This is a genomic window from Nibrella viscosa (assembly GCF_039541875.1).
Lineage (GTDB): Bacteria > Bacteroidota > Bacteroidia > Cytophagales > Spirosomataceae > Nibrella > Nibrella viscosa.
In genome coordinates this window covers 202,260-317,602 of record NZ_BAABHB010000002.1, presented here as the reverse complement: position 1 = coordinate 317,602, position 115,343 = coordinate 202,260, and the positions used below count along the sequence as shown (strand labels likewise).

The following is a 115,343-nucleotide window of genomic DNA, read 5'->3' as shown; positions in this document are numbered from 1 at the left end:
CCGGCAACCGGCTTCGGCCACCGAGCCCGGCACCTACCTGCTGACCGCCCGCTACACCGACAAAGGAGCCAACGGCATGGCTCCCCTGACATCACGGGCAACGGTTGTGCTGCGCCACCCACGCTTACTGGCGGCCTCCGCCGATCACTTCAAGGCCGTAGCCAAGCAGAATCCCGGCTGGCCGGGTCAGCCGGTAGTAATGGCCTACAACGAAAGCGGGGCGTATATTCAGTTCAACAACCTCGACCTCAACGGCATCCGTAAACTCGATCTGGAAACGTACACCGATAAGCTGACCGGTCAGATTGAGCTCCGCCTGGACGCGCCCGATGGGCCGGTCATCGGTACCGCCGGCGTTACGCCCCAGAAAGAGTATGTGACCTACACCGCCGACCTGAAGCCGACCACGGGCGAGCATACGCTATTCATTGTGTACCGGGAAACCAAAGGCGGCATTAACATCTGGAACCGGCTGAACCTGCGGTGGGTGGAGTTTAAACAATAGGCAGTTGGCATAGGGCTGGGGGCGTGGGGTGTTGGGATTATCGGCGGATTGCGCTATTTTGGGGCAAAGATCAGGCTATGGCTTACCAGCATACCATCCGGCAGACAACTTACCGCTTCGATGACCTGAAGACGTTACTGGCCAAAGCTACACCCTTCCGTTCGGGCGATGCCCTGGCCGGCGTGGCGGCCGAAACGGCGGAAGAGCGCGTGGCGGCCCAAATGGCGCTGGCCAACCTGCCCCTGCGTACGTTCCTGAACGAAACCGTGGTTCCGTACGAAACCGACGAAGTAACCCGGCTTATTCTGGACACTCACGACCCGGCGGCTTTCGCCCCTATCAGCCACCTCACTGTCGGGGATTTCCGGAACTTCCTGCTCAGCGGGCATACGACAACGCAAACGCTGCAACACCTGCAGGCGGGTCTGACGCCCGAGATGGTAGCCGCCGTAACCAAACTGATGCGCGTGCAGGACCTGATTACCGTTGCCGCCAAATGCGAGGTGGTTACCCGCTTCCGCAACACCATCGGCCTGCGGGGACGGCTCTCCACCCGCCTGCAACCCAACCACCCCACCGACGATTACAAAGGCATTGCCGCCGGCATGATCGACGGACTGCTTTACGGCAACGGCGATGCAGTAATCGGTATCAACCCGGCCACCGACCATGTGCAAACGGTGGTGCGACTGCTCGATATGATCGATCAGGTCCGGGAGCGGTTCGCTATTCCCACGCAATCCTGCGTGTTGAGCCATATCACCACTACCATCCAGGCCATTGAACAGGGCGCTCCGGTCGATCTGGTATTCCAGTCCATCGGCGGCACCGAAGCGGTAAATCAGTCCTTCGGCGTCAATCTGGCAATTCTCCGCGAAGGGTTCGATGCGGCACGGTCGCTACAGCGGGGCACGGTTGGGCAGCATGCGATGTATTTTGAGACGGGGCAGGGCAGTGCCTTATCCGCCAACGCGCATCATGGCGTCGACCAGCAGACCTGCGAGGCACGGGCCTATGCCGTGGCGCGGGCGTTTGAACCGCTACTGGTTAATTCAGTGGTGGGTTTTATCGGCCCCGAATACCTCTACGACGGCAAGCAGATCATCCGGGCGGGGCTGGAAGACCACTGCTGCGGTAAACTGCTGGGCCTGCCGATGGGCGTCGACATTTGCTACACCAACCATGCCGAAGCCGACCAGGACGATATGGATACGCTGCTGACACTGCTCGGTACAGCGGGCGTTACCTACATCATGGGGGTACCCGGTGCCGACGACATCATGCTGCACTACCAAAGCACCTCGTTTCACGATGCCCTGTACCTGCGCCGGCAGTTGGGTTTACGGCCCGCTCCGGAGTTTGAACAGTGGTTGCTGCAAATGGAGCTAATGGATGAGCACCTGCAATTGAAACCCGTGAAAGCAGGGCACCGCCTGCTGGAATCAGCGTTTAGTTTATGAGTAGCTCCAGAACCATTATCATTGATCCTGAAAAAATTACCAAATACCTATTAATCTGGAAGGCTGAAAACGATAAATCAGTGTTTCTAAAGAAATTAGGCTACACACTGGAGAACTGGCAGGAGTTGGAGCAGGACATACGAAAGATAGCAGAAAATGATGAGCCAATTTCCTCACGATCAACTCCATTTGGTGGATCGTTATACAAAGTAGTAGGCAAATTGCGTAACTTCGGTACAGTTACCATCTGGATGGTGACCGACGAGAATGCCAATTGGCGTTTTGTTACTTTTCTATACCCTGAAAAGTCATGAAATTTGAGCTGTATACAAGAGTTGTCTTAGCGAGAGACTTTCCTGAATATCATTTGAAAAAAGGGGATTCAGGCATTGTTGTTGAGCGGGTGGAGATAACCGGGCAAGAAGTCGGATACATTCTGGAAATCTTTGATGCTCAGGGAAATACCGTTGAAGTAATTCCCGTTGTGGAATCTGATCTGGAAGCCCCGCGCAAAAACACAGTGCTTACGTTCCGGGAATTAAACGAGGTAGCGTAACCCTTGCATGAACGACGTATCTGTCTCCTCCGATACCTGGTCATTTCTCCGATCATTCACCCCCGCCCGTATCGCGCAGGGGCGAACAGGCCATAGTTTGCCAACAAACGTATTACTGGATTTTCAATTAGATCATGCCCGCGCCCGGGATGCAGTCTACTCTGAATTAGACACGCTCGCGTTAGTTGAACAAGTAAGGCAAGTTTACCCGCAGGTGCTTTCGCTGCACAGCCAGGCGGCTGACCGGCGTCAGTACCTGCAACGCCCCGACTTCGGCCGGCGGCTCGACAGCCGGAGCCGGGAGACCCTGGTAACCCTATCCCCCACCCCATCCGACTTGTGCATCGTCATTGCCGATGGTTTATCGGCCACCGCCATCAACCGCCATGCGGTGCCGGTGGTATCGAAACTGCTGGAGGCATGTAAGCAGTTGCACTGGATGGTAGCTCCGCTTTGCGTAGTTGAACAGGGGCGGGTAGCTATTGCCGATGAGATCGGACATGCACTAAACGCCGAAATGGTGGTGGTGCTGATCGGCGAACGGCCCGGCCTGACCTCCCCCGACAGTATGGGAGCCTACCTGACCTACCAGCCAAAGCCCGGCCTCACCGACGAATCACGCAACTGCATTTCCAATATCCGGCCCGAGGGACTGCCCTACGACGCTACCGTTCAGAAGTTGCTTTATTTGTTGAAAAAAATGAAAACCCGACGGCTGTCGGGCGTTCATTTAAAAGATGAAATGTCAGGCCTGCTACCTTAGAGCGGCTCCCACGACAGCCGCCAGCCCGACGCCAGCGTCTCCCGCGAGGGTATCCGAACGCCCGGCTGCTGCACCAGCTCCACCGCCGACAGTTTCAGATTGATGGTCTCCTGCGTCTGCGCTTTCACCAGCTTTTGGGTGCGGAGAAACGCCCGGCCCGATGCCGCATCCAGATACTGCACCTGGGCGTACAGCAGATCGCCGACTCCCACCTGTACACCATTGATGGCTTCCGGACGCACAACCTCGAAGATAAATAGCTGACCTTCTGCCAGTGTATTATTACTCAGGCTGCGTGTTTCCAGACGCGGCACGGCGGAGATGCTCCCGGCAGCCGGTGCCCGCTCAACCGGTACATCAACTATTGGTACTGGCGCGGGAGTGGCCTTTTTCTCATCCAGCAGAAAGAAGGGTTCGTCTTTCATTGAAGCCAGCAGCGTAACCGCGTCGGCGTCAACTTCCGACAATGTACTGGTATCTAACCCCTGCTCGTCGTCGGTATCAGCCCCCAAAGCAACTGTTTCGAAGGTAGCCAGAATAGCCAGCCGCTCACTCTCGGTAATGGGTCCGGTATCTTTGCTTAAGGCAGCCAAAGCGTGGGGTTTCAGGTATTTTTTGTAGACCTGAGGCCGGGAGAACAACTCTTTAACAGCAACAGCCTGGTACAGATACGCCTGCGTCTGTACTTTATACGGCAGCGTAATGGGATGTTGATTGGGGTGTTCGCGACGCAGTTGCTGCACAAAATTGGGACCGCTGTTGTAGGCGGCCGCCACCAGTGTCCAGTTGCCTAAGATCCGATACAAGGACCGGATATACCGGCAGGCCGCTTCAGTTGCCTTCTTCAGATTCATCCGGTCGTCGTGCTTACGGGAAACCCGCAGTCCCAGCAAACGAGCCGTTTGGGGCATCAGCTGCCAGAAACCGGCCGCGCCCTGCGACGACACCGCATTACCGATCAACTCACTTTCAATGAGCGGAATATACTTGAAATCAGCGGGGATGTTATACTTCTCAATAATCGGCTCGATGATGGGGAACACCACGGCCGCCCGGCGTTTCATGGCGCGAAGGTCGTCGGAATAAGACGCCTGCCGGGTTAAACTTTTGATCCAGCGCTGTGCAATGGCCGGCTGATGGGCGGGTAATACCTCCCCGCAGAAATGAATACTCGACGCAGCGACATTCAGGGTTTGGGCATGCCCAATGGATGTGGCTACGCCGGCCCCCCACAGAGTTACTGTGGTGGCCGCTATCGCTAGCAGCTTCCTCATAAGTTACAAGCTACGGATGGTTACGCATTCAGGAACCCGCTCCAACGAGGGATTCGGCAAGCTTCGGCTGCTTTTGCCGGGGCAACGGATCATAGTCACGTAATCGCTACGTCAGCCTTAATCCAGCAACCGTATTACAAAATTTTTCACCGCGTTTTTCTTAATGATTCGGGTAAGGACTCCCTGCTGATAGATATACTCATCTTCCCGGTCGTCAAAGACGGTCCGGTATCTCCCCTGCGAAGTTTTTGTAACGTTGAAGTAGTCCCCGAAATACTCGGCAAATACTTTGTTGCGGTGAACAGGTTCGCTAAAGTACAAGGTCGTAACGGAAAAGTCAATCTTTTCTTTTTGGGTCGTCTGCCGCTTGTACTTGTACTGGTCGGCGACAATGTCATAATGATCGCCCTTCCACTCGGTTTTGGAGAAGAAGTTCCCCCGGTTGGTCCGGGCCTCAACGGTCGATACCATCAACTGCCCGTCCTGAAACCGGCAATCGGTCTTATAATAGATTTTTACATTGTAAACCAGCAAGTTAACCTTCACATCACTGACGGTTGAGTACAAAACCTGCTCGCCCTGCTGCTGCCGGGTGGCGGTCATAGTGCCTACCTTCACACCGGCTATTTCGATGGCGTAATGATGGGTCTGTGTCTGGGCGAAAAGCCCACTGGAAAAAAAGATAAAAAAAAGGAGAAACGGGGTGCGTATCATGTACGTTCTCTAATAGTCTACAAAAATCCTGTACTTTTGGCAAAACAACTTAACCGGCCTTATCCCCTATGAAGCGAATCATTTGTTGTCTTTTACTCTGCGTTAGTTTACTGAATTGCGGGTACAGCCAACCGGAAAATCAGGCATCTGATACCCGTTCGGAAGACCGCTACCCGATTATTCCCCGACCGGCCAAACTGGAACCCCGCCAGGGTAACTTTGTGGTCAGCCGCACCACCACGGTGATGGTACCATTTGCCAATGCTGAACTGAAAACCATTGCCGAGACCTTTGTCAGCCGGCTCAACACCGCCGGCGGTTTGGGCGTGACCCTGCGCAATACCAACAAAATGGCTTTGCCCGGCAACCTGATTTCATTTATACCCTCTACTAATACTCAATTGGGCGACGAAGGTTATCGTCTGGATATTCAGCCGAATCTGGTGCAGGTCGAAGCTTACAAACCAAAAGGTTTCTTCTACGCCGTCCAATCCCTGTACCAACTGCTGCCGCCGGAAGTGTTCAGCCCCCAGCGGGTGAGCCAGACCGTCAACTGGTCGATGCCGGCCTGCCGGATCGAAGACCAGCCCCGCTACGTGTACCGCGGTCTGCACCTGGATGTGGGCCGACATATGTTTCCGGTGGCGTTCATCAAAAAGTACATCGACCTGATTGCCATGCACAAGATGAACCAGTTTCACTGGCACCTGACCGAAGACCAGGGCTGGCGCATCGAGATCAAAAAATACCCGAAGCTGACCCAGGTAGGCTCCATGCGCAACGAAACCCTGATCGGGCAGTATTATGACTATGACCCGCAGGTGTACGATAAAAAGCCTTACGGCGGATTTTATACCCAGGACGAAATACGCGAAGTAGTCCGGTATGCGCAGTCGAAATATGTTAACGTGATTCCGGAGATTGAATTGCCCGGCCACTCACTGGCTGCCCTGAAGGCCTATCCGGAATACGGCTGCTCCGGTGGCCCGTATGAGACTGCTACCAAATGGGGGATATTTGAGGACATTTACTGCCCGTATGAGAAAACCTTCACCTTCCTGGAAGACATTCTGACGGAGGTAATGGCCTTATTCCCCAGCCAGTACATTCACATCGGGGGCGACGAAGCCCCTAAGGCGTCCTGGCGGAAAAGCCCGTTTGCCCAGAACCTCATTAAGCAACTAAAGCTGAAGAACGAGCACGAACTACAAAGCTATTTCATCACCCGGGTCGATAAATTCATCACGTCGAAGGGCCGGAAAATGATTGGCTGGGACGAAATTCTGGAAGGCGGGCTGTCGCCTAATGCCACTGTAATGTCCTGGCGGGGGATCAAAGGCGGTATTGAAGCGGCTAAACAGAATCATGATGTGGTGATGACACCCGGCAACTTCGTATACCTCGACCATTACCAGGCCGACCCGGCGCAGGAACCCATCGCCATCGGCGGCTACACGCCCCTGGACGAAACCTATTCCTACGAGCCAACACCGGCCGAACTTAACGCGCAGCAGGCCAAATACATCCTGGGAGCGCAGGCCAATGTCTGGACCGAATACATGCGCACGCCGGAGTATGTCGAGTATATGGTCTGGCCCCGTGCAGCCGCCCTGGCGGAGGTGGTCTGGACGCCCAAGGAGCAGAAGAACTGGACCGATTTCAGCCGCCGGATTCAGACCCATTTTGCCCGGCTGAAATACCTGGGCGTCAACTATGCCCCGGCCCTGTATGAGGTGACGGCCACCACCAAACCACTGCCCAACGGCCAACTGGAAGTGACGCTGAACACCAAAGTTCCGGTATCTGAGATTCGCTACACCACCGACGGCTCCGAAGCGGGAGCTTCTGCGAAAAAGTACGATGGGCCTTTCACGCTGGACAAGACAACGGTGTTACGAGCCGTTGCCCTTCCGGAAAAACAGTACCCGCAGCAGGGCCACCCCTACCGCAAGGAGTTTCTGGTCTCGAAAGTAACCGGTAAGCCATACCAGCTAGCCAATCAACCGACCAGGTACACCGGTGGCGGTGGCAATGCCCTGACCGACGGCAAAATTGGCTACGCCCGCGATTTCGGAACGATGGCAGGCTTTAAAGCGCAGGACTTTAGCGCAACATTTGACCTGAACCAGCCGACGGAAGTCAGCCGGGTAATGGTTGGCTTCGGCAAAAGTACCTTCGACAATATGCTGCTGCCCAAAGCGCTGGAGGTAGCCGTTTCTGACGATGGGCAGACCTTCCGGACCATACACACGCTGCCCGTCGACTACAAGCAGCGCGGGCAGAAGTCGGTTGTCCGGCTGGAAACCCGCTTCATGCCGGTAACGACCCGGTACGTCCGCGTTACGGCCCTGAACCCCGGCAAAACCCCAGCCGACTTTGCCAAACCAAACCAGGATGCCTGGCTGCTGGTAGATGAAGTGACGATTGAGTAAAACGGATTGTAAATCCGTGGTACGGGGCTGAACGGATTGCAAATCCGTTTTACTAGGAGTATCTTGCGGTATTCGACCCCATTCACTGTATGCCTGAAAACGTCTTAACCGAAGAAAAAACTGAACTCAAGCGGTCACTAGGCCTTATTGATTCCACCCTGCTCGTCTCCGGGTCCATGATTGGCTCCGGTATTTTTATTGTCAGCGCCGATATGTCGCGTAACCTCGGCTCATCCGGCTGGCTGCTGTTCGTCTGGGTGCTCACCGGCATCATTACCGTGACGGCTGCGCTGAGCTACGGCGAACTGGCGGGTATGATGCCTAAAGCAGGCGGGCAGTACATTTATATTCAGCGGGCGTATAATTCGCTGCTGGGCTTTGTGTATGGCTGGACGGTCTTTACGGTAATCCAGACCGGCACCATTGCCGCCGTAGCCGTGGCGTTTACCAAATACACGGCCGTGTTTATTCCGGCGCTCAATCCTGAGAACGTCCTGTTTGCCGTTGGCCCCCTTAAAGTGTCGGCGGCATCGTTGTTTGCCATCAGCAGCCTGGTGTTGCTGACGTGGCTCAATAGCCGGGGGGTGCAAAGCGGTAAGTTCATTCAGAACCTGTTTACCTCCGCCAAACTGATTTCGCTGCTGGGCCTGATCGTGGTTGGCCTGGTTGTTGGAGCGGGCACGGGTATGCTGGGCGTCAACCTGACCAATGCCTGGGAGGCTAACCGGGTAACGGCCGATGGCTCTGTGGTACCCCTGGCGGGTATGGCGCTGGTTATGGCTATTGGCGTATCCATGATTGGGTCGCTGTTCTCCGCCGATGCCTGGAACAACGTTACCTTCATTGCGGGCGAGATCAAGGAACCCCGCAAAAACATTCCGCTTAGCCTGTTCTTCGGTACGCTTATCGTTACCGTGATTTATGTGCTGGCCAATATCGCCTACCTGTCGCTCCTGCCCCTACAGGGTTCTCCGTCGGCTACGGATGTAATGGGCCGGGGTATGCAGTTTGCCGAATACGACCGGGTGGCTACGGCAGCTTCGTCGCTGATCTTCGGCAATGTGGCGGTCAGTATCATGGCGGTGCTGATTATGATTTCGACCTTCGGCTGCAACAACGGCCTCATTCTGGCGGGTGCCCGGCTGTACTACGCCATGGCAAAAGATGGGCTGTTTCTGAAGCGGGCATCCCAACTGAACCAGCATTCGGTCCCGGCCAAAGCCTTGTGGCTCCAGTGTGCGTGGGCGTCGGTGCTGTGTCTGTCGGGCACCTACGGCGACCTGCTCGATTATTGCACCTTTACCTCGCTGGTGTTTTATATCGTCACCATTGGCGGAATCTTCCTGCTTCGCCGGAAAGAGCCCGATGCCGAACGGCCCTACAAGGCTTTTGGCTATCCGGTGCTGCCTTTGTTCTACATCGTCGCCGGCCTGCTGATCTGCGCAATCCTGCTGGTCGAAAAAACCTTCAATACCGGTATGGGGCTGCTCATTGCCGGGCTGGGCGTTCCGGTGTATTATATGACGAAGCGGAAGTAAACCGGACCGGGTCGCCGAAGCGATTGCATTCCGGTCTACACCATCACCGATAATAAAACGTAAACCCATTTTTCCGCTTAAAAAAATGGACCTTTAGTCTGGGGAGATCGTAGGTGATGGTAAAGTCGCCTTGACGGACGGTGATTTCGTTGAAGATAAAGGTATCATTTTTGCCCCGTGCTTTGCCCAGAAAGAGATAATGATGCGGCACAACCTCAAATGCATAGCGGCCCGGTGGTAAACTTTGTTTGACGCCCGGAGCAAACTCCGTTGGATTGGGCGTTACCCGGCGCAGCAGCCGGGCGTTTTCTTCGCCGTTGTAAAAATGAGGCCGGATAAACCGCACCGTTACCAGCAGGGTATCGGTGGTCTGGTTGTCAAAAGCCAGCACCTGTGGCGAGCGATTGCACCCCAACACCGTCAGCAGCACAAGTAGTAAACAGACGTTTGCTCTCATAGGTGGCATAGGCAGGCGGTAAGATACAAACGCTGTCGTTCAAAAGAAAAACAGAATGCCTAACCAGTTAGAGTAACAATTAAATCCATAGGCAAACAATAGTATTGTATGATGAGTTGACATTCGGGCGTTTGTCGCCTTAACTATAAACCATCATAATACGGTATGAAAACTATTCAGGAAGCCTTGGAACACGAGTTGCAGGACTTGTACTCGGCCGAATCGCAGATTATTGAAGCCCTGCCCCTGATGGCGCAGCGGGCCGGCAACGCCACCTTGCGGAAAGCCTTTGAATCACACCTGAAGCAGACTGAAAAGCAGCGCGAGCGTCTGGAAAAAGCCTGCCAGATGCTGGGCTGCGAACCGGAAGGCGAACTCTGCATGGGCATGCAGGGACTGCTCGAAGAAGCCGAGAAGCTCATGGGCGAGGACTTTCCCAACGAGGTTATGGACGCTCTGCTGATTGGGGCCGCCCAGAAAGTGGAGCATTACGAGATTGCCGGCTACGGGACCGTTTGCAGCTTAGCCCAGACGGCCGGTCAGCAGAAGATTGCCGACCTGCTTGAAAAAACGCTGAACGAAGAAAAGGCTACCGATGAAAAGCTGACCAAGATCGCCACGGAGAAAGTCAACAAGAAAGCCGTCAAGAGTTAAGAATTAAGCGTGATGAGTTAAGAATTAAGACGGCCCCACCTAGGCGACCTCGTTCTAATTCTTAACTCATCACGCTTAATTCTTAACTCCTTCCACGGCCGGGCAACCAGAGATACCATCAAAGATTACGGCTGTGGCCCACAGGCCGAGCGGAAATACAATCAGAAGTTGGTGGGCCGGATGCCTTAAGAGTTTTGCTCTGCTTTCCATAACGTATTGTCTTTCTCCCGCTAACCAGCCTTCCTTTTCATTTATTGCCGAAAAGACCTTTGCGGCCCTTTCCGGCGAGGGAGCAAACATCTTCCTTTTGCTGTCCGTTAAGACAGAGAGGCTCAACGCCTGTATGAACATTTACTACCTGGCTGGTTTATTGACAGAATATATGTGTAAACGTAGGCTTCTACCCCGGTTTTGGAAACCGTTTCTTGCTATAGCTATCCTGGTCTGGTTCAATGCCTGCAAAAGCCTCGGACCCAACACCCTGTTCCGGTCCAGCTCACCACACGAACAGTATGAGCGATCCCTGAAAGACGCCAAACTGGACCAGACCGCCCTGGGTGCCGATTGGCTGGCAGCCGCTGACCGGGCCTTGCGCGATTCTGTTCGGATCTCAGTACCCTACCGGGAAACCGGCTACTTTTCGGCCAGTAAGCCTTTTGCTGTAGGCTATCGGCTAAACTCTAAACGGGGCGACCGTTTTTTTATTCAGGTAGATATTCAGGGCATGAAAAACGCTCAGGTATTCATTGACGTGTTTGACCTGAGTGGCCGCGACCCGGACCGGATCATTTCGGCTAAAGCCGATACGAACCGGCTTGTCTGGGAAACCCGCCGGTCTGGCCCACACCTCATCCGTATTCAGCCGGAGTTACTGCGGGGGGGTAGCTACACCATCTCGATCACCCGCGAACCGGTTTTGAGCTTTCCGGTGCAGGGCCGCGACAGCCGCAGCATCAGCAGCTATTTTGGAGCACCACGCGACGGAGGCCGGCGTACGCATGAGGGTGTAGACATTTTTGCCCCGCGTGGCACTCCGCTGGTAGCTTCGGTAGACGGTATTATTTCGGGAGTAGGTGCAAACCGGCTGGGCGGCAATGTAGTCTGGCTGTCGGACCTGAAACGTAACCTCCGGTTGTATTACGCACACCTCGACAAGCAGTTGGTCCGTGAGGGGCAACAGGTGTCGGTGGGCGATACCATTGGCACTGTGGGCAACACCGGCAACGCCCGCAATACAGCCCCACATCTGCATTTTGGCGTGTACCAGTTTAGCGAAGGAGCCGTAGACCCCCTGCCCTTTGTGCGACTCGGCTCCGGCCCGGCCCGGCAGCCGCTGCTGGCCGAGAGCCGTCTGGGCGATTCGGCCCGCGTGTCGGTAACCCGCGCTATTGTGCGGCAATCACCCAAGCCCGATGCGCCTGCCTTGCTGGAACTGCCCCGGTCGTTTGCCTTTACCATCCTGGGGGGTACCGCCGAATGGCTCCGAATTGAACTGCCCGGCGATCTGACCGGCTACGTATCCAGCACCGTGATTGAGCCGGTCGATAAACCACTCCGGCGGCTTCCCATAGCGGCCCCTACCAATTTACTGGAAGCGGCCACCCCGCAGGCAGCCATCGTGGAGACACTACCCGGCGGCACAGCGGTGGAAGTGCTGGGCGTGGTAGACGATTACCAGCTGGTGCGGTCGCAAAATGGCCAGACCGGCTGGGTCATGCGGGCCGGCCAGTAGGGTGTTTAACCAGCAAGCCTTACCGGAAAGCTTACCCATTGGGCAGGTCTCCCGTAAGGCTTGTATATTTATTTTACCATTTAGGCAGGACGGAGGAGGGTCCGGTTTCACCGGCCGCCGATCCGTCTGCACCGATGCGGGCACCACCGGCGGGCTTTCCAACCACTACCGGACCATACCGGTTGCTGGTAGAGATTGGGTTGCCTGTTTTGTTGCCGGCATTATCCTTTGCGTAGAGCTTAAGCGTAAAATAAATGTTCATAGCAGCATCAGCATCAAACTTCGTGCAGGACCCACCCAAAACCCGCACCAGACTATTCTCTACCCCCCGTGCCTGCTGATCAAAGCGAAACGCACTGCCACTGGGCGAAAAATTTCCATCCTGCGTTATCTCTACATAATAAAAATCCAGCGGAGCATTGGTGGCATACTCAATCGAATACTCATACTCACTGCCGCCATCGAAACACTCCGGATTATTTAGCTTCTTCAACGTAGGTGTCACCCTGGAAATACTAATAGTTGGCACTACTGGCCTGGGAGCCTCTACCCGGACCGGCCCGATGGTATTACTCTCCGCCAGTACGGAGCCGGTCTTGGTGCCCAAGGCGCTGAGGGCATACAGGCGAACCGTAAAACGCTGCTCAAACCAGGTGGCGGTACCGAATGCAAAACAGCTATGTTGAAAAATTCTGTCCGCAGTAGTTGGTTTACTGGTACCTGCGATAAAGCTGCCTTTCACCCCGTTGGAAGCTACCCAGTCTACCGAAATCTCGGCATAGTATTTCCGTATATCCACGTTACTCGTGTACGTCAGCGCATTTTCAAAGCCTCGGTCGGTGGCTTTTGTGCATTGCGCATTGGCATCATCGGGCGTTACCGTGGCGGTAAGCAGTTGAAGGCTGATGGGTTCAGGTCCTGCTTCTTCCTTTTTACAGCTTACTGCTGCCGTGAACAGCAGCAGAGCGTACATAACTTGACGTAGCGTTTTCATGGGTATGTGTGAGGTATATGGATTGTGAAGAAAAATGCCTGACTGCTTACCGGGATAGCCGTCAATCATGAATAGCGGGGCCGGGCAAAAGGTCCGGAGGAACTGCAAACTTTTTTGACGGGACGCGCTGCGTTGCCGCTCGCTAAATCCTTTTCGGTAGGTTAGCGTAAATACTGTATCTTCAGGGAGTTGACTCAACAGTTGCCGCCATGAAATCAGCGCTCTTCTGGATCACCCTGTTCTTTATTGCCGGAGAGGCCCGTAGCCAGCACTGGCAGACGGCTTATGACAGCAGCAAAACGTACTTCAATGCCGGCGATTATGAACGCGCCATCAGCCTGCTGCTAACCGTGCTGCCGGAGACAGAAAGCCGCTACCAGGCCAATCCTAAAGGCGACTCCACCTATACCCGAACCCTGCAACTGCTGGGCGACTGCTACTGGTGGGCCGGCAACTACCCGGCCACGGAAGCCTTTTTTCTGAAATACCTGGCGGTTATACGGGAGCGGCAGGGCGAGCAAAATCAACTATACTCCTCCCGGCTGGGCGACCTGGGCGCACTTTACTACGATATGGGGCGCTACGATGAAGCCGAAAAACTGTACAGGCATACGCTGGAGCTTGACCGGCTGCTGGTTGGCGAAGGGACGGTTAATTATACCACTACGCTGAATAACCTGGCCGTGCTGTACGATGGTCTGGGCCGGTACGAAAAAGCAGAGCCCCTATACCGTCAGGTTATTGCGCAGTATAAGAAACTCCAGGGCGATCAGCACATCAACTATGGGACGGCTATCAACAATCTGGCCACCCTATACTACGCCCTGGGCCGCTATGAAGACGCCAAACCGCTCTACGAAGAATCACTGGAAATCCGGCGGAAAACCAAGGGAGAAAACAGCCGGGAGTATGCCAATGGCCTACATAATCTGAATGCTTTATACGAAGTGCTTGGCCGGTATCGGGAGTCCGAATCGCTGCTCCGCAAGGCCCTGGCCATCCGGCGTACGCTGGGCGAGAAGCATCCGGAGTATCTGATCTCCCTATCGGGTCTGGCAAAAATACTAACTCAGCTCAACCGCTACGATGAAGCCCTGGATACCATCCGGCGGGTTATCCGGCTGCGTACCGAGGTGCTGGGGCCAAAACACGCTGATCTACTTAACTCATTAACCATTCTGGGGGCTATTTACGCGAAGACCGGCCGGCTCCGGCAGGCCGATTCGCTGTTTACGTACGTAGCCGATACGCGCCGGGAGTTGTTTTCGGAAACACATCCGGCGTATGCCCAGGCATTACACAACCGGGCCGCCGTGATGGCTATGCAACGGCAGTACCGGCGGGCCGAACAATTGGCGGATCAGGCGCTGCAATCCTACATCAGCCAGATCAATACCTACTTCTCCGGCCTCAGCGAACAGGAGCAGGCCGACTTTTTCAACAGCATCCGCAACTACTTCGAAAGCTATCATACCCTGGGCCTGCTGCTTCACAAACAGCAGCCGGAGGTTGTTGGGCGGCAGTATAATCACCAGCTCATTACCAAAGCACTGCTGCTGAATACCCTCCTGAAAACCCGCCGGCGTATCCTGAGCAGCCAGGACTCTACGCTGATCCGGCTATATACCGGCTGGCAGCAGCAACGTGAGACCCTGGCCCACGTCTACCGCCTGTCGAAAGCCGACCGGCAAAAGCAGGGTATTGACCTGGATAGCCTGGAGGCAACCGCTAATCAACTGGAAAAGGATTTGTCGGCTCAGTCGGCCCTGTTTGTGCAGGCAACAGCTCCGGCGAGTGCCACCTGGCGCGATGTGCAGAAGGTCCTGAAACCGGGCGAAGCGGCCGTAGAGATGGTGCGGTTCCGCCGGTACACGTTTGATTCGGCCGGCCGCTTTACCGATACGGTACACTATGCCGCCCTGATAGTACGGCCCGGCAGCCGGCAGCCGCAGCTGGTGCTGATTCCGAACGGCAACGCGCTCGAAGGTCCCTTGCTACACGGTTACCGGCACGCCCTGCGCCGGCAGCAACCACTGGCCGACTTTTATGCGTATTACTGGCAACCGCTCGACGCGGCCCTGAGCGGTGTGCATAAGGTATATTTCTCGCCCGACGGTGTTTACCACCTGGTCAACCCGGCAACGCTTCCTCGTCCGCAGTCTGGACGATACGTCACAGATATGTACCAGTTGATACACCTGACCACTACCCGCGATCTGTTGCAGCGGGCCACTGCGCTGCCACATACTGGTGTGGCTACCCTGATTGGTTTCCCGGAGTACGGCTTGTCGGCTACTCAGCAGGCGCAATTGATCAAAGAACCCCTGCTGACCAGTAACCTGCCTCCGGCTCAGCTTGGCGAGTACCGACCGGTCCAGTTGGAGCGCGGCCGGGAGTTCACCCCGCTTCCGGGTACAAAAGCGGAGGTTACTCAAATTGATAGGCTCCTGACGCAACACAACATTTCGACGAAGACGTTCCTGGCGGAGCGGGCGCTGGAAGAAGTAGTCAAGGCGCAGGTCCGCCCCCGCCTGCTCCATATTGCTACCCACGGCTATTTTGAACCAGACAGCCGGGCCGGTTCGCCGGTACTCTTACGCTCCGGTCTGGCTCTGGCCGGTGCCCAGCGGTCACTCACCAGCTCCGCACCTACTGACCCCTTAGCCGAGCATCCACTGGACGATGGGCTGCTGACGGCCTACGAAGCTACGACCCTCCAGCTCGACGGCACTGACCTGGTGGTCCTGTCGGCCTGCGAGACGGGTCTGGGTGAGGTCCGGAATGGCGAGGGGGTATATGGTCTACAGCGGGCTTTCCGGGTAGCCGGCGCACAATCGGTGCTGTTTAGTCTGTGGAAAGTAGACGATGAAGCGACCCAAACACTGATGGCGACGTTTTATACCCACTGGCTACAATCGGGCGATAAAACGCAGGCGTTGCAACAAGCCCGGCAGCGCCTGCGGCAGGAGCCCCGGTTCAGCCATCCATTTTTCTGGGGTGCGTTCGTACTCATCGGTGAGTAGTCAGTAGGTGTAGCGATGAATACTCCACCCCTTAACCCGGCCTTCTTGTAATTCGGTCACCAGAGCCGCCGATTTGAAGTACTGGTACTGCCGTCCGCCGGCTGCCTGATACACAACGGTGGGTGATCCGTATAGTTGTTTTAAGCGACTTGCCGCCATACCCACCCGTATACCGCTGCGTGCCTGCCCCTGGTAGGCACGCAGCGTTTGCAGCACTTCAAGGACCTGATCGCTTAGCTCCAGCCGCCAGCCGATGGCCTGCGAAGTCTCAGCGATACTAATTTTAACCGGGTGGCTGGCATCAGGCAGCAACAGCGGCTGCTTCCACTGCGGTGACACGTTGCCCCAGGTAAGTGGACCAACCGCCGTTTCCCGAACGGGTGCCGGCTGGGCCGTCGGAGTGACCCCACCCCAGAAGTCCCGAATCCAGGATTCGAGGGCCGACCAATTGGGCAATAAGCCGGCGAGTAATCCCGCCGACCGGCTCTTCTCAAACAAAGCTTGGTTGTAGCCGGCCTGATACGCGCCGGTGGCTACCGCCTGCCGGAAATAATCGGCGGCCTTGTCGGGCTGCTGATTACGGGCGCAGGCAATGGCCTTGACCAGTACGGCATTGGCCGGAAATGCTTTTTGGGTAAGCGTTTCCAGTTCATTGAGCGTTCCTATGGCTCCTTCCTGATTCCCCTGGAGCGAATAGGTACAGGCCAGGTTTATAGAGGCCGCCGTATAAGCCGGATCAAGCTGGAGTGCGTGTTTGAAGTAGTCTCCGGCCTGCCGAAGTTGCTGAGTAACCAGCGCCTGATTGTCGCTTCCGCTCCGGAGGCTTCCCAGCCGGAGCCGGCTGCCCGCGTCCCATTCAAAGGGATACGCGTACGCTATCGATGGCCCGTTGAGCCCCTCCAAGGCCTGCATTAGCCGGATGACGCCCAGATTATTGTACACTTCCTTAGCCGGGTACTGCTGCTGAAGCAGATACGAAAAACAGACGGCTGCTTCGTTGTAGCGCTGTAGCAGCCAAAGCCACTGGCCGGCCTCAAAGGCCAGTTGCAGCGGTCTGAACTGCGCATCGGCTTTCTGCGCAATCGCCATACGCTCCGTCCGGGATAAATACCCCGGCAGTTGATCCGGCAACTTATACGCTTTGTATACCGCCTGAAGTACGGCCGGCAACAGGCGGTAGGTATCATAACCAGCCAGGTAACCATACAGCAGGCCAAAGGCATCGGCTTCGGCTTCCCACTGCTGCCGCTCGGCCAACGATGTTTGCTGACCATCACCCGCCAGTCCGAAAGCCGCTACGGTATTGTGCCGCCGGTAATAGTGCGCCAGTTCATGGCCCAATACACAAGCCAGCGCATTTACCGAATCCCGACCGAAGGTTCGACAGACATCAAACAGTGCTTCGTCGATCTGAAGCACCGGAGCCGCGCCCGGTCTATACCGGGCAATCCGCACCCGCTGCCGGGAAATTATCTCCAGCCGGGGCCGGTTTAAGCCCTCACCATGGGCAGCCGCAATGCGCACGCATACCTGATCTGCCAGCTTGTGCTTATAGTGGGTAGCCGGCAGCACCTGGCCCACCGCCGACAGGGCCGCGTAGTTCAGAGAAGCCATCAAGGCCAGAAACACTCGCATAGCAGGGTAGATTAGTTACTTCATCAGAGGCCGTATTCGTTGAAAGCCCTTCTCCAGATTATAGGTCACGGAGTCGTTAATCGACAAGTGATAGGCATTATTCCGGGCGTCGTATCGAAGTCGGAGCTGATCCTGTTCAGGTCGGTAGGCCGACAGGTACAAATACAGCGAATCGGTAAAGCGGTAGTGTGCCGGATAGGCAGGATTGCTCAGTAGCCTTACCCAGATGGAATCCCGGTCCGGTTCATCGCCGGCATAGCCCAGGCCGTTTCGATCGGCGGTTTCCACCGGCAGGCGAATGACCCGCCCGGCCGATGGCACCGGCTCACCCGTCGTGGGCGGCTTTGACTGCACAGCCATCTCATCACCCGGTGTACCGCGCTGTACCGTCCATATCCAGATCCCGAGCGACAGTACGGCCACTACGGAGGCCGCCAGCCAGATAATCCGTCGCCCCGGCCACAGCGGCCTTACCCTGGCGGCTTCCCCGGCAGATTCCGTTTCCCACTGCCGCATCTGCGCTTTCAGATTGCCGGCGCCCCGTATGCGCAACTGGGCAATCAACGCCCGCTGGAGTTCTACCTCCTCCTGCAAGACAGGGTCTGTCTGCATCTGCTGCTCAAAGGCCCGTCGATCAGCTGCGGATAAAGCATCCGACAGGTAGTCATCAATGCGCTCGGTTAGGTTCTTGTCACTCATCGTATTCGGTGTTTCTGTACCGTCTGGCCAGGTCTTTCAGCTTGGTCAGACATTCATATTTTCGTTTCCGGACCGAATCGACCGGTATTCCGACCTGCGGGCCAATATCTTCCGCCGACTGCTTTTCAAAATAAAAGAGAAGCAGAATTTGACGGCAGCGGTCATCGAGCCGGTCTATCTGCCGTTGCAGAAAAGCATCCTCCCGAGCTATATTGACCGGCACCTCCTCCTGAACATGTTCCGGCAACTCGTGAGATTTCGGGCGGAACGACCGGAGCAACTGCCCTGCCTGATTACGGACAATTCCGTACAGATACGTGCTCAACCGGCCGTCCAACTTTTGTAGCCTTCCGGAAATGATGTTCTCGTACAAAGCCAGCATAGCATTCTGGTATATATCTTCGGCATCAGCTTCTGTGCCGTATTGCCGGATACTATTTTTCTGCAACCAGCGATTGGTTTTGTAAATCATTTCCCAGGCCTTCCGATCACCGCGCCGTACTCGCTCAATTAACTCATTGTCCTGCTCAGTGGCCGTCTTTCGGGTAAAAGGAAACTTCATAATGCCGTCAGTTGCTGGTTATCAGCTAAGGTAGGCACTATCGTTTTATTCGGTTTACAGGATTTATTTTCCGGTTATAATGGATTTGTTGCCTGGCTCCCTGAAGGTCCTTCTGGTCGCGTAGCGACCTAATGTTTATAGGTTGTGAAGCGTGAATCAGGGTCTAGCGTGCCGTAGGTACGTAATTATCAATGGGTATTCTGTCGCGTACCTACGGCACGCTGGCTATATGTATACCTTTCTTTCCTACAAACATTGGATCGCTACGCGATCCAAAGGCCCTACAAAGAGCCATGCAACAAAGCCGGTTATAATTATAAATAGCCGGAGGACTCAAAAGGTCCGGATTGAAAATAAAAAAGAAAACCCCGACTCGTCGGAGCCGGGGTCTTAGTATTCTCAGAACAGATTAGCGAACAGCACCGTAGTCCTGACCAGCGCTCTCGGGGAAGTTCTTCATGATACTAACCACCGTTTCGCGGAAAGCGGTATCCCGCTCACGCTCTTTGCGCTGATTCAACTGACCGGTTGCCCAGCCCTGCCAGATTATATCGTTGGTGCGGGCGTCGTATACGTTCACCACAATCCGGTTTTCTTCGTAGTTACGCGAGTATACCTGGTTGCTGCCCGGTCCCCACCAGCCCCAGTACGGGCTCCAGTTGTTATTCGACTGGATTTGCTGACGGTCGCGTGAATCGGCAAAGAACCGGATCACCAGGTCAGCATTGCCACCCTGAGCCGGCTTATAGCCACGGGCTTTCAGAGACTGATCCAGCGCATCGGCAATCCGACGCTGGTTCAGATTACCACCCACAATCGGGTCGGCGTTCCGCTGACGGTCGGCCTCAATACGATACGTGCTGAACTGACGCACGTTTACTTTCGGGTCGTAGTCATATTTGACCGTCACGGCCGGAGCACAGGAAGCCAGTAGCCCCGCCACAAACAAACTTGCTATTATGCCTTTGAGTTTCATAGTATGGTTGCGTTAAAAATTTAGTACTGTACATTACGGTAGTAGCGCTGGCCACCATCGCCTAAAACCATTTTGATAACGCTACCGGATGGTTGTTAGTATACAGCACTAATATAACGAAAATCTCATGCGTGAAGTTCGTGAACATATCTTTTTCCGGCCGTATACGTCTGTATCTAACAATCTAATAATCAATAAGCTGTAAGAAGCAAAAAGCCCCCACTTTTGGAGCGGGGGCTGCTTTAACAATTTTTAACAGTTACGGCTGCTTCACAATCTGGATGCCCAGCGCCAGCTTTACTTCATCACTGACCACTACGCCACCAGCTTCGGTAACGGCATCCCACATCAGACCAAATTCCTTGCGCCTGATAGTTCCGGTAATTTCAAAACCAGCTTTGTGGTTACCGTAGAAATCCTGCATCTGTCCGCCGTACTCCACCTTCAGGACAACCGGCTTTGTAATACCCCGAATGGTCAGATTACCGGCCAGTTCATACCGTTCCTGTCCGACTTTGGTCATAGCGGTAGACTCAAATACCAGTTGCGGATGCTCTTCGCTGTGAAAGAAATCGGCCGACTTCAGGTGCGCATCGCGTTGCTCGTTGTTGGTGGTAATACTGTCGATGTCGGCCGTGAAATAAACGCTGGCGTTGTCAAAGTCGTCGCCTTCGGCTTCCAGCCGACCATCGAATTTATTGAACTGGCCCGTTACGGTGGACACCATCAGGTGCCGTACTTTAAACTGAATTTCGGAGTGGGTTGGATCGATGGTCCAGATGGTTTTGGTTGCTACAGATTCCATGATTATTTAGGGGATTGGTTAATGTGTATAAACATTTGATGTATATACATAGAAATAATAAAATTTGTTTCCGGCTGCGGTAATTTTTTTCAACAAAAAAAGCGCCGGGGTGGCCGGCGCTTTTCATAAAGGCTAAAACAGGTTAGCCGTCAGATTTTTTATAGTCATCAAAGCTCCGCAGCGAGATCTCCGGCAGGTTGCTTTTGGTTAGCTGATCGGTAAAGGCCCGGTACCGGGTTCCCTTCAGGTTGTCCAGTTGCGTCTGGGCGGCCCTTAGCTCGGCTTCCAGCACAGTCAGGTTAGCCAGTTGGGCGTTGGAGGGCCGGCCATAGTAGCCGGCCACCTGACTATATAGGCTAGCTATCTTCTCGCGTAGTTGGGGCTCGCCGGTATCCACGTAATTATCGCCTTTCAGTACAACCAGCTTTCCCCGCAACGCATCCAGATCTTTCAGCAGGGGGTCAGCCACTTTTTTGAGTTTGGCATCCTGCTTCAGCCGGTCGTTGGCTCCCTGCCGCATGGCGTCAATCTGGTCGACGAGGTACCCAAGCTGCTCACTCATGTTGTAGAGCTTCATGGTAGCGTCGTACTGCGCTATCCGGTCGTTGGCGGAGTGAATGCTGTTCGGGTCGGCTTTCAATGAAATCACCGTTTCGTAGGTGTTGGCGCCTTTGGTCATCACCACCTTATAATCCCCTTCCGGCAGGCGCGGAGCCGCAAATGCACCGGATGCAACGGTTGCCCCCTGGGCCACTTTCGGCCGCTTCAGCCGGTAATTCCAGTCGACAATATTAATACCCTTTGCTTTACCCGCTGCCAGGTCGGCCACCTTTTGCCCCGACTTATCGAATACCTCCAGCGACATCTTCCCAAACGTATGGCGGTTTTTCAGGTAATACACCACTTTGGCGGTCCGGCCGGCATTGTCGCCGACGTATTCACTGGCGTCTCCACTCTCGGCAAAACCAGCATCGTCGCGCATCACGGTCGGCTCGGTAGCGAAGAAGTAGACCTCCTTCGCCAGCACCTCTTTGGAAATCTGCCGCAGCGGACTGATGTCATCGATAATAATAATGCCCCGGCCATGCGTTGCCAGAACCAGATCATGCTCGTCGGGATGAATGGCCATGTAGTGGACCGCCACCGCCGGCATGTTGTTGGAAAATTGTGACCAGTTCTGCCCGCCATCTACGGTGATAAACAAGCCGAACTCCGTACCCAGAAACAACAGATTGGGGCTTACCAGGTCTTCTTTGATGTGCCGGGCAAACCCTTTGATGTCGCCGGTTGAAATGGATTTCCAGGTTTTACCAAGGTCGGTGGTCTTATACACATAGGTAGCCATATCGCCCATGGTATGTCCATCGAATACGGCATAGCAGGTGTTTTTGTCGAAGCGGCTGGGCTCCAGGTGGTACACCCAGGTGTTTTTGGGCAGACCGGGCACGTTGGCCCCTACATTGGTCCAGGTCTTGCCGCCGTCGGTGGTTACCTGCAGGTTTCCATCGTCGGTGCCGGCCCAGATCAGGTTTTCATCCGTTGGTGATTCGGCAATGGCGAAAATGGTGCAGTGGTTTTCGGCCCCGGAGTTATCAGCGCTCAGCCCACCCGAATCGCCCTGCTGCTGCTTGGCGGGGTTGTTGGTGGTGAGGTCGGGTGATAGTTTCACCCAGGTTTCGCCCATATCGTCGGAGCGGTGCAGAAACTGGCTGCCCACATATAGCCGGTCGGGCTTGTGCAGGCTGGTGGTCAGGGCCGCGTTCCAGTTGAAACGCAGCTTGGGGTCTTTGGCTTCGGCGTAGGGCTTAATAATCTTTATCTGCCGGCGCTCGGTATCGTACCGCCAGATAGCCTCGGCCCCCTGAACTTCCGAATACACGATATTGGCTTTGGTCGGATGGCGAAATACCCGGAAGCCATCTCCCCCCCCTACGCTGAACCAATCGCGGTTTTTGATGCCACCAGGACTGTCGGAGGGGCCGTACCAGGAGCCGTTGTCCTGCAAACCGCCGTAAACATGATAGGGTTTGGCATTATCAATACTGACGTGGTAATACTGCGACAAGGGTAGCCCTTTAACCATCTCCAGCACACTGCCGCCGTTGTACGAGCGGTACAGACCACCGTCGGTTGCCACATACAGCATGTTCGGATTCACGATGTCGAACCAGATGTCGTGAATATCGGAATGCATGGCTCCCATATTGGTAAAGGTCTTACCACCGTCGCGGCTGATCGAACCGTTAAGACCGGCCTTGCAGAGAATATCCGGGTTGCGCGGATCGACCACAATACGGGAGAAGTAGAACGGCCGTACCGTCAGCTCAAAATCGCCGTTGGTGCGTTTCCAGGAAGCGCCGGCATCGTCGGAGCGGTACAGGCCCTTGGTTTCCGGCTTTTCGGATTCGATGACCGTGTACAGGATATTGGGGTTAGACGGCGCAATAGCTACGGCGATCCGGCCCAGCTTACCCGCCGGAAAGCCGGTATGAATCTTGTTCCAGGACTTGCCACCGTCCGTTGATTTATACAGGGCACTTTTCGGCCCGCCGGAGTTGAACGACCAGCCGGTGCGCCGGGCCTCCCAAAACGATGCGTACAGCACGTTCGGGTTCTTCGGGTCCATCGCCAAGTCGGCGCAGCCGGTATTGTCGTCCACAAAGAGGATTTTTTCCCAGCTTTTGCCGCCGTCGGTGGTTTTGTACACGCCCCGCTCGGCGCTGGGTCCCCAGAGGGCACCCAGCACACCCACGTAGACGGTATTCGAATTGGCGGGATCAATTTTGACGGCGCTGATTCGCTCCGATTTGGTCAGGCCCAGGTTGGTCCAGTTCTGTCCGCCGTCGGTGGATTTGTAAATTCCGTCGCCGACGGATACACTGTTGCGGGTCCAGCACTCACCGGTACCGACCCAGATCACCTGATCGGGATTTTTGGGGTCTACCGCTACGGCTCCAATGGACTGGGCATATTTGTCGAAGATGGGCTTATAGGTTACGCCCCCGTCGGTTGATTTCCAGACGCCCCCGCCGGCCGAGCCGACATACATAACACGGGCGTCGGTAGGGTGTCCTTCCAGGTCGGCAATGCGGCCGCTCATTACGGCCGGGCCGATGTGCCTGGCCCGGAGTGCGCCAAAGAGTTCATCGCCTTTCAGCGACATGGCATCCTGGCCATAACCCGGCAGCGCCCACAGCGCCAGGGCTGACAGATACAGATATGTTTTCATGAAGGCAGTACGTAAAAAGATGGGATTGAAACAGCACAGGCCGGCGTTTTAGGCCGGCCTGTGCGCAACTGCGTACGGGTTAACCCTCATTAGGGAAAGCAAACTCCTTATCGTCTACCGCAATATTGGTTTCAATCTTATCGGCTGTCATAGAGAAAGCCGTCTGTCCATTTACTTTCTGCGTAATGGTGAAGGGCATAAACAGGCCATTAACTTCCTGATAATCGCTCATGTAGGTATCAATGGCCATTCCTTTAACCTGTCCTTTTTTAGGGAAGGAACGCTGCATAATCGGTACGTTATCCGCCACGCTGATGAAGTAGTAGCCGAAGTTTTCTTCTTCTTTGCCATCCACCTTCACGGGCTTTTTGGTCAGCTTAATTTTGTAGCATTCCGTTCCTTCAATAGTTTCTTTCCCCTGCAGCTCTGCGGTGTAGCCTTTCTCCTTGTAGTTAAGAAAAGAGTCCTGCAGCTCAGACTCCTGCTTCAGAATATCACTATCCTCAGCCGCCATTTTCTCCGGCTTCTGGCTCATAAAGTTGGTAGACCAGCCAGTGGTCCCGTCATACGCCGTCTGCACAAATTCTTTACCCTGGATATTGACTTTCAGAATCTGCTTGTTGGGCGCTTTCTGCAGCACAGATACCGGGAAATCCATACCCTGCGCTTTGGCTTTGCCGGTCATGCGAACGCTCTGGAGGGCCAGCCACTTATCTTTACCACCGGTGACTTCGTGATACTTGTTGATAATTTCATCGACGGTCTGCGCCTGTGCAGTCAGACCAATAAAAAACAGAACGGTCAGTAAATTTAGTCGCTTCATGGTTTGAGTTAGTTGAAGTTATTTATTTCCAAACACTTACCCAAACTTAGTCAAATCAGCCTGAAGGTCCGGCCAATTATGTGCCCAGCGGTTACATTTTTTCGTTAAACGGCTCATTAATTGGACAGACAACAAAAAACCCACAGCCCGTAGACCGTGGGTTCCAGATAGCGTATATAGGCCGTTTTTTAACCGGCGAGGGCCTCGGCACCACCAACAATTTCGAGAATTTCTTTGGTAATGGCGGCCTGACGAGTCCGGTTGTACACCAGGCGCAACTCCTTGAGGAGTTCACCGGCGTTTTCCGTTGCCTTGTCCATCGCTGTCATCCGGGCACCGTGCTCAGACGCATTGGATTCCAGCACCGCTTTATACAACTGAATCTTCAGCGTCTTTGGAATCAGTTCGGTAATGATTTCTTCCTCCGACGGTTCAAAGATATAATTCACGTTAGACGCCTTGGTCCGGGTTGAGTTCGGAGAAGTCGACACGATGGGCAGCATCTGCTCGACGCGGATGATCTGCGTAGCTACGTTTTTAAACTCATTATAAACGATTTCAACCACATCGTACTGCCCACTGGCAAAGCGTTGCATAGCATCTTCGGCAGCCGCCCGCACCCGCCCAAAGCTCAGCGACGCAAACGTGTCTATGTAAGTCGTATTCACCTTGAACCCCCGGCGGGCAAAGGCTTCAGCGCCTTTCTTGCCGATGGCCAGAATCTCGACATTACCCCGGCGGGCCTGATCGGCGTAGCGCTCGCTGATAACTGTCAGCGCAGCCTTAACCACGTTGGTGTTGAACGCACCGCACAATCCCCGGTCCGACGTTACCACAATCAGCAGTACGCGCTCCACCGCCCGTACCCGTTTGTAAGGACTTTCGCCGGCCAGTTCAGCCCCGGCCGATACCGTACCCAACATTTCGCCCAGTTTCTGGGCATACGGCCGCATCTGTATAATGGCATCCTGCGCCCGGCGCAGCTTGGCCGCAGCCACCATCTTCATGGCTTTGGTAATCTGCTGAGTCGAGTTTACGGAAGCAATCCGGCTGCGTACTTCTTTTAAACTTGCCATTTTCAGAAAATGAGTTTGAGGTTTGACGTTTGAGGTTTGACGTTAAAAGGTGCCCTTGCGAAGCAACTTCAAACGTCAAACCTCAAACGTCAAACCCATTTATGCGTACCGGGAAGCGAGTTCAGAAACTACTTTTTTGATCGTGCCCGTTGTCTCGTCGTCGAGTTTACCAGCACGGAGTGCATCGAGGGCACCGCGGTGCTGCGATTCCATAATCATAGCAAACTCTTCTTCAAAGGCCTTTACTTTGTTTACCGGCACGCGGTCCAGCAAACCGTTGGTCGATGCGTAGATGATCGCTACCTGCCGTTCAACCGGTACCGGCGAGTACTGCGGCTGCTTCAGGATTTCCTGATTCCGGCGACCCCGCTCAATGGTCAGCTTCGTCGACGCATCCAGGTCGGAACCGAATTTAGCAAACGCTTCCAGCTCGCGGAACTGCGCCTGATCCAGCTTCAGCGTACCGGCCACCTTCTTCATCGACTTGATCTGGGCGTTACCACCCACCCGCGATACCGAGATACCCACGTTGATAGCCGGGCGGATACCCGAGTTGAACAGGTTTGTTTCGAGGAAGATCTGACCGTCGGTAATGGAGATTACGTTGGTCGGGATATAAGCAGACACGTCACCAGCCTGAGTTTCAATGAGCGGCAGAGCCGTCAGTGAACCACCTCCTTTTACTTTCCCCTGCAGCGAAGGCGGCAGATCGTTCATCTGGCTGGCAATGGCGTCATTGTTTACAATTTTGGCGGCCCGCTCCAGCAGACGGCTGTGCAGGTAGAATACATCACCCGGATAAGCTTCGCGTCCGGGAGGGCGACGCAGCAGCAGCGACACCTCGCGGTAAGAGACGGCCTGCTTCGACAGGTCATCGTATACCACCAGGGCCGGCCGGCCCGTGTCGCGGAAGTATTCACCGATAGCGGCACCCGTAAACGGCGCAAAGAACTGCATCGGCGAGGGGTCAGACGCCCCGGCAGCTACGATGACCGTGTAGGCCATAGCGCCAGCCCGGCGCAGGGTCGCTTCGACCTGCTTGATGGTCGATGCTTTCTGCCCGCAGGCAACATAGATACAGTAAACAGGTTCGCCTTTTTCGTAGAACTCCCGCTGGTTGATGATGGTATCGATGGCTACGGCGGTTTTACCCGTCTGGCGGTCACCGATGATCAGCTCGCGCTGGCCCCGGCCGATAGGAATCATGGCGTCGATGGCCTTGATACCCGTCTGCAGCGGTTCCGTTACCGGCTGACGAAAGATTACCCCCGGTGCTTTGCGCTCCAGCGGCATCTCAAAGGTTTCGCCCTGAATCGGCCCCATGCCGTCGATGGGCTCACCCAGGGTATTGACAACACGGCCCAGAATACCCTCGCCTACGCGGACAAAGGCAATTCGGTTGGAACGCTTTACCGTGTCCCCTTCTTTTATTTCGCTGTAGTCGCCCAGCAATACGGCGCCGACGTTATCTTCTTCCAGGTTCAGGGCCAATGCCTGCAAACCATTTTCGAACGTGAGCAGCTCACCGGCCTGCACCTTCGACAAGCCATAGATACGCGCTACACCGTCGCCAATCTGCAGTACCGTACCGACTTCTTCCAGTTCGGCTTCGGTACGGGCGTTGGACAACTGCTCGCGGAGAATGGCTGATACCTCGTCGGGTCTTACGGATACCATATAAGTTGATGGATCTTGTTTTAAGATTGTTCTAATTTCGGCCGCAAAGATAGCGTAAAATTCTCACATAAACGTTCACGACCTGAAAAACACCGCCGAAAAGTTAGATTTTTCTAATAAGTCTGTTTGGTTCATACAAGAGTCGGCCTGGCCGGCATTTGGCCCTATTGGCAAGTGACTGTCAATAAAAAAGGCTACCGTCGAAATAAACCGTAACCTGCTTCCGGAAAGTCTGTTGCTTCTTATTTCTTGGACTTTCGACCATTATTGTCTTCGCAGGCCACAAATTTTACGAAACGGCTCTCCTGACCATCTTTGGTCTCCTCCTGGTGGCGCATAGCCAGCCGGCTGCCGTTAAGTGTTTAGATTTTACCGCTTAAAACCATTTGCTGTCATTAACCATAATTCTGTTTTCCGGGTTTGGACTTTGCGGCTAAGATTTGTTACTTTACCTGATGGTATGTGGCTGCCGGTAGCAGCCGCGCCGGGGAAAATCTATTCTGGGCAATAGGCTATTTATTTCGTCCGCTCAGGCAATTACCAAACTTTTTGTCTATCAGTTTACGTTTTGTCAGTAAATCACGCTAATTACAATCTGAATTTCTTTCGCATGACTTTAAATCAGTGGGTTAAGGCCGGCCTTTTGTCGGCTGCTTTTGTGTCGGGTAGTGCTTTTTTACAAGAAACACTGGCGCAGGCCAAAAAACCAGCCGCCGGCGCACCGGCGAAAAAACCGGCTACAGCCGCTCAGAAAGCTACACCGGCCACAGCCTCCTCCCGAATTGCCACCAGCCGTGACTCGTTAAGCTATAGCATCGGCGTCAGTATCGCCCAGAATATCAAACAGCAGGGAATTGAAGACTTGAACACAGACGTGCTGGCTCGTGGCTTACAGGACGCCCTGAAAGGTCAGAAACTGGCCATGAGCGAAGAGCAATCGCAGCAGATATTGATGGCCTATATGCAAAAGCAGTATGCGGCCAAGATGGAAGAAAGTAAAAAAGCCGGCGAGGCTAACAAAAAGGTAGGCGATGCGTTCTTAGCAGAGAACAAGAGCAAACCAGGGGTAATTACCACTGCCAGTGGTTTGCAATATCAGGTTGTAAAAGAAGGTACCGGGCCTAAGCCGACAACCAATGATAAGGTAAAAGCGCATTATACCGGCCGGCTCATAAACGGTACGGTATTTGACAGTTCGGTAGAGCGGGGGCAGCCCATTGAGATTCCGGTGACGGGCGTTATTCCGGGCTGGGTAGAGGCTCTGCAACTGATGCCGGTGGGGTCAAAATGGACGCTGTTCATTCCGGGCAGTCTGGCCTACGGTGAGCGTGGGGCAGGCGGGGCCATCGGTCCTAACGAGACCCTGATTTTTGATATTGAATTATTGGAAATCGTTAAATAACAGTCCAGTCTGCGAACAGGCGGTGTCGTCTTCCGCAGCAACCGTACAGAGAGGGTACGGCCATAAATAACCTAACAGGTAGTATGAAGAAGTATCTGGTAACCCTTGTACCCGTGCTGATGCTGAGTTTTCAGCCGGACTCGCAAACGGTCCTTGCGCCGAAAGGCGGCAATGCGCCCGTTCAGTTATCGTCGGGGGGCGAAGACCTGAAACCGACGGTATCGCAGGAGAAAGTATCTCAGGTGGTGTCGAAATTATTGACTACGTACCACTACCGCAAGGTTCGGCTGAACGACTCCCTGTCGTCGGTCGTTTGGGATAACTACCTGAAGGAAATCGATAACGGCAAGATGTACCTGCTGGCCTCTGATGTGAGTGCCCTGGAAAAATACCGTTATCAGATTGACGATGCCCTGGTAAACGGAGATCTGACGGCCGCCTATGAACTGTTCAATGTGTACCGGAAGCGTTTTCAGGAGCGGCTGCAGTATGTGCAGGAGACGCTGCAGAAGCCGTTTAACTTTACGGTAGACGAAGCTTATAACACCGACCGGCAGAAGGCCACCTGGCCCAAGTCGGTTGAGGAGCAAAACGAAATCTGGCGCAAAGTTCTCAAGAATCAGGCGCTGGAACTGAAGCTGGCCGGCAAGAAAGATAGTGCCGCCTACGCTATGCTCCGCGACCGGTATAAGAACCAGGAAAAAGCCCTGAACCGCTTCAAAAGCGAAGATGTGTTTCAGATTTACCTGAACTCGTTTACCGAATCGCTCGATCCGCACACCAACTATTTATCACCCCGTTCGGCTGATCGCTTCAACCAGGAGATGAGTCAGTCGCTGGAAGGCATCGGGGCTATGCTCCGCGAAGATGGGGAGTATATCAAAATTGTAGAAGTACTACCCGGCGGGCCGGCTTTCAAGAGCAAGCTGCTTAATAAGGAAGACCGTATTGTGGGCGTTGCCCAGGGCGATAACGGGCAGATTGTCAGCATTGTGGGCTATCAGGTCGATGATGCCGTAAAGCTGATTAAAGGGCCGAAAGGAACCGTTGTCCGCCTGCAGATCCAGCCGGCTACAGCCTTGGCCGGGGCTCCGCCGAAGGAAATCCGGCTGGTGCGCGAAAAAGTAAAACTGGAAGATCAACGCGCCAAGAAAGAAGTGATTGAGGTGTCGGAAAACAACCGGACCTATAAGATTGGGATTATAAACATTCCGATGTTCTACCGCGATTTCGAAGCCGCTCGCCGGCGGGATGCCGATATGGCGAGTACAACGTCTGACGTGAAGAAACTGATTGATGAGCTGAAGGGTCAGAAAGTAGACGGTATCGTGATCGACCTGCGCTACAACGGCGGTGGATCACTGGTAGAGGCTATCAGCCTGACGGGTCTGTTTATTCCGAAAGGCCCGGTAGTGCAGGTACGCGAATCAACCGGCGAAACCGAGGTATATAACGATCCCGATCCCTCGGTAACGTACGACGGTCCGCTGGCGGTGCTGGTCAACCGGCTCAGTGCATCGGCCTCCGAGATCTTTGCGGCTGCCATCCAGGATTACAAACGTGGTATCATTGTGGGTGAGCAAACCTTCGGTAAGGGCACCGTGCAGACACTGCAGGACCTGAGCCAGTGGTTACCGCGTGAGCCGGAGAAGGTGGGGCAGGTAAAAATGACCGTGTCCAAGTTTTACCGTATCAACGGGAGCAGCACCCAGCACAAAGGAGTAGTGCCGGACATCGAACTGCCGTCGGCCCTCAGCGCTGAACAGTACGGCGAAAGCTCACAACCAAGTGCGCTGCCCTGGGATCAGATTGCCTCGACCCGCTACGAAGCCAGCCGGGCGCTCGACGAGAAAACGCTGAACCGCCTGCGCGACAAATATGAGCAGCGCCTGAAGTCGGACCCCGAACTGAAGCAACTGTCTCAGGAACTGGCCGAGTTTAAGAAAGCTAAGCAAAATACGATTGTATCGCTGCAGGAAGCCAAACGCCGGAAAGAGCGCGACGAAGCCGAGAAGAAGCGGACGGCCATGAACAAGGTGACGCAGGTTGCAGACGATGATTCAGAAACAGACTCAACCGCTACATCCGTATCCTCGTCGGCAACATCAACGGCTACGCCGAAGAAGAAAAAGGACCTGTATCTGAACGAAACCGGCCGCGTACTGGCCGATCTGATTGTGTTTCAGAATAGGAATCAGTAGTGTGTAGACCGCACCGGGTCGCCGGTGCGGTCTACTAATACCCCCCGCACCAGAGAGGTGCGGGGGTTTTCTTTGCCGTATTAAACCGAATACCACGAATCACCGTTACTACTCGCAGAAAAACTGATTAACCATGTGGTATTTCACCATTAAGCAGCAGGCCATTAAGAACCTGCAATACCAGCAGATGCAGAAGATCGCCGGCCTGACGGAGGTGGAGATCTTCAATGAACCGTACGAAAACTACTGCCTTTTTGAAGTCGCCCGCGAACGCTACCGGGAGTTTATCGACTACCTCGACCTGGAAGGCATTGCTTACGAGGTCTCACCCGACAAACCGACGCGGGACAAACTGCTGGACAGCATGCGTTAGGCAAACCGGCCATGCCTTATACCGCTGCCGTCTGGTTCCCAACCGTTGTAGGCCGCAGCCGGCGCACCAGCCGGAAAAATCGCGTGGTCAGCAGAATGGCCGCTACCGTAAGCCCCGCCAGCAAACCGATCCAGACACCCGTTGCGTCCAGTTTCAGCCAGAAGGCCAGTATGTAGCCGACGGGTAGCCCCACAATCCAGTAAGCAAATAAGGTGATAATGGTTGGCACGTTTACGTCGGAGAGGCCACGCAGCGCACCGATTCCGACCACCTGCACCCCATCTGATAGCTGGAAGATACCCGCCAGAATTACCAGCGAAGCCGCTACGGTGGCAACTTCGGCATTGTCGCGGATGTACAGCCTCACCAGCCAGTCGTTGGCCGTCAGGAAGAGAACGGCACATACCATCATAAAAGCCGTGCTCAGCACAAAGGCGGCCAGACCTGCCCGGTACACCTGCTGCTGCCCGCCCTGTCCCAAAGCCGCCCCAACGCGAATGGAGGCAGCCGCCGAAATACCCGACGCCATCATATAGGTAGTCGACGCCAGGTTAATGGCAATCTGATGCGCAGCCAGCCGGTCTTCGCCCAGCCAGCCGATAATCACGGCCGCCAGCGAGAAGGTAGCCACCTCAAAAAAGAAGGTCAGCCCACCCGGCAGCCCCAGGCGCAGAATCTCCCGCACAAAATCCAGCACCGTCTGCTGAGCAAACACCGGCTGAAAGTATGTTTTAAATGCAGCCGCCCGGTGGATATACAGTAGAATGGCCACGGCCATATAGACCCTGGAGAACAGCGTCGCCATCGCCGAGCCGTACAGGCCCATTTCCGGAAATGGGCCCCAGCCGGTAATCAGCCAATAGTTCAGGATAGCATTTACGCCCAGGGCCGACAAGGTAATCAGCATGGCTACACGGGGATAGGCCAAGCCGTCGCACAATTGCCGGGCCGCCACAAACAGAAATAGCGGGATATTAGACACGCTCAGGATGAGCATGAAGTTGCGGGCCAGCCGCGTCACCTCCTGTGTCTGCCCAAAGATGTCGAAGAAATAAGCTACTACCGCCGACAGCAGGCCAAGGATAACACTCAACAGCACCGCCACGTAAATACCGGCCCGGTACAAGCGGTTTATATCAGCATTGTTACCGCGCCCCCGCGCCTGCGACACCAGCGCGGCTACCACTGCCAGCCCCCCTACGCCAATGCTCGACACCAGAAATGTGAGGGATACCGCCAGCCCGGCCGCACCCAGGGGCACTGCACCCAGCAGCCGCCCCACAAACAGGTTATCGGTCACCCCCATCAACACCACGCCCAGTTGGGCAATTACAATCGGTATACTAAGCCGGAGCGTATCCGTTAACTCAGTCCGATAGGCACGCAGCCAATAAAGCATAGACCTGAAGAATGATAATTTGGCCGCAAAGGTAGGGGAAGTACGGGACAGGATAGGTACGAATCCCGATATTAGATGTTAGCAAACCGGTAACCAATCCGAACCGGCAACCACCGGCAGATAAAGCTTGTTTAAGCACGTTTACACATAATCGTAGGTTTGAAAAAAATGGGACCGCTCCCTCAGTTTAGCGTCTGTTTGCGAAGATTTTTTCTTAGTTTCGTAGAGGCATTCAAGCTGATTTCTTAAAATAAGGGCTTTTTTACCTGGCGTGAAGTGCCCGTACTCAACTGATCTGCGGTAGTGAACTTTGACAAAAAAAATCTGTTCCAGGCTGACATCTCCAACTGCGAACGGGAACCCATCCATATTCCCGGCCGGATACAGGCGCATGGTTTTCTGCTGGCCGTCTCTCCTGATACATACACGATTATCCAGGCCAGCGAAAACGTCAGGGAGCATTTAGGTATCCCTGCCGATCAGTTAATTGGAAAGCGGCTGAACTCGCTCCAGGCCGGAACCCGTTTTCTGGGTGATCTGCTAACCGACCTCCTGAATCTGGGCTTACGCAACCAGTCTCTGGAAGCAATGAACCCGTACCGCATTAACCTGCAGGAGCAGGAGTGGAACCTGGTTTCTCACCAGCACGACAATGCCGTAATTCTGGAGTTCGAGCCGGCTATGATCCATACCAGCGGTCAGCATCTGCAACGCTTGCTGGCCCAGTCTTTGTCGACCATAAAAGCCAGTTGGTCTATGGATCAGCTATTGGATAATGCCGCCCGGCAGGTCAAAAAGATTACCGGCTACGACCGTGTGATGATCTACCGCTTCTGGCCCGACTGGCACGGCGAGGTGGTCGCTGAAGTTAAAGAAGACAATCTGGAACCGTTTCTGGGCCTGCACTATCCGGCATCGGATATACCCAGGCAGGCCCGCGAATTGTACAAGACCAACCGCGTTCGCTGTATCAGCAACGTTTACCAGCCTGACTCGGCGCTGTACCCGGTGCTGTACGCCGACCGCAAACGCCCCCTCGACCTGACCCATTCCCTGCTCCGGGCCGTATCGCCGGTTCATATCGAATACCTGAAAAATATGGGCGTGCAGGCCAGCATGAGCATTTCGCTGATGTACCAGGGCGAGCTTTGGGGTCTCATCTCCTGCCACAACTACACTCCCCGGCAGATCGACTACTCCGCCCGTGTCTCTGTCGACCTGGTGGGCCAACTACTCTCGGCCGCGCTGGAATACCACAAAGACGAAGACGACCAGTCGTTTACGCAGCAGATTAAAGAAGCCGGCCAGACGCTGTTCAGCCACATGCTGAAAGACTGGAACATTGTGCGGGGCCTTACCCAGTACGAAACCACCGCCCTCGACATCAATTCGGCTACAGGTGCCGCCCTGTTTTTTGAGGGTAAACTGCACACGCTCGGCCAGACCCCTTCCGACAATGAGATACACGGCCTGATTGGCTGGCTGCAAACTACCAATACCGATACCGTTATCCAGACCACCCATCTGGCCAATCAGTACCCGCCGGCGGCTACCTTTAGCGCCGTAGCGTCGGGCTTACTGGCAATACCCCTCTCGCGGGAAATGAACGAATACCTGCTCTGGTTCAAGCCGGAACAGATTCATTCCGTCAGTTGGGCCGGTAATCCGGAGAAGGCCGTGAACATCCACGAGAATGGCAGTATTAAAATTAGTCCCCGTACAAGCTTTGCCCGCTGGGTGCAGGAAGTCCGCCAGACCTCGGCGCCCTGGAAAGATGCCGAAATAGCTACGGCGCTGAAACTCCGGGAAGACATTTTGCACGTGGTGGCCAAAAAAGCCAACGAAATACGGTTGCTGCACGAAAAGTTGCGGAAAGCCTACGAAGAGCTGGACGCGTTCAGTTACACCGTTTCGCACGACCTGCGCAGCCCGCTATCGACCATCAAAAGCTATTCGGAAATTATTCTGGAGGAGTACGGCGAAGAATTCAACGACGATGCCCGTACGCTGTTTACCAAAGTGATCCGGGCCACCGACCGAATGAATATTCTGATCCGCAACATTATGGATTACTCCCGCATGGGGCAGAATGACCTTCAGGTACAATCGGTAGATATGCGCAAACTGCTGAGTCGATTACGCGAGGAAACCCTGGTGACCGAAAAAAGCCGGGCGCTTACCATCAACATCCTCAACACCCCGCCCGTTGTTGGCGACCCAATTATGGTGTTGCAGGTGTTCAGTAACCTGCTGTCAAATGCGGCCAAGTATTCCCGGCAGGCCCAGTCGGCGGTTATTGAAGTAAACGGCTTCCGGAACGAGTACGAAATTGTGTACTCCGTCAAAGACAACGGTGTCGGAATCGATATGAAGCAGTCAGGCCGGGTGTTTGACCTGTTCAAGCGGCTGGAGAATACCGGCCAGACGGAGGGCAACGGCGTAGGGCTTTCCATTGTAAAACAAATTATGAACCGGCATAAGGGAAAAGTGTGGTTTGACAGCCAACCCAGCCGGCAGACTACTTTTTACGTCGCGTTTCCGCACATGCCGGTCGCGCAGAAAAATCAGTAAACGTAACGTTATGTCCATCATGGCCCGATTGCGTCAGGAGACGCAGCTTTGCCACGAGCAGGTTGAGAAACTGCTGTATGCAGAGCAGATTCAGAACGGCACCCTGACGCTTGAGCAGTACATCCAGCTGCTATACGTCAATCTTTCGTTCCACCAGCCTCTGGAAGAGGCCATTGGAGCGGCTGACCCCCTCTTTTTTGCCGGGTACACGCCTGATCAGCGGAGCAAAGCCCCCCTGATCAGGCAGGATCTGCAGCGGCTGCGGCTGCCCATACCGCCTACCCAACAACAGTATTTTCAGGGCTGGAGCAACTGGCAGTTGCTGGGTGCGGTCTATGTAGCCGAAGGCTCTACACTCGGCGGACGGGTTATCAGTAAATACCTGCAAAAAAATGCTTTGGTGAGTCATACCGCCGGCCAGTCCTGCTTTTACGCCGGTTACGGTGACCAGACTGGGGCGATGTGGAAGACCTTTTGTACCTACCTGCCCCAACAGGCCGGTACCGAGGAAGACCAGATTGTGCAGGGAGCTATTAATGCCTTTCAACTGTACGAACGTATTGTTTACAGCTTATCCGTAACTGCCGGGCCTGTTGCCGCTTAGTAGCCAATCTGCTTATGGTCAACGCTAAAACTGTATTAGTGTACGACGACGAAGAAGATATTCTGGAACTCGTACAACGGGCATTACGTACCCAATATAGGGTCATTACCCGTAATTCGCTCAGCCACGTCCTACAGGACGTGCAACAGATTCAGCCGGCGGTCATCGTTATCGATTACCAGGTAAACGGCCTGACTAGCCACGACACCGTTCTCCAGCTAAAGCAAGACAGCCAGACGGCCCACATTCCCATTGTGCTGTTTACGGCCTACGACAACATCGACGCTCTAGCCCGCGCCTTAAAAACGGATGCTTTCCTGGGCAAACCCTTTTCGCTGAAAGATCTGCGCGGCTGTATAGCCCGATTTACCGACCAGCCGGTGCCGCTGCAGATGCCCCCCGCCCCGGTAGGGGAAACACGATAACCCCACCGGGACGGGGGGTGTACAATTAACCTACCAAGCGGTCTTTGCTGATAATTCGCTTTTTGCCCCGAATGTTGTTAATTTTGCCTTACTTACTACGAACCCCTCATTTATTTTGAAAGAATACGGCAGCAACATTCAGAAACTGGTTGACAACATCGTCAACATTGAAGACCGGGAAAAGCGCACCCGCTACGCGCACATCCTGGTTGAGCTGATGCGGCAGATCCACCCGAACATGAAAGATGGCCAGGACTACTATAATAAGCTCTGGGACGATCTGTACATTATGTCGGGCTTTACCCTGGATGTCGACAGCCCCTATCCCCCGCCGTCGAAAGAAGCCCTGGGCCGCAAACCACAGCAGGTGCCCTACAACATGCACAACCTCCGATACAAGCACTATGGGCGGAACATGGAGCTGCTTATCGACAAGGCTGCCACCATTGAAGATCCCGAAGAGAAGCGGGCGTTTGTGTCGTACCTGGCCCGGCTCATGAAGACCTTCTACGCTACCTGGAATAAAGAGTCGGTCGAAGACGAAACCATTTATACCAACCTGGAGGAAATGTCGGGCGGCCGGCTGGAAGAAGACCTGCAGGGTATCCGCAACGGCGGCATGATTGAAGGCACGCCCCGTGAGCGCACCGGCGACCGGCGCGAAGGGGTTGGCCGGGAGGGCGGCTACCGCGAGGGTGGCGGAAATCGTCCCTACGGCGGTAACTACCCCAACCAGCACGGCGGCAACCGGGATGGTGGCCGTCGGGGGGACGGTGGCCACCGGGGCCAGTTCCGCCCAAACAACCGGGACAACCGCGGCAACGACCGACGGAGACGATAATCTTTAGTTAAGAGTTATGAATCAAGACGGGGCCGCCCGGCGGTTAAGAGTTAGGCTGACGCACAAATTCTTAACTCATAACTCTTAACTCTTAACTCTTACTTCCAAAAATGGCATCATTTAAAATTACGGGTGGCCGGCGGCTGCAGGGAGAGCTTATACCACAGGGGGCCAAAAACGAAGCGCTGCAGATTCTGTGCGCGGTCCTGCTGACCAGCGAGCCCGTTACCATTCATAATATTCCCAACATCCGGGATGTAAACCAGTTGATCGATCTGCTGGGCGATCTGGGCGTTTGGGTCACTAAAATTGGCGAATCGTCGTACCGATTTCAGGCCAGCGACGTAAACCTGGACTACCTTGAAACGCCGACGTTTAAGCGCAAAGCCGGGGCCCTGCGGGGATCGGTAATGCTGCTGGGACCGATGCTGGCCCGCTTTAAAAAAGGCCGTATCCCCCGGCCCGGTGGCGATAAAATCGGTCGTCGCCGGCTGGATACCCACTTCCTGGGTTTCGAAAAGCTGGGGGCGCAGTTTCACTATGATACCAACGACGGCGGTTTTTACCGGGTAGATGCCCAGAACCTCAAGGGTGCTTATATGCTGCTCGACGAAGCTTCGGTAACGGGTACGGCCAACGTGCTGATGGCCGCCGTGATGGCCGAAGGAACAACCACCATCTACAATGCCGCCTGCGAGCCCTACCTGCAGCAACTTTCTAAGATGCTGAATGCGATGGGTGCCAAAATCTCGGGTGTCGGCTCCAATCTGCTGGTGATCGAGGGGGTCAGTGAACTACATGGTACAGAACACACCATGCTGCCCGACATGATCGAGATTGGTAGTTTCATTGGTATGGCGGCTATGACGCAGTCGGAGGTAACCATTAAAAACTGCCAGATACCACAACTGGGGATTATTCCGGATGTCTTCAAGCGACTGGGTATCCAGATGGAGTTTCGCGGAGACGACATTTTCATTCCGGCCCAGGACCGCTACGAAATCGAAACCTTTCTCGACGGCGGCATGATGACCGTAGCCGATGCTCCCTGGCCGGGTTTCACGCCCGACCTCCTCAGCATTGTCTTGGTTACTACTGTACAGGCCAGCGGCACGGTGCTGATTCACCAGAAGATGTTTGAGAGCCGTCTGTTTTTTGTGGATAAGCTGATTGAAATGGGTGCCCAGATCATCCTCTGCGACCCGCACCGGGCGACCGTTGTGGGCCTGAACCGCCGGATGCCGCTGAAAGGTATCCGCATGTCTTCGCCCGACATTCGTGCCGGTGTAGCCCTGCTGATTGCCGCCCTTTCCGCCGACGGCGTCAGCATCATCGACAACATCGAGCAGATCGACCGGGGTTATCAGAATATTGATACCCGTCTGAACGCCATTGGTGCTGAGATTACCCGTGTATAAGGGTAATCATAGCCTCGTACGTAAAAAGCTGCCTGGACAGGCAGCTTTTTACATTTCTCCCCTCCATAACGCAATTTTAACCCCATATTCAATCGTTTTTAAGGCATATTGTCCATCTTTGATCCGTTAACCAATAATAACGCCATGGACACTTCCCCAGAGACCACCCAACGCATAGGGATTCCGTGCCAACTGTAACTTGAACGACTCCGTAACTTGACTATACTAGGTGAGCCCTTCCGGACTCACCTTTTTTGTTGCTCCTCGGTACGGCCGTCACCGGATAAAAACTTTCTGAAACAGAATAGGTGCCCTCCGGTTACAACTTCATTTTAGCTAAACGTTATGAACCCTATGAAACGCAATCGGCCATACAACGCCGTAATACTAACTGGTCTGCTCCTGACCGGCTTACATCTCGCACCAGCCAGAGCACAATCGACCAACACCAGTCAATCGGGCGGACAGACCTCATCGGCCAGTACAAGCGAAGCAACCAGGAGCCAACTGATGCCGTCGGTGAATCGCATGATGGATAAACTCAAGACCATGCGCCTGTCGGGTGACCCTGATTTTGACTATGTATTTCTGATGCGGACACACCACCTGAGCGAAATCGAATTGGCGCAGGAAGCTGCTAAATCCATGCAGAATAGCGCGATGAAGCAGATGGCGCAGGCTATGATTAGCCGGAAGCAAAAGGAAGTCGATCAGTTAGAATCTGCCCTGAAGCAGATCCGACCCAGCCGGGCCAATCAGGCATTTGTGCAGGCCCAGAACCAAAAGCTGGAAGCGATGAAGCTGAATTTGCAGGAAGGCACGCTGGCTGGTAAGCTGACCGGAAAGCTGGATACCGACTACGCCACCATTATGCTGGAACACCAGCGGGATGCCATCGATATAACCCAGGATTATCTGCAACACGGCCAAAACCAGGCCCTGCGCTCACTGGCGCAGCAAATTCTGGCCAACGCCCAAAGCGATAGCGAACAGTTGAAGACGCTGATGAAGCAGTAATGACAGGCTACCGGATTGAAGGCCGCCTATTGGGCGGCTTTTTTGTTGATAATGCTACTGCTGCTCGTCCGCGATTGTATCGCAACAACCACTCATTCTCCTGCATCAACTCGCGTCACTGACGCGGACCTCGCCCGTCTCGCGATGCATTTGCGGACGAGCAGCGCAGCGACGGTTTGGGACAATTCCACCTCACAAAACGTTATATCGGCAGCCGGAATGCCGGTGAACTTAGTAGCTTTGTATCAGAGTAATTTCACAAAACACATGAGCACTGGATTAGATAAAGAACTCATTCGTCAGTCGCTTAAAGAACTGGTTAACGAAGACCCTGCGTTCGTGACTGCTTTATTGGAGGAGCTTGAAGGAGAGCTAAAGCAGCATAAAAAGCAGCGTTTAGAAAACATCATTCGGGAAGATTTTGATGAGTACGGCGACGTATTCAGAGCATTAGCATGATCTACCTGGATAAAGAAGACATCATCTTTATTAATCGGCGTACTGTCTCAGAACATGGAGGGCATTTTATGCCACCCCACAACTTTCTGCACGAAGAAAATCTGGATTATCTGCTTGAGGCTGTTCAGGCTGAGATGTTTGGTGAACCCCTCTATCCTACCATAGCCGATAAAGCAGCCGTTTACTGTTACAATATCATCTGCAATCATATCTTCTCCGACGGTAAAAACGGACGGTTTAGAAGCCGCGCTGGCCTTTCTGAAGCTGAATGGAATGCGCCTGAACCGTGACCTTCCCCATAACGAGTTGTACGACTTCATCATCCGCGTGGCTTCCGGTCAGGTAAGCCTGGAGGAGTGCCGGATGTGGTTTGCCGCTCATACAATTACTTTCCCCTAACGTTCGTTACCCTCTGCTCGTCCTCGATTGTATCGCGAGACGGGCGAGATTGGTGTCTGTGCCGCTAAACATGTGTCTGCTTCAACTCGCGTTGCAAACGCGAACCTCGCCCGTCTCGCGATACAATCGCGGACGAGCCGAAGAGCTGAACGCATCACCCCTGCTCAAACCATTCGCGGAACATGGGGGCTTTTTCCTTGCTGATAGCTACTTCTATGTCATGGGGCTTCTTGAGCAGCACCAGCAGTTTGCCGCTGTAGTGCGACTGGTAGCCGGCAATGGCGGCCAGATGGAGCAGGAACTGGCGGTTGGCGCGGAAGAACACAGTGGGGTCGGTGAGGTCTTCCAGCTCGTCGAGGGTGCTGTAGTCGGTGATGAGTTTGTGGCCGTCGGCGGTGTAGAGGTAGATCACCTCATCGCGGGTGAAGCAGGCGACCTGTTCCTGCGGCACCGGTACAATCTGCCGGAGGTAATGGCCCGTAAACCGGCGTTTGTATTTTTTGGCGGGTGCGTGCTCCGTAAAATCCAGCAGCAGGTCGCGGAGTTGTTCGCGGAAGTCCGTACCGGCACTGGTACCATGCCATTGGTGGTATTTGGCAAAGGCCGACTTCAGTTCGTCGGGGTCGATGGGCTTCAGCAGGTAGTCGATGCTGTTGAGCTTGAAGGCCCGGATGGCGTATTCGTCGTAGGCCGTCGTAAAAATGACCGGGCAGCGCAGGTCGGCCTGCCGGAAAATATCGAAAGAGACACCATCGGAAAGCTGGATGTCCGATACCACCAGGTCTGGCTGGGTGTGGCTGCGGAGGTACGCCAGCCCCGCCGATACGCTGCCCAGCGGACCCAGTACAACCGCTCCCGGCTCCAGTTGCTGCACCATCCGCACTAAGTTCTTGGCAACCAGTGGCTCATCTTCAATCAGCAAAATCGTCATAAGAAAGTACGTTTACTCAAATTTAAATGTTTGGGTAAACATTTCGTGCAGGGTACGGTTTTATGGCTGTTCTATAACCAATAAATCCCCTCTCCGTTATGATTAAGAATGATGATATCGTTGATTCACTCAACGAATTGGTAGAAATCCTGAACGACCGGATTCGCGGCTACGAAACGGCTCTGGAAGACAACAAAGATCCTCAATTGGACCAAACCTTCCGGCAAATGATTATACAGACGCAGAAGCTGCGCAGCGAACTGGCCGAGCACATAGTCCGGCTGGATGGCACAGCCGTTACCGATGCAACGCATACGGATTTCTCCAGCAAAATCCACCGCGCCTGGATCAACATCAAAGCGGCCGTAACCGGAAAAGACCGGGCGGCTATTCTGAGCTCCTGCGAGTTTGGCGATAACGCGGCCGTGGAGGCCTACGAAGATGCGGTGAAGGAGGATAAACTGCCGGCGTATGTGAAAGATACCCTGCGGACTCAGCTAGACGAATTGCGTCAGGCCCGTAATCAGATTAAATCGCTGCACGAAGCGGCCAGTTAATCCATTGCGCTGATAAGGCCCTTAAAAAAGCCCCCTACCAGACTGGTAGGGGGCTTTTTGCATAGGTTAGGGAAATTTACTTGGCCAGTTCCTTCTCCTTCGTGCCAACCACATCTTCCAGCGACTCGGCACCGATCAGTTTTTTGTACAGTGTCAGTGCCTGCGCCACTACCTGGTCCATATTGTAATACCGGTACGTACCCAATCGGCCCACAAAATGCACGTTGGCCTGCTGCTCGGCCAATTGCTTGTAGCGCTGGTACAGCTCGGCATTTTCGGGCTTTGGAATCGGGTAATAGGGGTCTCCTTCCGACTGCGGATACTCAAACGTGATGCTGGTTTTCGGGTGCTCCTGCCCCGTTAGGTGCTTATACTCCGTAATGCGGGTATACGCATTGTCGTTGGGGTAGTTCACCACAGCTACGGGCTGATACTGCTCGGTATCGACCGTTTTATGCTCAAACCGCAGGGAACGGTAGGGCAGTTTACCAAAACAATGATCGAAGTACTCGTCTACCGGACCGGTGTAGATTAACTGGTCGTATGACAATGTTTCTTTTACCTCCCTGAAATCCGTGCTCAGCATCAGATGAATGTTCGGGTGGTCGAGCATCTTCTCGAACATTTTGGTATAGCCATGCAGCGGCATGTACTGATACTGGTCGGTAAAATAGCGGTCGTCGCGGTTGGTCCGGGTCGGAATCCGCGACGTCACCATCTTATCCAGTTCCGACGGATCGAGGCCCCACTGTTTGCGGGTATAGCCCCGGAAAAACTTCTCGTACAGATCACGCCCAACCTGGCTTACCACCACATCTTCCGATGTCCGGATTTTCTCTACCGGCTCACCCACCGATTTAAAGTATTCTTCCAGTTCTTCGGACGTAAAATTGTAGCCGTACAGCTTATTTACAGTGTCGAGGTTGATCGGAATGGGCAGCAGCTTACCGTCGACCGAGGCCAGTACCCGGTGTTCGTAGGGGCGCCACTCGGTAAACTGCGACAGATAGGCAAATACATCCGGCGAGTTGGTATGGAAGATATGCGGACCGTATAAGTGGATCAGAATACCCGCTTCGTTGTAATAATCGTACGCGTTACCGCCGATATGAGGACGTTTATCGATGAGAAGTACTTTTTTGCCAGACTGACTGGCCAGGCGTTCCGCCAACACACTACCGGCATAACCGGCTCCCACAATGGCAAAATCAAAATGCATAGAATGAGGCTAGTCTTTTTCTTTTTGTAAATGTTAAGTCAGGTAAAATAAGCGAATTATTTCTGTTTTGTTTCAAGTATATATTATACGGTCCGGATTGCCCAGGGCCCACTCCGGCACGGATAAAGCCCTGAACCGGGTGTGTTCGCCAATCAATAACCCCATACCCAAAAAAACATATTACATAAACAAATTATCCTGCAAAACAGTTAAATTTCCACTAAACAGATAGATCAAGCTTACATGAAGAAAACCCACTATTTGCCACCTCCAGCAGCCAATTGCTGAGGGCCACTGCCTCAATTCAGGTAGTGGGCCTGAACCCGCGCCGGATATCAGCGTTCCAGCATTGCGTAACAACCCAAAATAGAAACATCGCAGCCACAACAACTAGGGCATCTTCAACGGATCTATCTGTAAACCGATAAAGCGTCAGATCGCTTTCCGGCCAATGTAGCTCAGGCTACCTCAATACAATACAACAAAACGCACTCAACAGCTTTCGACCAACATGAAAATTCTGGATATCCGCTGTCTGAGAGGACCTAATTACTGGTCTGTCCGGAAGCAAAAGCTTATTGCCATGCGGCTCGACCTGGAGCAGGTAGAGGAGTATCCCACAAACAAAATTGACGGCTTTTACGAACGGCTCCGCCGGCTACTCCCAAGCCTATATACCCACGAGTGTTCGGAAGGACGGCCCGGTGGTTTTTTCTTTCGGGTCGAGACCGGCACCTGGATGGGCCATGTCATTGAACATATTGCCCTGGAGATTCAGACGCTGGCCGGCATGGATTGCGGTTACGGTCGTACCCGAGGCGCCGGCGAACCCGGTATCTACACCGTTGTTTTTGAATTCCAGGACGAACGTTCTGGCATATACGCAGCCGGTTGCGCCGTTGACATTGCCCAGGCACTGATCGACAGTGAACCCTATGATATCGATAAAGCCATTGCCGCCCTGCGCAACATCGGCGACACCAGTCGGCTCGGTCCCAGCACATCGGCCATTGTGGAAGCCTGCGTGCGCAAAGGCGTACCATACCACCGGCTCGACGACGATTCGCTGGTGCTGCTCGGCCACGGTGTCCGGCAGAAACGCATTATGGCGGCCGTTACCAACCAAACCAGTTGCATCGCTACGGATCTGGCTGCAGACAAGAACCTGACCAAACAGATACTGGCTCACGCGGGTATTCCGGTGCCCGGTGGTGCGGTTATTACGGACCTGGCAGAACTGAAAACCGCTATTGAGCAACTAAGCTATCCGGTGGTGGTCAAACCCCTGGACGGTAACCACGGCCGGGGCGTAACAACCAACATCAGGCAGTACGACGATGCAGTCAGAGCTTTCCAGTGCGCTCAAAAGCACTCGGAGCGTGTGGTGGTGGAGCAGTTTGTGCCGGGCAACGATTACCGTATTCTGGTCGTTAATTACAAGGTCTGCGCCGTAGGGCAGCGGATACCCGCCTGCGTGACCGGCAACGGTATATCTACCGTTCAGGCGTTGATTGATGCCGTTAACCGCGATCCACGCCGGGGCGACGGCCATCAGAACCTGCTCACCCGCATTGACGTAGATGAGGCCACCCTGTGCATACTCCAGCAGCAGCAACTGACGCTGGAGTCGGTGCTGCCCGCCGGTCAGACGCTGTACCTGAAAAAAACGGCTAACCTCAGTACGGGCGGTACGGCGATTGACAAAACCGATGAAATTCATCCCGAAATCGCCTTCATGGCCGAACGTACAGCCCGCATCATCGGCCTCGATATCTGCGGCATTGACCTCATTGCCGAAAACATCAGCCGGCCGCTAAAGCAGGCCGGCGCGGCTGTGATTGAAGTAAACGCCGGTCCCGGCCTGCGGATGCACACGCACCCCTCGGAAGGTAAGCCACGTGATGTAGGCAGGGCCATTGCCGATATGCTTTTCCCCGACGGGCAGAACGGCCGCATACCGCTTATTGCTATCACAGGTACCAACGGCAAAACAACCACCACGCGCCTGACGGCTCATATCGTCAGACGGGCGGGTTACAACGTGGGCTACACCACTACCGACGGGGTTTATATCGGCAGCTTCCAGATTGAAGAGGGTGATTGCACCGGTCCCAACAGCTCCCGGAAGGTGTTGATGGACCCAACCGTCGATTTTGCCGTGCTGGAATGCGCACGCGGGGGCTTGCTGCGGTCGGGCCTGGCGTTCGATCAGTGCGATGTGGGCGTGGTGACCAACGTGGCCTCCGATCACCTCGGTCTCAACAACATTCATACGCTGGATGACCTGGCGAAGGTTAAGTCGGTAATCCCCGAAACGGTAAAACCCGACGGCTATACGGTGCTGAACGCCGACAATGACTACACCTATGCCATGCGTAGCCGGGTAACCTGCCCCGTAGCCCTGTTTAGCACCAAGCCCGACAGTGAGCGCATTCAGGCCCACTGCAATCAGGGTGGTCTGGCGGCCGTGTACGAAAACAGTTACGTGACCATCCTCAACGGCAACGAGCGCATCCGGATCGAGCAGGCCACCAATATTCCGCTTTCCTTCGATGGTAAGGCATTGTTCATGATCGAAAACGTACTGGCGGCCAGTCTGGCGACGTATTGCCAGGGTATCCCGACCGAGCTTATTGCCGAGGGGCTGCGTACCTTTGTGCCCTCGGATCAGAATACGCCCGGCCGGATGAATCTCTTTCCGTTCAACGACTTTACGGTGCTGGTCGACTATGCTCACAATCCGCACGGCTTACTGGCCTTGGGGGGCTTCATCCGGCAGTTGGGCAATGGCCCCAGGGTAGGTATTATAACGGGCGTGGGCGACCGGCGCAACGAAGACATTATTGAACTGGGTCGGGTGGCCGCCGGGCTGTTCGACGAGATCATTGTCCGGCTGGACGAAGATGTACGGGGCCGGGAGCCGGAGGAGATCGTAGAGCTTATCAAAACAGGTATTCAGGCCGTAAGCCCGGAAAAAAGTATCACCTGTATTCCGGATGAACTAAAGGCTATTGACTATGCGATCCGCCACGCAAAACCGGGTTCGCTGATTGTACACCTAAGCGAAAAGGTAGCAAAATCGGTGGAGATTGTGCGGGGCTTTAAAGAGCTGGAAGATAGCTATGGCCGAAATCAGGAAGTAATGGCAACCATAAGCTGAGTCGATCTATGGTTGTCCTTGCTGTTCACGGCGGGGCCGGGGTTATGAACCGGTCCGACTTGTCACCTGAAAAAGAGAAAGCGATTCACCAGAGCCTGACCAATGCACTCGACGCCGGGTATCAGGTATTAGCCACTGGCGGCTCCGCCCTGGATGCCGTGGAGCAGGCCGTGCGGGCCCTGGAGGATGCCGAACATTTCAACGCCGGCCGGGGAGCCGTTTTCACGGCCGACGGCCGGCACGAGATGGATGCCTCCCTTATGGACGGCAAGACGCTGAAGGCCGGCGCCGTGGCCGGCGTCCGGAACGTCCGCAACCCGATTACGCTGGCCCGGACGGTGATGGACAAGTCTGACTATGTGTTGCTGATGGCCCCCGGTGCCGAGGATTTTGCCCGGCAGCATAATTTATCGTTCGAACCCGACGAGTATTTCTATACCGAAACGCGCTACCAGGAGCTAAAGAAAAAGCAATCGGGCGAAGGCGGAAACAGGAAGATTGGGACGGTGGGGGCTGTAGCCCTCGACCAATCGGGTAATCTGGCGGCCGCTACCTCGACCGGCGGCATGACAAACAAGACGTTTGGCCGGCTCGGCGACAGCCCCGTAATCGGGGCCGGCACCTACGCCAACAACCGGGCCTGCGCGGTATCCTGCACCGGCGACGGCGAGTACTTTATCCGGGCGGTGGCCGCTTACGATGTTTACTGCCTGATGGCGTACAAAGGGCTGTCGCTCCAGGAAGCCTGCCGGATTGTGGTTCACGAAAAGCTAAAGGAACTGGAAGGCGAAGGCGGTCTTATCGCCGTTGACCGGGACGGTAACCTTGAAATGGCCTTCAACTCCGAAGGCATGTACCGGGGCTGGCGCAACGAGCAGGGCGAAGGCGAAACGGCTATTTTTTAATGCGTTCCGGCACAGGTTTATGATTTCTCGCCAGCCAACTGTCAAAGTAGCCGATATGGCTACCAAATTTCCTCTAGTTTCCCTAACCGGCCCGAGAACTACCTGATCTATGCCGGCGACGAGTCACAGACCCGTAGCACGGCCAGGGTTCTGGGTTGGCAAGAGCTCTGTCATTTGTAAGCTGCTGTTTACGAGATCTAATTTGTATCTTTCGTCGGGTCGGCAATTACCCTCCTGAATAACCTAAGAACTATATGGCTAGATCAAAGCAGTCACTTCTTTACGCTTTTTTGGTACTGGCTACGGCCACCGGCCTTAGCCCACAGGCAGGCCGGCAGAGACAGGCCGCCACGCCCCCGAATATTATTTTTCTGCTGGCCGATGATCAGCGCTGGGATGCCCTGGGTGTTGCTGGAAACACAATCATCCAGACTCCTTATATGGACCAACTGGCCCGCGATGGGTTCTATTTCCGACGCTCATACGTCACCACCCCGATATGCGCCATAAGCCGGGCCAGTATCCTTAGCGGCCAGTATGCCTCTCGGCACGGCATCGTCGATTTTAGCACTCCTTTTTCGGCGGCTGCCCTGGCTCAAACCTATCCGGTGCTGCTGCGCCAGGCCGGTTACCGGACGGGGTTCATTGGCAAGTATGGAGTGGGCGACGATATGCCGGTGCGCGAGTACGATTACTGGAAAGGATTTAAAGGACAGGGAAATTATGCTGCCCGCGATGACGAAGGGAACCCGATTCATCTGACGGACCTGATGGGCCGGCAGATGGACGAATTTCTGGTCACCAACCCAGCCGGCAAACCCTTTTGTCTGTCGGTAAGTTTCAAAGCGCCCCACGCCCAGGATGCCGCAAACCCGGAGTTCCCCTATGCCGACCGCTTCGAAGCCCTTTACCAGGGTATCACGCTACAGCGACCCGAAGCCGCCGACGATCGGTATTACCGGCAGTTTCCCGACTGGTTCCGGCATAACGACCAGAACGAATCACGTATTCGCTGGAGCCGTCGCTTTGCTACAGATTCTATGTTTCAGCAGACGGTTAAAGCCTATTGCCGGCTCATTACAGGTATCGACGAGGTGGTTGGTCGCCTGCGTCAGACACTCCGGGAACGTGGCCTGGCTGATAACACCGTTCTGGTCTATACCAGCGACAATGGCTTTTACGAAGGGGAATATGGCTTCGCCGATAAGTGGTACGGCCACGAACTCTCCATTCGGGTACCGCTCATGATCTACGACCCACGCCGGCCTCAATGGCATGGCCGCGTCACCGATAAATACACCCTCAATATTGATATTGCCCCAACGCTGCTGACACTGGCAGGAGTAGCCATACCAGACCGAATGCAGGGCCGCAGCCTAACGCAGCTGATGGACAGTCGCAACGACGGACCGGCTGGTACTCCCTGGCGCACGGAGTTCTTTTTCGAACACCTGTTCAACACGCCGGCCGTCTTCATTCCCCAATCGGAGGGTGTGTTACGAAATGATCAGAAATACGTGCGCTACTTCAATCTGAAGCAAGCTGGAGACAGTTATGAAGAAGTATATGACTTACGCTCTGACCCAAAAGAACTAAACAATCTGGCCACAAAACCGCCGGGAAAGCATCTCCGGAAAACCCTGCTTCCAGCTTTTGACCGCCTGAAAAAAGCAGCCAAATAAATTACTCACGCCGTTCCATCAGCAAAGATGGGTGCCGGCCCGACCTGGCATCTTCTCCCAGGACCTCTCCCCGCTACGAGATTTTCTTGCCGCGCAGGGTGAAGTTATTGCCATGGACCAGCATATGCACCAGCAGGTTCTCAATAAACATATCGTGCCTGACTCCGCCGGCGACCGTCAGGTTGGTTTCCTTCAGGCTTCGGCCGTCGATGATGGTCACCAGCCCGGAGCCAATGGTTTCCAGCTTGTTGCCTTTGCGGATAATGATGCCTGTATCTTCTTCCAGCCCGATGCCGATATGGGTGGGATTATTAGCGACCGCTACGGCCAGTCGGCGGAAACGACCCCGCACCAGAAAATGGGTATCGATGATGGCTTCATGGACCAGGCTCAGTCCTTCATACAGCGGCACTTCGGGGTTGAGGTCGGTGCTGGGCTCGGCACCGGGATAGATCATCAGATCAGACATAGCCATAGCCCCGGCGCTGGTACCGGCAATGATAAAGGGGTCCTGCACATAGCGCATGTGAATCAGGTACGCAAAGGCCGTATCTTTAAATGCTTTGATCAGGTTGAACTGGTCGCCCCCTGAGAACATGATGCCGCCGGCATTGGCAACGCGCTCCAGTATTTTTTCGTCGTCGGCCTGTTCCTTCGTCGTAATGTGCATCAGCCGCACCTCTTTATGACCCAGTTTCCGGAAAGCCCGCAGGTAATTAGCGCCTACCACGTCCGGTATACTCGATGCCGTAGTGACTACCTCTATCGGCGCATCGGGATTATTGATTTCTTTGACCACCCGGTACAAAATACCGGAGGTCACAAAGTCGTGCGTGGTGTCCTGTACATGTAATGTCTTTTTTCGTATTCCTTTATCCTCGTTTCCTCCAATTGCAATTAAGGTGCCTTTTACAATCATAGTCCCAGTATATAAGCTCAAAAATTTACCTTTCGCCGGGCTTCTTTTACCTCACCCCGGCGCTTCTTTTCAGCTTTGCGTTCTTCCACGGAGGCTTTGGTGGGCCGGGTTACTTTACGGGGCTTCGGCTTCTCAAACGCGCTGCGGATTAGCCGGTTAAACTTCTCCGTCACTTTTCCCCGGTTATCCAACTGCGAGCGTTCGGTTTGATGATACAGCACCAACTCGCCTTCAGTGGTCAGCTTATTGGCCAGTTTCTCCAGCAGCACAGCTTTTTCTTCATCGCTCAGTAAAACGGAGTCCCGGACGCTGAAACGCAGTTCTGCCTTGGTCGATACTTTATTGACATTCTGCCCACCCTTCCCCCCGCTGCGGGCAAACTGATACTGCAACTCCGGATGTAATCGACTGGGATCAATCATGCCTGTTTAGCTATAAATCAGCCGCAAAACTACAGGATTAGCTACTCAATAAATAATCTACTCGTTCAGTAAACAATCTACAAATGCGTATGTTCTGCTGTAATACAAAACCGACTCAACGATTATGTCACGACCATATGCATCGACTATGTTTGAGAAGACGCTTGATCTGTTGCAGGATCGGGATACCGGCCCCCATGAAGGCTCGGCGGTAATCCGGGAGTGGGTAACTACCCTGAAAGGGACAGACAACTCGGACCAGCTCTCGCAGACATTGCAGCACTTATATGACGAGCTGGCCAATCCGAAACCGGATAGCACCCGGGTAAAACATTTGTTGACCGATTTGTCGGAGCAGACCGGCAAAATAGCCTCGCAGGCCGGAAAAGAACATGCCGAAACCCTAAAAGAATTGGCGGAACGCCTGCGTGCCTACAGCATTGACATTGACCGGATTTAACCAACGCTTTACGTATGGCACACCGCGAGTTGGAACCTCTGGCCACCCAGCTTAAAGACTTCGGTACCGCAATGGCCAGATAACGATATTACTTCATTTAGCAACTTTCTGATTTACTCAACGTTATGGCACAAAGTCAATTTGCCACCGCTCTCATCGACGAAACCATCAATACCTTCAACGGCAGCGTAGCCACCGTATCGCCGATGGATGGTATTGCCCTGATCGATAACTGGGTGAGCGCCTTACACAGTGGCGATGCCTCCACCAATCCGGTGGCGAACACCCTAAGCGAACTCAAACTGGAACTCCAAAGCGGCAACCCGAAAACGGACCGCATTGCCGATATGCTGGACCAACTGGTTGAAGAAACCCGTGGCTTTGCCGACTCGGCCGATGATAACCAGCGACCGTCGCTGAACATGCTGGCGGCTGCGCTCGACACCTTCCGCAAGCAACTGGCCGGCGAATCCGGTCCGGCCAATACGGGTGGAAAGGCCCCTGGTGCCGGCACCGTTACGGGCATGAGCACCACTTCGGTCCGCCAGCCCGGCGCCAACAATACCGACAGTACCGATGGCAGCGACCAGAGTTCGTCCAACGATACCACCTACGTCGACAGCACCCGCAGCAGTACGGTCGATCCGCAGACGAATACCAGCAGTGCGCCGGGCGGTGATACCGGCGATGAAACCGCCGATGCCGACGGCAACACGCAGGGGGGCGGTTCGTACGGCTCAGGGTACGGCACCGGCAGTACGCAGGAAGAAGGCACCAGTAATTCGGGCACCGAAACCGGCGAATCGAACGTAACGAAACCCGGCCAGGCGGGTGGGCGTTTAGGCGGTCACGGTATTAGCGGAGGGCAGGCCGAGGAGGAAACCGGCTCATCATCAAACTAGCCCAATACCTAACCAGGACTTAGGTAGACACCGGCCTTAAATGACCGGACTGCTCCGGCAAAACATCGTCATACCTCTTTCCGTTAATCAGTACAACCGATTACATTTTAAATACTCAACGTTCATATGGCGCATCAACATTCGCAGTCAGCCGGCGCAACCGCCACAACGCTGATCGATGAAACAATAAAAGCGTTTGACCCTGGCGCTAACGCAGCCACTCCGCAAGAAGGTCTTTCTTTGATAAATGACTGGTTTTCGTCGCTGAAGACTCACCCTTTAGCGGAAGACATGGTCGACATCATGCGCAAACTGCGGGAAGAACTGCAAGGCAACATGCCTAACAATCAACGGCTGCGCTCGCTGCTCGAAGCCCTCGCCGACCATACCGACCGAATTGCACCCCAGGCCGGTGGCGACTACCCATCGCGGCTAACCAGCCTCTCAACCGCCCTGCGCAACTTCGCCGGCCAGCTTTCAACGACAGTTTAAAATTAGTTTGAAGTTTGAGGTTTGAAGTCTGAAGTTAGACTATCCACAACCTCAAACTTCAGACTTCAAACCTCAAACTAAATCATGCCTTCAAACGCACTTGAAAATAAAATAATGATCCGGACACTTGATCTGATCGAGGGCTCGGAGACCAGCGAGGTAGCACCACAGGATGGTATTTTCCTGGTCGATAACTGGATTAAGGTAGTCGAAGGAAACAATATAGCTACGCTGGTCGAACAGCGGCTGCGGGAGCTGAAAGGTCAGCTTCAATTAGCCAATCCCGACCCGGAGCGCATCCGGGGCATTTTGCTCGATCTGGCCGACCATACGGCTCAGATTGGACAAAGCCGGAACGTCGACGAAAACACGGCGACCGAACTTGAAGAACTGGCTACAGCCATCCGCAAGTTTGCGGTTCAATTGTAAACGTATGCTGTCACACGAAAAATCAACTAATCTGCTGGATGCTACCATGACGGCGCTGGAAGGCGAACCGGCATCGGTAGCGTCTCAGGAGAGTATAGGTCTGGTCGATCAGTGGATACAGGCCCTGCGGGACAGTGAAAATACGAGAGAGGTTGCCGGTGCCCTGGAACAACTGAAACACCAGTTGACCGCCGGGCAGCCCAATCCGGATGAGCTGTACCAGACGCTAAAGGAGCTGGCTGATAAAACCCAGTTCTTAAGCACGGAGGTTGGGCCGGAAGGTGATCTGTTTACCCGTATGAAAGGATTGGTCACGGCGCTTCAGCAGTTTAGCGACCGGCTTTCCAATCAGGCCGATACTCAGTAATTTAGACTCAGTAATCCATTCACTAAAACCCAGAATAGGTATGGAAACGGTTGAACGAGCCGAACATATGCTGATTGACACCCTGGGTGCTTTTCAGCACGGCAATGAAACGAAGCTGCTATCCGAAAGTCACGGGAAACTCCTGATTGAAGGATGGCTGAATGCCCTGGACGGCAATCTGAATCTGGCTGTTGTCCGGAATTCGTTGCGGGATTTACGGGATGAACTAAAGAAGCCATCGCCCAATAGCAGTGTCATGCACGGTTTATTGGTCAGTCTGGCCAATCAGGCCCATGAGGCTGCCCGCACGGCCGACACGGCCGACATCTGGGCGGCCCGACTGGAGGAGCTCTCAGTGGCATTGTACAATTTCAGCAGAAACGTTTAATAGCTATGGCCACGCATCAACAAGCTAATAATTCGGTCCGGTCTACTCTGGATACCCTTCGACGGGGTGACCAGAACGGCGGGATTGACCAGTGGCAGGAGATACTCCGCAGCCACGACAAAACCGGAGAGGTATCGCGCGCTCTGGATAATTTAGTAAACCAGCTACAGCAGGAGAACCCGAACGCGCAGGAAGTCCAGGATCAAATGGAAGCCCTCGCCCAGGAAATTAAGCTCCTGAGCACCCGAACCGAGTTTAGCAGCGAGCTGCATGACCAGTTGAACGAAATGGCCGTAGCCCTCCGCAACGCCGGCATTCAACTGAATCAGCACACCGCCGGCGATCGGTATTCAGCCAGTTAATTGGTTCATTTATAAGACCAGTTGAAAAGATGGCGTTCGGAAGAGGGCGCCATCTTTTTTATTCGGTGTACCTTTGTCCCATGTCGGCTGATAAACCATACCAGCCGTCCGGGAATCATCATGATTGTAACCCTCACGTTAAATCCCACGGTTGACACCAGCACTACCGTTGACCGCTTAGCCGCCGACCACAAGCTCCGCTGCGCCAGCCCCCGCTACGATGCCGGCGGTGGTGGTATCAATGTCTCCAAGGCCATCAGCCGGTTGGGGGGCCATTCGCTGGCTCTGTTTACCTCGGGCGGAGCTATGGGCCTGATGCTCCAGAACCTTGTCGAAAAAGAAGGCATTGAACACCAGATCATCGGTATTGAAGGGCTGACCCGCGAAAACTTCATCGTCACCGAAACCTCCACCAATCACCAGTTCCGGTTTGGTATGCCCGGTCCTACCCTCACCCCCGGCGAAACTGATGCCTGCCTGGCCGCGCTGGAAAATCTTCCTGCCAGACCCGATTACATTGTCGCCAGCGGTAGCCTCCCTCCCGGCATCGCCGACGAATTCTACGCCATGGTTGCCCGGCGGGCAAAAAAACTAAATGCCCGTTTCATTCTGGATACCTCCGGCGAACCGCTGAAAGCAGCCGCTAACGAAGGCGTTTTCCTGCTCAAACCCAACCTGGGCGAACTCTCCAGAATGGCCGGCGTTGAAACGCTGGAAATGAGCGATGTCGATGATGCTGCTATGGAAATCATCAACCGGGGCGACTGCGAAGTGGTCGTGGTCTCGCTCGGACCGGGGGGTGCCATGCTGGTCACCAAAGACACCTACGAGCACGTGCATACACCAACCGTCCGCAAGCAAAGCACGGTTGGTGCCGGCGACAGTATGGTCGGCGGCATGGTGTATGCGTTATCGCAGGGACAGTCGTTCAGCGAAATGGTGCGGCTGGGCGTAGCCTGCGGCACAGCCGCCACCATGAATCCCGGCACTCAGCTTTTCAAAAAGCCGGATGTAGATCGTCTGCTGAACTGGATTAATAATCATTGATGTACAATGGCGGTCCATCATGGGTACGTTACGGGATCGTCTGATTCCAGTACACCAGTACATTCAGGGTTGCCCGGCCGGAGGCAATGAGATCCAGGTCGCCGTCGCCGTCGAGGTCGGCGGCCTGGAGGTCTTCGCAGGCCATCATCACGCTATCGTCCAGTACCTGCTCCTGCCAGCTACCGTCGGCCTGCGGGACAAACAGCCGGACGCCTACTTTCTTGTCGGCATTAGGGTTGCGCCAGCCCACGGCAATCTGATCGCTGCCCATACGCCGGAAATCCTCCACCACGATGGCGTGGCCCTGATTCATCTTATCGGTCAGGGTAACCGGGCTGTTCTGATACACGACGAGTTTGTTGCCGTGCATAGGCTCCACAGCCGCGACCAGACCGGGTTTGCCGCGCCGGATTTCGCCGATGCCGTCGCCTTTACCAACCCACTCGCCGGTAGCTTCCCAGCGGCCGTTACGCCAGGCTACAATTTTGCCTCCTTCTTTGCTGCCGATCACCATGCGGGTCTGCGGGCCATCTTCCCATAGCTCGAAGTTGTGCGTCATGTGCAGCGTAGAATCGACCAGGCTGGTTTTCCAGGCACCCCTTGGATTTTTCGGGAAGTCGTAGGCCAGGATCTTCACGCCCTTGCCTTCGCCATTCTTGTTTCCTCGCCCGTGCAGGGGTACCACAATGAGCTGGTACCGGTTATTGCCTACTTTAGCCCACTTCATGCGGTGGGTCGTCACCTCATGGTGCAGCCGTACCGGCTCCCAGGTTTGGGTGGGGTCTTTGGGCCGGATCAGGTAAAACACGGCACCCGATTTGGTAGTATCGTTGGTTTCGGCGGGGTTCCAGCCGGCACCCACGGCTACTTCTACTTTACCGTCGCCGTCGAGGTCGCGGGCAGCAATGCAGACATTATCTTCGGGCGTCAGATTACGCGCCATCACGTTACGCTTCCAGTCGCCGGTTTTGGTGCCGGGGTTGCGGTACCATACAATTTCTTTCTGGTCGGCCATCAAGATATCCGGCTTACGGTCGCCATCGACATCACCAATGGCCAGGCCGTAGCCGATGGCAATCTGGTTATCGATAACCTGAAGTTTGAAATTGGGCGTCTGGGCAAACGCCGTGCCGGCCACGCAGGCCAGCAGGAGAATGGTTGTTTTCATACGAGGGAAAAGGAAGAGGGTTTATAGTTTGAGGTTGCTTCGCCTGTCTAACTACCCGGTGACTATAGAGGATAAACAGGCGAAGCAACTTCAAACTACAGACTACAGACTTCAAACTAATTCATTTCAACTTTTTGCGCAAGTCATCGATTACCTTTCGGGTTTCGTCGATGCGGGTTTTCAGCGCTTTTCGGTAATACCAGGCCTGAAACTCCGGTTTTTGCCGGTCTTTATCCAGTTCCTGTTCCAGTTCGGTCAGGTACTGTTCGCTTAAGGTAAGGTAGTGCCCGGCGGTTTCGGGATTGTGGAAACCGCCCCCATCAACCGTTACGTACACCGGTGTGGTGTGGGCGGCCTGCTGCGGACCGGCAATGCACCGGGCCGCAACCCACATCCCCCGCTGCAGATTCCTCTGGTCCAGCGTCAGCGTCAGATGTTCCGAGGATTGTCCTGTTTGTCCTTTTGTTACCCGCGCTATAACCTTGCCGTGGCTAACAATCTCCAGGGCCTCCAGCGGCACCTGCACTGCATGGCCGTAGGCATGGGCGGTTATCGTCATATTTTCGCCGGCTTTTACGTTCAGCCGATCGCCGGGTATGGCAGTGTTTACCTTTAATTCCAGCACCGGTCCGCTGGATACGAAGGTGTGGCCGGCGGCTAAACCGGCTTTCCAGTTCCGGTACGAAAACGGGCCGTTGAGGTAGGTGTAGAACCGGGCGTTGCCGATGCGGGCCGTCCGTTCGGGTGGACCGGTTTCGTGGTCGTGCCCGCACCAGGGGAAATCGGAACCCGCCGTTGCCGTCAGCGGTATGCCTATATCAAGCATGTGGTAATAATGATCTGTCCGCAGCGGCTGCTCCGACACGCAGAACTGGAGCAGTTCCAGCATATCTACTTTACCGCGCAGCCCATCCAGCACCAGGCCCCGGTAGCCGTGAAACGACTCCGCCTGATGCGCATAACCGGTTACGCCACCAAGTTTGTGAAGCTGATCGAACACTTTATCGTACAGGTAATATTCATCCCGGTAGCGCACCCGGTCTGAGGCTCCAATACCCACGGCATGACCAACTTCGGGCGTGCGCGGGTCTTCCTGACCGGAGGTCAGCAGGTAATTACCCGACTGGTAAACGCCCTTTTCCCCCCATGCGTATTGCGGATAGTACGTCTCCCAGAAATCGCCCATGCGCAACAGCACGCCCACCCGGAGGTCTTCGGCCTGTAGCCAATGCATCAGCAACGGATCTTCCCGCGGGGAGCGCCGGATATGGATATGCCCATCCGCCGAATACCAGCCCCGATCGGCCGTGTTTATCCAGCGGGCCATTTTGTACGACTTTTTTAGCGTCTTGCCAGCCTGAATGACCAGCTCATGCCGTTGGTCGAGGTATTCCGGCCCTTTCGATAGGGTAAGTTCATACCGGCCCGGCGGCAGCGATAGCGTAAATGTACCGGGTACGTACACGGCACTGTCGGGTTGGAAGCCGTAGCCATCAGCATGATCCCAAAGGCCATACATCACCGCAGCGGCTTCGGGCGGCAACGCCGGTACGGGCCGACTGGCCTGCGTAAGCCGCACTCGCACCGGCGTTGGCTTACCGGTACCGGCATCGGCTATTATTACTGCCAAACGCCCTTGTTTAGCCGTCTGTGCATTGGCTAAACAATAGCAAACAAGAAGCCCGGCGAAAGCCCAAAGCAACTTCAGCAATAAGGGTTTTGGGTTAAACATGGGCAATTTATTGGCTTATGGTTACCCGTTCCCCCAACTGCAATACCCGGTAAGGCGTACCGTGCTGTTCACAGGCCTGCACAAAGTCGGCCGGGTCGGCGGTGTTGAAGGCAAACATGTCATAGTGGTGCGGAATTACCAGGTTAGCCCCGATCTCTTTACCTAACCGGGCAGCTTCGTCGGCGTTCAGGTTGCCGGCTACGCGCCGTTCGGGCTTGTTACCGTTGATGGGCAGAAACGCCACATCTACTTTAAAAGGTCGCAGCACATCAACTATACCCTCATACCAGAGCGTATCACCGGAGTGATAGACGGTATACGGCCCCATTTCCGCCACATAGCCCATGAACCTGCATCGTCCCTGCTCATCCCGTTCGAGGTTGTTATGCGCGGCCGGAACGCCGTAGACCGTAATGCCGCTGACAACTACCTGCTCACCATCGTTCAGGCCGACCGGAAAAGCGGTGGCACCGTGCAGCCGCTCAACGACAAACGCCCGATTTGCTTCCGGAATGATGAACTGGACCTGCGGACTGGCGGTAAACAGCGGCAGCAGTGTTTCGGCATCCAAATGGTCAGTATGGTTGTGGCTGGAGGTAACCACATCGACCATCGTCAGCCGGGCCGGATCGATTACCCGCTCCGACAGCCGGACGTGCGGCTTATCGGTATTGGCGTATTTGCTGGTCAACGAATCCGACAGGTACGGGTCAAACAGAATATGGGTACCGGCATATTGCAGCAGAAAACCGCTTTGGCCCAGCCACCAGATATGGAGCGCATCCGGCTGGGCGCGAGCCGCTTCGATGTCGGCTAATAGGGCATCGCCTTTTTGGTAGGCAGGAACTAACCGGCTCATGTAAAAATTGATAGTTTTGTAGGCCAATACTATTGAGAACTATGCTAACATTCAAAGAAGCCGCCCAAAAAGCGCTTGAATATTACAAAGACATCTATCCAGATATTGATGGAGCTTTGATTGAAGAAATCGAAATGGATGATGCTCAAAACTCATGGCTGATTACACTCAGTTTTCCAGTTACTGAATTGGACCAAGTCATAACTCCCTTTTTGCCTATCGGCAAGCAAAAAGAAAGAAAATATAAAATTTTTAAAATTGATGCTGAAAGTGGTAAAGTAGTGTCTATGAAGATTAGAGAGCTACAACAATGACCGTTCAGGACCTCCGCCAAATGGCAGGTGTACTGATTGATGCCAACCTCCTAGTTTTGTATGCCGTCGGCCTTTATGATCGAAAGCGCATTGAGCAATACAAACGTACCCGCAATTATGCCCCTGCCGACTTTGACCTGCTCATCCGCTTCATCAGCTTTTTTCCTAAAGCAGTAACTACCCCTAACATTTTATCCGAGGCAAGTAACCTGCTGGAAGGTACAACGTACCAGTGCGGCCCGCTACTCTCCTATTTTCCCCAACAGATTCAGGTATTGGAAGAAGTGTATCTGCCGAGTTATCAAACTATGGTGACTAATCAGCCAGTTTTCACAAAATTCGGGTTAAGTGATACGGTCTCTTATGAACTAGCCAAACGGCAGTACCTTGTACTGACCGATGACCTAGACTTTTGTTATTACTTGCAGGGCAACAACCTTCCTGCCCTCAATTTCAATAATCTTCGGACAAACTACCTGTTAGGTTCCTAAGCACTTCTCCTCGCTCGTTGGCTGAAGTCATTCGGCTTTTTCGCTATCTTTAGAGCCGTTGCATGTTCTTAATCTAACGACGTACCCACTTCAATGAAAAAATTGCTACGCTTTTTATGGGTGGCCGGGCTATTGCTTTGTCAACTGACCTACGCCCAGCAATCCTATTTCTTCCCCAACGCCGGTCCGCTGAACCCGGCCATCCCCACGCCCGAGCAGTTTCTGGGCTACCCCATCGGCACCCACATGACCCGCTACGACAAAATTGTGGAATACTTCCGCGAACTCGACCGGCTGTCGGACCGCGTCAGCGTGGAGGTCATCGGGCAGACCTACGAGCACCGGCCGCTTATTATGGCCTCCTTTACCGCTCCTACCAACTACGCCCGGCTGGAGAACATCCGGCAGGCCAACCTATCCCGCGCTACGCAGCCGGGTAATGATGAAATGCCGCTGGTGATCCAGATTGGGGCCAACGTTCACGGCAACGAGCCCTCCGGTGGCGAATCGACCATGCTGACCGCCTATTACCTGACCGCTTCGGAAAGTGAAGAAACAAAAAAGTGGCTGAACGACATGGTCGTTTTTGTGGAGCCGATTCTGAACCCCGACGGCCGCGATCGGTTTGCCAACTGGGCCAATATGCACAAAGGCAGTCCGTTTGTAGCCGACCCGCTCGACCGGGAGCATAACGAAATCTGGCCCGGCGGCCGCATGAACCACTACTGGTTCGATCCTAACCGCGACTGGTTCCTCTGCGCCCACCCCGAAGCACAGGCGCATGTGCAGTGGTTTCACCGCTGGATGCCGTATGTGGTGGTCGACCACCACGAGATGGGTACCAACGCTACGTTCTACTTCGACCCGGGCAAAGCGTCCAGCAACAACCCGCTGGTGCCGGCGTACCTCTACGATACCATCTACCCGACGTTCGGCGAGCATTTTGCCAAAGCCATGAACAACCTCGGCTCATTGTACTTTACCAAAGAGACCTTCGATAAACTGTATCCCGGCTACGGTTCCAGCTACACCAACTTCTACGGCGGAGCCGGTTTTCTGTTCGAGCAGGCAAGCGCCCGAGGCTTTACGCAGGAAACGACCACCATCCCCATCACCTTTGCGTTTACCGTCCGCAATCAGTTGACGGCGGCCCTAACCACCATCCGGGCGTCGCTCGCTGAAAAGAATAACCTACTGCGGATGCGCCGGGACTTTTTCAAGACGGCGCTCGATCAGGCCCGCAAAAGTCCGGTGAAAGGCTATGTATTCGGCGATCCGCAGGACCTCACCCGCGCCTATTCGTTCATTAACCTGCTGCGCCGGCACCAGATTGAGGTACATGAACTGGATCGGGAGGTCACGGCCGGGGGCAAGACCTTCCGCAAGGGGGAGGCCTATGTGGTACCGACCGAGCAGCGCAATTACATCATGGTCCGCTCAGCGTTTGAGAAGCAGATCCCCTACAGCGACAGCCTGTTCTACGATGCCTCTACCTGGTCGCTGGTCCACTCATTCAACATGCCCTACGCGGAATTGATGGCGGGAACGGGACGCAATGCCCAGACTAATCTGCCGTTAGGGAAAGCCATAACCCAGCCGCTCATGGTGAACGTTGCGCCGGTAAGCCGAAGTCCCTACGCCTATCTGGTGGATGTAACAGACTATAACGCCTACAAAGCACTATATGCCTTGCAAAGCGGGGGAGCCATTGTGAAAACCGCCTTTAAACCCTTTACGGCCCGGACCGGTGGACAGGAACGGGCGTACGGCTACGGCACGCTGATTGTTCCGGTGCAGCAGCAACTGCTCTCGCCGGATTCGCTGTACCGGCTGGTGAGTGCGGTGGGTAAGCAGGCTGGTATTGCGGTGCAAAGTTTGGAGAGCGGTTACAGCGTCAAAGGCGTAGATATCGGCAGCAATAACGTACGGACGCTACGAAAGCCGGAAGCCCTGATGCTGGTTGGACCGGGCGTAAGCGCTTACGAAGCCGGCGAAATCTGGCACCTCCTCGATCAGCGGGTGGGTATGCCCGTTACGAAACTGGACCTGAGCGCCCTCCTCCGCGCCAACCTGAACCGCTACACCACGCTCATTATGGTATCAGGACAGTATCCGACCGACAAACCGACTGCCGACAAAGTCAAGAACTGGGTGCAGAACGGCGGTACGCTGGTTACGTTCAAAACCGGCTCCGAATGGGCCATCAAACAGGGACTGACCAAAGAGAAGCTGTTACCCGTCGATACCACCAAACGCAGCCTGCGCTACAACTACGACGAGGCCACCAACTGGGAAGGAGCCAAAGCCCAGGGCGGCAGTATCTTCACCGTCGACCTCGACAATACGCACCCGATCGGCTTTGGATTTACCGACCGTACCGTACCGGTATTCCGCAATGGTCTGACGATTCTGCAACCCAGTCAAAGCCCGTATAACACGGTGGCGCAGTATAAGGCGAGTCCGCTGGTGGGTGGGTATGTACATCCTACCGTACTGAAGCGGGTGGCCAATTCGGCGGCTATTCTGGTCAGTGGCGAAGGAGCCGGCCGGATCATTCTGTTTGCCGACAACCCCAACTTCCGGGCAGCCTGGTACGGCACCAACAAGCTGTTCCTGAACGCACTGTTCTTCGGGCCGGTAATAACCGTACCCAGTTTGGAGGGCGAGGAAGAAAAGAACTAAACCGAAAAAGCCCGGCGTGTGCCGGGCTTTTATGTGGCCCCCTGTTACCGGTTTTACTAATATCGCGATTACTTCCAAAACCGGGCATTTGAGCAAAGCACCTGCCTGCTGAACCTCTGCCTGGCACCAGATTAACCGTTTGATAAATGGCGATTTTTTTACAATACCGCCAGCGAGCCAGGAAGTAGGTTTGTAAAAACCCAACCATTAATTTAGGCACTAATCAGCACGCGTTGCCTGCCTTATTTGACAACTGCCGGAATGGCCCTCAATACCGAATCCCATCTTTTTCCTTATTTTTAATCTGTTTACTGCATGAAACCGAAGTACATTTTGTTGCTACTGCTCGTTTCTTTTCTGATCGGCAACAGGCCTGCCCGGGCGCAGGAGAACTCCCAACTAGTAAAGCAACACGCCATTGACTGGATGCAGGCCCTGGAGCGAAAAGATTTTACAGCCCTTAACAACTACCTGGCAGCAGAATATACCCTGGGTGGCGTAGGTGACGGTGAAACCGTAAGTCGAGCTACCTGGCTAAAGAATGCGCAGGAAATGGACTGGTCAAATACGCATTACCATTTTATGAAGGTACACATGAAGGGTGATTCGGCGGCCATGGTCAACTCCAGGATGAGCTTTAAGGTAAGCCGCGTTCCCTTCACCATTACCAGCAACATTATCGACTTCTGGGTATACAGAGATGGTCGCTGGCAGATTACCCAACGGCTCGTTGGCGGAGACTCGCTGACAGACCTGATCAATATGACAAAAGGGTTTTTAGCGGGTATAGCCGTGGCACTCGCAGGCTTTTGGATAAGTCGCCTGCTCAAAAGAAGAAACAAACGACCTGCCATCGGAACAACACCTGCTGTTGGCTAACAAAATGTTTGTAAGCGTTCAAACAGGAATTGCCGAAGGAAGGCTTTTAGGAAATAGGGTGGCGCAGTTGCCTAAAGCTCCATTATTTTCTCCGCCGAAAACGCAACCGGCTTGTCGGCAAACAGCATTTTGGTAGCTGCCCAGGTGGTTCGAAACAGCTCCGACTGCCGGTATGCTTCCAGGGCCTCGGGCGACGCCCAAAAGCTGTAGGTAATTCGTACGTTTGGCTTATCAATATCCCGCAGCAGTTCCAGATGCCGGCAACCCGGAAAGGCTCTGATTTTGTCTTTCGACTGATCGAAAATAGCCATAAACTCGCCGAGTTTATCGGGCTGGAAAGTCATGCGGACAAAGCGGATGAGCATCTTTGGAGCAATGTGTTATGAGTTAACTGGAATATCTTCGCGGGTGGTGTTGGGAACTTTGAGGATTAGCTCGGGGCCATACACGGCTGCGGGGGTCTGGTAGCCCGGTTCCCAGTGGCCGTCCAATACGTTTCGGGTAATCAGCAAGGCGGTTAGGGCAGTGAGTGTATAGGCTTCCGGCCCTTCCAGCCGGGCCTGTACGCTCGTGCCCCGGCTGTTCCAGGCTTTGCCCCACACCATCGACCGGGCTTTCCCACGTACCTGTTCGTCAGGACCGGTCAGGGAGCGGTTGATGCGCCGTTGGGCGAACTGCCTGAACCAGCGGCTGCGCAACAGCCAGGTAAAATAATTGGCCAGTTTAGCCGCCCGGATGGCCATCGGCGGAGTAGCCATAAAGGTTTCAATGTTCGGGATGCCGGTGGTATGGTAAGCCGTCGCCAAATCACCCCAGGGTATTGTCATGCACAGCAGCGATTTATCCGCTTTAAACGGCACCGACATAGCTTTGTGGGTGATCGGCACGGTTTTTAGCTTCCCGTTTTCGCGTACCTGACTGCCTTCGCCTAAACCCTCCACCACCGTCAAAGCTGTTCCGCGCGACACAGCCCCATCCTGATTATGAATAGCCAGTTGCAGATGGGTGGCATCCGGCAATCGCTGTTTGAGGTATAACGCCATGCAGTCGGTAGGCACCACATCGAAGCCAACGCCCGACATCAGCATAATATTCTTTTCGATTGCCGCCTGATGCAAGGCCATACCTTGTTCAAAGACTGGAATTTCACCGGTAATATCCAGATAATGCGTTCCCGTTCGCAGGCAGCCCTGCTGCATCAGCAGGGCGGTGCGGATAAAAGGTCCGGCGCAATGCAGCACCACCGGGATATCCTGTAGCATGGCATCGAGCGCTGCCGCATCCTGTAAATCAGCCACCCGATACGGCAGCGCATGCCGTTCAGCCAGTGACTTTAGCTTCTCTGCACTTCGTCCGGCCAATACAATGTTTATTCCGTACGATGAAGCCAGTTCAATAATCAGCCCGGCCGTGTAGCCAGTAGCGCCGTAAAGCAAAATTTCAGGCATAAGGGAGTGGAGAATTAAGAGTTATGAGTGATAAGTTATGAAGTAAGACGGGGCCGCCCGCCGGTAATGAGCCTAAGATTAGGAGTTACGAGCTATCCTTTTCTACCTTTGCCCACCGAAATGGTGCATCAAGCCATTCTGGCTAAACTTTAACTCATAACTCATCACTCTTAACTCATAACTCCAACGATGCAATATAGAACCTTTGGCCGAACCGGCTGGCAAGTTAGCGAAATTGGTTACGGTATGTGGGGCCTGGCGGGCTGGACCGGCTCCGATCAGGATGAAGTGTACAAAGCCCTGGAACTGTCAGTGGAGCGCGGCTGTAATTTTTTCGACACGGCCTGGGCCTATGGCGATGGTGTTAGCGAACAGATCCTGCGCGATCTGCTGAAGCGCCATGCCGGTAAGCGGTTGTATGCCGCCACCAAGATTCCGCCCAAAAACCGCAAGTGGCCCTCGAAGCCACAGTTCTCGCTGGATGAAGTATTTCCGGCCGATTACATTGTGGAATACACCGAGAAAAGCCTGAAGAACCTGGGCGTCGAGACCATCGACCTGCAACAGTTTCACGTCTGGGAAGACGGCTGGGCCGACCGCGACGAGTGGAAAGAAGCTGTGACCAAACTGACGCAGGAAGGCAAAGTACGGGCGTGGGGCATCAGCGTCAACCGCTGGGAGCCGGATAACTGCCTGAACACGCTCCGTACCAACCTGATTGATGCTGTGCAGGTCATCTACAACATCTTCGACCAGAATCCGGAAGACAACCTGTTCCCGCTCTGCCGAGAGCTAAACATCGGCGTCATCGCCCGCGTGCCGTTCGACGAAGGGACCCTCACCGGCACGTTGACCAAAGAAACGACCTTCCCCGCCGACGACTGGCGCTCGACTTACTTCGTCCCCGAAAACCTGAACGCCAGCGTCGACCATGCCGAAGCCTTAAAACCGCTGATCCCGCCCGGTATGACCATGGCCGAAATGGCGCTCCGGTTCATCCTGAGCAATCCGGATGTTCACACCACGATCCCCGGTATGCGCAAAATCCGCAATGTCGAAGCCAACACCGCTGCCAGCGACGGCACAGGTCTTTCTCAAGAATTATTGGACGAACTCAAAGGCCACCGCTGGGATCGGACGCCGACGGAGTGGAGCCAGTAATGTACGGGCCAGCGGGCGGTCCGACGCTTCGGCGCTGACCTCGACATAACCTATTCCCAACTCAAATACCCAGGCACCTCAATCCCCTCCCGCAAATCCGGGTCAGGGATGGGGGTGTGGTAGGTAGTAGAGAGAGGCACTACACCGGCCCAGTAAGGCAAGTCGGCATCTTCCGGATCGTCGTTGACGCCACCGGTGCGGACTTTAGCCGAGGCTTCGTTGATGGGTATGGCAATAACCATCGTTTTCTTTAGTTCACTGGCGTTGGGCTGGCGCACGTCGGCCCAACGGCCGGGTACCAGATGCTCCGTGATCCGTTCCAGCACCAGCCACCGTTCGTCTTCGTCTTCCACCACCTGGGTTTTGCCAAAGGCCACCACCGACCGGTAATTGACCGAGTGGTGAAATGCGGAGCGGGCCAGTACCAGTGCATCAATCATCGTTACCGATACGCAAACGTCTACCCCTTTGGCCAGTTCGCGGAAGAAGTGACTGCCGACGGAGCCGTGAATGTAAATGGTGGCGTCAATCCGGCAATATGCAATCGGAATGGTGAATGGCTGCCCATGTAGCACATAGCTGACGTGGCAGACGAGGCCCTGATCCAGAATCGGGTAAATAGTCTCCGGGTCGTGGAAGCCGCGCTTGGGCAGGCGGGTGAGTTTGGTGCGGGAGGTAATCATATCCTGTAGTTGTTTTTACCTCCACAAACCTATTTATTTGCCGGACTACTACTGGCTACCAGTTTCTAAACAGTTAGTAGTCCAGTTTATGCTTCCGTACAAAACACTAATTGTGCTGGATCGACAGGCACCGGCTTCTTTATCCACTCAGATTGTCAATGCACTGATCCGTCACATCCGTCAGGGTGTACTCCCCGCCAACACCAAATTGCCGGGGAGCCGGGTACTCGCCGAACTGCTGGAAGTGCATCGGAAAACCGTTATTGCGGCCTACGACGATCTGACAGCGCAGGGCTGGCTGGTACAGCATCCGGCCCGGGGTACCTTCGTCAGCAGTCAATTACCGGAAGTCAAACCACGGCCAATTGCTGAATCGCCCAAGCCTGGTCTGGCGCAGCAAACCGGCTACTCGTTCGGTAAGCAAAAGCAGCTGGCGATTCCGGTACTTAAACCCAGTTCAGACCTGACGTTTGATGATGGCTTTCCGGATGTCAGGCTGGCCCCTATTGAGCAGTTGGCGCGTAACTACCGGAACATTCTAAAACGAGGTTTTCAGAATCACCTGCTGAACTACTCCGACACCAACGGCAGTTTGTTTTTCCGCCAGCAACTCGCCCGGTATCTGCATGACAGCCGGGGTATTCCGGCGACGCCCGATCATATCTTCACCACACGAGGCAGTGTCATGGCGATTTACCTCCTGGCTCAGATTCTGCTCGCTCCCGGCGATGTGGTAGCCGTTGGGCAACCCAATTACCGGACAGCCAACATGATCTTTGCCGATCGGGGAACCGCGTTGCTGCCCATTCCGGTCGATGAATATGGTATCAATGTCGAGGCTTTAGCGGAACACTGTCGTGAGGGGCCGGTCCGGATGGTCTACGTAACTCCGCATCACCATCACCCCACCACGGTCACCCTCAGTGCCGAGCGCCGGGTACGGCTGTTGCAACTAGCCGAGGTGTTTGGCATTATCGTGCTGGAAGATGATTACGACTACGACTTCCACTACGCCGGCAGCCCAATCCTGCCGCTGGCCAGCGCCGACTCGGCTGGTATGGTCGTGTATGTAGGTTCTTTTACCAAATCCATAGCCCCGGCGTTTCGGGTTGGCTACGTGGTGGCTCCGCCCAACCTGATTGAAGAACTCGGCTACCGCCGGCGCATCATCGACCGGCAGGGCGACACTGTTCTGGAACAGGCCATTGCCGAAATGCTGGCAGAAGGTGACATTCAGCGGCACCTCAAAAAAGCACAAAAGGTATACCACCAACGGCGGGATACCTTTTGCCAACTGCTACGCGATCATTTTGATGATGCAATTTCTTTCACCGTGCCCGATGGTGGCTTAGCGGTCTGGGCAGCGTTTTCGCCTGCCATAAACCTCACCGCGTTAGCCGCCCGTGGCCGTGAACAGGGACTGGTGTTCAGCGATGGTCGCTTTTACCAACCCGACCAGCCTGTAGTTCACCACACCCGGCTAGGTTTTGCCTCCCGCACCCCGGAGGAAATGGAGCGGGGAGTCGGTATTTTGGCCAGCATCCTTGGTGGCCAACCATAATAACGGCTTAGCCTGGGCTATTTCTGCGTTGTAAGTGTCCCTTTCTCGTTGGGGTCGCCCACTATATCGGCTCTGCGCTCAGCCCGGATTTCGGGGATGGTATCGGAGTCGATCAGGCCGAGGTCGGCGGCATGTTCGGCGGCTGCTACGGTATCCGGTACCAGCAGCATCGGCACATTATGGCTTTCCATTTCGCGAATGATGGCCTGGACATCTGCTTGTCGAATGTCCTGCGACACATCGCGGATGTAAACAGCCAGGATGCGGCCGGGATTCTCGCGAACAACCTGGGCGTAAATCTCCGGGTCTTTTTGGCCGCTGTCGCCGATCAGGACAAACGGCAGTTGCGGATTGACGTTCAGCACCCGGTTAATCTGCTCCAGCTTGTGGGCTTCGTGCGAACTTTTCAGGAAGTGCTCACGGGTCAGGCCAATATCCCGGAGCAGAATAGGGCCTTTGGGAATACCCTGAATCCGGAAAAAATCGACCAGCAGATCGTACAAATTCCAGGGACTGCTGGACACAAAATAAATTGGGTTGAAGAGCGTGGTAACCGGCCCGCTTTGCAGCGCCCGGTAAAAAGCCGCCACCCCGGCAAACGGCAACCGGGTATACGCATTGCCCATAAACGTCAACTGGGCGGCCTGTAGCAGACTGGTGGCGCCAGTCACCAGCACCGTATCGTCAATGTCGGAGATAACGCCAAATTTGCTGAACTCCGGCGAAATCATCAGATGCCCATCGATGCTGACTTCAGAACCGTCGGTCGGCTGGGTAATATCAACGAGGCTGTAGCGAACCGGAAACCAGGCCCGGCCGGGCAGCAGCGAAGCCGGCGGGGTAATGGTCAGTTCGAAATAACCTTCCTCGTCGGTAACGGTGGTGTAGCTTTCGCCGAACGTATCAATTTTTACGGTTACCCCCGGCACCTCAATACTTCCAAAGCGCCGGTAGGTAGCCAGCATATTGTTCCAGACGGTGTCGTTATCGCTGGGCGTACTCATGTCCTGCTTACGCTGGCGCAGCACCCGGCCCTTCAGCCAGACGGCCGTGGGACTGCCAAAGCCCCGGTAATACACAATCTGGTACGGCTTGCTTTGGTGCAGCCGTCTGAACAGACGACCTTTCAGCCGGTCGAACTGATCCTCAATATCAACCGCCGTGTTTAGCAGCGCTTGTTTCCAGGTAGCCATAGTTGTTATCTATACCGAAGGTAATCGGCCCACTCGTCAATGTCGGTCAACTCTTCTAATAACGCATAGGATACCCCCTTTTGTTGGATTTCTGTTAGGGTAAGGTTCAGCAGATCGGGCTGGCTCCAGGGTTTGTTTTCAAACAGAAACGGGTGTAATTGCTTCATGCCTAACAGGTAATAGCCCCCGTCGGAGGCCGGACCGATCACCACCTCCGCGCTGTCGAGGTTCCGGAAGGCTTGTTTAAGATGTTCGGCGCGGAGATCAAGACAATCACTGCCGATGATGACGACGCGCCGGGCACCGGCCTTAAAGCGTTCGCGGAAGGCATTCTTCATGCGTTCACCGAGGTTGGTGCCCTGCTGGAGCCGTTTTTCGTAGCTGTTCCAACCGTCGTTGGGGTTGATGAAATCGCTGTAGTATACGACCCGATGCCAGGGCAGGGTTCGGGTCAGGGACTGGGTATAAGCAAGCAAATGGCGGTACACCTCGGCCGCTTTGTCGTTGCCGACGGTGCGGGCGATGCGGGTCTTAACAGTGCCAGGTATAGGATTTTTGACAAAGATGATTAACTCTTCGACTGCCATGCGATGGGTTTGATTACTAACTTGCGGCCAGATTACTCATACAATAGACGGTTTAAGCACATTGTTTATGAAAGAAGTTATTTATACCGACCAGGCACCCGCGCCCATTGGCCCCTATAGTCAGGCTATTAAGGTGAACGGCTTTCTGTTCGTATCGGGGCAGGTCGCCATCGACGTTGCAGCATCGGGTGATATCCAGGCCGAAACCCGTAAAGTTATGGAAAACATTGGGGCTATTCTGCAGGCAGCCGGCCTGGATTACAGCAATATCGTTAAAGCCAGCATCTTCGTCAAAGACCTGAACAACTTCGGGGCCATCAACGAGGTGTACGGCAGCTTTTTCACCAGCGAATCCGGAGCACCGCACCATCCCGCCCGCGAAACGGTGGAAGTGGCCCGCCTGCCCAGAGATGTGAACGTAGAGATTTCGGTGATTGCTGTTGCCGTCTGAACCGCCGGGCGGCCCCGCAGGATTTTTACAGGATTAAAAAGATGAACAGGATAATGGGTTAAGTTTAAGCTTTCAGACGAGTTTCAGCATAACATCCAGCAAATCCTTGTAATCCTGTAACAGTCCTGCGGGGCCGCCCGGCGGTTCTGATTAAGTCATACACGAGTATCAACAACATCCAGAAAATCCTTGTAATCCTATGAATCCTGGTTCAGACCATTCAGGTTCAGACACTGTCCGCGTCCGTTTTGCGCCTAGCCCCACGGGGCCGCTGCATATCGGTGGGGTGCGGACGGCACTTTATAATTACCTGTTTGCCCGGAAGCATGGCGGTCAGATGCTGCTGCGGATCGAAGATACCGACCAGAACCGCTTTGTGCCCGGTGCCGAAGACTACATTCTGGAAGCGTTGCAGTGGGTAGGCATTCAGATCGACGAAGGCATGGGCGTGGGTGGGCCGGATGCCCCCTACCGGCAATCGGAACGGAAAGACATATACAGCAAGGAAGCTGAGCGGCTGGTCGCCGAGGGCAAAGCTTACTACGCCTTCGATACCCCCGAAGAGCTGGACGAAATGCGCAAGCGGCTCGAAGCGGCCAACGCGCCGGCGGCTCAGTACAACGCCATCACGCGGATGCAAATGAAAAATTCGCTGACGCTGAAGCCGGAGGAGGTACAGGCCCGGATAGAGGCCGGTGAGCCGCACGTGATCCGGCTGAAAACCCCGCGTAAGGAAGAAGTCCGCTTTAACGACCTCATCCGGGGCTGGGTCAATGTGCATTCCTCGGCCATTGATGACAAAGTCCTGCTGAAATCCGATGGGCTGCCGACGTATCACCTGGCCAATGTGGTCGACGATCATCTGATGCGCATTACGCACGTGATCCGGGGTGAAGAATGGCTGCCGTCGGCGCCCCTGCACGTGCTGCTGTATCGCTACCTCGGCTGGGAAGATACCATGCCGAAGTTTGCCCACCTGCCGCTGCTGCTAAAACCGGAAGGCAACGGCAAGCTGAGCAAGCGCGATGCCGAATTAGGTGGTTTTCCGGTATTTCCGCTGGCGTGGCGCGACCCTTTTTCGGGTGTTGTAGCCCGCGGCTTCCGGGAAGATGGTTATCTGCCCCAAGCCGTTATCAACTTTCTGGCCCTGCTGGGCTGGAACCCCGGCACCGAGCAGGAACTATTTACAATGGATGAACTGATCGGAGCGTTTAGCCTGGAACACATTCACAAAGCCGGCGCACGGTTCGATATTCAGAAGGCCAACTGGTTTAATCACCAGTACCTGCGCCAGCGACCGAATGAGGAACTGGCTCCCGTACTGCAAAAGCAGGCTGCCGGACAGGGACCGGACTGCACCCCGGAAAAGGCCGTTAAAATAGCCGGCCTGTTGAAAGAGCGGGTAAACTTTGCCCACGAGATGTTCGGCGAAGCGAGCGCCTTCTTCTATACCCCTGAACAATATGATGAAGCGATAGCGGCTGCAAAATGGAACGAAGATGCCGTTCGGGCCGTCACCGCGTTCCGCGAAGCCTTGCAAGGATACGAAGGCGAATTTACCGCCGACGCTATCAAGCACCTGCTATCAGATGCGTTGCAGCAGGCGGGTATCAAGCAGGGCAAGGTGATGCAGGCCATGCGGCTGGCCCTGACCGGCTCCGGAGCCGGTCCCGACCTGATGATCACCATGGAGATTATCGGAAAGGAAGAAGTTATAAACCGGCTGACGCTGGCGTTACAGCGCCTGAAAACACCGGTAAACTGAGCCGTTGAACCGTTTACACAAATACCATTGTCGAACCCTGGGGAGTTTAGTAACTTCATCCCGTTGGGCGTTGACTGTCCGGCGTTTGCTTGTGTTTAAGTAACGCCGGACAAGTTTTTCACCCCGCTGTCTAACTCTGAGACGGCTTCGCGGTTGTAGAGATAGGTAATAACTGTATAAGCCATGAGCAAGAAAAAAGCGAACCCTGACGAAAACGAAAAGCCCAAAGTTCACAAGGAGTTGGAAGGATTCGATATTCAGATTAACTCGTTTGGAGAAATCACCACCAGTTTCGAGATTGACAAAATCAACCAGTTCCTGAACAAAACCGTCGATGACAAAAAGCTCCGGCACCGGAAAGACATTATTGGTCGCGACGATGCCGGCGAAAACCAGGAAGATGAAGCCGAAACAACCAACGAAGACGATGACACCTTCAATGATGAAGACATTGATGATGTAAACTTCAAAGACGAGTAACCAGCGAACCCTTCAACCAATAAACGAATCAACCAGTCCATCAAACCCACCACCATGAATTCACACGAAATTGATTACCGCATTATTGGGGAGGATATCCAGATTGTTGAAATTGAACTGGACCCTAACGAGACCGTCATTGCCGAGGCCGGCTCCATGCTCTTTATGGAAGACGGGATTATGTTTGAAACCAAAATGGGCGACGGCTCCCAGCCCAGCCAGGGGTTTCTGGGCAAACTGATGCAGGCCGGCTCGCGGCTGCTAACCGGCGAATCGCTGTTTATGACCCACTTTACCAACCGGGGTCACGGCAGACGGAAAGTCGCCTTTGCAGCCCCGTATCCAGGTACGGTCATGCCCATTAACCTGGCTAATATTTACGGTAACCAGCTCATTGTGCAGCGCGACGGCTTTCTGTGTGCGGCCCTGGGAACCAGCCTGAGCGTTCATTTTAACCAGCGCATCGGCTCCGGTCTCTTCGGGGGAGAAGGCTTTATCCTGCAAAAGATTCAGGGCGACGGTATGGCGTTTGTTCACGCCGGTGGCGTAGTGATTGAGCGGCAACTGAACAATGAAACCCTGCGTGTTGATACCGGCTGCGTGGTAGCTTTCGAGCCCAACATCAGCTTTGATATTCAGCGGGCAGGCAGTCTGCGGAGCATGGTCTTCGGGGGCGAAGGGTTATTCCTGGCTACGCTACGAGGCACCGGCCGGGTTTGGATTCAGTCGATGCCGATCTCGAAACTGGTGCAGCGCCTATCGCCGGGTGGTGGGCAGGCCAACAAAGAAAGCGGCTCGATCCTGGGCGGCCTGGGCAATCTGTTCGAGGATTAGCCATCCGGAAAGCAAAATGGGGGCTACCACATTCAGGATTTTTTGGGGCAAGGGAAATAAGGGGGCTATCTGCTTTATCATCGGCAGAGATGTAGCGTTCACCCTTCAGCATGGCACGAAATAGCCAGGCTTTTCGTTTAAAAATTAATGTCTGAGATCATAAGAAAGCCTGTGATAAGAGTATTCGCTGCTATGGCATTCCTGACGTTAACGTTAGCAGCCTGTAGCCAGCCAAACAACGACAATTACGTACCCAAGCCAAAAGGCTATCCGCGCATCGACCTGCCGGCGCATGCCTATCAGCCTCTGCCGCCGGTCCATCCCTACCAGTTTGAGTACTCCAAATACGCCAGAATCTTGCCCGATACCTTTGCCCGGTCGGAGCCACACTGGATTTTTATCAATTATCCTCATTATCACGCCAGCATTCAGCTTACTTATAAGCCCGTTCTTAATGACCCCAAGCGCCTGAAAGCCATGCTTGACGACTCGTATAAACTGGCCGCCAAGCACAACATCAAAGCCTACGCCATTGAGGAGCGCGTCATGAAAACGCCTTCCGGCCTCACGGCCAACATAATTGAACTTTCCGGCGAAGTGCCCAGCCAGTTCCAGTTCATCACCACCGACACTACCACGCACTTCCTCCGGGGAGCTCTCTACTTCAACACCGCCACCGCCAACGACTCCCTGGCACCTGTGATCGAGTACATCAAAAAAGACATGGTGCATATGCTGAACACGCTAAAGTGGCGCCGGTAAAACGGTTTGCAAAACCGGTTTACTTTTGGTATATTTACTTCCTATTTTCATCAAACAACTTGCTGGTGATTGCCGGAAAACCAGCCCATTAGGGCGGTGACCGGTTACCATACGCTATGAAACGAGCGCGATATAATCCGAACCAACTCCAGATCGACTTTCTGGCCGCTTACCGGCGGATGCTGGTTAGCCTGGGCAGCCCCGAAAACCTGCCTTTCAACGAAGCGATGTTCGTGCGCCTGACCGATCAGTGGGAAAGTACCCGCGTGATTCCGGCCGACCTGCTGTTTACCAAAAGTCCGGTGGAGGCCGTGGTGTATCGGATGCAGAAAGATGATGAGCGCCTGCGGTTCCCGGCCGAACTGGTTGCCGGTGAACTGCGCGGTGAGCAGGGCCTGACGGGCTTCTCGGCCATGTTCCGGGAGCAAGGCTGGGTCATTCTGCCCGCCGAACTATCGGGTATGTACAAAAATCTGTTTCTGAATATTCTGACGGCTTCTATCGGTCTGGATCACCTATACACGTCCCGTAGCGACCTGCTGGCCGAAGCCGAGCGCGTGGCGCTGGCATCGCTGCTGCCGGAAGAAGAGGTGCGGAGTTTCTTCGGAGCCAGGCTGTCGAAGTTCCCGGATAGCTTCCGCAGTGAAGTGTCCAGCTACTTTAACCTGCCGTTTGAATACGTGCTGAAGCGGGCCAACCACATTGGTGCCGTGTCGGAGCAGGTGCTACAGGATGCCAAATCCAGCAAACCGGTGCGGGCCGACAACCTCCGTCGCCCGCAGAGTAGTCGGGCAGCGTAGGCCGGGCCACGGAAGCTGGGTAAAGAGTCAACAAAAAAGAGGCAGCTAACACTGCCTCTTTTTTGTTGCTGGCACACCATCACTGTTTAGTTGACCGGAGTGACAGGCTGCCGGAAATCCAGGTTGTGGAACAAAAACAGCCGGATCGTGTGATTATTGGTGAAAACATTGCCGACCGGCTGCTGCACAAACACGTTCATATAGCCGAACTGCGCCAGAAATGACTTCGTAAAGGGATAGGCTAAGCCAATAAACAGCCGGTTCTGGTCGAAGTAGTTGTAGGTAATCTGCCGACCGGCGTTGACGTGTAGTTCGTCCTGCATGGCAAAATTAAGAACACCCGGCTGAATTCTGTCACCCTTCAGCGGCACCTGAACCGTCAGGTTGTACCGGAACCGGTAGTTGAACCGGTAGCCCTCCCCCAGTTCATTGCCGTTCATTCGACGGTTATACCGCTCCTCCAGCCGAATCCACTGGTTGGTATGCAGCTTTCCAAAACGCCCGCTCCAGTTGATCTGCTGCCAGGGCCGATGCTCCGGCCGCACTGCTACCCCGTCCGTCTGCGGATAGTGCAGTACATAAGCATAACCGGCCGTCAGCCGGACCTGATCGGATAGATAGTACGTAATACCCGGCCGGAAAATCTGCGTCGACCAGCGCTCAATGAAATCGCCGGTCCGGCGGGCGTGGACGTCGAGCCAAAAGCCCCAACGGTTGGAGAAGCGGATCTGGTTAAAATAGGCTACCCAGAGCTGTTGTTGAGGGTTAACAATTTTTGCGGGAATGGTTTGGGCCTGAACCTGGGTAGATAATACCAGCGTAAGCAAAATGAGTACGTGTTTTTTCATGCAGATGGTGAGATTTTACTCTTTCTAAGAGTCGGTGTTATTTAATCAAGAAAATAAAGCTTTTGATTTGAGACAAATCACCTCCTCTTGCAACTGGCGGCAATTTACTCTTTTTTTGGCAGCCTAAACTATAAAGTCAATAGATTATAAATACTAATACTCTGTATAGTCTATATGACTTTAGTAGTAATGTTGATGTAGCCTGCTGGTTACCATAAGGTCTCGTCGTCAAAAACTTGAACTTTACTTGTAAAATTTTAGACAAAGCCATGTCAGCTTCACCGGAAAAATCTATTATTGTAGACGACTTTAAAAGAACCCACCCTATGACAAGAATTACTCTGTATTTTTATCTTCTGACCCTGTTATTTGTTGTCTGTGCTACCGTTGGCCGGGCGCAGTCCATTACCCTGTCGGGTACAATCACCGACGCTACGACCAATCAGCCGTTGCCGGGAGTGAATGTCGTTATTAAGGGTCGGTCGGTCGGGACGGCTACCAACCGGGATGGCCGCTTTTCGTTACAAACCACGCAGGCATTGCCCCTCACGCTGGTGGCTACCTACGTCGGCTACGGTCGCCAGGAGGTGACTGTAACCAATGCCGGCAGTCCCATTAACTTCACAATGCGGGAAGAATCGCTGCTGGCGGATGAGGTCGTGGTATCAGCCAGCCGGGTAGAAGAAAGCCTCACCAGAGCCTCGGTTACGGTCGAAAAACTCGGGCCCCGGCAGCTGCAGCAGTCGCCGGCCGCTACGCCTTTCGATGCGCTGCAGAACCTGAAGGGCGTTGATCTGCTCACCCAAAGCCTGACGTTTAAATCGGTGAACATCCGGGGTTTTGGGGCTAACAACAACAACCGCTTTGTGCAGTGGACCGACGGCATGGATAACCGGTCGCCGGGTCTGGGCTTCGGCTTCGGCAACGTAGCGGGTATCTCTGATCTGGATATCGAAAGCATCGAAATCATTCCCGGTGCATCGTCGGCGCTCTACGGTCCCGATGCCTTGCAGGGCCTGATGCTGACCCGCAGCAAAAATCCCTTCGAGTACCAGGGCTTAAGCGCTCAGGTGAAAGTCGGGGTAAACAACGTCGGTAAGGAAGGCTTTGGGCCTAAGCCGTATACGGACTTTGCCCTTCGCTATGCCAGGCAAGTGGGTGACCGCTTTGCCTTCAAAGTTAACGTTCAGCGGCTGGATGGTACCGATTTCATCGCCGACGACTACAGCGACCGCTCGCACCGCGACCGGACCGGCTTTTTTGCCACCGACGCCAGCCGGGGCAATATTGCCACCGGAATTAACTTCCAACCCAACAATAATCCAAACACCAACCTCCAGTACGACGGCGTAAATATCTACGGTGACGATTTCAACACGGCGGGAGCGTTCCGCTACCCGGCCAATTTTGCCAATGCGGCCCTGGCTGGTCAGCTCGTAACCCGGACCGGCTACACCGAGCTGGACATTCTGGGCAACAATGGCAAGGTTTTCAACACCCGCGCCAATGCGTCGCTGTATTACAAACTGACCGACAAAATTCAGGCTACCGTGGGCTGGTACTACGGCAACGGCAACTTTATCCGGACGGCTGGTTTCCGTGAATATTTTCCCAACTATAACCGTCATCAGATCAAGGCCGAAATCAGCGGGGATAATTTTTTCGTGCGGGCCTATACCACTCAGCAGAAGGCCGAGGGCTGGAACATTGGCCAAACTGCGCAGGCCATTAATAATGCCTGGAAACCGATTGCGCAATGGTCTGCCGATTTTGCGGCTGCTTATGCACAGGCTGGCGGGGTGGATGTTAACCCGATTGGTTTTGCCCGCAGCCGGGCCGATCAGGGCCGCTACCTGCCAGGCTCGGCCGATTTCAACCGGGTGAAAGACCTGGTAACCGGTACCTGGAATAACGTGGCGATTCCCAGCCTGGGCCGCAACGGTACGCGCTTCCGCGACAACTCCAGCATGTGGCATTACGAAGGGATGTACAATTTCAAAAACCTGACGAATGTAGTTGAGCTGATTGCCGGGGCCAGCTACCGCCACTACGGGCTGGAGTCGGGTGGTACGCTGTTTCCGCGCAAAAACCTGGGCAATGGTCAGTTTGAAGAATATACCATTGACGAGTATGGTGCCTACGCCCAGGCAGCTAAGGAAATTAAACTAGCTTCGCTGATTACGCTGAAGCCGACGGTGGCAGTTCGGTACGACAAGAATCAGTATTTCAAAGGCGGCTTTACGCCCAGAGCATCGGCCGTACTGAGCGTTGGGCCGCATAACTTCCGGGGGTCGTGGCAGAGCGCCTTCCGGAATCCATCGCCCAACCAACTGCTGTCAATGCCGCCCGCCGGACAGGGTGGCGAAGTGGGCGGATCGCCGATGGCCTACGAAGCTACCGGGCTGAATACCAACCCGGCCTATCTGGTTGCCGATGCGCAGGCGTTCGTAGCGGGTACCATTACCGAGCAGCAACTTCAGCAACGGGTGTTCCGGCCGGGCGAGTTTACCACCGAGAAAATCAAGACCTGGGAAGTGGGTTACAAGACATTGCTGAGCAACCGGCTATTTATCGATGCGTTCCTGTTCCGCAGCATTTATACCGACTTTATTGCAGCTCAGAACGCCTGGCAACCCAATAACGGACAGGTGGCCGACTTCCGGACCAACGCCTACCGGGCGCTGCAGGTCAACTTCAACAACTTCAACGAAATTTTCGTGAACGGCTGGGGATTTGGTGCCGATTATGTTTTGGGTAAAGGCTACAGCCTGAGCGGTAACTACGCCCGGCAGGTAGGGCTAATCACCCTGCGCGACGCCCGTGGCAATGTTATTAAAGACCGCGCCGGAAACGAAGTGATTAAGCGCCGGATGAGCAATCCGGAGGTAGCACAGTTAGGCCGTAACTTCTTTATCTCCCCGGAGAATCGCTATAACATCACCCTGAGCAATCCCCGCGTGACACCCTACCTCGGTTTTGCCGTAACCTACCGCTGGACCGACAAGATGTGGGTAGAACAAGGCACCACGGCCGGCGACATCTGGCTGCCAGCCTGGAATACCCTCGATGCACAGGTGTCGTACCGGCTACCGGCTATCAAATCGATTCTGAAGGCGGGCGGCTCCAACATCCTGAACCAGTATTATTCACAGGGCTATGGCCTCGCCCGCATCGGTGGCCTGTACTACGTCTCGCTGACGTTTGATGAGTTAATGCGGTAAGTATGTTCAACTGGAAAGAAGATATTATCTATCAGATCTACCCCCGCAGCTTTAACGACAGTGATGGCGACGGTGTGGGCGATCTGATGGGCATCATTCAGAAACTGGATTACCTCAGCGCCCTGGGTGTCAATATCCTTTGGCTAAGTCCAATCTTTCGGTCACCGAATGCGGATAACGGCTACGATATTTCCGATTACCGGGCCATTCAGCCTGAATTCGGCAGCATGGACGATTTTGATGAACTGCTGATGGGCGTTCGTATGAGGGGAATGCGACTCATTCTGGATCTGGTCGTTAATCACAGCTCCGACGAACATCCGTGGTTTCAGCAGGCGCGCCGGTCAAAAGACAATCCGTATCGGGATTTTTACATCTGGCGACCACCGAAGGATGGACGTGAGCCGAACAACTGGCTTTCGTTTTTCTCCGGTCCGGCCTGGACGCTGGATGAGGGTACCGGCGAGTACTACCTGCACCTGTTTACCCAAAAACAGCCCGACCTGAACTGGGAGAACCCAAAGCTCCGGCAGGAGGTGTACCGGATGATGCGGTTCTGGCTGGAGAAAGGCGTGGATGGCTTCCGGATGGATGTGATTCCGTTTTTGTCCAAAGACCCGGACTTCCCTGATTACCCGGAAGGCCGCTATGGTGATTTGACGCTTTACGCCAACGGGCCGCGCATCCATGAGTTTCTGCAGGAAATGCATCGCGAGGTAATCAGTCAATATCCCTGGTGTATTACCATTGGAGAGGGCTTCGGTGTATCGGCAGAACAGGCTAACCTATACGTCGGCCGTAACCGGCAGGAGTTGAATATGATCTATCACTTCGATCATGCCGTACCCCGCGAGGAGATTAACTTTGCTGAACCCCAACCGGAGTTCACCCTTACGGAGCTAAAGGCTGTATTCGACAACTGGGATGCCGCCATTGGCAACGAGGGCTGGCAGAATATCTACTTCGGCAATCACGACAATCCACGTGTGGTGTCGCGTTTCGGCGATGCGGAACGGTACCACCGGGAGTCGGCCACCATGCTGGCCACGGTGCTGCTTTCCTTACGCGGCACCCCGACGATTTACCAGGGCGACGAGATTGGAATGACCAACTGCCGGTTCAACAGCATCGAGGCATTTGACGATGTACAGGTACGCAACGCATATACTACGCTGGTTGAGTCAGGACGCTATCCGGCCGAACAGTTTCTGACAGCGGCTAATCGTATTGCGCGCGATCATGCCCGAACGCCCATGCAATGGTCGTATGAACCCAATGCCGGCTTCACCACCGGCAACCCCTGGTTAATGGTCAATCCGAACCACAGCCGGATTAATGTGGCTAGTCAGCAGGTTGATCGTCAGTCTGTACTCAACTATTACAAAGACCTGATTCGCTGGCGAGGCAATAAACCAACTATTACCTATGGCTCCTACCGGGACCTACTGCCTGACGATCCGGTTGTGTATGCCTTTGAGCGAAAATATGCGCTGCAAACACTGCTTGTTATAGCTAACTTTTCCCGGAAAGATACCGAACTTGCCATACCCGACCTGGCGAACGGAATAGTAGAGTTTGCCAACTACGATGTATCAGACAAGGTAAATCACACCCGTTTACGCCCGTTCGAAGCACGTATTTACAGCTTTAAAAACGAAAGCATTGCTACATAAAAGGCGACTGTACGTAGTAACAAATAAGATTATGCTAAAAGAACCGATTCAGACAGTAACGATACGTACCGAGCAGCAGTTAGCGGAAATTGCCTGGTTTTGCGACCTCTGCGGGGGCGACACCGAGTTTCTGGGGCAACTGGATCCCGACCGGCGCAGCAACTGGGAGCATTGCCGCGACATTCTGCTCACCGCCGACCGGCTGGGTTTTCACAACATCCTGCTGCCGACGTCCTACGTGGTGGGGCAGGAGCCCATTTCGTTTGCCTCGGCCATTGCGCCCATGACCCAGAACATTAGCCTGCTGGTGGCCATTCGTACCGGCGAATTTCACCCGCCCATGCTGGCCAGGGCTATCTCGACGCTGGACCACATGCTGGAGGGGCGACTAACCATCAACATCATCAACTCCGAATTACCGGGTTACAAAGAAAGTCCTGACCTGCGTTACAAGCGCTGCGCCGAAACCATTCAGATCCTGAAGCAAAGCTGGACGCAGGACCGCATCGAGTTCGACGGAGCGGTGTATGGTAAACTGAGCCTGTCGACCGACCCGGTGAAGCCGTACCAGCAGAACGGCGGACCGCTGCTCTACTTTGGCGGGATTGCCGATGGGGCCAAAGAGGTCTGCGCCGAGCATTGCGATGTGTTTCTGATGTGGCCCGAACCCGAAGAGTCGCTCTACGCCACCATGCAGGACGTTTCCGCCCGCGCTGCCCGCTACGGACGCACCATCGACTTCGGTCTGCGTATCCATGTTGTTGTGCGCGAAACGGAAGAGGAAGCCCGCGCCTGGACCCGCCGGATGATGTCTAAGTTCGACGAGCAGCAGGCAGAAGCGCTGAAACACCGTACCCAGGATTCCCGCTCGCTGGGCGTACTGCGCCAGGATGAACTCCGCCAGACCGCCGATAATGACGGCTTCATTGAACCTATCCTGTGGACCGGCATCGGCCGCGCCCGCTCGGGGTGCGGTGGCGCGTTAGTGGGCACACCGAAGCAGATTATTGCCCAGATGTACCGCTACATGGACATGGGCATCCGCGCCTTCATCCTCTCCGGCTACCCGCTCATTGAAGAATCCGAATACTTTGGCAAACTCGTTCTCCCCCACCTCCCCAACGTCCGCCTGGCCGACGTGCAGGGCCGCCGACCCGCCACCACGCCGGCAACACCACTGACGTACGGAGAATTGAGTTACTAATGATGAATGATGAATGATAAACGATTAACGGGGACGCTAACGTAATCGATAATGAAAAAAGATAATGTAGTGCGGGAGAAGAGCTTTCGCTTTGCTGCTCGGGTCGTTCGACTCTACCAACACCTCAGAATTGCTAAAAAGGAGTTTGTGCTGAGTAAGCAATTGCTGAAATCCGGCACTTCTATTGGCGCGAATGTTCGGGAAGCCGATAATGCAGAAACCAAAGCCGACTTTATCCACAAAATGAGAGTAGCCCAAAAAGAAGCAGATGAGACTATGTACTGGCTGGAATTGTTGCGGGCTACCGACTACTTATCCGAAAACGAGTTTTGCAGCATACATGAAGATACTTCGGAGTTGCTTAAACTCGTCCGGAGTATCATACTCAGCGCCAAAACCAGGCAGAAAAGAATGGCCGCCTAAATCCATATTAACCTGGGGCGCAAGTTCATTCATCGTTCATCATTAATCATTAAAAAGTGCTCAGCCAACTCCAACCCATCGACATCATCGTCCTCGTCCTGATGCTGCTCATTATGCCGACAGCCGGGGTGATTGTGGCCCTCCGCAAAAAGAACGCGGAACAGTATTTTCTGGCCGGCCGGTCTATCCGGTGGTGGACGGTGGCCGGCTCGGTATTCGGCACCAATATCAGCTCGTTTCACCTGATCGGGATGCTGGGCATCGGGTATTCCATTGGCTTTGTGCAGGCGCATTACGAGGTGGTGTTTCCGGCGGTGCTGCTGCTATGTTTCGTGTTTCTGGCGTCGTACCGGCGGCTGGAACTGTTTACGCTCTCGCAATATCTGGAGGTGCGGTATAACGAGGCCGCCCGGCTGATTTACACCATTCTGCTGGTGCTGATTATTCTGGTGCAGTTGGTAGGTGCTTTTTACGTCGGCAGCATTACGCTGCAATGGCTGTTTGGCGGCTCCGATTTTGCGATTTCGTACGAAGTGGGCCTGCTGCTGATTGGCCTGGTCACCTGCAGCTACACGATCTGGGGCGGTATGGAATCCATCGTAATTACCGACACCATCCAGACCCTGATGATGCTGGCGGCCGGGATTACGGTCGCGTATTTCACATTCTCACAACCGGAGATTGGCGGGTTCGCGGGCCTGCTGTCTCTGGATGCATCCATGCCGCGTGAAGCGCAGAAAATGCACCTCTACCTGCCGGCCTCGCACCCCAACCTGCCCTGGACGGGTATTTTTACCGGCCTGATGCTCCAGCACTGTTTTAACTTCACCACCAATCAATTTCTGGTGCAGCGCGTGCTGGCCGCCAGTAGCGACGACGATGCCCGCAAAGGCATTATCGCCAGCGGTTTTCTGAAGCTGATGATTCCGTTCTTCTCCATCTCGGCGGGCGTAGCGGCCTATTACCTCTTCCGCAGCCGGTTTGGGAATATGGACTTTAACTCCGATGGGGCTTTTCTGAAACTGGTCGAGACGGTAATTCCCTCTGGTGTCGGTCTGACAGGTATGATCCTGGCCGGTCTGACGGCTGCCACCTTTTCCTCCGTCGACTCTATGATGAACGCGGCCACCACGCTGCTGACGCTGGATGTCTACAAAAAGTACATCACGCCCAGGGCCAGCGACCGCCAGATTGTGCGTTTTGGCCGCCTGAGCATCGTAGCGATGGTGGTAGCCTCTATTGCTATTGCGCTATGGACCTATACGCCCGACCGCTCCAATAATTTTTTCCTAAAGGTATCATCACAGTTATCGTACTTCACCCCCGGCATCATGGTCGCGTTTTTCATCGGGGTGCTCTGGAAGCGAGCCAGCGCCCAGGCCGCCGTAGCGGCCATGATCCTGGCTCCGCTGTACGGTCTGCTGGCCGAGTGGATTTACAACGGCGCTCTGTCGCAGATACCGGCGGTGGCGGCCACCTTTGGCGAAACGCTCAACTTCATGCATCGGGTATTCATCACGTTTGTGCTGAGTTCGCTTACGCTGATTGGCCTCAGTTTAACCGTTTACCCGAACACCCAATTTGACGGATTCAATAAGCTGCAGGTAGACATCAATGCCGGGGAAGTATTCCGGGGAATTGGCTTGTTTCTGCTGGTGCAGGGAGTATTTATCGGTATTATCTTCAGTCTGGACGTATCGCCGAAACAGGTCGCTGTCTGGGCCGCTCTGGCCACACTAAGCTTATTTCTGCTCTCCAGCCGTCGTGCCCGAACGCAGCCTGAGCCCACGCAGCCGGTGCGGGCGGGTATAGGCCAGGTCTGGATCGACAACCACTTCTGGGCCGGTCTCCTCACCGCAGCTTCGGTCTGGATGCTGTACTATTTTGCGTAAGTTTTTATCTTGCGGAAGAATTGCCGGACACCTGTCCGGCAATTCAACAGTTTGTCTGCATCCATGAGTGTCCTTTTTTTCAAAGTAACCCTAATGCCCCTGGCGATTGGCCTGGTTACGCTGGTGAGCCGCCGGTGGGGCAATAAAGTCGGCGGGCTGATTGCCAGTTTACCCTGGGTAGCCGGTCCCATCCTGCTGTTTTTTATTCTGGAGCAGGGAAAAGGCTTCGGCGTTCAGTCTGTTCGCGGTATTCTGACGGGCATAGTCGCCTGGGTATGTTTTACATACAGTTATGCCTGGCTTTCAACGAAGATGAGCTGGCCGGTAACCGTTTCTGTTGCTTACCTCGTATATGTGGGCGTGGCCTGGCTCATCAATTTCGTCAATATTAATCTGGCGGTGAGCTACGGTCTCGCCGTGAGTAGCGCTCTGCTGGCCCTGCGGTATTTTCCGGCTACGGCCATGTCTGCTATCGCTGTCCGTCGCTTACCGTTCGATATTCCCCTGCGGATGCTCGTTGCCACCTTATTTGTTGTAGCCGTTACATGGCTGGCCAACATGCTGGGGCCAGCCTGGAGCGGCATTCTCACCCCTTTCCCGATTATGACGTCCATTCTGGCTATTTTTACACATCATTTGCAGGGCAGCGGCCCCACTATTCTGATTTTACGTGGCCTGCTCATCGGAGTGCTGGGTTTCACCACATTTTTCTTCCTACAGGCATTTTTTCTTCCGTTGTTTTCGGTAGCCCTGTCGTTTTGTCTTGCGCTCCTTATCAACGTGATCATCAATGTAGTGGCCAGTCGGGTTTGGTAGCTATACGCTACCTCTTTCTTACCAAATCTTTATAAACAAAGAAATACATACTACCATATTATTCTTTTGTGCTTAATTTCGGAGCCCAAAGAAAACCCCTGCTATGAATCAATTTTCCACCCTTGACTGGGTAGTTATCGGAAGTTACTTTCTGCTCTTAACTGCTGTTGCTATCTGGGTTGTTACCCGTAAACAATCAAATACGGAGGATTACTTTCTGGCCGGCCGCAATCTGGGCTGGTTTGTGGTTGGTGCCTCCATTTTTGCGTCTAACATCGGTTCCGAACACGTGGTTGGTCTGGCCGGCTCCGGAGCGGGCGGCAAAATTCCGCTGCTTATTTACGAACTGCATGCCTGGCTGGTGATTACACTGGGCTGGGTATTCCTGCCCTTTTACTACCGAAGTGGCGTTTTTACCATGCCTGAGTTCCTGGAGCGCCGGTTCAACGCCAGTACCCGCTGGTTTCTGAGTATCTTCTCCCTGTTGGCCTATGTACTCACCAAAGTATCGGTTACGGTATATGCCGGTGGTATCGTAATCTCGTCGCTGCTGCACATCGACTTCTGGTTTGGGGCGCTGATTACGGTGATCCTAACCGGTATTTATACGGTGCTGGGCGGTATGCGGGCGGTAGCGTATACCGAAGCCATCCAGACCGTTATTCTGGTGATCGGGGCAGCTACGCTGACGATCGTCAGCGTGCAGTCGGCCGGTGGCTGGAGTGGTGTTAAGGAGGCTCTACCCGCCGGGTATATGAATATGTGGCGCCCCAATACCGACCCTGATTTTCCGTGGCTGCCACTGGTGCTGACCAGCTCTATTGTGGGCACCTGGTACTGGTGTACCGATCAGTATATTGTGCAGCGGGTACTGGCCGCCCGAAACATTCAACAGGGCCGACGCGGTACCATCTTCGGCGGTTTGCTGAAACTGTTGCCGATTTTTCTGTTCCTGGTGCCGGGTATTGTAGCCCTGGCCCTGAAAAACAAAGGCGAACTCGACTGGAACTCTCCCGATCAGGCGTTTGCTACGCTGCTGATGAACAAAATGCCGGGCGGCTTGCGGGGGCTGGTAGCCGCTGGTCTGCTGGCCGCCTTAATGAGTTCACTCGCGTCGATCTTCAACTCCTGCTCTACCCTGTTTACCGTCGATATTTACAAGAAGCTGCGGCCGGATGCGCCGGAATCGCAACTGGTAAACGTGGGTCGGGTGGCTACGGGCTTCGTGGTGATTCTGGGCATTGCCTGGATTCCGATTATGCAGAATATTTCGGGCGTGTTGTACGAGTACCTGCAGTCGGTGCAGTCGTATATTGCGCCCCCCATCACGGCGGTGTTCCTGCTGGGCATTTTCTTCAAGCGAATCAACAGCCAGGGGGCTATGGCAACCCTGTTGATTGGTCTGCTGGTAGCGGCCGTCCGGCTGGTCTCGGAACTAAGCCGCAATTCCATGGACCCCAATAGCTTTTTCTACACCTTCGGCAGTATTAATTTTCTGACCTTCGCAGCCTGGTTTTTCCTGTTCTGTGTCATTTTGTGCGTAACGGTGAGTATGCTTACGCCGGCACCGACGGCGGATCAGGTCCGAGGGTTGACCTTTGGTTCACTTTCCGAAGAGCAGAAAGCGGCTAACCGGGCTACGTACTCAGCCGTGGATATCATCGGCTCACTGGTGGTTATCGCCATCGTGGTGCTGGTCATGGTGAGTTTTACGGGTTAAAAGGTAATGGTATAACCTTCTACCAACCGAGAGATTTGCCTTATTTTGCCGAAAAACCAAAAACTAAAATGCCGGTAGAGCACAAAGTATTTATAATTTCCGGTGCCTCACGCGGCATCGGCCGGGCAACAGCACTGCTGTTAGCCGAAAAGGGGGCAAATGTGGTTGTTACTGCCCGGAATGCCGATGAGTTAAAAACGCTGGAAACCGAAGCCGGTGGCCGTATTATAGCCGTTCCGGGCGATGTTGCCAATGAATCTGATATGCAGCAGGTTGTGCAGACGGCCCTGGACCGCTTCGGCCGCATTGATGTAGTCATCAATAACGCCGGTTATGGTGTTTTCAAGAACGTAGACGAACTGACCGTCGAGGAGTGGGATGCACTCATGGCAACTAACGTAAAAGGCACTTTTCTGCTGACCAGAGCCGCCTTACCGGCCATGAAGGCACAGGGTGAAGGGCATATTGTGGTGGTAGCTTCCGACGTAGCCAAACGCACCTTTGCCGGTGGTTCGCTTTATACCGCCAGCAAATACGCGCAGGAAGCCTTTATGGGTGCGCTTCGGAAAGAGGTTCGTCCGCATGGCATCAAGGTCAGTGGTGTTTACTCCGGCCTGGTCGATTCGCACTTCCACGCCAAAGGGCAAGGCCACGAAACCTCGCAAAACTGGCTGAAGGAAAACGATATGGCCGAAGCGCTGTATTATATCGTCTCCCAACCCGCCCATGTGGTCATCGATGAACTGATGATTCACCCGCTGGAGCAGGAGTATTAAGGTACTGGCGGGTATCCCACCGGCCTGGCCGCGTCGGCGGGATGCCCACCTGTACGTTCACTCCGCGTTTCTGGATAGACAGAGGACCGGGCGCTTATTGATACGGTATTCAGAAAATGATAATACGCAAAACTTCACGCTCGTTCTGGATGGTACAGCAACCAGATCATGCTGACCTTTCCGGCCAAATTGCTGATACCTGGCGTGATCCGTATTTCCATTCATCGCCCCATTGCAACGATACCATCCGGGCCGTTTATGCCCATGATGACTCCTGGATACCAGCCGATCAAACCCCTTTCTGGAATGACGTCCAGGGCGAGCCCTTTACCTTTATCCAGTATCCATCTGCTCTAAAAACAGTCCTGTACACCAACGGAATCAATACGCTCGAACAGGAGAATCCGTATAGTGCTTTGCTGGTTAGCCTTCACTATAGCTCGTTCATGAATAAGCAGGTTGAGGCAGAAAACAGCTTTCTGCGGCACGAAGAAGCCAGACAGCATCGGTTAAAGCATGAACTGGGTATCCGTAACGAAGAGCAGCAGGCCCTGCTGTATTACCAGTTTGACTTCCTGCAGTTCTGCGACAACTTATCGTTGTACCTGTGCCTGAATAAGCCCGGAACCAGCAAGGAAGAAGAACACCCATTCTTCAGGGAAGGCTTCAAAAACTCCGAGCATTTCGCCTTTACCAGCCACCAGAAGATTCATGCCGTATGGCCCAGTCCGAACCGGGTAGTCGTTCGCCCGTTTCCGTTCACGAACTCTTTCGAAATACTCCTGAAAACAAAAGAAGTTAGTCAAGACCTCATCAGGAGCAAAGGGTTAATCCCAGCTTACAGCCAGACCGCTTTTACTGCATTTCCGGTTCAAATTGCGGGAGAATAATGTCAGGTTACAGACCTATTCCAATCCGTACGCCGGGATACACCTTTTTGAAGAAGCCCTGCATGTAAATCTCCGGTTGCACTTTGATGAAGCTTTTCTGGAAGATGGTGCCGCTGAAGCGGAAGGTACGCTTGTCGAAGTAGTTACCCTGCCGATAGACCGGTATGCCTACGTTGATACTGCCCAACACCCGGCTGAACGTGGAGGTACGGCGTAACCCGTCGAAAGCGTAAAAAGCTACGCCAATGTTCAGAAAGTCGTTACGTTGGACCCGAAAGCCCCCATCTGCCCCCGGCTGAAAAAAAAAGTTGGACAAATAGCCGACAGAGTAGCCAACATTTTGGAATCGATTGGGAATAAACTGAAGATCCAGGGCCAGCGACGGCACCCACAGACTGCGAATCAATCCTACACCAATATTTGGCTGAATACTCAGGAAAGGGCTTTTGGCCAGCCCCGGATGCATGACCTTCGGCTGTCCATTTCGGTACAGCAAATCGTACGAAAAACCCGGATGGGTCAGTTTGTGCGCCTGGTACGTACGAATTGCCTCCAGCACTTTTTGTATCTGACTGTTAACACCTCCCTCCCGCAGCAGTTGCTCAATATCAGCCAGCCTATTAACCAGTAAATAGACGTGGAACGGATAGGCATTAGGGTCTGGCGACACAATAGAACCGGTCGAACTCCAGGCAATATCCAGTGTATCCTGCCGGGTTTTCAGCAATACCGGTTCCGAATTAGCACTGAAGCGGAAGGAGGTACGCACAGGTGGATAATGCCGCAGATCCAGGGTGTGGTCCGTTCTGGCTATCCGGAAAAAGGCGTGAACCGCCTGGGTAGGGTCCTGGGCCGTGTCAGCAACCCGGCCGTAATCGGCAACAAACAGGCGCAGCACCGAATCGACGTTCTGGTGGGTCAATAGCTGGGAATAGGTATCAAAGCCGATGATCATTGTATTCCGCCGGCCTACATCAATCTCCAGGCGGCTCCAGCCGTAGAATGTCCGGGTGGTTCGGCTCTGGTCGTGCTGCAGGTGCGAATCCGTCGATTGAGTCATGGCGGTGCCGGCCCAGCTCATCAGGAGCCAGGTAATCAGAACAGGTCGGTTCATATGGTTGGTTATTTAATGCGTTGGGAAATGGAAATTTGTAGTTGTGGACTTTCCGGTCGGTCAGCCGAATGGCCGCCGGTACCTAAGCGGACCAGCCCTTCGTTACGGCGCAGACTGGTTTTTACATCTTCTTCCGTCTGCCATTCATTAATATGCACAACGCGAAAACGCGGCTTCGCAGCTTTTGCTAACGTTCTGGCAACCGGTTTCGGTTCAACGCCGGGTGATGTTAAATCAGACCCTGGTTCCCGTGTAGCTACCAATTCCTGAGCCGGTATGGGTGCAGGGTTTTCCGGTGAAGGCGACTCCGGCGTTCGGATAGCTACTGCCTCCACTCGTTGCCGGGTAGTTGCCGGCGGGTGCTGCGCAGTCAGGGGCTTTGGGTGCAGGCTGGGGGCTGGTGCAGAAACGCTGTTCCTGCCTACCGGACGCGCTTCTTCAATACCACCTGATGTAGCGCCTACAGAAACGCTGGGCTGTTTCGGTCCTTGCTGAACCACTGCCGTCCCGTTCTCATTACCGGGCGATGGTCCCGTGCCAATATACCAGCCTAAACCGGCCAGCAGAAAGAGCATACCGGCCATCCACCACCAGCCGGCAAGTCGACGGGCGGGCTTGGCCGGATGCAGTTCGTGGTTGAGCTGGCTCCACAGCCGTTGTGAATCGAAAGATGATCCGGGCGGAGGTGTATCGGGCAGTGACTGAAACGCCTGCCTGACAAGCGGGTCAATATCTTCGCTGCTTTGCTTCATGGTCCTGTTTCACCAAAAGTTGCTGTAAGAGTGCCCTTGCTTTACTAAGCTGAGATTTGGATGTATTTTCGCTGATACTCAGCTGCCCGGCAATTTCGCGGTGGCTATACCCCTCCAGCACGTACAGATTAAAAACGGTTCGGTAACCGGTCGGCAGCTGCCGCACCAACTCCATAATGGCTTCGGCATTCAACTGGCTGTCGGGCAGCGGGGCGTTATCCGGTTCGGTTGCCATAGCTTCTTCCGTATGAAAGGCGGGCAGGCTGCGGTTAGCCCGCAAATGCTGGAGAGCTGCGTTGACCATAATCCGCCTGAGCCACGCTTCCAGACCGGCTTCGTCGCGGTACGAAAAGTCGCCGATGGCCCGGAATGCGTTCAGAAAGCCGTTCATCAGCACCTCTTCGGCTTCGGGCTCATGCCGGACGTAGCGCAGGCAGACCCGGTACAGCCGGTTGGCGTATCGATCGAACAGCCGTTTCTGGGCAAATGCGTTACCCCGCCGGCACTGTTCGATGAGTTGCTGATCCATATCTGCTGCTGGTAAGCCGTTTCAATGACAATAATGCCGATTATTCATGAAGCGTTGCCTGAGCCCACAAAAAAAGCCGGAGAAATTCTCCGGCTCGTTACGTTATATACCTGGGCAGTGTCCTACTCTACCGTTACTGATTTCGCCAGGTTACGCGGCTGGTCGACGTTGCGGCCGCGCATCACGGCCACGTAGTAGGCCAGCAATTGCAGCGGAATTACGGATATGAGCGGCATCAGAATGTCGTGAACTTTCGGAATCTCGATCACAAAGTCCACCATGTTCTGCAACTGCGTTTCGCCTTCAGTGGCAATGGCAATTACGCGGCCTTTGCGGGCTTTTACCTCCTGAATATTGGACACCACTTTCTCGTACGAACTATCTTTGGTGGCAATGAATACCACCGGCATATCTTCGTCGATGAGCGCAATCGGCCCGTGCTTCATCTCGGCAGCCGGGTAGCCTTCTGCGTGGATGTAGGAGATTTCTTTCAGTTTCAGCGCCCCTTCCAGCGCAACGGGGAAATTCAGACCACGCCCCAGGTAAATGAAGTTGCGGGCATAGGTAAAGATATACGCAATTTCTTTGATGCGCTCGGCCCCTTCCAGCACCTTTTCCACTTTAGCCGGCAAGGCTTCCAGTTCGGCCAGCAACTGCCGGAACAGGGTGTCTGAAATGGTACCTTTACGTTTGGCGGCCGCCAGCGCCATCAGCGTCAGTACGGTTACCTGCGCGGTAAACGCCTTTGTACTGGCCACCCCAATTTCCGGACCGGCATGGGTATAGGCCCCGGCATGGGTAGCCCGCGCAATAGACGAGCCTACCACGTTGCAGACCCCAAAAATGGTAGCGCCTTTGGATTTGGCCAGCTCAATAGCAGCCAATGTATCGGCCGTTTCACCCGATTGCGAAATGGCGATCACCACGTCGCGTTCAGCAATGATCGGGTTCCGGTACCGAAACTCCGATGCGTATTCTACCTCCACCGGAATGCGGGCCAGTTCCTCAAAAATATACTCCGCCACCAGACCGGCATGCCAGGACGTACCGCATCCAACAATGACAATTCGCTGAGAAGACGCCAGTTGGTCGAGGTAGTCGCGCAGGCCGCCCAGCACCAGGTGGCCTGCGTCAGCTTTCACCCGGCCGCGCATACTGTCGGCAATGGAGCGCGGCTGCTCAAAGATCTCTTTGAGCATGAAGTGGTCAAAACCGCCTTTTTCAATAGCCTCCAGTTCCAGCTCTACTTTCTGGATGTAAGGCGTTGTCTGCGTATTGTCGAGGGTTGTAACCTTCAGTTCACCATTTTTAATGACGGCCACTTCGTAGTCGTTCAGGTAAACCACGTCTTTAGTATACTCAATAATGGGCGTCGCATCCGAGGCCATAAAGAACTCACCCTCCCCAATGCCAATCACCAGCGGACTCCCCTTACGGGCGGCAATCAGTTGGGTCGGATCGTCTTCCGACATAATCACGATGGCGTAGGCGCCAACCACCTCCTGCAACGCTTGCCGGACGGCTTCTTCCAGCGAGCAGCAGGTATGCTTCTGGATTTCTTCGATAAATTGAATCAGCACCTCAGAATCCGTTTGGCTGCGAAACTCATGCCCCTTGCGGATCAGGTTTTCTTTCAGCGTCGCGTAATTTTCGATAATGCCGTTGTGGATGATGGCCAGCTTCCGGTTAAAGGCGTAGTGCGGGTGCGCATTTACGTCGTTAGGTTCTCCGTGGGTAGCCCAGCGGGTGTGCCCCATACCAATGGTAGCGGTCAACTCTTTGCCGTTCAGCTCTTTTTCCAGATCAACAACCTTCCCTTTCTTTTTATAGACCTTTAGTCCTTCGCCATTCAGCAGGGCTACACCAGCGCTATCGTAGCCCCGGTATTCGAGTCGTTTCAGTCCCTTCAGTACCAGCGGGCAGGCCTCGCGATGCCCGACATATGCAACAATACCGCACATACGGAGAAATTTGGTTTTGATAATCTGTCCGGGACGAACGCCCTGACAGCTATGTTCTTACAATACAAGATTAACAATTTTTTGCACCGTTCCCCGCAGGAAAGGCAGCCGGAAGCCATAAAACTTATCTACAGCACCGATGAAGGCAAGGGAAAAGTATAAGGCCCGCCGGTTGATGGTCAATCCGGCGGGCCTTTTGCTAATTGGAGTAGGTGTAAAAGACAACCAGGCGTACACTGGCTGATCCGTCCAGAACCATGCGCCACAACCGATCATTGAGGTAGAACTGCGTCAGGTTGGCCAGACCGCCCGATGTACTGAACAAGGCCGTATTGCTGGGCGTTTGAATAACCAATCCGCGATTAGGCGTCAGGCCGGACAGAATAGACTGCAGGTAACCACCCAACAGGATAGATTGCGTTCGGACACCACCTTCGGTGGCACTGTATACCCGCGTCCGCGAATCGTACGTAGCAATCTGCGGATTGACCCACGCCTGTTCGCTGCGGTCGAAAAGCGATGAGGCTGAGGTAACAAACTGCACAAAGCCGCTGGGCGACGACCGCAAAATCTGATTCTGTTCGTTTACTTCGGCCAGGCCCAGATAGGGCGGTAAATAAAACGAACTGTTATCGGGCTGTTTCGGCGTAATAATCAAGTCGGCCCGGTTAATGGCAATCCGGCCCTGTTGTCTCAGGTTCAGCAGCGTTGGAAACTCCAGTTTGGTGGTAACACCCGTTCCGGGCTGCACAAAGGTCTGCCCGCCAGTAGCGCTGGCCGGCAGGCTCTGCCCTGGCCGCAGGCCCGCCAAAGGCGTTCCGCTACGGTCGGCCCGCACCTGATTGAAACGCCCTACACCGGCTCCCAGCGAAAAGGCCTGCACTGTACTGGTTGTATCACCTTCCTTATGAAAATAAAGCAGGACAGCCGACGATCCATCAACGAGGTGTCCCAGCATGGCGCTGTTATTCGGCCCCGGCACCAGAGCAAGGCCTTTAAACTGCTTCTGAAAGAGCGAGTCAACCTTACCGGCGTCTTTATTGGCCAGGGCCAGCAATTCGCGCCCGAACGTAGCCGGCAGGCTCAGCCGCTGCGTCCGCTGCTTCACCGGCGTAGGCGTAAACTGAAAGCGGGTCAGCGGCTGCGGATCGTAGGCTGCGCTGCTCCGGATGTCGTAGCTTTTGGTACGGCTGATCTCCTCCGTCAGCCGGTGAACCGCCAGTTCCTGCGTTTTCAGCGTATCGCCATACACAAAATTATACGTCAGCACCAGCCGGGTCGAATCGTAAACGAGCTGAGCGTCGGGGATATTATTCTTGTTGGCATCCTGAACCACAAACTGAGTGGCCGGAACCAACTGCGAAAAGCCCGTGGCCTGTATTCTGCCGAACACCGGGTCGGTGTACCGCCCCATCAGCAGGGTACCGGTGCCGTTGCTGCGGACCGAATCGAGCAGGACGGTCGACCGGCTGATGGTCAGCGTATCGGTATAATAAACGCCCACCGGCGTGGTGGGCGGTAAGCCAATTTCCTTCGGTTCCTCACAGGCCGTCAGGAACGCCAGCGAGCCCACCAGCACGGCGGGTAATCCGATGCTATGTTTAGCCGGCCAGTTGCGTGTACAGGTTGTAATACTGTTCGGCAAACGCTTCATCTTCTTCGGTAATGTCAATTTTATGGTCGGGAATGTCATTCAAAATATCGTTCAGACTCTGGCTGGTTTCTTCTTCAGCTTTTACGACGGCATCGGCGTAGGCACCACCAATCCGGATAAAGCCCTCGTAATCAGCCGTTTTCAGATGGGCCAGCATCTCGTCATCAATATCCAGCATCTTTGCCTTCTCGATCAGGTCACTGTCGAACCGGTGCGAAAAGGCGTTATTATGAATCGTGAATACCGATTTGGTATCCTTAAACATGGGATCGTTTTTGTAGGTCGTTTTCAGGTAGAGCGGAATCAGCGCCGTCATCCAATCATTGCAATGCACGATGTCTGGCGACCAGCCAAGTTTTTTAACGGTCTCCAGCACCCCTTTGCAGAAGAAAATTGCCCGCTCGTCGTTATCTGCATAAAAACGATTCTCTTTGTCAAAGAAAACGTACTTCCGCTGGAAATAGTCTTCATTGTCGATAAAATAAACCTGTAATTTGGCATTGGGGATCGATGCGACTTTAATCACCAGCGGCTTTTCCTCATCACCCACGGCAATGTTAATGCCGGAAAGCCGGACCACTTCGTGCAGGCGGTTTTTGCGCTCGTTGATCAGGCCGAAACGGGGCACCAGGATGCGAATTTCCATCCCCCGCTCCTGCATGGCCTGCGGCAGCTTGCGCACAAAATCGGCAACGTCTGAGGTCTTGAGGAAGGGATTGATTTCACTGGCTACGTAAAGAATGCGAAGTTTGCTCATATACTTACGGAAGGCATAAGATTGGACGACTCTACCTTAAAAACTTGCAAAATTAACAAAATTTTTATGGCATTTCAATAGAAAATGTCCAAAAAATCGCGGTTTAGGGGGTAAATCGCCGACCAGCGACTGCGGATGCGCCAATATTGCCGTAGTATTGCAGCCGGATACCCACTTACCACCAATGGAACGTTTTGATACCATTTTTGCCCTGCGCCAGTACCTCCAGACTACCCGCCAAGCCGGCCGGCGCATCGGTCTGGTACCGACCATGGGCGCCCTGCACGATGGCCATTTATCCCTGATTGAAGCTGCCCGGCAGGGTGACCGGCTACCCCACCCCGCATCGGGTCCGGCCGAGCTTACGCATGACCCGGTCGCTAAGAACCAGGTCTCTCATGACCTGGTTGTGTGCAGTATTTTTGTGAATCCCACCCAGTTTAATAACCCCGAGGATCTGGCCCGCTACCCGCGCACCCTGGACGACGACTGCCGACTCCTGGAAGCCGCCGGCTGCGATGTGGTATTTGCCCCCTCGGTAGATGAGATGTATCTGGAGCAGCCTACACTACGGCTACAGTTTGGTGAACTCGAAACAAGCATGGAAGGCGCTTTCCGGCCCGGCCATTTCAACGGGGTAGGCATTGTGGTGGCCAAGCTGTTCCATATGGTGCAACCGGATGTTGCCTACTTTGGTCAGAAAGACCTCCAGCAGGTGGCCGTTGTGCGCCGGCTTATCCGCGACCTCAGTTTTCCGATCAGCCTGATCCGCTGCGATACCGTGCGCGAAGCCGACGGCCTGGCCATGTCGTCACGCAACCGCCTGCTCTCCCCCGATGAGCGGCAGCAGGCAACCACCTTATTTAAAGCGCTGTCGCTAGCCCGTGAGCTGATGAGCGAAGGGCACAGCACCGTCCAGGCCAAAGCTGCCGTGACCAATTTGTTCGTAAACCGCCCCGAATTCCGGCTGGAATACGTAGACGTAGTGAACGCCGATACGCTCCGCCCCGTGGCTGAGCAGCAGGCTCCCGGCCAGACTGCCATTTGTCTGGCAGCCCAGTTGGGCCAGGTGCGGCTGATTGATAATTTGGTTTTTTGAAACTCCAGCTTGTATTACTTCACCAGTTCGTCGGCAAATTTCAGGTACTGCTCCCAGTCGTAGTTGGTGACGTCGTGAACGCCGGTGCGCATGTGATACCGCACCGTCTGGCCAACGGGCTGATTAACCGCCGGGTGTTCAGACATGCCTAAGCCGGTTTTGCTGTAAAGCTGATAGACCGGTTCGGTCGCTTTGGCTCCCAGGAACTCGCCTTTCGGGTCGGCCCACTGGTCCTCTACGGCGCTGGCTACGTAAAGCGGACGGGGTGCAATCAGGGCCAGCAACTGGTGCTGGTCGACGGGCAAAGCGTTCGGGTTTTTATTATAGGCTTTGTATTGGGGACAAAACCAGTAGGGAAACTGGGTGTTCAGGTGCTCGATGGTTTCGCCGTACCACCGGCGGGCCAGTGCCGTTCCCCCTTCTCCGGAGTCGTTAGACACTACAGCCGCAAACCGCGAGTCCAATGCGCCCGCCCAAAGCGTTGCCTTGCCAATGCGGGAATGCCCCACCAGCACCGCTTTCCTGGCGTTTACGGCCGGGTCGGTTTCCAGGTAATCCAGCATCCGGCTCATGCCCCAGGCCCAGGCACCAATGGCCCCCCAGGAGTCTGGGCCGGCCGGTGGGCTGAGCACCGACCGGATACCGGTTTTCCAGCCGTCCGGATGGTCGGGTTCCACATCACCGTAGTACACCGTAGCCAGGGCATAGCCCCGCGCCAGAATCATCGGAACCGGCCAGCGCCGGTCCTGCATACCACGGGCGGCCTCGGTAGCCTGGTGGTTAACCACCTTGCCCGCTCCTAAATTGGGTAACCAGCGGGTAGAAAGCGTAATGCCAGGATCGGTGCTGACGGAGTGGTTGCCCTGAAAATTCATGCTCACAAATACCGGCACCGGCTGCGTAGTCCCCTTAGGCACGTACAGCAGGATGTTCATGGGCGGCAGTTGCGGATAGTCGGCAAAAAACACAGAGATCTGCTTCCGGATGGCGGTGCCATTTAGCGCATTCAGGTCTACCGAGGTGGTTTCGTAGCGCAACCTGACCGGCTGTGTGGGCATTTTGCCGTATACGTGTTCCGAAAATAGGCGGATCAGCTCCGGCCGGTGACTTTCCCACTGTTTCCGAGAGGTGATTTGCCGACCGCTTTTGGTGGTTAACAGGTCGGGCAGCGTATACGGGGGAACCTTTGCTTCGTCGTAGTTAACCGGAATTTGCTGAGCACCGGCCTTTTCCGCAGCTGGCAGAAGCAGGGCAACGAGTAGCGCGGTCAGGAGTAAGGGGTTTTTCATCGATTGCAGGAATAGCTATTGGATAAAAGACGCAGATGGACGTATTTTACCGCACACCCTCTCATGAAAACAGCAACCTCCCGCCAACTAACCAGCCCGTCAACCAGCAACCAGCCCCCCTCCCGCTGGGTACTGCCGGTCATTGTCTTCGCCCAGTTTGCCTGTACCTCCCTCTGGTTTGCGGGCAACGCGGTGATCCGCGACATACAGCGGGAGTGGCAACTGGCCGATAGTGTATTGGGGCCGGTTACATCGGCGGTGCAGTTCGGGTTTATTGTGGGTACGCTGACGGTTGCACTGCTGACCATTGCCGACCGATTTTCGCCCTCGCAGGTATTTTTCGCGTGTGCGCTGGCGGGAGCCGTTTCCAACCTGGGCATCTACCTGATTGGCGGTAACTTTACGTCTCTGCTCCTGCTTCGTTTTCTGACAGGCTTTTTTCTGGCGGGCATTTACCCGGTTGGGATGAAGATTGCCGCCGATTACCACGAAAAAGGCTTAGGCCTGGCACTGGGGTATCTGGTAGGTGCCCTGGTACTGGGAACGGCGTTTCCGCACCTGCTCCGGAGTATGACCGCGTCGCTGGCCTGGCAATCGGTGATTCTGCTGATCTCGGGTCTGGCGGTACTGGGCGGTTTGCTGATTCTGTGGCTGGTGCCGGATGGCCCTTTCCGGCGCAAAAGCAGCCGCCTGAATGCGCGGGCAGCGTTTGCGGTATTTCAGGGCCGGGCGTTTCGGTCGGCGGCATTCGGGTATTTCGGGCATATGTGGGAGCTCTACGCCTTCTGGGCGTTTGTTCCCTTTCTCCTGAATACCTATACCGACCGCCACCCGGAGGTCTCTCTGAACGTGCCCCTGCTCTCATTCCTGATAATCGGCGTGGGCGGACCAGCCTGTGTGCTGGGTGGTTACCTGGCTAATCGGATCGGCAGCGCCCGCACGGCCTTTTGGGCATTGCTCATTTCTGGTATTTGCTGCCTGCTATCCTTCGCTTTGTTTACGCTGCCTCCCTGGCTGTTTTTACCGTTGCTGTTCATCTGGGGCATGGCGGTCGTAGCCGACTCTCCGCAATTCTCGACCCTAGTGGCTCAGTCGGCCCCGAAAGAATCGGTCGGAACAGCCCTGACCATTGTGACCTGTGTGGGGTTTTCCATTACCATCATCAGCATTCAGTGGCTGAACGCGCTGGCTGCGGTCATCCATCCATCGCTGCTCTTTCTGGTGCTGGCGGGCGGTCCAGCGGCGGGTTTACTGGCCATGCGCCGGCGGTAGATTTCTGAACATTTCTCAATTTTTCATATTACCGGGCTTGTCTGTATCGTTTTAGAAAGGATTTTTGTGCCGTCGAATTTTACGCTAACCGAATGAGACTACTTAGTTCAACTGTTCTCCTGTTCCTTGTTCTTTTGCTGCTGAGTTCCTGTCATCGCGATTATGCGCGTTTTCAACGTACTCCTCCTGTCTCATACCGCCAGCCTGTAGTCCCCGGAGCGGCTTCTGCCCGTAACGAAGAAAGCCCAGCATCGCCTGTACCCGATGATCTGCCGGCAATAGACCTCATTAACGTAGAAACCACCGAAGCCAGCTCAACGAATCGGGCTCCGGTCTCCTCTCCCGCTCAGCGTACCCGCCAGCACATCGAGCGCGTTACGCAAATGGTATCGGCACAAAATGAAAGGGTAACAGATCCGTCCCAGCCCCGCCCCAGACCCAAAACCCAGCAGCAGGAAAAGAAAACCCTGCGTGAGATCCTGGGACTCAAGCCCCGCCCGAAGCTGAACTGGTGGCAACGCATTCCGTGGCAGCTTAAAGCCTCCGTCATTGTTATTGCCGTAGCTCTGCTCTTTGCCTTTCTGAAAGTGACACTCATGGCCATCATCTTCGGCCTGATTGGAGCCTACCTCCTGGTGCAGGGTCTGAAAAAAAGCTTCAAAGTCCGGAGGCCCTGGTTCTAGGCTTGGTTGAGTAGTTCACTGGTTCATTGGTTAACTAACCCACCACTCAACCACTTAACCAATGAACTACTCAACCAACCCCAAATCCTACACACTTTACCCCAGATTCTGTAACATACCTGCCCCGAACCGGACGTACCTTTGCAATGTTCTACTATTACCAGTGTAAAGTGTATGGAAATAACGTCTGTGGCCAAAAGCCGACCAGAGTCGGCTAAAGCGGGTCAACATATAAAAAAGACGCTGCCGGTGCTGGGCATGAGTTGTGCCGCCTGTGCCGCCAGTGTAGAGTCAATGCTCAAATCGACGGCGGGAGTTTATGAGGCCGCCGTCAACTACGCCGATCAAACCGTTCTGGTCGATTACAACCCAAGCGTGACCAGTCCACCGGTGATGCAGCAGGTTGTGCAGCAGATCGGCTACGATCTGGTGGTAGCCGACGACGAAGCCGAAAGCCGCCGGCAAGCTGCAGAAGCGCAGCAGGCTCATGTTCAGAATCTGAAACGCCGGACCCTCTGGGCGGCTGGGTTGTCGGTGCCGGTGGTGCTGCTGAGCATGGTGTTTATGCACCTGCCGTATGCCAATTACCTGATGTTGGCGCTCACGGCCCCCGTGCTGTTTGTGTTTGGCCGGTCGTTTTTTGTAAATGCCTGGAAACAGGCACGGCACGGCAAGGCCAACATGGATACGCTGGTGGCCCTGTCGACAGGCATTGCCTTTCTGTTCAGCACGTTTAATACGGTTTACCCAAAATTCTGGCTGAGCCGGGGCCTGGAGCCCCACGTGTATTTTGAAGCGGCCGCCGTGGTGATTGCGTTTATCCTGCTGGGCAAATACCTAGAAGAACGCGCCAAGTCCAATACCTCCACCGCGCTGAAAAAGCTGATGGGCCTGCAACCGAAAACCGTGCGCGTTACCAGCAACGGCCAGGGGCAGGAGCTGCCCCTGGCAGAGGTTACGCCCGGTATGATTATCCTGGTACGGCCGGGTGAGCAGATTGCGGTTGATGGTACGGTACTGGACGGGCAATCGTACGTCGACGAAAGCCTGATCAGTGGTGAGCCGGTAGCGGTAGAGAAAAAGCCCGGCGACCGCGTATTTGCCGGCACCATCAACCAGAAAGGCAGTTTCCGGTTTGCTGCCGAGCAGGTTGGCAGTCAGACCGTGCTGGCGCAGATCATCCGCCGGGTGCAGGAGGCTCAGGGTAGCAAGGCCCCGGTGCAGAAACTGGTCGATAAGATTGCCGGTATCTTTGTGCCGGTGGTCGTGGGCATCGCGGTGCTGAGTATGGTTGCCTGGTTGGTCCTCGGAGGTGACAACGCCTTTACCCACGGATTGCTAGCCCTCGTAACCGTTTTGGTTATTGCCTGCCCCTGTGCGCTTGGTTTGGCCACGCCGACGGCGATCATGGTCGGCATTGGTAAGGGAGCCGAACAAAACATTCTGATCAAAGACGCCGAAAGTCTGGAATTGGGACACAAAGTAAACACGATTATTCTGGACAAAACCGGCACCATCACCGAAGGAAAGCCAACACTGACCGATCAACTGTGGTTGAATAAGGAAATGGATACAGCCGAAAACCGGCAGATTCTGCGGGCGCTGGAAGCTCAATCGGAACACCCGCTGGCAGAGGCAGTCGTAAAGGGATTAGACAATATACCCCCTGGCTCCCTGAAGGGAGAATCGACCCACTCCGATGATGCCCCAACTAGTATCAAAGGCTTTACCAGTCTGACGGGTCGAGGTGTAAAAGGTTCTGTTGGCCTCCATACCTACTACGTCGGGAATGAGGCACTTATTCGGGAGCAACAGCTTACGCTGCCTGCTCATCTGGCCGAAACCGCTGCCCGGCTGCGGGCCGACGCTAAAACAGTGGTGTTCTTTGCCAATTCGAAAACCGTACTGGCCGTGCTGGCCATTGCCGACCGGGTTAAAGAAACATCACGGGCGGCCATTGAATCATTACAACGCCAGGGCATAGACGTTTGGATGCTGACCGGCGATAACCAGCAAACGGCAGCCGCCGTAGCTCGTCAGGTGGGCATCAAACACATTAAAGCGGAGGTAATGCCGGACGAAAAAGCGCTTTTGGTGAACCAGTTGCAAGCAGAAGGTAAGGTAGTAGCGATGGTCGGCGACGGCATCAACGATTCGCCGGCGCTGGCCGAGGCTGACGTAAGTATAGCAATGGGCAGAGGATCGGATATAGCTATTGATGTGGCCCATATGACGCTCATCACCTCCGACCTGAATGGAGTACCCAAGGCCCTGGCGCTTTCGCGTAAGACGGTGCGTACCATCCGGCAGAACCTGTTCTGGGCGTTTATTTACAACCTGATCGGTATACCCATTGCCGCCGGCGTGTTGTATCCGGCCTTCGGCTTTCTGCTCAACCCGATGATTGCCGGAGCCGCCATGGCCCTCAGTTCTGTGTCGGTCGTTACCAATAGCCTGAGGCTCAAAGTGGCTAAGGTTTAAGCAACATCAAACTACAAACATCAGACTAAAATGGAAACCTTAAAGTTCAAGACCACTATCAAATGCGGAGCCTGCGTAGCCACGGTCACCCCGCATCTGAATGAACTGGCCGGCGTGGAACGCTGGCATGTAGACCTGCAAAGCCCTGACCGTATTCTGACCGTTGAGACAAAGAATGCCTCCGGACAGGATGTGGTCAAGGCTCTGAGCGAAGCCGGTTATAAAGCGGAGGTGGTGTAACGTACCCCGGAATGTAATTCCGGGGTACGTACTAGTTCACAAACCGGAACGTGAAGGGATATTTATAGTACTCACCGTTGTTGGCTTTGACAGCGGCAATTACAAACAGGATAACGCTCACTACTCCCAGTATCATGAGCAGTGCGATTCCTATTAACAAAAAAACCAGAATAATAGACACCACATAGGCAATGGACATGGTGATCTGAAAGTTCAGAGACTCCTTGCTGTGGAAGGTTACGTATTCCGATTTGTCTTTGTAGATCTGCCAGATCACCAGTGGTCCGATGATGTTGCCGAACGGAATAATGAAACCGGCTAACGCACTCAGGTGTGCCAGCATGCCCCAGGTTCGTTCATCCGACTGGCTCATCGACGTATACGGGGGCGAATTGGGATTTGGATTAGGGTTGTAAGGCTGATTTTCCATAAAAAAGGGGGCTATATGCCCCCTCAAGTACGGATATTTCAACGACTTACGCAAGAGTACTCACATCTGAGTCAGTATTCTTCAACCCAGCTCCACAACCCAGTCGTCCTGCTCAACAACGGTGCCTTCTTTCAGCACGATTTGTTTAACATCACCTGCTTTTGGCGCGGCCACGATGCTCTCCATCTTCATGGCTTCAATCACAAACAAGGGCTGGTTCTTCTTGACGGTATCGCCGGGTTTTACCAGAATGCGGGTCAGGCGGCCCTGTAGCGGAGCGCCAACGTCGCCGTCTTTGCCCACTTTCTGGTTATGTGGCCGCTCCACCTTCTGCGATTTATCGCGCACCCGCACCTGCCGGCTCTGACCGTTCAGCTCAAAGGTGATGGTGCGCATACCCTGGTCGTCGGCTTCGGACATGAACAGCAGGCGGACCAGAATATTCTTTCCTTCGTCAATGCCGATCAGGATCTCTTCGTTCTCTTTCAGACCGTAGAAGAAGGCGGGTGTGGGTATGATGCTCACATCGCCGTACTGCTCCACCGCCCGGTAGTATTCCTCGTACACCTTCGGGTACATCTGGTACGAGAGGTAATCGAGAAAGCCGTCGCTCTGCGGAAACTTCTCCTGAAATTTTTTAAAGTCCGCATCGAAATCAATAGGCTTCAGGTGCTCGTTGGGGCGACCGGTAATGGGTTTTTCGCCTTTCAGCACCACCTCCTGCAGGCGCTCCGGGAAACCGCCATAGGGCTGCCCCAGTTCGCCTTTAAAAAACCCTTTCACCGACTCCGGGAACGAAAGCGACTCACCCTTTGTCAACACATCGTCGGCCGTCAGGTTGTTGGAGGTCATGAACAAGGCCATATCGCCCACTACCTTCGACGATGGTGTTACCTTAATGATGTCGCCGAACATCTGATTCACCACCACATAGTTCTTCTTGAGCGTCTCAAACTTATCGCCGAGGCCCAGCGCAATGGCCTGGGGCCGCAGGTTGGAATACTGCCCGCCGGGAATTTCATTCTCGTACACCTCGGCGCTACCGGCTTTCATGCCCGACTCAAACGGGTAATACCATTCCCGCACATCTTCCCAGTAGTTGGAGTAGGCGTTCAGCGAGGTCAGGTTCATGGGGCACTCGCGCTCATGGCCCTGCATCATGGCCACTACCGAGTTAAAGTTTGGCTGCGACGTCAGGCCCGACATGGCGCCCAGGGCACAGTCGATAATATCGACACCGGCATCGATGGCTTTCATGTACGACGATGCCTGAATACCCGGCGTGTCGTGCGTGTGCAGATGAACCGGAATATTCACGGCCTTTTTTAGTTCACCTACCAGTACTTCGGCGGCCTGTGGTTTCAGCAGCCCGGCCATATCTTTAATGGCCAGCAGGTGCGCACCTTCGTCTTCCAGTTGGCGGGCCAGATCGAGGTAGTACTGCAGCGTATATTTGTGCTGATGCGGACTGAGCATATCGCCGGTGTAGCAGATGGTGGCTTCGGCCAGAGCGTTTGTCCGCTCCCGCACCGCCCGGATACTCACCTTCATGGCTTCGATCCAGTTCAGCGAATCGAAAATCCGGAAGACATCGATACCCGTCTCCCACGACTTCTCCACAAACTTTTCAATCAGGTTATCGGGATAGGCCGAATAGCCAACGGCATTGGAGCCGCGGAACAGCATTTGCAGCAGCATGTTGGGCATGGCTTCGCGCAGGGCCTGTAACCGCGCCCACGGGCTCTCATACAGAAAGCGCATGGCCACGTCGAAAGTAGCGCCCCCCCACACTTCCATCGAGAACAGTTCCGGGTGGTTTTTGGCAAAGCCCTCGGCCACTTTCATCATGTCCTGCGTGCGGACCCGCGTGGCCAGCAGCGACTGGTGTGCATCGCGGAAAGTGGTATCGGTGTACAGCACGCATTTCTGCTCCTTTACCCACTCCACAAACTTCTCGCGGCCCAGTTCGGTAAGCCGGTCGCGGTTGCCGGGCGGGTGCTGCCCGTAAATATCAAAAATCGGCACCACCGGCGTCCGGAATACCCGAGCCTCTTTCTTCTTCACCTCCGGATTGCCGTTGACGATCACCTCCGCGAGGTAGTTCAGCGCCCGCGTCGAGCGGTCTTTCGGCTTACGAAGGTTGAAGAGTTCCGGATGGCTTTCGATGAACGATACCCGTGCTTCGCCCCGCTGAAAAATCGGGTGACTGATGACGTTGATCAGGAACGGGATATTGGTTTTTACCCCCCGAATCCGGAACTCCACCAGCGCCCGCAGCAGTCGCTGGGTAGCGCCTTTGAGGGTCCGGCCCCGTGCCGATACCTTCACGATCATAGAATCGAAGTAAGGCGAAATCTTCACGCCAGGGTAGGAACTCCCTTCGTCCAGCCGGATACCAAAACCAGCGGCATTGCGGTAGGCAATGATGGTGCCGAAATCCGGCTTAAAGCCGTTCGACGGGTCTTCGGTGGTGACCCGGCACTGGATCGCATAGCCATTCAGGGGCACATCGTCCTGGCTGTGGATATAAATACCGTTATCCGACAGCTTATACCCCATGGCAATCAGCAATTGCGACCGGACAATATCGATACCTGTTACCTCCTCCGTAATGGTATGCTCCACCTGAATCCGGGGGTTAACCTCGATAAAGTAGATGTTCTCCTCCTTATCAACCAGGAACTCTACTGTACCGGCATTGGAGTAGCTGACGGCCTTACCAATTTTCAGCGCGTATTCGTAAAGTTTTTCTTTCGTCTCCTGTTTGAGAGCAAACGACGGGGCCACCTCAACCACCTTCTGAAACCGGCGCTGCACCGAGCAGTCGCGCTCGTAGAGGTGAATGAGGTTGCCGTGGGTATCGCCCAGCAACTGAATTTCGATATGCTTGGGATCTACAACAAATTTCTCCAGAAAGATGGTATCGTCGCCGAATGCGTTTTTGGCTTCATTGCGGGCTTCGTTAAATGCTTTTTCAAAGTCCTCCGGTTTACGAACCACCCGCATCCCGCGACCACCCCCACCGGCAGCGGCTTTTACCATGATAGGGAAGCCAATCCGCTCAGCCTCAGCCTGCGCAAAGTTAAAGTCTGTCAGATCGGCGCGGCTGTCGGGAATCAGCGGCACCTCGGCTTTGGTTGCCAGGTTTTTTGCCCGGACCTTATCACCGAGAGCTTCCATCGCTTCCGGCGACGGCCCTACGAAAATAATTCCCTCCTCCCGACACCGCCGGGCCAGCACCACGTTCTCCGACATGAAGCCGTAGCCGGGGTGAATGGCGTCTACCTGTTTGTACTTGGCCAGCGAGATGATGCCTTCTACATCGAGGTATGGCTTCAGCGGCTCATCGTCGCGCCCGATCTGGTAAGCCTCATCGGCTTTGTAGCGGTGTAGCGAATAGCGGTCTTCGTAGGTATAGACGGCCACGGTGGTAATGCCCAGTTCGGTGGCGGCCCGCATGATGCGGATGGCAATTTCACCCCGGTTGGCAACCAGCAGGCGGTTAATCGGACGAATGTATTCTTTCATGACTTTTACGAATCGCGGCTTTGATTTGCGCAAGTGTCAAATCAGTGTGCAATTTTATGGAAAGTTTTCAAAAAACATTCCTGTACTCTCCTACAATGAGGCAAAATAGAAAAACACCCAAATTTTCTTTGGAAAATCTAAATTTATACCATTATACCAATTCCTTAGTTACACACTATCCAGCTCGTGATAGCTAAGCCGTTCTGTGTTGTGTGTGGCCTGCATTTCCCACCCGGAACCAGCGGTAGCCGTACGCTTCCAGGATAATCCGGTGAACCCCCTTCTGGTCGGCCTCGCTTTGGTAGTTGGTCATCAAATCGATCAGTTTGATAATCTCCTGCTTTTTCAGGTCCAGAACGACCTCATGCGCTTTTTCGTCGAAGTTGTGCAGGATCACCAGCGCATCGCCCCGCCAGGTATAGTGCATCGCCAGCACCTGCGGAAATTTAGTCTTCAGGATCTGCCAGTCACCCCAGCCAATTTCCGGGCACTCTTTACGCAGCCGGATCAGGGCCATCATCCAGTTGAGCATAGAATCCGGATCGCGTCGCTGAGCATCTACATTAACATGGGGATAGGCATACGGGCCTTCGGATATGACTGGATGAACCAGCTTACTATTTTGCGAAAAGCCGGCCTGCGGCTCACCCGACCAGTGCATGGGTGTCCGTACGGCTTCCCGTTCGTTCAACGCCAGGTTATCGCCCATGCCAATTTCGTCGCCGTAGCGGATCACGGGCGTGCCGGGCAGGGCAAACATCAGGCTGTAGGCCAGTTCAGACTGCTGCCGGCTGCCCAGCATGGGAGCCAGCCGCCGGCGAATACCCCGGTCGTAGAGCTGCATATTTTTTTCGGGACCAAACCGGGCAAAAACTTTCTGGCGCTGCTCGTCAGTCAGCCGACCCAGGTCCAGTTCGTCGTGGTTGCGCAGAAACTGTGCCCATTGGGCCGTGGGGAAAATATCTTTGGTGGCTTCCAGCGCTTTCACCAGCGGTTCGGTATCGGTAGTGGCAAGGGCGTAGAACAGGTGCTGGTTGACGTAAAAGTTGAACATCAGGTGGATACCGTCGCCTTCGTTGCCAAAATACGGCTGCGTTTCTTCGGGCAGTACGTTGGCCTCGCCCAGCAGTACGGCATCACCCCTACGCCATTGCAGAAAACGACGCATCTCCCGCAGGTATTCAAACTTCATGGTCATCTTTTCTTTACCCGGCACGGGTTGCTCCAGAATAAACGGCACGGCATCGACGCGGAACCCAGCTACGCCTAACTCCAGCCAATAGCCCATGATTTTCCGGATCTCGGCCCGTACCTCCGGATTGCCGGTATTCAGGTCAGGCTGAAAGTCGAAAAACCGGTGGAAGTAATATGCTTTGGCTTTTTTGTCGTATGTCCAGGTCGACTCCTGCACACCCGGAAATACCATTCCCTCATCCCAATTGGCAGGTTTTTCCTCGGACCAGACGTACCAGTCATGGTGTTTTGCGTGTTTACCCGTCCGGGCATCCTGAAACCAGGGGTGCTGATCGGAGGTATGGTTCACCACCAGATCGATAATAACCTTGATCCCCCGCTTATTGGCCTGGTGCATAAATTCCACGAAATCACCGCTGGAACCGTGCCGGGGGTCAACCCCGTAGTAGTCCTGAATATCGTAGCCGTTGTCTTTGTTGGGGGTAGGCTGAAATGGAGCCAGCCATACAGTATCCACGCCCAGCGCGTGGAGGTAATCGAGCCGGCGGCAGAGTCCTTCAAAATCACCGACACCGTCGCCGTTGACGTCCATAAAAGTTTCGAGGTCGAGGCTGTAAATGATGGCGTTCTTGTACCAGAGGTCTTCTATCATATGGAGGGGGCTGACAAATGTACGGGTTTAACTCCCCGATCCCGTACCTTGTTAGGGGCAACCCCTGTTTTCGATTGTCCGGAAATGCACCACAGGTGTCAGTAAGTAGATATCAGACCGGCTTGCACAGGTTGAGAAACAGCGTTTTCGCAATAGATAAAGCCGATGCCGGACATTGGCAGAACATTTGGCAGAGGCTATGACAACAGCTGGCTTGTCAACGCCATTCACCATTCATTTTATGGTCAGCAACTTTCTGACCGTCGCGCTGCGCAACCTGTACAAAGCAGCGACTTTTCGCCGGGTTTAATATCCTGGGCATTGCCTGCTGCATTCTGGTGTATCTGCTGATTTATCACCAGTACAACCAGGATACTTTTCACACAATGCCTCTTCCATTTTCATTGTCAACCACGTTCGCACCACCTCAGTATTGCCCATCTGCTTAACCGGGAGTTTGTCATTCTGATTACAATAGCGGGGGTTATTGCACTACTGCTGGCGTTTGTCGGTATGAAGAGCCTGCTCGATAGCGTATATGTCTATCACACGCCCGTTACGGCCGGGGCGTTTATTACTACATTGCTGGTGCTGCTGCTGGTCACTATTGGCAGTCAGGTGTATAAGATTGCCACGGCCAAGCCGGTGAAGTCCCTACTGGCAGAACAAGAGGACAACAGAGCCTAAACGGTCCTGATCTCGTTTAGGCTCTCTTATATCCAAATCGTTCGGCTGGCCACGCCTTATACCTGAACGGTTTTCCACTGCCCCCGCCGAAAGACAATAACGGCAATAACGGCCAGCAGCGATTCACTGATAGCGACCGCCCAGAATACGCCCGGCGGTCCCCAGCCGGCAATGTGGGCCAGAAAGTAGGCCAGCGGAATTTCCACTATCCAGAAACAGAAGATGTTGATCAGCGTTGGCGTGCGGGTGTCACCGGCTCCGTTGAGGGCCTGGCTGATTACCATGCCGTAGGCGAAAAAGACGTAACCCAGGCAGAAGATCTGCAGGCACTGTACGGCAATACCAATAACACGGGTATCGCGGTTGAACAAGCCGACGATTCCGGTCGCACTGGTAAAGAATACAATGCCTACCACCACCAGAAACAGCATATTGTAAAAAGCCGCCCGCCAGGCCGACGACTCAGCCCGGCCCGGTTCGCCCGCGCCCAGGTTCTGCCCGACCAGCGTAGCTGCCGCATTGGCCATGCCCCACGACGGCAGAATGGTGAAAATAATGATCCGGATGGCAATGGTGTACCCAGCCACAATATCGCTGCCAAACGTAGACAGTATACGTGTCAGGAAAATCCAACTGGCCGAGCCCACCAGGAACTGCGCGGTTCCTCCTGCGGCCACGCTGAGCAGATTCCGGATAATGGCCAGATCCGGTACCATCCGGCGCAAATTGACCCGGACCGACCGGCGACTGCGTGTCAGCGCATAGAGTTGATATAAAACTCCGACGGAACGGCCAGTCGTTGTTGCCATAGCCGACCCAATCACCCCAAAGCCGGGCACCGGACCAACCCCAAAAATCAGCACCGGGCACAGAATGATATTAATCCCGTTGGCAATCCACAGCGATCGCATAGCTACCGAGGCCTCACCGGCCCCCCGCAGCGCTCCACTGAGCGTGTACAACAGAATAATGGCCGGCGAACTGGCAAAAATCAGACGGGTAAAGCCGGAGCCGTTGGCAACCAGCGATGGATCACCGCCCATCAGGTGCAGAACACGTTCGGCGAACACCATACCGGGCAGGCCCATCAGCACGGCCAGCGCCAGCGACACCAGAATCACCTGTAGTACCACTTTACCGGCTTCATCGGGCTGCCCCTCACCTACCCGACGGGATACCAGCGCCGTAGCAGCCGTACTTAAGCCAATGGCTATTGAATACACTAACGTCAGGACCGACTCGGTCAGGCCCACCGTTGCAACAGCTTCGGTACCGATACGGGCTACAAAAAATACATCGACAACAACAAACAATGACTCCATCACCATCTCCAGAATCATGGGTACCGATAATAGAAAGATGGCGCGGTTGATACTACCGGATGTAAAATTGATTTCGCTGCCGCGCAAAGCAGACAGAAATAATTGTAAAAACGCTTTCATGACGGAAAAGCTACTTGAACGGCATCACAGCCGGATGCCGGATATGAAAGAATAAAGAAAACGCCGGCGCAACAGGCCGGGTATGGAGCGGAGGTGGGGGTCCGGAGCCGGACCTTAGCAGGAGATAGTAAACATCTGTCGTATAGCGTTAGCGTATCAAAGGTACGCAATTGGTTGTAAACTCCGCGGAGGATTGAGTAAACGGTAGTACAACGGATTTACAATCCGCTTACCTGCGCTGCTCAAGCGGATTTGCAAATCTGCGGTACGATTATCCCGAAACTTTTTGTAAAATACAGCCGTTATCCTTTTTCCGTTATTTTAGTTTGATAATAGATGATCGACACCCATAAACCGCCCGAAACTGCAGTGCTGGTCGCGCTGACAACGCAGAGACAGTCGGCCGAAAAAACGCAGGAATACCTCGATGAACTGGCTTTCCTGGCGGAGACATCCGGCATCATTACAGTTAAGTCCTTTGTACAACGCTTAGATCGGCCCGACACCCGCACGTTTGTCGGCAAGGGCAAACTTGAAGAGATTCAAACCTTTATTATCGATAATCCGGTCGATTGTATCATTTTCGATGATGACCTGACGCCTTCGCAGGTGCGTAACCTGGAAGCAGCATTTAAAGAAATTAAAGTACTCGACCGAAGTTTGCTGATTCTGAACATCTTCTCCCAGCGTGCACAGACCGCGCAAGCTAAGCTACAGGTAGAGTTAGCGCAGTATCAATATATGTACCCACGTCTGACCCGCATGTGGACCCACTTAAGTCGTCAGAAAGGTGGGGTAGGTATGCGTGGTCCTGGGGAAAAGGAACTTGAAACCGACCGTCGGATTGTGCAGGACCGGATCGCGTTTCTGAAAGAGAAGCTGGAAAAAATTGACAAGCAGAGCATCACCCGCCGAAAGGAACGCGACCGGCTCGTCCGAGTAGCTCTGGTAGGGTATACCAACGTGGGCAAATCGACCCTCATGCGCACAATGGCCAAGACGGATGTCTTTGCCGAAAATAAGCTGTTTGCTACTGTAGATTCTACTGTACGAAAAGTTGTGTTGGGCAACATCCCGTTCCTGTTAACAGATACCGTCGGGTTTATCCGCAAACTGCCGACTACGCTGATCGAGTCGTTTAAATCTACACTGGACGAAGTGCGCGAAGCCGATATTCTGCTGCACGTGGTGGATGTTTCACATCCGTCGTTTGAAGAGCAGATTGAAGTCGTCAGCGACACGCTCACCGAGATTGGTGCTGGCGACAAGCCAACAATTCTGGTTTTCAACAAAATGGACCAGTTCGAACCTAAAGAAGAGTGGCTGGCGCAGCATGAACACCTGGACGACGTAGATTTTCCCGATGAAGCTGTGCCGGTAGCCGTACGGAGACAGACAGCGCTGGACTATCTGAAAAAAACGTATCTGATCCGGAAAGCCGAACACGTAGTATTTATCTCTGCCGAAAAGCGCGAGAACATCGACGAACTGCGCGACCTGCTGTTCCGGCTGGTGAAAGAAAAGCACTATACCATTTACCCCAACTGGCTGGATATTCCCTTCTCGCAATTTGCTGAAGACGAGGATACCGCCGACGGTTTGGGCATATGATGAATTTTTTAGTATTTTGCGTCTGAGAACCTGCAGGGTACTTACACTTGCAGGTTTTTTATGGTCCCGTAGTTCAACGGATAGAATAGAAGTTTCCTAAACTTTAGATCTGGGTTCGATTCCCGGCGGGACCACACTGGTTACATTTTGGCGAATCAACTAAAGAGTAACCTCAACAACAGCCAGTCTGCCTGTTTCCCTTATCTAGGCGTATGCTACATAATACAGAAAAATAAAGTAAATCCGTCACCTACTCAAAAAACTTTCGATAACGCGCTGATAACCAATAGCGATTCAACTCCCGGCGAATCCAGCTGTATCACCCGGCCTATATGCCGGGCTTTTTTATTCCAAACACGCCCCCTTCAGTCCTCAATTAAGGACGAAAACCGCACAATATCATATTTGGTCTGTTCTGATAGTTCTCTTGTTGCCAAATTTCTACGCTTCGTTCTTTAGCAATTGCCCAGCGTACCGGAACTCCTGTGGTTACACCGATCAGGTGAGGCAAGAATCCCAAAATATTTAAGAAGTATTTCCTGCTGAATACTTAGCGAGTATTTCCGTAAATGTCCTTATCGTAAAACCAGGCACGAATCTGCATTAAGTACTTTTGACTTTCTGACAGGGAAACGAAGCAGATGCCATAAACCCGGCAAAACAAGACACAACTACGGGTGGAGTTTAAACGGAATCCTAGTATAAATACGGGAAAAACCCCGACAAAACCTTAATTTAAGTTCGCTTCTATACACCTATTTCTTCAATACCGGAAACGATCTGATCAGAACTTACAGAAAATTGACGCACAGAGACTACCCTATTAATACTGAAAACGTTATACAAAAAACCAAGCAAAACATAGTGTTTTCCGGCTTATTATTTGCTGCTTGTGAGCAATTAAGCGACATATAAAGGCCTAATTTAATATTGCTACCCTGCATTCTATTCAGAAAGCGGGCTCAATGATTGATAAATCATCGGCTTGAAATCTGAGACGAAGCAGGTATATACCGCTTTTATATATGATAAATCTACCAGCTTTAACTCGCAAATTTGACAACCTGAATATCCAACTTATACGTTTTATAATTGGTTAGCTATTTCGTTAAAATAAGAAAATAGACCTTTTATTCTGTTGAATTTTAGTTTTTCTTGACATTCAAAATGCAATCGACTTATATTTAGCGGCTGATAGATTAACGAAATAACCTCTAATCAGGAATTTCTTTCTTTGCAACGAATTTTTAAGTGATATACCTATCCAAATAATCAGGACTAATCCGGTTTGTAAAATCTATTTGGCACTAGCCATGCGGGCAATCTGATACATATTTTCTGAATGTACTCAGCAATGGCATGCATCATAAGGTAGGCTTTCCCTAATAGACCCGGAGCCTTCCGTCTGATTACTACCGGCTTTGCAACGTAGCCTACCGCCAGATGCGGAGATAACGCACAGGAGGTATACCGATACGGAAGAACTGGGGGTATACCTCTACAAAAAAATTTGTTCGATAGAGTATTGCTTTTTATTAATTTTTGTTTCTACTTGCACCTAGTAGTAACAAATAGTATACCTTTTTGTCATTTAATAAACATACACACTTTCCTGCGCTACTCAGATGTGTACCTAGCCTAATCACCTCTCTACCGCTAACACTGTGTGTTAGCAGAGAGTCCAAACTCCGCCTGCCTATAATGGCTACCGGCAACTTATATCAAATTAATAGGTTGATAACCGGCACAATCCAGTACTACGACCCAATCTTTTTATATTCAAAATATATGACCCGCAATCTACTTATTTTGACGGCATGGCTGCTGTGTGTGACAACAGCATTGGCCCAGGTAACTATTTCCCGTCCACTTAACCGAATTGTCTATCAGCGCAGTACGGGCAACACGGCTACTATTCCGGTGGATGGGCAAGCCGACGCTTCCATCACCAGGATCAACGCCCGACTGGTGTCGCGCCAGACGGGAAACCAGGTTGCCGCGACCAGCCTGGCCATTGCCAACGGCAAATTTTCGGGCGCTTTCACCAATGTACCGGGCGGCTGGTATGAATTGATTCTGGAATCTAATAACGGCACCTACCGGGTCGAGCGGGTGGGTGTTGGAGAAGTCTTTATTATTGCTGGTCACTCGGTAGCGCATGGCGACAACAGCTATTCTATACCGTATTCCAACGACGACCGGGTGAATGCGGTACCCATGCCGTCCACCAATCCGGAGTATGCTCCTATCGTTGATATCAATAAGCTACCGAACACTTTTTCGCAGTACGGAAACCTGTACCCGGCTACATTTGGGGTGCAGCCTTACTTCTGGTCCCGTTTTGGCGAAATTCTGGCTCAACGGTATAACATTCCGGTGCTGATCTTCCAAACCGCGTTTGGCGGTACCAATATTGAAATGTGGTGGAAGGCTTCGCAGGGAATCTACTTCGACCATTCGTTTGTCGATGCCTCCATTCGAATGCCTTATATGAACCTGAAGACTACGCTCGACAAATACGCTCCCCAAACTGGCGTTCGGGCTATATTAGTGGATCATGGGCAAAATGACTTCCCCAACACGAATGTTGGCCAACTGGTCGGCTGGTACAACGGGTTTCTGGATCAGGCACGGAAAGATATGGGATTCCCCATAAAAGCGGTCATCAACCGCCAGACACCTTTTCTGTACACCTATCCGCAATATCACATTCGTCAGGTACAGAATCAGGTAGCACAAAGCAGCAATAACCTGCCCGGTCCGGATTATGATGCCGGCCTGAACCCTTCTGACCGGTATGATGACATTCACCTTAACAGCAATGGTCAGACTAAAGCGGCTAGCTTATGGGCGAATGTAATGACTGAAGCCTTCTTTGCCACAACTACGCCCTTCCAACCTGCTTTTCAGACAAATCAGGCTCCGGTGGTGGCTAACCCCATTCCAAATCAGAATGCTACCGTAGGAACAGCCTTCAGCTACAACATCCCTTCCAACAGCTTTACCGATCCCAATGGCGATGCCCTCACCTACCAGGTCAGCGGATTGCCCGCCGGCTTGTCGGCCAATGGCCTGACCATCTCGGGTACACCCACCACTGCCGGTACCAGCACCATCACCGTGCGGGCCACCGACCCCGCCGGGCTGTTTGTTACCACTACCTTCAGCCTGCAGGTCACCACCGCTCCTGTGCAGAACCGCTCACCCATAGTGGCCAATGCCATTCCTAACCAGCAGGCCACCGTCGGTATTGCCTTCAACTATACTATTCCTGCCGCCACCTTCAGCGATCCCGATGGCGATGCCCTTACCTACCGCGTCTATGATCTGCCGGCCGGCTTGTCCAGTAACGGCTTGAGCATCTCGGGTACACCCACTGTCGCAGGCACGACTACCGTGACGGTGCGGGCTAACGATCCGGCTAACCTGATTGCGACCACCACCTTCATATTGCAGGTCACCACCGCCCCTGTGCAGAACCGCCCGCCTACCCTGGCCAGTGCCGTTCCCAACCAGCAGGCCACCGTGGGTACCGCCTTTAACTATACTATTCCTGCCGCCACCTTCAGCGATCCCGATGGCGATGCCCTTACCTACCAGGTCAGCGGGCTGCCCGCCGGGCTGTCGGCCAATGGCCTGACCATCTCGGGCACGCCCTCCACTGCCGGTACCAGCACCGTCACCCTGCGGGCCACCGACCCCGCCGGGCTGTTTGTCACC

General features: G+C 54.2%; 99 protein-coding genes, 1 tRNA gene and 2 pseudogenes (1 of these 102 only partly in view). 64 read left to right on the top strand and 38 right to left on the bottom strand.

What is annotated here, in order from left to right; all coding sequences use genetic code 11:
• The 5 genes from ABD931_RS05985 to eutC all read left to right on the top strand — a co-directional run.
• Positions 1–505, top strand: the end of a protein-coding gene (locus ABD931_RS05985; protein WP_345264953.1) for a PQQ-dependent sugar dehydrogenase. The gene continues 2,192 nt to the left of window position 1, outside the view; 505 of the gene's 2,697 nt are visible here — the last part of the coding sequence; its start codon lies beyond the left edge, outside the window; it ends in the stop codon at positions 503–505.
• 77 nt (positions 506–582) lie between these two features.
• Positions 583–1,965 (top strand): ethanolamine ammonia-lyase subunit EutB, encoded by a 1,383-nt coding sequence (locus tag ABD931_RS05980; RefSeq protein WP_345264951.1) that lies wholly within the window; start codon positions 583–585, stop codon positions 1,963–1,965.
• Positions 1,962–2,279 (top strand): DUF6883 domain-containing protein, encoded by a 318-nt coding sequence (locus tag ABD931_RS05975; RefSeq protein WP_345264949.1) that lies wholly within the window; start codon positions 1,962–1,964, stop codon positions 2,277–2,279. The genes ABD931_RS05980 and ABD931_RS05975 overlap by 4 nt, the downstream gene beginning before the upstream one ends.
• On the top strand, positions 2,276–2,521 hold the full coding sequence (locus tag ABD931_RS05970) for a DUF4926 domain-containing protein (RefSeq protein WP_345264947.1): 246 nt from the start codon (positions 2,276–2,278) through the stop codon (positions 2,519–2,521). The genes ABD931_RS05975 and ABD931_RS05970 overlap by 4 nt, the downstream gene beginning before the upstream one ends.
• 7 nt (positions 2,522–2,528) lie before the next feature.
• Positions 2,529–3,284 carry an ethanolamine ammonia-lyase subunit EutC gene (gene eutC / locus ABD931_RS05965; RefSeq protein ID WP_345264945.1) on the top strand — a complete coding sequence of 252 codons (756 nt, stop codon included), beginning with the start codon at positions 2,529–2,531 and terminating at the stop codon, positions 3,282–3,284.
• Here eutC and ABD931_RS05960 read toward each other — a convergent pair.
• A complete protein-coding gene (locus ABD931_RS05960; protein WP_345264943.1) occupies positions 3,281–4,558 on the bottom strand; it encodes a lytic transglycosylase domain-containing protein in 1,278 nt (425 codons plus the stop codon). The two genes, eutC and ABD931_RS05960, sit on opposite strands and share 4 nt — an antisense overlap.
• 117 nt (positions 4,559–4,675) lie before the next feature.
• On the bottom strand, positions 4,676–5,272 hold the full coding sequence (locus ABD931_RS05955; RefSeq protein ID WP_345264941.1) for a DUF6134 family protein: 597 nt from the start codon (positions 5,270–5,272) through the stop codon (positions 4,676–4,678).
• Between the two features lie 68 nt (positions 5,273–5,340).
• On the opposite strand from ABD931_RS05955, the gene ABD931_RS05950 reads away from it, so the two are divergent.
• The gene (locus ABD931_RS05950) at positions 5,341–7,704 is read left to right on the top strand and encodes a glycoside hydrolase family 20 protein (RefSeq protein WP_345264939.1); all 2,364 of its coding nucleotides are present in this window, start codon (positions 5,341–5,343) and stop codon (positions 7,702–7,704) included.
• A gap of 89 nt (positions 7,705–7,793) precedes the next feature.
• A complete protein-coding gene (locus tag ABD931_RS05945; RefSeq protein ID WP_345264937.1) occupies positions 7,794–9,242 on the top strand; it encodes an APC family permease in 1,449 nt (482 codons plus the stop codon).
• A 43-nt stretch (positions 9,243–9,285) separates the two neighbouring features.
• Here the strand turns inward: ABD931_RS05945 and ABD931_RS05940 are convergent, their stop codons facing one another.
• On the bottom strand, positions 9,286–9,699 hold the full coding sequence (locus tag ABD931_RS05940; RefSeq protein WP_345264935.1) for a hypothetical protein: 414 nt from the start codon (positions 9,697–9,699) through the stop codon (positions 9,286–9,288).
• Positions 9,700–9,864: 165 nt separating this feature from the next.
• On the opposite strand from ABD931_RS05940, the gene ABD931_RS05935 reads away from it, so the two are divergent.
• Positions 9,865–10,353, top strand: coding sequence for a ferritin-like domain-containing protein (locus ABD931_RS05935; protein WP_345264933.1), 489 nt, complete (start codon positions 9,865–9,867; stop codon positions 10,351–10,353).
• Positions 10,354–10,696: 343 nt separating this feature from the next.
• Positions 10,697–12,085 carry a peptidoglycan DD-metalloendopeptidase family protein gene (locus ABD931_RS05930; RefSeq protein ID WP_345264931.1) on the top strand — a complete coding sequence of 463 codons (1,389 nt, stop codon included), beginning with the start codon at positions 10,697–10,699 and terminating at the stop codon, positions 12,083–12,085.
• 73 nt (positions 12,086–12,158) lie between these two features.
• Here the strand turns inward: ABD931_RS05930 and ABD931_RS05925 are convergent, their stop codons facing one another.
• Complete coding sequence (locus ABD931_RS05925; RefSeq protein ID WP_345264929.1) at positions 12,159–13,079, bottom strand: hypothetical protein; 921 nt, start codon at positions 13,077–13,079, stop codon at positions 12,159–12,161.
• A gap of 209 nt (positions 13,080–13,288) precedes the next feature.
• Here ABD931_RS05925 and ABD931_RS05920 point away from each other — a divergent pair, with 209 nt between their 5' ends.
• Positions 13,289–16,102, top strand: a complete 2,814-nt coding sequence (locus tag ABD931_RS05920) for a CHAT domain-containing protein (protein ID WP_345264927.1) — start codon at positions 13,289–13,291, stop codon at positions 16,100–16,102.
• On the opposite strand, the gene ABD931_RS05915 is transcribed toward ABD931_RS05920, so the two are convergent.
• From ABD931_RS05915 to atpA, 9 genes are all read right to left on the bottom strand, one after another.
• Positions 16,103–17,737 (bottom strand): hypothetical protein, encoded by a 1,635-nt coding sequence (locus ABD931_RS05915; protein WP_345264925.1) that lies wholly within the window; start codon positions 17,735–17,737, stop codon positions 16,103–16,105.
• A gap of 15 nt (positions 17,738–17,752) precedes the next feature.
• Entirely contained in the window at positions 17,753–18,436 is a 684-nt protein-coding gene (locus ABD931_RS05910; protein ID WP_345264923.1) for an anti-sigma factor family protein, read from the bottom strand.
• The gene (locus ABD931_RS05905; protein WP_345264921.1) at positions 18,429–18,998 is read right to left on the bottom strand and encodes an RNA polymerase sigma factor; all 570 of its coding nucleotides are present in this window, start codon (positions 18,996–18,998) and stop codon (positions 18,429–18,431) included. The genes ABD931_RS05910 and ABD931_RS05905 overlap by 8 nt, the downstream gene beginning before the upstream one ends.
• 409 nt (positions 18,999–19,407) lie before the next feature.
• Complete coding sequence (locus ABD931_RS05900) at positions 19,408–19,974, bottom strand: DUF4136 domain-containing protein (RefSeq protein WP_345264919.1); 567 nt, start codon at positions 19,972–19,974, stop codon at positions 19,408–19,410.
• Between the two features lie 259 nt (positions 19,975–20,233).
• Positions 20,234–20,779 (bottom strand): YceI family protein, encoded by a 546-nt coding sequence (locus ABD931_RS05895; RefSeq protein ID WP_345264917.1) that lies wholly within the window; start codon positions 20,777–20,779, stop codon positions 20,234–20,236.
• A 142-nt stretch (positions 20,780–20,921) separates the two neighbouring features.
• Positions 20,922–24,008 carry a WD40/YVTN/BNR-like repeat-containing protein gene (locus tag ABD931_RS05890; protein WP_345264915.1) on the bottom strand — a complete coding sequence of 1,029 codons (3,087 nt, stop codon included), beginning with the start codon at positions 24,006–24,008 and terminating at the stop codon, positions 20,922–20,924.
• A 79-nt stretch (positions 24,009–24,087) separates the two neighbouring features.
• On the bottom strand, positions 24,088–24,831 hold the full coding sequence (locus ABD931_RS05885; protein WP_345264913.1) for an outer membrane lipoprotein-sorting protein: 744 nt from the start codon (positions 24,829–24,831) through the stop codon (positions 24,088–24,090).
• Positions 24,832–25,019: 188 nt separating this feature from the next.
• Positions 25,020–25,907, bottom strand: coding sequence for an ATP synthase F1 subunit gamma (gene atpG / locus ABD931_RS05880; RefSeq protein WP_345264911.1), 888 nt, complete (start codon positions 25,905–25,907; stop codon positions 25,020–25,022).
• A gap of 99 nt (positions 25,908–26,006) precedes the next feature.
• Complete coding sequence (gene atpA, locus ABD931_RS05875) at positions 26,007–27,584, bottom strand: F0F1 ATP synthase subunit alpha (RefSeq protein WP_345264909.1); 1,578 nt, start codon at positions 27,582–27,584, stop codon at positions 26,007–26,009.
• 610 nt (positions 27,585–28,194) lie between these two features.
• Here atpA and bamJ point away from each other — a divergent pair.
• The 3 genes from bamJ to ABD931_RS05860 all read left to right on the top strand — a co-directional run bounded on the left by bamJ (position 28,195) and on the right by ABD931_RS05860 (position 31,560).
• Positions 28,195–28,986 (top strand): BamJ family beta-barrel-assembly machinery protein, encoded by a 792-nt coding sequence (gene bamJ, locus ABD931_RS05870; protein ID WP_345264907.1) that lies wholly within the window; start codon positions 28,195–28,197, stop codon positions 28,984–28,986.
• Between the two features lie 83 nt (positions 28,987–29,069).
• The gene (locus ABD931_RS05865; protein WP_345264905.1) at positions 29,070–31,187 is read left to right on the top strand and encodes a carboxy terminal-processing peptidase; all 2,118 of its coding nucleotides are present in this window, start codon (positions 29,070–29,072) and stop codon (positions 31,185–31,187) included.
• 133 nt (positions 31,188–31,320) lie between these two features.
• The gene (locus ABD931_RS05860; RefSeq protein ID WP_345264903.1) at positions 31,321–31,560 is read left to right on the top strand and encodes a hypothetical protein; all 240 of its coding nucleotides are present in this window, start codon (positions 31,321–31,323) and stop codon (positions 31,558–31,560) included.
• A gap of 16 nt (positions 31,561–31,576) precedes the next feature.
• Here ABD931_RS05860 and ABD931_RS05855 read toward each other — a convergent pair whose 3' ends face one another.
• Positions 31,577–32,959 carry an MATE family efflux transporter gene (locus ABD931_RS05855; RefSeq protein WP_345264901.1) on the bottom strand — a complete coding sequence of 461 codons (1,383 nt, stop codon included), beginning with the start codon at positions 32,957–32,959 and terminating at the stop codon, positions 31,577–31,579.
• A 303-nt stretch (positions 32,960–33,262) separates the two neighbouring features.
• On the opposite strand from ABD931_RS05855, the gene ABD931_RS05850 reads away from it, so the two are divergent.
• The 9 genes and pseudogenes from ABD931_RS05850 to ABD931_RS05810 all read left to right on the top strand — a co-directional run bounded on the left by ABD931_RS05850 (position 33,263) and on the right by ABD931_RS05810 (position 40,693).
• Entirely contained in the window at positions 33,263–35,530 is a 2,268-nt protein-coding gene (locus ABD931_RS05850) for an ATP-binding protein (RefSeq protein ID WP_345264899.1), read from the top strand.
• Positions 35,531–35,540: 10 nt separating this feature from the next.
• Positions 35,541–36,134 (top strand): biliverdin-producing heme oxygenase, encoded by a 594-nt coding sequence (locus ABD931_RS05845; protein ID WP_345264897.1) that lies wholly within the window; start codon positions 35,541–35,543, stop codon positions 36,132–36,134.
• Between the two features lie 14 nt (positions 36,135–36,148).
• On the top strand, positions 36,149–36,559 hold the full coding sequence (locus tag ABD931_RS05840; RefSeq protein WP_345264895.1) for a response regulator: 411 nt from the start codon (positions 36,149–36,151) through the stop codon (positions 36,557–36,559).
• Between the two features lie 106 nt (positions 36,560–36,665).
• A pseudogene (locus ABD931_RS05835) lies at positions 36,666–37,400 on the top strand (DUF4290 domain-containing protein); the annotation flags it as partial.
• A gap of 110 nt (positions 37,401–37,510) precedes the next feature.
• A complete protein-coding gene (gene murA / locus ABD931_RS05830; protein ID WP_345264893.1) occupies positions 37,511–38,818 on the top strand; it encodes a UDP-N-acetylglucosamine 1-carboxyvinyltransferase in 1,308 nt (435 codons plus the stop codon).
• A 354-nt stretch (positions 38,819–39,172) separates the two neighbouring features.
• Complete coding sequence (locus tag ABD931_RS05825) at positions 39,173–39,835, top strand: DUF305 domain-containing protein (RefSeq protein ID WP_345264891.1); 663 nt, start codon at positions 39,173–39,175, stop codon at positions 39,833–39,835.
• A gap of 15 nt (positions 39,836–39,850) precedes the next feature.
• Entirely contained in the window at positions 39,851–40,294 is a 444-nt protein-coding gene (locus ABD931_RS05820; protein ID WP_345264889.1) for a hypothetical protein, read from the top strand.
• Positions 40,291–40,584 (top strand): Fic family protein, encoded by a 294-nt coding sequence (locus tag ABD931_RS05815; protein ID WP_345264887.1) that lies wholly within the window; start codon positions 40,291–40,293, stop codon positions 40,582–40,584. The genes ABD931_RS05820 and ABD931_RS05815 overlap by 4 nt, the downstream gene beginning before the upstream one ends.
• Positions 40,568–40,693: a hypothetical protein gene (locus ABD931_RS05810; RefSeq protein ID WP_345264885.1), complete on the top strand. Its 126-nt coding sequence runs from the start codon at positions 40,568–40,570 to the stop codon at positions 40,691–40,693. Before ABD931_RS05815 ends, ABD931_RS05810 begins: the two co-directional genes overlap by 17 nt.
• Before the next feature lie 154 nt (positions 40,694–40,847).
• Here the strand turns inward: ABD931_RS05810 and ABD931_RS05805 are convergent, their stop codons facing one another.
• Positions 40,848–41,624, bottom strand: coding sequence for a LytR/AlgR family response regulator transcription factor (locus ABD931_RS05805; protein ID WP_345264883.1), 777 nt, complete (start codon positions 41,622–41,624; stop codon positions 40,848–40,850).
• Positions 41,625–41,722: 98 nt separating this feature from the next.
• Between ABD931_RS05805 and ABD931_RS05800 the strand changes: the two genes are divergently transcribed.
• Complete coding sequence (locus ABD931_RS05800) at positions 41,723–42,181, top strand: ferritin-like domain-containing protein (RefSeq protein WP_345264881.1); 459 nt, start codon at positions 41,723–41,725, stop codon at positions 42,179–42,181.
• A 76-nt stretch (positions 42,182–42,257) separates the two neighbouring features.
• On the opposite strand, the gene glf is transcribed toward ABD931_RS05800, so the two are convergent.
• On the bottom strand, positions 42,258–43,400 hold the full coding sequence (glf, locus tag ABD931_RS05795) for a UDP-galactopyranose mutase (protein ID WP_345264879.1): 1,143 nt from the start codon (positions 43,398–43,400) through the stop codon (positions 42,258–42,260).
• Between the two features lie 511 nt (positions 43,401–43,911).
• Here glf and cphA point away from each other — a divergent pair.
• The 3 genes from cphA (at position 43,912) to ABD931_RS05780 (ending at position 49,147) form a co-directional block, all read left to right on the top strand.
• Positions 43,912–46,560, top strand: a complete 2,649-nt coding sequence (gene cphA / locus ABD931_RS05790; RefSeq protein WP_345264877.1) for a cyanophycin synthetase — start codon at positions 43,912–43,914, stop codon at positions 46,558–46,560.
• A gap of 8 nt (positions 46,561–46,568) precedes the next feature.
• Positions 46,569–47,465 carry an isoaspartyl peptidase/L-asparaginase family protein gene (locus ABD931_RS05785; protein ID WP_345264875.1) on the top strand — a complete coding sequence of 299 codons (897 nt, stop codon included), beginning with the start codon at positions 46,569–46,571 and terminating at the stop codon, positions 47,463–47,465.
• Between the two features lie 254 nt (positions 47,466–47,719).
• Positions 47,720–49,147 (top strand): sulfatase family protein, encoded by a 1,428-nt coding sequence (locus ABD931_RS05780; RefSeq protein ID WP_345264873.1) that lies wholly within the window; start codon positions 47,720–47,722, stop codon positions 49,145–49,147.
• Positions 49,148–49,220: 73 nt separating this feature from the next.
• On the opposite strand, the gene ABD931_RS05775 is transcribed toward ABD931_RS05780, so the two are convergent.
• Both ABD931_RS05775 and arfB read right to left on the bottom strand, forming a co-directional pair.
• Positions 49,221–50,066 carry a cyanophycinase gene (locus ABD931_RS05775; protein ID WP_345264871.1) on the bottom strand — a complete coding sequence of 282 codons (846 nt, stop codon included), beginning with the start codon at positions 50,064–50,066 and terminating at the stop codon, positions 49,221–49,223.
• A gap of 17 nt (positions 50,067–50,083) precedes the next feature.
• Positions 50,084–50,488, bottom strand: coding sequence for an alternative ribosome rescue aminoacyl-tRNA hydrolase ArfB (arfB, locus tag ABD931_RS05770; RefSeq protein ID WP_345264870.1), 405 nt, complete (start codon positions 50,486–50,488; stop codon positions 50,084–50,086).
• A gap of 124 nt (positions 50,489–50,612) precedes the next feature.
• Between arfB and ABD931_RS05765 the strand changes: the two genes are divergently transcribed.
• From ABD931_RS05765 to ABD931_RS05730, 8 genes are all read left to right on the top strand, one after another.
• Positions 50,613–50,948, top strand: coding sequence for a hypothetical protein (locus tag ABD931_RS05765; RefSeq protein WP_345264868.1), 336 nt, complete (start codon positions 50,613–50,615; stop codon positions 50,946–50,948).
• A 125-nt stretch (positions 50,949–51,073) separates the two neighbouring features.
• Positions 51,074–51,850 (top strand): hypothetical protein, encoded by a 777-nt coding sequence (locus ABD931_RS05760; RefSeq protein WP_345264866.1) that lies wholly within the window; start codon positions 51,074–51,076, stop codon positions 51,848–51,850.
• 126 nt (positions 51,851–51,976) lie between these two features.
• On the top strand, positions 51,977–52,342 hold the full coding sequence (locus tag ABD931_RS05755) for a hypothetical protein (protein ID WP_345264864.1): 366 nt from the start codon (positions 51,977–51,979) through the stop codon (positions 52,340–52,342).
• 84 nt (positions 52,343–52,426) lie between these two features.
• A complete protein-coding gene (locus ABD931_RS05750) occupies positions 52,427–52,771 on the top strand; it encodes a hypothetical protein (protein WP_345264862.1) in 345 nt (114 codons plus the stop codon).
• 4 nt (positions 52,772–52,775) lie between these two features.
• Positions 52,776–53,138, top strand: coding sequence for a hypothetical protein (locus ABD931_RS05745; protein ID WP_345264860.1), 363 nt, complete (start codon positions 52,776–52,778; stop codon positions 53,136–53,138).
• 40 nt (positions 53,139–53,178) lie between these two features.
• The gene (locus tag ABD931_RS05740) at positions 53,179–53,526 is read left to right on the top strand and encodes a hypothetical protein (protein ID WP_345264858.1); all 348 of its coding nucleotides are present in this window, start codon (positions 53,179–53,181) and stop codon (positions 53,524–53,526) included.
• A gap of 5 nt (positions 53,527–53,531) precedes the next feature.
• Entirely contained in the window at positions 53,532–53,888 is a 357-nt protein-coding gene (locus ABD931_RS05735; protein WP_345264856.1) for a hypothetical protein, read from the top strand.
• 120 nt (positions 53,889–54,008) lie between these two features.
• Positions 54,009–54,935: a 1-phosphofructokinase family hexose kinase gene (locus ABD931_RS05730; protein WP_345264854.1), complete on the top strand. Its 927-nt coding sequence runs from the start codon at positions 54,009–54,011 to the stop codon at positions 54,933–54,935.
• Positions 54,936–54,963: 28 nt separating this feature from the next.
• Here ABD931_RS05730 and ABD931_RS05725 read toward each other — a convergent pair whose 3' ends face one another.
• The 3 genes and pseudogenes from ABD931_RS05725 to ABD931_RS05715 form a co-directional block, all read right to left on the bottom strand.
• Positions 54,964–56,103, bottom strand: coding sequence for an FG-GAP repeat domain-containing protein (locus tag ABD931_RS05725; protein WP_345264852.1), 1,140 nt, complete (start codon positions 56,101–56,103; stop codon positions 54,964–54,966).
• Positions 56,104–56,491: 388 nt separating this feature from the next.
• Positions 56,492–57,430, bottom strand: a pseudogene (locus ABD931_RS29235) (CehA/McbA family metallohydrolase); the annotation flags it as partial.
• 412 nt (positions 57,431–57,842) lie between these two features.
• Positions 57,843–58,694, bottom strand: a complete 852-nt coding sequence (locus ABD931_RS05715; RefSeq protein ID WP_345264848.1) for an MBL fold metallo-hydrolase — start codon at positions 58,692–58,694, stop codon at positions 57,843–57,845.
• 41 nt (positions 58,695–58,735) lie between these two features.
• Between ABD931_RS05715 and ABD931_RS05710 the strand changes: the two genes are divergently transcribed.
• The 4 genes from ABD931_RS05710 (at position 58,736) to ABD931_RS05695 (ending at position 63,060) form a co-directional block, all read left to right on the top strand.
• The gene (locus tag ABD931_RS05710) at positions 58,736–59,008 is read left to right on the top strand and encodes a hypothetical protein (RefSeq protein WP_345264846.1); all 273 of its coding nucleotides are present in this window, start codon (positions 58,736–58,738) and stop codon (positions 59,006–59,008) included.
• Positions 59,005–59,499, top strand: a complete 495-nt coding sequence (locus tag ABD931_RS05705) for a PIN domain-containing protein (RefSeq protein WP_345264844.1) — start codon at positions 59,005–59,007, stop codon at positions 59,497–59,499. The genes ABD931_RS05710 and ABD931_RS05705 overlap by 4 nt, the downstream gene beginning before the upstream one ends.
• Positions 59,500–59,592: 93 nt before the next feature.
• Positions 59,593–62,181, top strand: coding sequence for a M14 family zinc carboxypeptidase (locus tag ABD931_RS05700; RefSeq protein WP_345264842.1), 2,589 nt, complete (start codon positions 59,593–59,595; stop codon positions 62,179–62,181).
• Positions 62,182–62,496: 315 nt separating this feature from the next.
• Positions 62,497–63,060 carry a nuclear transport factor 2 family protein gene (locus ABD931_RS05695; protein ID WP_345264840.1) on the top strand — a complete coding sequence of 188 codons (564 nt, stop codon included), beginning with the start codon at positions 62,497–62,499 and terminating at the stop codon, positions 63,058–63,060.
• A 71-nt stretch (positions 63,061–63,131) separates the two neighbouring features.
• Here the strand turns inward: ABD931_RS05695 and ABD931_RS05690 are convergent, their stop codons facing one another.
• Positions 63,132–63,425, bottom strand: a complete 294-nt coding sequence (locus tag ABD931_RS05690; RefSeq protein ID WP_345264838.1) for a putative quinol monooxygenase — start codon at positions 63,423–63,425, stop codon at positions 63,132–63,134.
• A 15-nt stretch (positions 63,426–63,440) separates the two neighbouring features.
• On the bottom strand, positions 63,441–64,508 hold the full coding sequence (locus ABD931_RS05685; protein WP_345264836.1) for a saccharopine dehydrogenase family protein: 1,068 nt from the start codon (positions 64,506–64,508) through the stop codon (positions 63,441–63,443).
• Between the two features lie 189 nt (positions 64,509–64,697).
• Between ABD931_RS05685 and ABD931_RS05680 the strand changes: the two genes are divergently transcribed.
• Complete coding sequence (locus ABD931_RS05680; RefSeq protein ID WP_345264834.1) at positions 64,698–65,669, top strand: aldo/keto reductase; 972 nt, start codon at positions 64,698–64,700, stop codon at positions 65,667–65,669.
• A 50-nt stretch (positions 65,670–65,719) separates the two neighbouring features.
• On the opposite strand, the gene ABD931_RS05675 is transcribed toward ABD931_RS05680, so the two are convergent.
• Positions 65,720–66,352 carry a pyridoxamine 5'-phosphate oxidase family protein gene (locus ABD931_RS05675; RefSeq protein ID WP_345264832.1) on the bottom strand — a complete coding sequence of 211 codons (633 nt, stop codon included), beginning with the start codon at positions 66,350–66,352 and terminating at the stop codon, positions 65,720–65,722.
• 88 nt (positions 66,353–66,440) lie between these two features.
• Here ABD931_RS05675 and pdxR point away from each other — a divergent pair, with 88 nt between their 5' ends.
• Complete coding sequence (pdxR, locus tag ABD931_RS05670) at positions 66,441–67,913, top strand: MocR-like pyridoxine biosynthesis transcription factor PdxR (protein ID WP_345264830.1); 1,473 nt, start codon at positions 66,441–66,443, stop codon at positions 67,911–67,913.
• A 17-nt stretch (positions 67,914–67,930) separates the two neighbouring features.
• Here pdxR and ABD931_RS05665 read toward each other — a convergent pair whose 3' ends face one another.
• Both ABD931_RS05665 and ABD931_RS05660 read right to left on the bottom strand, forming a co-directional pair.
• On the bottom strand, positions 67,931–69,106 hold the full coding sequence (locus tag ABD931_RS05665) for an App1 family protein phosphatidate phosphatase (protein ID WP_345264828.1): 1,176 nt from the start codon (positions 69,104–69,106) through the stop codon (positions 67,931–67,933).
• Positions 69,107–69,111: 5 nt separating this feature from the next.
• Entirely contained in the window at positions 69,112–69,693 is a 582-nt protein-coding gene (locus ABD931_RS05660) for a TIGR04282 family arsenosugar biosynthesis glycosyltransferase (protein ID WP_345264826.1), read from the bottom strand.
• A 67-nt stretch (positions 69,694–69,760) separates the two neighbouring features.
• On the opposite strand from ABD931_RS05660, the gene ABD931_RS05655 reads away from it, so the two are divergent.
• From ABD931_RS05655 to ABD931_RS05630, 6 genes are all read left to right on the top strand, one after another.
• A complete protein-coding gene (locus ABD931_RS05655; RefSeq protein ID WP_345264824.1) occupies positions 69,761–70,144 on the top strand; it encodes a Rid family detoxifying hydrolase in 384 nt (127 codons plus the stop codon).
• Positions 70,145–70,343: 199 nt separating this feature from the next.
• The gene (gene gltX, locus ABD931_RS05650; RefSeq protein WP_345264822.1) at positions 70,344–71,909 is read left to right on the top strand and encodes a glutamate--tRNA ligase; all 1,566 of its coding nucleotides are present in this window, start codon (positions 70,344–70,346) and stop codon (positions 71,907–71,909) included.
• Between the two features lie 183 nt (positions 71,910–72,092).
• The gene (locus tag ABD931_RS05645) at positions 72,093–72,389 is read left to right on the top strand and encodes a hypothetical protein (RefSeq protein WP_345264820.1); all 297 of its coding nucleotides are present in this window, start codon (positions 72,093–72,095) and stop codon (positions 72,387–72,389) included.
• 54 nt (positions 72,390–72,443) lie between these two features.
• A complete protein-coding gene (locus ABD931_RS05640) occupies positions 72,444–73,223 on the top strand; it encodes a TIGR00266 family protein (protein WP_345264818.1) in 780 nt (259 codons plus the stop codon).
• Between the two features lie 192 nt (positions 73,224–73,415).
• The gene (gldD, locus tag ABD931_RS05635; RefSeq protein ID WP_345264816.1) at positions 73,416–73,985 is read left to right on the top strand and encodes a gliding motility lipoprotein GldD; all 570 of its coding nucleotides are present in this window, start codon (positions 73,416–73,418) and stop codon (positions 73,983–73,985) included.
• A 116-nt stretch (positions 73,986–74,101) separates the two neighbouring features.
• Positions 74,102–74,785, top strand: coding sequence for a hypothetical protein (locus ABD931_RS05630; RefSeq protein WP_345264815.1), 684 nt, complete (start codon positions 74,102–74,104; stop codon positions 74,783–74,785).
• An 86-nt stretch (positions 74,786–74,871) separates the two neighbouring features.
• On the opposite strand, the gene ABD931_RS05625 is transcribed toward ABD931_RS05630, so the two are convergent.
• The gene (locus ABD931_RS05625) at positions 74,872–75,633 is read right to left on the bottom strand and encodes a DUF2490 domain-containing protein (protein WP_345264813.1); all 762 of its coding nucleotides are present in this window, start codon (positions 75,631–75,633) and stop codon (positions 74,872–74,874) included.
• 326 nt (positions 75,634–75,959) lie between these two features.
• Here ABD931_RS05625 and ABD931_RS05620 point away from each other — a divergent pair, with 326 nt between their 5' ends.
• From ABD931_RS05620 to ABD931_RS05580, 9 genes are all read left to right on the top strand, one after another.
• Positions 75,960–78,854 carry a TonB-dependent receptor gene (locus ABD931_RS05620; protein WP_345264811.1) on the top strand — a complete coding sequence of 965 codons (2,895 nt, stop codon included), beginning with the start codon at positions 75,960–75,962 and terminating at the stop codon, positions 78,852–78,854.
• 2 nt (positions 78,855–78,856) lie between these two features.
• The gene (locus ABD931_RS05615; protein ID WP_345264809.1) at positions 78,857–80,527 is read left to right on the top strand and encodes a glycoside hydrolase family 13 protein; all 1,671 of its coding nucleotides are present in this window, start codon (positions 78,857–78,859) and stop codon (positions 80,525–80,527) included.
• Between the two features lie 31 nt (positions 80,528–80,558).
• Positions 80,559–81,731 (top strand): LLM class flavin-dependent oxidoreductase, encoded by a 1,173-nt coding sequence (locus tag ABD931_RS05610; RefSeq protein ID WP_345264807.1) that lies wholly within the window; start codon positions 80,559–80,561, stop codon positions 81,729–81,731.
• 51 nt (positions 81,732–81,782) lie between these two features.
• Positions 81,783–82,154, top strand: coding sequence for a four helix bundle protein (locus ABD931_RS05605; RefSeq protein WP_345264805.1), 372 nt, complete (start codon positions 81,783–81,785; stop codon positions 82,152–82,154).
• Positions 82,155–82,210: 56 nt separating this feature from the next.
• Positions 82,211–84,046 (top strand): SLC5 family protein, encoded by a 1,836-nt coding sequence (locus ABD931_RS05600; protein WP_345264803.1) that lies wholly within the window; start codon positions 82,211–82,213, stop codon positions 84,044–84,046.
• A gap of 63 nt (positions 84,047–84,109) precedes the next feature.
• On the top strand, positions 84,110–84,862 hold the full coding sequence (locus tag ABD931_RS05595) for a hypothetical protein (RefSeq protein WP_345264801.1): 753 nt from the start codon (positions 84,110–84,112) through the stop codon (positions 84,860–84,862).
• 103 nt (positions 84,863–84,965) lie between these two features.
• Entirely contained in the window at positions 84,966–86,582 is a 1,617-nt protein-coding gene (locus tag ABD931_RS05590) for a sodium:solute symporter (RefSeq protein ID WP_345264799.1), read from the top strand.
• Positions 86,583–86,650: 68 nt separating this feature from the next.
• Positions 86,651–87,358, top strand: coding sequence for an SDR family oxidoreductase (locus tag ABD931_RS05585; protein WP_345264797.1), 708 nt, complete (start codon positions 86,651–86,653; stop codon positions 87,356–87,358).
• A 116-nt stretch (positions 87,359–87,474) separates the two neighbouring features.
• The gene (locus ABD931_RS05580; RefSeq protein WP_345264795.1) at positions 87,475–88,248 is read left to right on the top strand and encodes a DUF3891 family protein; all 774 of its coding nucleotides are present in this window, start codon (positions 87,475–87,477) and stop codon (positions 88,246–88,248) included.
• Between the two features lie 7 nt (positions 88,249–88,255).
• On the opposite strand, the gene ABD931_RS05575 is transcribed toward ABD931_RS05580, so the two are convergent.
• The 6 genes from ABD931_RS05575 to ABD931_RS05550 form a co-directional block, all read right to left on the bottom strand.
• Positions 88,256–89,362: a hypothetical protein gene (locus ABD931_RS05575; protein ID WP_345264793.1), complete on the bottom strand. Its 1,107-nt coding sequence runs from the start codon at positions 89,360–89,362 to the stop codon at positions 88,256–88,258.
• 8 nt (positions 89,363–89,370) lie between these two features.
• A complete protein-coding gene (locus tag ABD931_RS05570) occupies positions 89,371–90,114 on the bottom strand; it encodes a hypothetical protein (protein ID WP_345264791.1) in 744 nt (247 codons plus the stop codon).
• Positions 90,089–90,643, bottom strand: coding sequence for an RNA polymerase sigma factor (locus tag ABD931_RS05565; RefSeq protein ID WP_345264790.1), 555 nt, complete (start codon positions 90,641–90,643; stop codon positions 90,089–90,091). The genes ABD931_RS05570 and ABD931_RS05565 overlap by 26 nt, the downstream gene beginning before the upstream one ends.
• 122 nt (positions 90,644–90,765) lie before the next feature.
• Positions 90,766–92,604: a glutamine--fructose-6-phosphate transaminase (isomerizing) gene (gene glmS, locus ABD931_RS05560; protein ID WP_345264788.1), complete on the bottom strand. Its 1,839-nt coding sequence runs from the start codon at positions 92,602–92,604 to the stop codon at positions 90,766–90,768.
• A gap of 199 nt (positions 92,605–92,803) precedes the next feature.
• Positions 92,804–94,258, bottom strand: coding sequence for a DUF4270 family protein (locus tag ABD931_RS05555; protein ID WP_345264786.1), 1,455 nt, complete (start codon positions 94,256–94,258; stop codon positions 92,804–92,806).
• Entirely contained in the window at positions 94,206–95,015 is an 810-nt protein-coding gene (locus ABD931_RS05550; RefSeq protein WP_345264784.1) for a glycogen/starch synthase, read from the bottom strand. The genes ABD931_RS05555 and ABD931_RS05550 overlap by 53 nt, the downstream gene beginning before the upstream one ends.
• A gap of 184 nt (positions 95,016–95,199) precedes the next feature.
• On the opposite strand from ABD931_RS05550, the gene panC reads away from it, so the two are divergent.
• On the top strand, positions 95,200–96,114 hold the full coding sequence (gene panC, locus ABD931_RS05545) for a pantoate--beta-alanine ligase (RefSeq protein WP_345264782.1): 915 nt from the start codon (positions 95,200–95,202) through the stop codon (positions 96,112–96,114).
• Between the two features lie 14 nt (positions 96,115–96,128).
• Here panC and ABD931_RS05540 read toward each other — a convergent pair whose 3' ends face one another.
• Positions 96,129–97,403, bottom strand: a complete 1,275-nt coding sequence (locus tag ABD931_RS05540) for a glucuronyl esterase domain-containing protein (RefSeq protein ID WP_345264780.1) — start codon at positions 97,401–97,403, stop codon at positions 96,129–96,131.
• A 63-nt stretch (positions 97,404–97,466) separates the two neighbouring features.
• Here ABD931_RS05540 and ABD931_RS05535 point away from each other — a divergent pair, with 63 nt between their 5' ends.
• The 4 genes from ABD931_RS05535 to ABD931_RS05520 all read left to right on the top strand — a co-directional run bounded on the left by ABD931_RS05535 (position 97,467) and on the right by ABD931_RS05520 (position 102,079).
• A complete protein-coding gene (locus ABD931_RS05535) occupies positions 97,467–98,675 on the top strand; it encodes an MFS transporter (RefSeq protein ID WP_345264778.1) in 1,209 nt (402 codons plus the stop codon).
• A gap of 92 nt (positions 98,676–98,767) precedes the next feature.
• Positions 98,768–99,358: a hypothetical protein gene (locus ABD931_RS05530; protein WP_345264776.1), complete on the top strand. Its 591-nt coding sequence runs from the start codon at positions 98,768–98,770 to the stop codon at positions 99,356–99,358.
• A gap of 174 nt (positions 99,359–99,532) precedes the next feature.
• Positions 99,533–101,839: a heavy metal translocating P-type ATPase gene (locus ABD931_RS05525; protein ID WP_345264774.1), complete on the top strand. Its 2,307-nt coding sequence runs from the start codon at positions 99,533–99,535 to the stop codon at positions 101,837–101,839.
• Between the two features lie 30 nt (positions 101,840–101,869).
• Positions 101,870–102,079, top strand: a complete 210-nt coding sequence (locus ABD931_RS05520; protein ID WP_345264772.1) for a heavy-metal-associated domain-containing protein — start codon at positions 101,870–101,872, stop codon at positions 102,077–102,079.
• A 31-nt stretch (positions 102,080–102,110) separates the two neighbouring features.
• On the opposite strand, the gene ABD931_RS05515 is transcribed toward ABD931_RS05520, so the two are convergent.
• From ABD931_RS05515 to ABD931_RS05505, 3 genes are all read right to left on the bottom strand, one after another.
• Positions 102,111–102,509: a DUF4870 domain-containing protein gene (locus tag ABD931_RS05515; protein ID WP_345264770.1), complete on the bottom strand. Its 399-nt coding sequence runs from the start codon at positions 102,507–102,509 to the stop codon at positions 102,111–102,113.
• Between the two features lie 81 nt (positions 102,510–102,590).
• A complete protein-coding gene (locus tag ABD931_RS05510) occupies positions 102,591–106,037 on the bottom strand; it encodes a pyruvate carboxylase (RefSeq protein ID WP_345264768.1) in 3,447 nt (1,148 codons plus the stop codon).
• A gap of 193 nt (positions 106,038–106,230) precedes the next feature.
• Entirely contained in the window at positions 106,231–107,883 is a 1,653-nt protein-coding gene (locus ABD931_RS05505; RefSeq protein ID WP_345264766.1) for an alpha-amylase family protein, read from the bottom strand.
• A gap of 513 nt (positions 107,884–108,396) precedes the next feature.
• On the opposite strand from ABD931_RS05505, the gene ABD931_RS05500 reads away from it, so the two are divergent.
• On the top strand, positions 108,397–108,570 hold the full coding sequence (locus ABD931_RS05500; protein ID WP_345264764.1) for a hypothetical protein: 174 nt from the start codon (positions 108,397–108,399) through the stop codon (positions 108,568–108,570).
• A 56-nt stretch (positions 108,571–108,626) separates the two neighbouring features.
• Here ABD931_RS05500 and ABD931_RS05495 read toward each other — a convergent pair whose 3' ends face one another.
• The gene (locus ABD931_RS05495; protein WP_345264762.1) at positions 108,627–110,012 is read right to left on the bottom strand and encodes an MATE family efflux transporter; all 1,386 of its coding nucleotides are present in this window, start codon (positions 110,010–110,012) and stop codon (positions 108,627–108,629) included.
• 336 nt (positions 110,013–110,348) lie between these two features.
• On the opposite strand from ABD931_RS05495, the gene hflX reads away from it, so the two are divergent.
• The 3 genes from hflX to ABD931_RS05480 form a co-directional block, all read left to right on the top strand.
• Complete coding sequence (hflX, locus tag ABD931_RS05490) at positions 110,349–111,623, top strand: GTPase HflX (protein ID WP_345264760.1); 1,275 nt, start codon at positions 110,349–110,351, stop codon at positions 111,621–111,623.
• A gap of 62 nt (positions 111,624–111,685) precedes the next feature.
• A tRNA-Arg gene (locus tag ABD931_RS05485) sits at positions 111,686–111,757 on the top strand.
• A 1,654-nt stretch (positions 111,758–113,411) separates the two neighbouring features.
• A partial coding sequence (locus ABD931_RS05480; protein WP_345264758.1) for a putative Ig domain-containing protein occupies positions 113,412–115,343 on the top strand: 1,932 nt, incomplete at its 3' end.

Excerpts from the sequence above, each read along its gene's own strand:
- ABD931_RS05980 (WP_345264951.1), top strand. The coding sequence starts at position 583 with ATGGCTTACCAGCATACCATCCGGCAGACAACTTACCGCTTCGATGAC.
- ABD931_RS05975 (WP_345264949.1), top strand. The coding sequence starts at position 1,962 with ATGAGTAGCTCCAGAACCATTATCATTGATCCTGAAAAAATTACCAAA.
- ABD931_RS05970 (WP_345264947.1), top strand. The coding sequence starts at position 2,276 with ATGAAATTTGAGCTGTATACAAGAGTTGTCTTAGCGAGAGACTTTCCT.
- eutC (WP_345264945.1), top strand. The coding sequence starts at position 2,529 with ATGAACGACGTATCTGTCTCCTCCGATACCTGGTCATTTCTCCGATCA.
- ABD931_RS05960 (WP_345264943.1), bottom strand. The coding sequence starts at position 4,558 with ATGAGGAAGCTGCTAGCGATAGCGGCCACCACAGTAACTCTGTGGGGG.
- ABD931_RS05955 (WP_345264941.1), bottom strand. The coding sequence starts at position 5,272 with ATGATACGCACCCCGTTTCTCCTTTTTTTTATCTTTTTTTCCAGTGGG.
- ABD931_RS05950 (WP_345264939.1), top strand. The coding sequence starts at position 5,341 with ATGAAGCGAATCATTTGTTGTCTTTTACTCTGCGTTAGTTTACTGAAT.
- ABD931_RS05945 (WP_345264937.1), top strand. The coding sequence starts at position 7,794 with ATGCCTGAAAACGTCTTAACCGAAGAAAAAACTGAACTCAAGCGGTCA.
- ABD931_RS05940 (WP_345264935.1), bottom strand. The coding sequence starts at position 9,699 with ATGAGAGCAAACGTCTGTTTACTACTTGTGCTGCTGACGGTGTTGGGG.
- ABD931_RS05935 (WP_345264933.1), top strand. The coding sequence starts at position 9,865 with ATGAAAACTATTCAGGAAGCCTTGGAACACGAGTTGCAGGACTTGTAC.
- ABD931_RS05930 (WP_345264931.1), top strand. The coding sequence starts at position 10,697 with ATGAACATTTACTACCTGGCTGGTTTATTGACAGAATATATGTGTAAA.
- ABD931_RS05925 (WP_345264929.1), bottom strand. The coding sequence starts at position 13,079 with ATGAAAACGCTACGTCAAGTTATGTACGCTCTGCTGCTGTTCACGGCA.
- ABD931_RS05920 (WP_345264927.1), top strand. The coding sequence starts at position 13,289 with ATGAAATCAGCGCTCTTCTGGATCACCCTGTTCTTTATTGCCGGAGAG.
- ABD931_RS05915 (WP_345264925.1), bottom strand. The coding sequence starts at position 17,737 with ATGCGAGTGTTTCTGGCCTTGATGGCTTCTCTGAACTACGCGGCCCTG.
- ABD931_RS05910 (WP_345264923.1), bottom strand. The coding sequence starts at position 18,436 with ATGAGTGACAAGAACCTAACCGAGCGCATTGATGACTACCTGTCGGAT.
- ABD931_RS05905 (WP_345264921.1), bottom strand. The coding sequence starts at position 18,998 with ATGAAGTTTCCTTTTACCCGAAAGACGGCCACTGAGCAGGACAATGAG.
- ABD931_RS05900 (WP_345264919.1), bottom strand. The coding sequence starts at position 19,974 with ATGAAACTCAAAGGCATAATAGCAAGTTTGTTTGTGGCGGGGCTACTG.
- ABD931_RS05895 (WP_345264917.1), bottom strand. The coding sequence starts at position 20,779 with ATGGAATCTGTAGCAACCAAAACCATCTGGACCATCGATCCAACCCAC.
- ABD931_RS05890 (WP_345264915.1), bottom strand. The coding sequence starts at position 24,008 with ATGAAAACATATCTGTATCTGTCAGCCCTGGCGCTGTGGGCGCTGCCG.
- ABD931_RS05885 (WP_345264913.1), bottom strand. The coding sequence starts at position 24,831 with ATGAAGCGACTAAATTTACTGACCGTTCTGTTTTTTATTGGTCTGACT.
- atpG (WP_345264911.1), bottom strand. The coding sequence starts at position 25,907 with ATGGCAAGTTTAAAAGAAGTACGCAGCCGGATTGCTTCCGTAAACTCG.
- atpA (WP_345264909.1), bottom strand. The coding sequence starts at position 27,584 with ATGGTATCCGTAAGACCCGACGAGGTATCAGCCATTCTCCGCGAGCAG.
- bamJ (WP_345264907.1), top strand. The coding sequence starts at position 28,195 with ATGACTTTAAATCAGTGGGTTAAGGCCGGCCTTTTGTCGGCTGCTTTT.
- ABD931_RS05865 (WP_345264905.1), top strand. The coding sequence starts at position 29,070 with ATGAAGAAGTATCTGGTAACCCTTGTACCCGTGCTGATGCTGAGTTTT.
- ABD931_RS05860 (WP_345264903.1), top strand. The coding sequence starts at position 31,321 with ATGTGGTATTTCACCATTAAGCAGCAGGCCATTAAGAACCTGCAATAC.
- ABD931_RS05855 (WP_345264901.1), bottom strand. The coding sequence starts at position 32,959 with ATGCTTTATTGGCTGCGTGCCTATCGGACTGAGTTAACGGATACGCTC.
- ABD931_RS05845 (WP_345264897.1), top strand. The coding sequence starts at position 35,541 with ATGTCCATCATGGCCCGATTGCGTCAGGAGACGCAGCTTTGCCACGAG.
- ABD931_RS05840 (WP_345264895.1), top strand. The coding sequence starts at position 36,149 with ATGGTCAACGCTAAAACTGTATTAGTGTACGACGACGAAGAAGATATT.
- murA (WP_345264893.1), top strand. The coding sequence starts at position 37,511 with ATGGCATCATTTAAAATTACGGGTGGCCGGCGGCTGCAGGGAGAGCTT.
- ABD931_RS05825 (WP_345264891.1), top strand. The coding sequence starts at position 39,173 with ATGAAACGCAATCGGCCATACAACGCCGTAATACTAACTGGTCTGCTC.
- ABD931_RS05815 (WP_345264887.1), top strand. The coding sequence starts at position 40,291 with ATGATCTACCTGGATAAAGAAGACATCATCTTTATTAATCGGCGTACT.
- ABD931_RS05810 (WP_345264885.1), top strand. The coding sequence starts at position 40,568 with ATGCGCCTGAACCGTGACCTTCCCCATAACGAGTTGTACGACTTCATC.
- ABD931_RS05805 (WP_345264883.1), bottom strand. The coding sequence starts at position 41,624 with ATGACGATTTTGCTGATTGAAGATGAGCCACTGGTTGCCAAGAACTTA.
- ABD931_RS05800 (WP_345264881.1), top strand. The coding sequence starts at position 41,723 with ATGATTAAGAATGATGATATCGTTGATTCACTCAACGAATTGGTAGAA.
- glf (WP_345264879.1), bottom strand. The coding sequence starts at position 43,400 with ATGCATTTTGATTTTGCCATTGTGGGAGCCGGTTATGCCGGTAGTGTG.
- cphA (WP_345264877.1), top strand. The coding sequence starts at position 43,912 with ATGAAAATTCTGGATATCCGCTGTCTGAGAGGACCTAATTACTGGTCT.
- ABD931_RS05785 (WP_345264875.1), top strand. The coding sequence starts at position 46,569 with ATGGTTGTCCTTGCTGTTCACGGCGGGGCCGGGGTTATGAACCGGTCC.
- ABD931_RS05780 (WP_345264873.1), top strand. The coding sequence starts at position 47,720 with ATGGCTAGATCAAAGCAGTCACTTCTTTACGCTTTTTTGGTACTGGCT.
- ABD931_RS05775 (WP_345264871.1), bottom strand. The coding sequence starts at position 50,066 with ATGATTGTAAAAGGCACCTTAATTGCAATTGGAGGAAACGAGGATAAA.
- arfB (WP_345264870.1), bottom strand. The coding sequence starts at position 50,488 with ATGATTGATCCCAGTCGATTACATCCGGAGTTGCAGTATCAGTTTGCC.
- ABD931_RS05765 (WP_345264868.1), top strand. The coding sequence starts at position 50,613 with ATGTCACGACCATATGCATCGACTATGTTTGAGAAGACGCTTGATCTG.
- ABD931_RS05760 (WP_345264866.1), top strand. The coding sequence starts at position 51,074 with ATGGCACAAAGTCAATTTGCCACCGCTCTCATCGACGAAACCATCAAT.
- ABD931_RS05755 (WP_345264864.1), top strand. The coding sequence starts at position 51,977 with ATGGCGCATCAACATTCGCAGTCAGCCGGCGCAACCGCCACAACGCTG.
- ABD931_RS05750 (WP_345264862.1), top strand. The coding sequence starts at position 52,427 with ATGCCTTCAAACGCACTTGAAAATAAAATAATGATCCGGACACTTGAT.
- ABD931_RS05745 (WP_345264860.1), top strand. The coding sequence starts at position 52,776 with ATGCTGTCACACGAAAAATCAACTAATCTGCTGGATGCTACCATGACG.
- ABD931_RS05740 (WP_345264858.1), top strand. The coding sequence starts at position 53,179 with ATGGAAACGGTTGAACGAGCCGAACATATGCTGATTGACACCCTGGGT.
- ABD931_RS05735 (WP_345264856.1), top strand. The coding sequence starts at position 53,532 with ATGGCCACGCATCAACAAGCTAATAATTCGGTCCGGTCTACTCTGGAT.
- ABD931_RS05730 (WP_345264854.1), top strand. The coding sequence starts at position 54,009 with ATGATTGTAACCCTCACGTTAAATCCCACGGTTGACACCAGCACTACC.
- ABD931_RS05725 (WP_345264852.1), bottom strand. The coding sequence starts at position 56,103 with ATGAAAACAACCATTCTCCTGCTGGCCTGCGTGGCCGGCACGGCGTTT.
- ABD931_RS05715 (WP_345264848.1), bottom strand. The coding sequence starts at position 58,694 with ATGAGCCGGTTAGTTCCTGCCTACCAAAAAGGCGATGCCCTATTAGCC.
- ABD931_RS05710 (WP_345264846.1), top strand. The coding sequence starts at position 58,736 with ATGCTAACATTCAAAGAAGCCGCCCAAAAAGCGCTTGAATATTACAAA.
- ABD931_RS05705 (WP_345264844.1), top strand. The coding sequence starts at position 59,005 with ATGACCGTTCAGGACCTCCGCCAAATGGCAGGTGTACTGATTGATGCC.
- ABD931_RS05700 (WP_345264842.1), top strand. The coding sequence starts at position 59,593 with ATGAAAAAATTGCTACGCTTTTTATGGGTGGCCGGGCTATTGCTTTGT.
- ABD931_RS05695 (WP_345264840.1), top strand. The coding sequence starts at position 62,497 with ATGAAACCGAAGTACATTTTGTTGCTACTGCTCGTTTCTTTTCTGATC.
- ABD931_RS05690 (WP_345264838.1), bottom strand. The coding sequence starts at position 63,425 with ATGCTCATCCGCTTTGTCCGCATGACTTTCCAGCCCGATAAACTCGGC.
- ABD931_RS05685 (WP_345264836.1), bottom strand. The coding sequence starts at position 64,508 with ATGCCTGAAATTTTGCTTTACGGCGCTACTGGCTACACGGCCGGGCTG.
- ABD931_RS05680 (WP_345264834.1), top strand. The coding sequence starts at position 64,698 with ATGCAATATAGAACCTTTGGCCGAACCGGCTGGCAAGTTAGCGAAATT.
- ABD931_RS05675 (WP_345264832.1), bottom strand. The coding sequence starts at position 66,352 with ATGATTACCTCCCGCACCAAACTCACCCGCCTGCCCAAGCGCGGCTTC.
- pdxR (WP_345264830.1), top strand. The coding sequence starts at position 66,441 with ATGCTTCCGTACAAAACACTAATTGTGCTGGATCGACAGGCACCGGCT.
- ABD931_RS05665 (WP_345264828.1), bottom strand. The coding sequence starts at position 69,106 with ATGGCTACCTGGAAACAAGCGCTGCTAAACACGGCGGTTGATATTGAG.
- ABD931_RS05660 (WP_345264826.1), bottom strand. The coding sequence starts at position 69,693 with ATGGCAGTCGAAGAGTTAATCATCTTTGTCAAAAATCCTATACCTGGC.
- ABD931_RS05655 (WP_345264824.1), top strand. The coding sequence starts at position 69,761 with ATGAAAGAAGTTATTTATACCGACCAGGCACCCGCGCCCATTGGCCCC.
- gltX (WP_345264822.1), top strand. The coding sequence starts at position 70,344 with ATGAATCCTGGTTCAGACCATTCAGGTTCAGACACTGTCCGCGTCCGT.
- ABD931_RS05645 (WP_345264820.1), top strand. The coding sequence starts at position 72,093 with ATGAGCAAGAAAAAAGCGAACCCTGACGAAAACGAAAAGCCCAAAGTT.
- ABD931_RS05640 (WP_345264818.1), top strand. The coding sequence starts at position 72,444 with ATGAATTCACACGAAATTGATTACCGCATTATTGGGGAGGATATCCAG.
- gldD (WP_345264816.1), top strand. The coding sequence starts at position 73,416 with ATGGCATTCCTGACGTTAACGTTAGCAGCCTGTAGCCAGCCAAACAAC.
- ABD931_RS05630 (WP_345264815.1), top strand. The coding sequence starts at position 74,102 with ATGAAACGAGCGCGATATAATCCGAACCAACTCCAGATCGACTTTCTG.
- ABD931_RS05625 (WP_345264813.1), bottom strand. The coding sequence starts at position 75,633 with ATGAAAAAACACGTACTCATTTTGCTTACGCTGGTATTATCTACCCAG.
- ABD931_RS05620 (WP_345264811.1), top strand. The coding sequence starts at position 75,960 with ATGACAAGAATTACTCTGTATTTTTATCTTCTGACCCTGTTATTTGTT.
- ABD931_RS05615 (WP_345264809.1), top strand. The coding sequence starts at position 78,857 with ATGTTCAACTGGAAAGAAGATATTATCTATCAGATCTACCCCCGCAGC.
- ABD931_RS05610 (WP_345264807.1), top strand. The coding sequence starts at position 80,559 with ATGCTAAAAGAACCGATTCAGACAGTAACGATACGTACCGAGCAGCAG.
- ABD931_RS05605 (WP_345264805.1), top strand. The coding sequence starts at position 81,783 with ATGAAAAAAGATAATGTAGTGCGGGAGAAGAGCTTTCGCTTTGCTGCT.
- ABD931_RS05595 (WP_345264801.1), top strand. The coding sequence starts at position 84,110 with ATGAGTGTCCTTTTTTTCAAAGTAACCCTAATGCCCCTGGCGATTGGC.
- ABD931_RS05590 (WP_345264799.1), top strand. The coding sequence starts at position 84,966 with ATGAATCAATTTTCCACCCTTGACTGGGTAGTTATCGGAAGTTACTTT.
- ABD931_RS05585 (WP_345264797.1), top strand. The coding sequence starts at position 86,651 with ATGCCGGTAGAGCACAAAGTATTTATAATTTCCGGTGCCTCACGCGGC.
- ABD931_RS05580 (WP_345264795.1), top strand. The coding sequence starts at position 87,475 with ATGATAATACGCAAAACTTCACGCTCGTTCTGGATGGTACAGCAACCA.
- ABD931_RS05575 (WP_345264793.1), bottom strand. The coding sequence starts at position 89,362 with ATGAACCGACCTGTTCTGATTACCTGGCTCCTGATGAGCTGGGCCGGC.
- ABD931_RS05570 (WP_345264791.1), bottom strand. The coding sequence starts at position 90,114 with ATGAAGCAAAGCAGCGAAGATATTGACCCGCTTGTCAGGCAGGCGTTT.
- ABD931_RS05565 (WP_345264790.1), bottom strand. The coding sequence starts at position 90,643 with ATGGATCAGCAACTCATCGAACAGTGCCGGCGGGGTAACGCATTTGCC.
- glmS (WP_345264788.1), bottom strand. The coding sequence starts at position 92,604 with ATGTGCGGTATTGTTGCATATGTCGGGCATCGCGAGGCCTGCCCGCTG.
- ABD931_RS05555 (WP_345264786.1), bottom strand. The coding sequence starts at position 94,258 with ATGAAGCGTTTGCCGAACAGTATTACAACCTGTACACGCAACTGGCCG.
- ABD931_RS05550 (WP_345264784.1), bottom strand. The coding sequence starts at position 95,015 with ATGAGCAAACTTCGCATTCTTTACGTAGCCAGTGAAATCAATCCCTTC.
- panC (WP_345264782.1), top strand. The coding sequence starts at position 95,200 with ATGGAACGTTTTGATACCATTTTTGCCCTGCGCCAGTACCTCCAGACT.
- ABD931_RS05540 (WP_345264780.1), bottom strand. The coding sequence starts at position 97,403 with ATGAAAAACCCCTTACTCCTGACCGCGCTACTCGTTGCCCTGCTTCTG.
- ABD931_RS05535 (WP_345264778.1), top strand. The coding sequence starts at position 97,467 with ATGAAAACAGCAACCTCCCGCCAACTAACCAGCCCGTCAACCAGCAAC.
- ABD931_RS05530 (WP_345264776.1), top strand. The coding sequence starts at position 98,768 with ATGAGACTACTTAGTTCAACTGTTCTCCTGTTCCTTGTTCTTTTGCTG.
- ABD931_RS05525 (WP_345264774.1), top strand. The coding sequence starts at position 99,533 with ATGGAAATAACGTCTGTGGCCAAAAGCCGACCAGAGTCGGCTAAAGCG.
- ABD931_RS05520 (WP_345264772.1), top strand. The coding sequence starts at position 101,870 with ATGGAAACCTTAAAGTTCAAGACCACTATCAAATGCGGAGCCTGCGTA.
- ABD931_RS05515 (WP_345264770.1), bottom strand. The coding sequence starts at position 102,509 with ATGGAAAATCAGCCTTACAACCCTAATCCAAATCCCAATTCGCCCCCG.
- ABD931_RS05510 (WP_345264768.1), bottom strand. The coding sequence starts at position 106,037 with ATGAAAGAATACATTCGTCCGATTAACCGCCTGCTGGTTGCCAACCGG.
- ABD931_RS05505 (WP_345264766.1), bottom strand. The coding sequence starts at position 107,883 with ATGATAGAAGACCTCTGGTACAAGAACGCCATCATTTACAGCCTCGAC.
- ABD931_RS05500 (WP_345264764.1), top strand. The coding sequence starts at position 108,397 with ATGAAGAGCCTGCTCGATAGCGTATATGTCTATCACACGCCCGTTACG.
- ABD931_RS05495 (WP_345264762.1), bottom strand. The coding sequence starts at position 110,012 with ATGAAAGCGTTTTTACAATTATTTCTGTCTGCTTTGCGCGGCAGCGAA.
- hflX (WP_345264760.1), top strand. The coding sequence starts at position 110,349 with ATGATCGACACCCATAAACCGCCCGAAACTGCAGTGCTGGTCGCGCTG.